Origin of the sequence: Nocardioides euryhalodurans, from assembly GCF_004564375.1 — a bacterium.
Lineage (GTDB): Bacteria > Actinomycetota > Actinomycetes > Propionibacteriales > Nocardioidaceae > Nocardioides > Nocardioides euryhalodurans.
Genome location: NZ_CP038267.1, coordinates 1 through 113,961, shown reverse-complemented (window position 1 = coordinate 113,961; position 113,961 = coordinate 1). Strand labels below are relative to the sequence as shown.

General features: G+C 72.3%; 104 protein-coding genes and 1 tRNA gene (1 of these 105 only partly in view). 25 read left to right on the top strand and 80 right to left on the bottom strand.

Translation table 11 applies throughout. The annotated features are described in order from the left end of the window. The 5 genes from EXE57_RS00515 to EXE57_RS00495 form a co-directional block, all read right to left on the bottom strand. Positions 1-1,002: the 5' portion of an RNA polymerase sigma factor gene (locus EXE57_RS00515; RefSeq protein ID WP_135073001.1), read on the bottom strand. The gene continues 486 nt to the left of window position 1, outside the view; the window shows 1,002 of its 1,488 coding nt (coding positions 1-1,002); it begins with the start codon at positions 1,000-1,002; its stop codon lies off the left edge, out of view. 97 nt (positions 1,003-1,099) lie between these two features. Next, the gene (locus EXE57_RS00510) at positions 1,100-1,666 is read right to left on the bottom strand and encodes an HhH-GPD-type base excision DNA repair protein (protein ID WP_135072999.1); all 567 of its coding nucleotides are present in this window, start codon (positions 1,664-1,666) and stop codon (positions 1,100-1,102) included. A gap of 13 nt (positions 1,667-1,679) precedes the next feature. Then, positions 1,680-2,147 (bottom strand): GNAT family N-acetyltransferase, encoded by a 468-nt coding sequence (locus EXE57_RS00505; RefSeq protein WP_208542921.1) that lies wholly within the window; start codon positions 2,145-2,147, stop codon positions 1,680-1,682. A gap of 44 nt (positions 2,148-2,191) precedes the next feature. After that, the gene (locus EXE57_RS00500) at positions 2,192-2,848 is read right to left on the bottom strand and encodes a GAP family protein (RefSeq protein ID WP_135072997.1); all 657 of its coding nucleotides are present in this window, start codon (positions 2,846-2,848) and stop codon (positions 2,192-2,194) included. A 172-nt stretch (positions 2,849-3,020) separates the two neighbouring features. After that, entirely contained in the window at positions 3,021-3,425 is a 405-nt protein-coding gene (locus EXE57_RS00495) for a universal stress protein (protein WP_135080453.1), read from the bottom strand. 125 nt (positions 3,426-3,550) lie between these two features. Here EXE57_RS00495 and EXE57_RS00490 point away from each other — a divergent pair, with 125 nt between their 5' ends. Next, positions 3,551-3,958, top strand: a complete 408-nt coding sequence (locus EXE57_RS00490; protein WP_244246925.1) for a hypothetical protein — start codon at positions 3,551-3,553, stop codon at positions 3,956-3,958. Positions 3,959-3,969: 11 nt separating this feature from the next. On the opposite strand, the gene EXE57_RS00485 is transcribed toward EXE57_RS00490, so the two are convergent. After that, positions 3,970-5,433, bottom strand: a complete 1,464-nt coding sequence (locus tag EXE57_RS00485) for a glutamate-cysteine ligase family protein (RefSeq protein ID WP_135072995.1) — start codon at positions 5,431-5,433, stop codon at positions 3,970-3,972. Positions 5,434-5,474: 41 nt separating this feature from the next. After that, on the bottom strand, positions 5,475-6,401 hold the full coding sequence (locus EXE57_RS00480; protein WP_167305766.1) for a DUF4192 domain-containing protein: 927 nt from the start codon (positions 6,399-6,401) through the stop codon (positions 5,475-5,477). 145 nt (positions 6,402-6,546) lie between these two features. Here EXE57_RS00480 and EXE57_RS00475 point away from each other — a divergent pair, with 145 nt between their 5' ends. The 3 genes from EXE57_RS00475 (at position 6,547) to EXE57_RS00465 (ending at position 11,570) form a co-directional block, all read left to right on the top strand. Next, on the top strand, positions 6,547-7,863 hold the full coding sequence (locus EXE57_RS00475; RefSeq protein ID WP_135072991.1) for a DNA polymerase IV: 1,317 nt from the start codon (positions 6,547-6,549) through the stop codon (positions 7,861-7,863). A 411-nt stretch (positions 7,864-8,274) separates the two neighbouring features. Beyond that, positions 8,275-10,461, top strand: coding sequence for a S9 family peptidase (locus tag EXE57_RS00470; protein WP_135072989.1), 2,187 nt, complete (start codon positions 8,275-8,277; stop codon positions 10,459-10,461). A 155-nt stretch (positions 10,462-10,616) separates the two neighbouring features. Then, positions 10,617-11,570: a sigma-70 family RNA polymerase sigma factor gene (locus EXE57_RS00465; protein WP_135072987.1), complete on the top strand. Its 954-nt coding sequence runs from the start codon at positions 10,617-10,619 to the stop codon at positions 11,568-11,570. A 165-nt stretch (positions 11,571-11,735) separates the two neighbouring features. Here the strand turns inward: EXE57_RS00465 and EXE57_RS00460 are convergent, their stop codons facing one another. The 3 genes from EXE57_RS00460 to EXE57_RS00450 are packed head-to-tail and all read right to left on the bottom strand — an operon-like array spanning position 11,736 to position 14,898. Then, complete coding sequence (locus EXE57_RS00460; RefSeq protein ID WP_244246924.1) at positions 11,736-13,046, bottom strand: glycoside hydrolase family 3 N-terminal domain-containing protein; 1,311 nt, start codon at positions 13,044-13,046, stop codon at positions 11,736-11,738. A 9-nt stretch (positions 13,047-13,055) separates the two neighbouring features. Then, positions 13,056-13,640 carry a dephospho-CoA kinase gene (coaE, locus tag EXE57_RS00455; protein WP_135072985.1) on the bottom strand — a complete coding sequence of 195 codons (585 nt, stop codon included), beginning with the start codon at positions 13,638-13,640 and terminating at the stop codon, positions 13,056-13,058. A gap of 34 nt (positions 13,641-13,674) precedes the next feature. Further along, positions 13,675-14,898, bottom strand: coding sequence for an alpha/beta hydrolase (locus tag EXE57_RS00450; RefSeq protein ID WP_167305765.1), 1,224 nt, complete (start codon positions 14,896-14,898; stop codon positions 13,675-13,677). Between the two features lie 148 nt (positions 14,899-15,046). On the opposite strand from EXE57_RS00450, the gene EXE57_RS00445 reads away from it, so the two are divergent. Further along, positions 15,047-16,447, top strand: coding sequence for an FAD-dependent oxidoreductase (locus tag EXE57_RS00445; RefSeq protein WP_208542920.1), 1,401 nt, complete (start codon positions 15,047-15,049; stop codon positions 16,445-16,447). Here the strand turns inward: EXE57_RS00445 and EXE57_RS00440 are convergent. Both EXE57_RS00440 and EXE57_RS00435 read right to left on the bottom strand, forming a co-directional pair. Further along, complete coding sequence (locus EXE57_RS00440) at positions 16,420-16,830, bottom strand: DUF1232 domain-containing protein (protein WP_135072983.1); 411 nt, start codon at positions 16,828-16,830, stop codon at positions 16,420-16,422. The two genes, EXE57_RS00445 and EXE57_RS00440, sit on opposite strands and share 28 nt — an antisense overlap. A 5-nt stretch (positions 16,831-16,835) precedes the next feature. Beyond that, entirely contained in the window at positions 16,836-17,792 is a 957-nt protein-coding gene (locus EXE57_RS00435) for a GlxA family transcriptional regulator (protein WP_135072981.1), read from the bottom strand. 93 nt (positions 17,793-17,885) lie between these two features. On the opposite strand from EXE57_RS00435, the gene EXE57_RS19530 reads away from it, so the two are divergent. Then, positions 17,886-18,044, top strand: coding sequence for a hypothetical protein (locus tag EXE57_RS19530; protein ID WP_167305764.1), 159 nt, complete (start codon positions 17,886-17,888; stop codon positions 18,042-18,044). A 199-nt stretch (positions 18,045-18,243) separates the two neighbouring features. Here EXE57_RS19530 and rpsA read toward each other — a convergent pair whose 3' ends face one another. Together rpsA and EXE57_RS00425 are read right to left on the bottom strand one after the other, a co-directional pair. After that, positions 18,244-19,728, bottom strand: a complete 1,485-nt coding sequence (gene rpsA / locus EXE57_RS00430) for a 30S ribosomal protein S1 (protein ID WP_135072979.1) — start codon at positions 19,726-19,728, stop codon at positions 18,244-18,246. A 199-nt stretch (positions 19,729-19,927) separates the two neighbouring features. Then, positions 19,928-20,809, bottom strand: coding sequence for a phosphotransferase family protein (locus EXE57_RS00425; RefSeq protein WP_135072977.1), 882 nt, complete (start codon positions 20,807-20,809; stop codon positions 19,928-19,930). A 48-nt stretch (positions 20,810-20,857) separates the two neighbouring features. Between EXE57_RS00425 and EXE57_RS00420 the strand changes: the two genes are divergently transcribed. Beyond that, entirely contained in the window at positions 20,858-21,676 is an 819-nt protein-coding gene (locus EXE57_RS00420; RefSeq protein ID WP_167305763.1) for a class I SAM-dependent methyltransferase, read from the top strand. A gap of 14 nt (positions 21,677-21,690) precedes the next feature. Here the strand turns inward: EXE57_RS00420 and EXE57_RS00415 are convergent, their stop codons facing one another. The 3 genes from EXE57_RS00415 to EXE57_RS00405 form a co-directional block, all read right to left on the bottom strand. Continuing rightward, entirely contained in the window at positions 21,691-23,262 is a 1,572-nt protein-coding gene (locus tag EXE57_RS00415; protein ID WP_167305762.1) for a sulfatase family protein, read from the bottom strand. 143 nt (positions 23,263-23,405) lie between these two features. After that, entirely contained in the window at positions 23,406-25,943 is a 2,538-nt protein-coding gene (locus EXE57_RS00410; RefSeq protein ID WP_135072973.1) for a YhgE/Pip domain-containing protein, read from the bottom strand. Positions 25,944-25,951: 8 nt separating this feature from the next. Continuing rightward, positions 25,952-26,512, bottom strand: coding sequence for a hypothetical protein (locus EXE57_RS00405; RefSeq protein ID WP_135072971.1), 561 nt, complete (start codon positions 26,510-26,512; stop codon positions 25,952-25,954). A 188-nt stretch (positions 26,513-26,700) separates the two neighbouring features. Between EXE57_RS00405 and EXE57_RS00400 the strand changes: the two genes are divergently transcribed. Further along, on the top strand, positions 26,701-27,957 hold the full coding sequence (locus EXE57_RS00400; RefSeq protein ID WP_244246923.1) for a lipopolysaccharide biosynthesis protein: 1,257 nt from the start codon (positions 26,701-26,703) through the stop codon (positions 27,955-27,957). Here the strand turns inward: EXE57_RS00400 and polA are convergent, their stop codons facing one another. Continuing rightward, complete coding sequence (gene polA / locus EXE57_RS00395) at positions 27,958-30,732, bottom strand: DNA polymerase I (protein WP_135072968.1); 2,775 nt, start codon at positions 30,730-30,732, stop codon at positions 27,958-27,960. On the opposite strand from polA, the gene EXE57_RS00390 reads away from it, so the two are divergent. Next, on the top strand, positions 30,731-31,171 hold the full coding sequence (locus EXE57_RS00390) for a PaaI family thioesterase (RefSeq protein ID WP_244246921.1): 441 nt from the start codon (positions 30,731-30,733) through the stop codon (positions 31,169-31,171). The genes polA and EXE57_RS00390 overlap by 2 nt on opposite strands. 3 nt (positions 31,172-31,174) lie before the next feature. On the opposite strand, the gene EXE57_RS00385 is transcribed toward EXE57_RS00390, so the two are convergent. Continuing rightward, positions 31,175-31,747, bottom strand: coding sequence for a GNAT family N-acetyltransferase (locus EXE57_RS00385; RefSeq protein WP_135072965.1), 573 nt, complete (start codon positions 31,745-31,747; stop codon positions 31,175-31,177). A 93-nt stretch (positions 31,748-31,840) separates the two neighbouring features. On the opposite strand from EXE57_RS00385, the gene EXE57_RS00380 reads away from it, so the two are divergent. The 5 genes from EXE57_RS00380 to EXE57_RS00360 all read left to right on the top strand — a co-directional run bounded on the left by EXE57_RS00380 (position 31,841) and on the right by EXE57_RS00360 (position 36,797). Next, positions 31,841-32,587 carry a DUF554 family protein gene (locus EXE57_RS00380; RefSeq protein ID WP_135072963.1) on the top strand — a complete coding sequence of 249 codons (747 nt, stop codon included), beginning with the start codon at positions 31,841-31,843 and terminating at the stop codon, positions 32,585-32,587. A 103-nt stretch (positions 32,588-32,690) separates the two neighbouring features. Then, positions 32,691-34,088, top strand: coding sequence for a branched-chain amino acid ABC transporter permease (locus EXE57_RS00375; RefSeq protein WP_135072961.1), 1,398 nt, complete (start codon positions 32,691-32,693; stop codon positions 34,086-34,088). A 13-nt stretch (positions 34,089-34,101) separates the two neighbouring features. Continuing rightward, complete coding sequence (locus EXE57_RS00370) at positions 34,102-35,097, top strand: branched-chain amino acid ABC transporter permease (RefSeq protein WP_135072959.1); 996 nt, start codon at positions 34,102-34,104, stop codon at positions 35,095-35,097. Next, on the top strand, positions 35,087-36,028 hold the full coding sequence (locus EXE57_RS00365; protein ID WP_135072957.1) for an ABC transporter ATP-binding protein: 942 nt from the start codon (positions 35,087-35,089) through the stop codon (positions 36,026-36,028). The genes EXE57_RS00370 and EXE57_RS00365 overlap by 11 nt, the downstream gene beginning before the upstream one ends. Continuing rightward, complete coding sequence (locus EXE57_RS00360) at positions 36,021-36,797, top strand: ABC transporter ATP-binding protein (RefSeq protein WP_208542919.1); 777 nt, start codon at positions 36,021-36,023, stop codon at positions 36,795-36,797. The genes EXE57_RS00365 and EXE57_RS00360 overlap by 8 nt, the downstream gene beginning before the upstream one ends. Positions 36,798-36,916: 119 nt before the next feature. Here the strand turns inward: EXE57_RS00360 and EXE57_RS00355 are convergent, their stop codons facing one another. The 3 genes from EXE57_RS00355 to EXE57_RS00345 form a co-directional block, all read right to left on the bottom strand. Further along, on the bottom strand, positions 36,917-38,197 hold the full coding sequence (locus tag EXE57_RS00355; protein ID WP_135072953.1) for an ABC transporter substrate-binding protein: 1,281 nt from the start codon (positions 38,195-38,197) through the stop codon (positions 36,917-36,919). A gap of 151 nt (positions 38,198-38,348) precedes the next feature. After that, entirely contained in the window at positions 38,349-38,888 is a 540-nt protein-coding gene (locus EXE57_RS00350; RefSeq protein WP_208543028.1) for an ANTAR domain-containing response regulator, read from the bottom strand. 75 nt (positions 38,889-38,963) lie between these two features. After that, the gene (locus tag EXE57_RS00345; RefSeq protein ID WP_135072949.1) at positions 38,964-39,146 is read right to left on the bottom strand and encodes a hypothetical protein; all 183 of its coding nucleotides are present in this window, start codon (positions 39,144-39,146) and stop codon (positions 38,964-38,966) included. Between the two features lie 88 nt (positions 39,147-39,234). Here EXE57_RS00345 and EXE57_RS00340 point away from each other — a divergent pair. Then, positions 39,235-39,318, top strand: a tRNA-Leu gene (locus EXE57_RS00340). A 253-nt stretch (positions 39,319-39,571) separates the two neighbouring features. Here EXE57_RS00340 and pyk read toward each other — a convergent pair. The 16 genes from pyk to EXE57_RS00260 all read right to left on the bottom strand — a co-directional run bounded on the left by pyk (position 39,572) and on the right by EXE57_RS00260 (position 59,042). Further along, a complete protein-coding gene (gene pyk / locus EXE57_RS00335) occupies positions 39,572-41,023 on the bottom strand; it encodes a pyruvate kinase (protein ID WP_135072947.1) in 1,452 nt (483 codons plus the stop codon). 62 nt (positions 41,024-41,085) lie between these two features. Further along, positions 41,086-42,546 carry a glutamate synthase subunit beta gene (locus tag EXE57_RS00330; protein ID WP_135072945.1) on the bottom strand — a complete coding sequence of 487 codons (1,461 nt, stop codon included), beginning with the start codon at positions 42,544-42,546 and terminating at the stop codon, positions 41,086-41,088. Continuing rightward, positions 42,539-47,107, bottom strand: a complete 4,569-nt coding sequence (gltB, locus tag EXE57_RS00325; protein WP_135072943.1) for a glutamate synthase large subunit — start codon at positions 47,105-47,107, stop codon at positions 42,539-42,541. Before gltB ends, EXE57_RS00330 begins: the two co-directional genes overlap by 8 nt. Positions 47,108-47,223: 116 nt before the next feature. After that, on the bottom strand, positions 47,224-48,081 hold the full coding sequence (gene lgt, locus EXE57_RS00320; RefSeq protein WP_135072941.1) for a prolipoprotein diacylglyceryl transferase: 858 nt from the start codon (positions 48,079-48,081) through the stop codon (positions 47,224-47,226). Next, the gene (locus EXE57_RS00315) at positions 48,081-48,689 is read right to left on the bottom strand and encodes an SCO family protein (RefSeq protein ID WP_135072939.1); all 609 of its coding nucleotides are present in this window, start codon (positions 48,687-48,689) and stop codon (positions 48,081-48,083) included. The genes lgt and EXE57_RS00315 overlap by 1 nt, the downstream gene beginning before the upstream one ends. Then, a complete protein-coding gene (gene trpA, locus EXE57_RS00310; RefSeq protein WP_135072937.1) occupies positions 48,682-49,482 on the bottom strand; it encodes a tryptophan synthase subunit alpha in 801 nt (266 codons plus the stop codon). The genes EXE57_RS00315 and trpA overlap by 8 nt, the downstream gene beginning before the upstream one ends. After that, positions 49,479-50,729 carry a tryptophan synthase subunit beta gene (trpB, locus tag EXE57_RS00305; RefSeq protein WP_135072935.1) on the bottom strand — a complete coding sequence of 417 codons (1,251 nt, stop codon included), beginning with the start codon at positions 50,727-50,729 and terminating at the stop codon, positions 49,479-49,481. The genes trpA and trpB overlap by 4 nt, the downstream gene beginning before the upstream one ends. Continuing rightward, positions 50,726-51,517, bottom strand: a complete 792-nt coding sequence (trpC, locus tag EXE57_RS00300) for an indole-3-glycerol phosphate synthase TrpC (protein ID WP_135072933.1) — start codon at positions 51,515-51,517, stop codon at positions 50,726-50,728. The genes trpB and trpC overlap by 4 nt, the downstream gene beginning before the upstream one ends. Before the next feature lie 10 nt (positions 51,518-51,527). Further along, positions 51,528-51,728, bottom strand: coding sequence for an HGxxPAAW family protein (locus tag EXE57_RS00295; protein ID WP_135072931.1), 201 nt, complete (start codon positions 51,726-51,728; stop codon positions 51,528-51,530). A gap of 53 nt (positions 51,729-51,781) precedes the next feature. Next, complete coding sequence (locus tag EXE57_RS00290; RefSeq protein ID WP_135072929.1) at positions 51,782-52,372, bottom strand: Trp biosynthesis-associated membrane protein; 591 nt, start codon at positions 52,370-52,372, stop codon at positions 51,782-51,784. Further along, complete coding sequence (gene hisI / locus EXE57_RS00285; RefSeq protein WP_135072927.1) at positions 52,365-52,712, bottom strand: phosphoribosyl-AMP cyclohydrolase; 348 nt, start codon at positions 52,710-52,712, stop codon at positions 52,365-52,367. The genes EXE57_RS00290 and hisI overlap by 8 nt, the downstream gene beginning before the upstream one ends. A 27-nt stretch (positions 52,713-52,739) precedes the next feature. Then, entirely contained in the window at positions 52,740-54,566 is a 1,827-nt protein-coding gene (locus EXE57_RS00280) for an ABC transporter ATP-binding protein (protein WP_135072925.1), read from the bottom strand. Beyond that, complete coding sequence (locus tag EXE57_RS00275; protein ID WP_135072923.1) at positions 54,563-56,383, bottom strand: ABC transporter ATP-binding protein; 1,821 nt, start codon at positions 56,381-56,383, stop codon at positions 54,563-54,565. Before EXE57_RS00275 ends, EXE57_RS00280 begins: the two co-directional genes overlap by 4 nt. Positions 56,384-56,575: 192 nt before the next feature. After that, positions 56,576-57,307 (bottom strand): amino acid ABC transporter ATP-binding protein, encoded by a 732-nt coding sequence (locus EXE57_RS00270; protein ID WP_135072921.1) that lies wholly within the window; start codon positions 57,305-57,307, stop codon positions 56,576-56,578. Then, entirely contained in the window at positions 57,307-58,206 is a 900-nt protein-coding gene (locus EXE57_RS00265; protein ID WP_244246920.1) for an amino acid ABC transporter permease, read from the bottom strand. Before EXE57_RS00265 ends, EXE57_RS00270 begins: the two co-directional genes overlap by 1 nt. Next, on the bottom strand, positions 58,170-59,042 hold the full coding sequence (locus EXE57_RS00260) for an ABC transporter substrate-binding protein (RefSeq protein WP_135072919.1): 873 nt from the start codon (positions 59,040-59,042) through the stop codon (positions 58,170-58,172). Before EXE57_RS00260 ends, EXE57_RS00265 begins: the two co-directional genes overlap by 37 nt. Before the next feature lie 157 nt (positions 59,043-59,199). On the opposite strand from EXE57_RS00260, the gene EXE57_RS00255 reads away from it, so the two are divergent. Continuing rightward, on the top strand, positions 59,200-61,071 hold the full coding sequence (locus EXE57_RS00255; protein ID WP_135072917.1) for an amino acid permease: 1,872 nt from the start codon (positions 59,200-59,202) through the stop codon (positions 61,069-61,071). Positions 61,072-61,089: 18 nt separating this feature from the next. Here EXE57_RS00255 and hisF read toward each other — a convergent pair whose 3' ends face one another. From hisF to hisD, 6 genes are all read right to left on the bottom strand, one after another. Further along, positions 61,090-61,854, bottom strand: coding sequence for an imidazole glycerol phosphate synthase subunit HisF (gene hisF / locus EXE57_RS00250; RefSeq protein WP_135072915.1), 765 nt, complete (start codon positions 61,852-61,854; stop codon positions 61,090-61,092). Beyond that, the gene (priA, locus tag EXE57_RS00245; protein ID WP_135072913.1) at positions 61,851-62,612 is read right to left on the bottom strand and encodes a bifunctional 1-(5-phosphoribosyl)-5-((5-phosphoribosylamino)methylideneamino)imidazole-4-carboxamide isomerase/phosphoribosylanthranilate isomerase PriA; all 762 of its coding nucleotides are present in this window, start codon (positions 62,610-62,612) and stop codon (positions 61,851-61,853) included. The genes hisF and priA overlap by 4 nt, the downstream gene beginning before the upstream one ends. 232 nt (positions 62,613-62,844) lie before the next feature. Further along, positions 62,845-63,474, bottom strand: a complete 630-nt coding sequence (hisH, locus tag EXE57_RS00240; protein WP_135072911.1) for an imidazole glycerol phosphate synthase subunit HisH — start codon at positions 63,472-63,474, stop codon at positions 62,845-62,847. Then, positions 63,474-64,085, bottom strand: a complete 612-nt coding sequence (gene hisB / locus EXE57_RS00235; RefSeq protein ID WP_135072909.1) for an imidazoleglycerol-phosphate dehydratase HisB — start codon at positions 64,083-64,085, stop codon at positions 63,474-63,476. Before hisB ends, hisH begins: the two co-directional genes overlap by 1 nt. Beyond that, a complete protein-coding gene (locus tag EXE57_RS00230; RefSeq protein WP_135072907.1) occupies positions 64,082-65,182 on the bottom strand; it encodes a histidinol-phosphate transaminase in 1,101 nt (366 codons plus the stop codon). Before EXE57_RS00230 ends, hisB begins: the two co-directional genes overlap by 4 nt. Next, positions 65,179-66,483, bottom strand: a complete 1,305-nt coding sequence (gene hisD, locus EXE57_RS00225; protein WP_135072905.1) for a histidinol dehydrogenase — start codon at positions 66,481-66,483, stop codon at positions 65,179-65,181. The genes EXE57_RS00230 and hisD overlap by 4 nt, the downstream gene beginning before the upstream one ends. An 86-nt stretch (positions 66,484-66,569) precedes the next feature. Between hisD and EXE57_RS00220 the strand changes: the two genes are divergently transcribed. Continuing rightward, positions 66,570-67,235 (top strand): LON peptidase substrate-binding domain-containing protein, encoded by a 666-nt coding sequence (locus EXE57_RS00220; protein WP_135072903.1) that lies wholly within the window; start codon positions 66,570-66,572, stop codon positions 67,233-67,235. A 2-nt stretch (positions 67,236-67,237) separates the two neighbouring features. Beyond that, positions 67,238-67,750, top strand: a complete 513-nt coding sequence (ybaK, locus tag EXE57_RS00215) for a Cys-tRNA(Pro) deacylase (protein ID WP_135072901.1) — start codon at positions 67,238-67,240, stop codon at positions 67,748-67,750. A 4-nt stretch (positions 67,751-67,754) separates the two neighbouring features. Here the strand turns inward: ybaK and EXE57_RS00210 are convergent, their stop codons facing one another. The 3 genes from EXE57_RS00210 to dnaE form a co-directional block, all read right to left on the bottom strand. After that, positions 67,755-69,371 (bottom strand): DUF3352 domain-containing protein, encoded by a 1,617-nt coding sequence (locus tag EXE57_RS00210; RefSeq protein ID WP_167305761.1) that lies wholly within the window; start codon positions 69,369-69,371, stop codon positions 67,755-67,757. An 82-nt stretch (positions 69,372-69,453) separates the two neighbouring features. Further along, a complete protein-coding gene (locus tag EXE57_RS00205; RefSeq protein WP_135072897.1) occupies positions 69,454-70,008 on the bottom strand; it encodes a hypothetical protein in 555 nt (184 codons plus the stop codon). After that, on the bottom strand, positions 69,993-73,526 hold the full coding sequence (dnaE, locus tag EXE57_RS00200; protein WP_135080441.1) for a DNA polymerase III subunit alpha: 3,534 nt from the start codon (positions 73,524-73,526) through the stop codon (positions 69,993-69,995). The genes EXE57_RS00205 and dnaE overlap by 16 nt, the downstream gene beginning before the upstream one ends. A 239-nt stretch (positions 73,527-73,765) precedes the next feature. Between dnaE and EXE57_RS00195 the strand changes: the two genes are divergently transcribed. Continuing rightward, positions 73,766-74,161 (top strand): VOC family protein, encoded by a 396-nt coding sequence (locus tag EXE57_RS00195; RefSeq protein WP_135072895.1) that lies wholly within the window; start codon positions 73,766-73,768, stop codon positions 74,159-74,161. 5 nt (positions 74,162-74,166) lie between these two features. On the opposite strand, the gene EXE57_RS00190 is transcribed toward EXE57_RS00195, so the two are convergent. From EXE57_RS00190 to mraZ, 24 genes are all read right to left on the bottom strand, one after another. Further along, entirely contained in the window at positions 74,167-74,865 is a 699-nt protein-coding gene (locus EXE57_RS00190) for a GNAT family N-acetyltransferase (protein ID WP_135072893.1), read from the bottom strand. Then, positions 74,855-75,790, bottom strand: coding sequence for an RluA family pseudouridine synthase (locus tag EXE57_RS00185; RefSeq protein ID WP_135072891.1), 936 nt, complete (start codon positions 75,788-75,790; stop codon positions 74,855-74,857). Before EXE57_RS00185 ends, EXE57_RS00190 begins: the two co-directional genes overlap by 11 nt. Beyond that, on the bottom strand, positions 75,787-76,347 hold the full coding sequence (gene lspA, locus EXE57_RS00180) for a signal peptidase II (RefSeq protein WP_135072889.1): 561 nt from the start codon (positions 76,345-76,347) through the stop codon (positions 75,787-75,789). The genes EXE57_RS00185 and lspA overlap by 4 nt, the downstream gene beginning before the upstream one ends. Beyond that, complete coding sequence (locus tag EXE57_RS20425) at positions 76,320-77,153, bottom strand: TraR/DksA family transcriptional regulator (protein ID WP_135072887.1); 834 nt, start codon at positions 77,151-77,153, stop codon at positions 76,320-76,322. The genes lspA and EXE57_RS20425 overlap by 28 nt, the downstream gene beginning before the upstream one ends. 179 nt (positions 77,154-77,332) lie before the next feature. Then, complete coding sequence (locus EXE57_RS00170; protein ID WP_135072885.1) at positions 77,333-78,085, bottom strand: DivIVA domain-containing protein; 753 nt, start codon at positions 78,083-78,085, stop codon at positions 77,333-77,335. 110 nt (positions 78,086-78,195) lie between these two features. Continuing rightward, a complete protein-coding gene (locus tag EXE57_RS00165) occupies positions 78,196-78,483 on the bottom strand; it encodes a YggT family protein (protein ID WP_244247112.1) in 288 nt (95 codons plus the stop codon). A 16-nt stretch (positions 78,484-78,499) separates the two neighbouring features. Then, a complete protein-coding gene (locus EXE57_RS00160; protein WP_135072881.1) occupies positions 78,500-78,994 on the bottom strand; it encodes a cell division protein SepF in 495 nt (164 codons plus the stop codon). 58 nt (positions 78,995-79,052) lie between these two features. Then, on the bottom strand, positions 79,053-79,751 hold the full coding sequence (locus tag EXE57_RS00155) for a YggS family pyridoxal phosphate-dependent enzyme (protein WP_135072879.1): 699 nt from the start codon (positions 79,749-79,751) through the stop codon (positions 79,053-79,055). Next, entirely contained in the window at positions 79,748-80,437 is a 690-nt protein-coding gene (pgeF, locus tag EXE57_RS00150; protein ID WP_135072877.1) for a peptidoglycan editing factor PgeF, read from the bottom strand. The genes EXE57_RS00155 and pgeF overlap by 4 nt, the downstream gene beginning before the upstream one ends. Next, positions 80,434-81,663, bottom strand: a complete 1,230-nt coding sequence (ftsZ, locus tag EXE57_RS00145; protein WP_135072875.1) for a cell division protein FtsZ — start codon at positions 81,661-81,663, stop codon at positions 80,434-80,436. Before ftsZ ends, pgeF begins: the two co-directional genes overlap by 4 nt. Positions 81,664-81,871: 208 nt before the next feature. Further along, on the bottom strand, positions 81,872-82,627 hold the full coding sequence (locus EXE57_RS00140; RefSeq protein ID WP_244246919.1) for a cell division protein FtsQ/DivIB: 756 nt from the start codon (positions 82,625-82,627) through the stop codon (positions 81,872-81,874). Further along, on the bottom strand, positions 82,620-84,047 hold the full coding sequence (gene murC / locus EXE57_RS00135; RefSeq protein WP_135072873.1) for a UDP-N-acetylmuramate--L-alanine ligase: 1,428 nt from the start codon (positions 84,045-84,047) through the stop codon (positions 82,620-82,622). Before murC ends, EXE57_RS00140 begins: the two co-directional genes overlap by 8 nt. Further along, positions 84,044-85,114, bottom strand: coding sequence for an undecaprenyldiphospho-muramoylpentapeptide beta-N-acetylglucosaminyltransferase (gene murG / locus EXE57_RS00130; protein ID WP_135072871.1), 1,071 nt, complete (start codon positions 85,112-85,114; stop codon positions 84,044-84,046). The genes murC and murG overlap by 4 nt, the downstream gene beginning before the upstream one ends. Positions 85,115-85,127: 13 nt before the next feature. Then, positions 85,128-86,375, bottom strand: coding sequence for a putative lipid II flippase FtsW (gene ftsW / locus EXE57_RS00125; RefSeq protein ID WP_244246918.1), 1,248 nt, complete (start codon positions 86,373-86,375; stop codon positions 85,128-85,130). A gap of 26 nt (positions 86,376-86,401) precedes the next feature. Next, positions 86,402-87,874 carry a UDP-N-acetylmuramoyl-L-alanine--D-glutamate ligase gene (gene murD, locus EXE57_RS00120; RefSeq protein ID WP_135072866.1) on the bottom strand — a complete coding sequence of 491 codons (1,473 nt, stop codon included), beginning with the start codon at positions 87,872-87,874 and terminating at the stop codon, positions 86,402-86,404. 7 nt (positions 87,875-87,881) lie between these two features. Beyond that, entirely contained in the window at positions 87,882-88,952 is a 1,071-nt protein-coding gene (gene mraY / locus EXE57_RS00115; RefSeq protein WP_135072864.1) for a phospho-N-acetylmuramoyl-pentapeptide-transferase, read from the bottom strand. A gap of 139 nt (positions 88,953-89,091) precedes the next feature. Further along, complete coding sequence (gene mraY, locus EXE57_RS00110; protein ID WP_135072862.1) at positions 89,092-90,201, bottom strand: phospho-N-acetylmuramoyl-pentapeptide-transferase; 1,110 nt, start codon at positions 90,199-90,201, stop codon at positions 89,092-89,094. Then, the gene (locus tag EXE57_RS00105) at positions 90,198-91,592 is read right to left on the bottom strand and encodes a UDP-N-acetylmuramoyl-tripeptide--D-alanyl-D-alanine ligase (RefSeq protein ID WP_135072860.1); all 1,395 of its coding nucleotides are present in this window, start codon (positions 91,590-91,592) and stop codon (positions 90,198-90,200) included. The genes mraY (EXE57_RS00110) and EXE57_RS00105 overlap by 4 nt, the downstream gene beginning before the upstream one ends. After that, positions 91,589-93,133 carry a UDP-N-acetylmuramoyl-L-alanyl-D-glutamate--2,6-diaminopimelate ligase gene (locus EXE57_RS00100; protein WP_482805350.1) on the bottom strand — a complete coding sequence of 515 codons (1,545 nt, stop codon included), beginning with the start codon at positions 93,131-93,133 and terminating at the stop codon, positions 91,589-91,591. Before EXE57_RS00100 ends, EXE57_RS00105 begins: the two co-directional genes overlap by 4 nt. A 26-nt stretch (positions 93,134-93,159) precedes the next feature. Continuing rightward, the gene (locus tag EXE57_RS00095) at positions 93,160-94,929 is read right to left on the bottom strand and encodes a peptidoglycan D,D-transpeptidase FtsI family protein (protein WP_244246917.1); all 1,770 of its coding nucleotides are present in this window, start codon (positions 94,927-94,929) and stop codon (positions 93,160-93,162) included. A gap of 15 nt (positions 94,930-94,944) precedes the next feature. After that, the gene (gene ftsL / locus EXE57_RS00090) at positions 94,945-95,496 is read right to left on the bottom strand and encodes a cell division protein FtsL (protein ID WP_135072858.1); all 552 of its coding nucleotides are present in this window, start codon (positions 95,494-95,496) and stop codon (positions 94,945-94,947) included. A gap of 67 nt (positions 95,497-95,563) precedes the next feature. Then, complete coding sequence (rsmH, locus tag EXE57_RS00085; RefSeq protein WP_135072856.1) at positions 95,564-96,520, bottom strand: 16S rRNA (cytosine(1402)-N(4))-methyltransferase RsmH; 957 nt, start codon at positions 96,518-96,520, stop codon at positions 95,564-95,566. A gap of 2 nt (positions 96,521-96,522) precedes the next feature. Beyond that, positions 96,523-96,690, bottom strand: coding sequence for a hypothetical protein (locus EXE57_RS19525; protein ID WP_167305760.1), 168 nt, complete (start codon positions 96,688-96,690; stop codon positions 96,523-96,525). A 212-nt stretch (positions 96,691-96,902) separates the two neighbouring features. Next, complete coding sequence (gene mraZ / locus EXE57_RS00080) at positions 96,903-97,331, bottom strand: division/cell wall cluster transcriptional repressor MraZ (RefSeq protein ID WP_135072854.1); 429 nt, start codon at positions 97,329-97,331, stop codon at positions 96,903-96,905. 383 nt (positions 97,332-97,714) lie between these two features. Here mraZ and EXE57_RS00075 point away from each other — a divergent pair, with 383 nt between their 5' ends. The 3 genes from EXE57_RS00075 to EXE57_RS00065 are packed head-to-tail and all read left to right on the top strand — an operon-like array spanning position 97,715 to position 102,381. Then, the gene (locus EXE57_RS00075; RefSeq protein WP_135072852.1) at positions 97,715-98,707 is read left to right on the top strand and encodes an AAA family ATPase; all 993 of its coding nucleotides are present in this window, start codon (positions 97,715-97,717) and stop codon (positions 98,705-98,707) included. Between the two features lie 24 nt (positions 98,708-98,731). After that, positions 98,732-100,003: a DUF58 domain-containing protein gene (locus tag EXE57_RS00070; RefSeq protein WP_135072850.1), complete on the top strand. Its 1,272-nt coding sequence runs from the start codon at positions 98,732-98,734 to the stop codon at positions 100,001-100,003. After that, entirely contained in the window at positions 100,000-102,381 is a 2,382-nt protein-coding gene (locus EXE57_RS00065; protein WP_135072848.1) for a transglutaminase TgpA family protein, read from the top strand. Before EXE57_RS00070 ends, EXE57_RS00065 begins: the two co-directional genes overlap by 4 nt. Before the next feature lie 24 nt (positions 102,382-102,405). On the opposite strand, the gene EXE57_RS00060 is transcribed toward EXE57_RS00065, so the two are convergent. The 7 genes from EXE57_RS00060 to EXE57_RS00030 form a co-directional block, all read right to left on the bottom strand. Next, positions 102,406-102,855, bottom strand: coding sequence for a DUF3040 domain-containing protein (locus tag EXE57_RS00060; RefSeq protein WP_135072846.1), 450 nt, complete (start codon positions 102,853-102,855; stop codon positions 102,406-102,408). 116 nt (positions 102,856-102,971) lie between these two features. Continuing rightward, positions 102,972-104,183 carry a DNA polymerase IV gene (gene dinB, locus EXE57_RS00055; protein WP_135072844.1) on the bottom strand — a complete coding sequence of 404 codons (1,212 nt, stop codon included), beginning with the start codon at positions 104,181-104,183 and terminating at the stop codon, positions 102,972-102,974. A gap of 18 nt (positions 104,184-104,201) precedes the next feature. Then, the gene (locus EXE57_RS00050) at positions 104,202-104,930 is read right to left on the bottom strand and encodes a methyltransferase (RefSeq protein ID WP_135072842.1); all 729 of its coding nucleotides are present in this window, start codon (positions 104,928-104,930) and stop codon (positions 104,202-104,204) included. 55 nt (positions 104,931-104,985) lie between these two features. Then, entirely contained in the window at positions 104,986-108,786 is a 3,801-nt protein-coding gene (locus tag EXE57_RS00045) for a DNA polymerase III subunit alpha (RefSeq protein WP_135072840.1), read from the bottom strand. Continuing rightward, entirely contained in the window at positions 108,776-109,255 is a 480-nt protein-coding gene (locus tag EXE57_RS00040) for an SAV_6107 family HEPN domain-containing protein (RefSeq protein ID WP_135072839.1), read from the bottom strand. Before EXE57_RS00040 ends, EXE57_RS00045 begins: the two co-directional genes overlap by 11 nt. 10 nt (positions 109,256-109,265) lie before the next feature. Next, positions 109,266-109,625, bottom strand: coding sequence for a DUF6504 family protein (locus EXE57_RS00035; RefSeq protein ID WP_208542918.1), 360 nt, complete (start codon positions 109,623-109,625; stop codon positions 109,266-109,268). A gap of 267 nt (positions 109,626-109,892) precedes the next feature. Next, positions 109,893-110,366: a hypothetical protein gene (locus EXE57_RS00030; RefSeq protein ID WP_135072837.1), complete on the bottom strand. Its 474-nt coding sequence runs from the start codon at positions 110,364-110,366 to the stop codon at positions 109,893-109,895. Positions 110,367-110,431: 65 nt separating this feature from the next. On the opposite strand from EXE57_RS00030, the gene EXE57_RS00025 reads away from it, so the two are divergent. Genes EXE57_RS00025 through EXE57_RS00015 form a run of 3 tightly spaced genes read left to right on the top strand, consistent with a single transcriptional unit; the run spans position 110,432 to position 112,845 of the window. Continuing rightward, positions 110,432-110,905, top strand: coding sequence for a YbaK/EbsC family protein (locus EXE57_RS00025; protein WP_135072835.1), 474 nt, complete (start codon positions 110,432-110,434; stop codon positions 110,903-110,905). A gap of 40 nt (positions 110,906-110,945) precedes the next feature. Further along, positions 110,946-111,539: a DUF4126 domain-containing protein gene (locus EXE57_RS00020; protein WP_135072833.1), complete on the top strand. Its 594-nt coding sequence runs from the start codon at positions 110,946-110,948 to the stop codon at positions 111,537-111,539. Positions 111,540-111,549: 10 nt separating this feature from the next. Continuing rightward, complete coding sequence (locus tag EXE57_RS00015; RefSeq protein WP_135072831.1) at positions 111,550-112,845, top strand: phytoene desaturase family protein; 1,296 nt, start codon at positions 111,550-111,552, stop codon at positions 112,843-112,845. On the opposite strand, the gene EXE57_RS19520 is transcribed toward EXE57_RS00015, so the two are convergent. Beyond that, positions 112,829-113,071 (bottom strand): hypothetical protein, encoded by a 243-nt coding sequence (locus EXE57_RS19520; protein WP_167305759.1) that lies wholly within the window; start codon positions 113,069-113,071, stop codon positions 112,829-112,831. The two genes, EXE57_RS00015 and EXE57_RS19520, sit on opposite strands and share 17 nt — an antisense overlap. 40 nt (positions 113,072-113,111) lie before the next feature. Beyond that, a complete protein-coding gene (locus EXE57_RS00005) occupies positions 113,112-113,930 on the bottom strand; it encodes a methylenetetrahydrofolate reductase (RefSeq protein WP_135080431.1) in 819 nt (272 codons plus the stop codon). Between the last annotated feature and the right edge of the window lie 31 nt (positions 113,931-113,961).

Below are 113,961 nucleotides of genomic sequence, written 5' to 3'. Positions count from 1 at the left end.
CCGGATGGTGCGGGCCTGGTCGGCCATCGCGCGGGTGATCGCCTGCCGGATCCACCAGGTGGCGTACGTGGAGAACTTGTAGCCCTTGGTGTAGTCGAACTTCTCGACCGCACGGATCAGACCGAGGTTGCCCTCCTGGATCAGGTCGAGGAAGAGCATGCCGCGGCCGGTGTAGCGCTTGGCCAGCGAGACCACGAGCCGGAGGTTGGCCTCGAGCAGGTGGTTCTTGGCGCGGCGACCGTCCTCGGCGATCCACTCGAGCTCCTCGAGGACCTTGGGCGTGATCTTGCCGCCCTTGGCGAGCTTCTCGTCGCTGAAGAGGCCGGCCTCGATCCGCTTGGCGAGCTCGACCTCCATCTCGGCGTTGAGGAGCGGCACCTTGCCGATCTGCTTGAGGTAGTCCTTGACGGGGTCGGCGGTGGCACCGGCGACGGTGACCTGCTGCTCGGGCTCCCCGGAGTCGTCGGCGTCGGAGACGACGAACGACGCCTCCTTCTCGTCCTCCTTGATGGTGGGGTCCGCGACGACGTCCTTCTCGAACTGCTCGTCCGGCAGGTCGGGCAGCACCTTCTTGCCGTCGGGGCCGACCACCACGGTCTCGACGGCCGCCGCGCCGGTCGCCTTGCCGGCGGCCTTCTTGGCAGGAGCCTTCTTGGCCGCAGCCTTCTTGGCGACGGGCTCGGCGGACTTGGTGGCAGCCTTCTTGGCCGCAGGCTTGGCGGCGGCCTTCTTGGCCGCGCTGGCACTCGTGGTCTTGCGCGTCGAGGTCGCCGCGACGGCACGGCCGCCGACGGGGATGCTCACGGAGATGCCCTCGCCGCTGAGGTGCGCCAGCAGCGCCTTGAGGTGGCGCGGCTCGACGGCCGCCTCCTCACTGGCCTGCCGGACGTCCTCGGGCGTGATGCTTCCGGTAGGTCGACCTCGCTCGATGAGAGCCAGCACGGCGGGGTGGGCCAGCACCTCGGCGGGGATGGACTTGCGCGCGTTCGAGGACACGAACACCTCTCGTCAGGGGCCAACGGGCGCGGCAAAGCCCGGTGTAGTCAAGAGCCGCGTGCTCATTCTGCCACGCACCCCGTCACGTCTCGAAGCCGGCGGGTCAGCGAGCGGCCTTGGCCGCCGCCTTCATCTGTTTCTTGTGGTCGCGGACCTTCTGCAACGAGGCCGGGTCGACCACGTCGGCGACCGACCGGTAGCCCTCCTCGGAGTACGCGCCGACCTGCTGCTCCCAGCCCTCGGGCCGGACGCCGAGCTGCTTGGCCAGCAGCGTCACGAAGATCTGCGCCTTCTGCTTCCCGAACCCCGGCAGCGCCTGGACCCGCTTCATCAGGTCCTTCGCGTCGGCCGCCTCGGTCCAGATCCGGGCGGCGTCGCCGCCGTAGGTGTCCTCGACGATCCGGGCGACCTCCTGCATCCGGGCGGCCATGGAGCCCGGGAAGCGGTGGATGGCCGGCGGGGTCGCGCACAGTGACGCGAAAGCCTCCGGTTCGGCGGCGGCGATCGCCGCCGGCTCGAAGGACCCGAACCGGTCCAGCACCTTGGCCGGGCCGCGGAACGCGTGCTCCATCGGGTACTGCTGGTCGAGCATCATGCCCACCAGCAGCGCGAAGGGGCTCTCGGTGAGGACCTGGTCGGCGGCGTCGTCGCCGGTGATGTGGATGGCCATGGGAGCCATCCTCTCAAGGACGCAGCTCGTGGGTCACGTAGTGCAGCTGCTCTGGTCCCGGACGTGTCCGTGTCGTCGCCGTCCAGCCACGCCGCTCGTAGAACGCGATCGCGCGGGGGTTGCCGGCCCACACCTCCAGGACGCCCCTCTCACCGGGACGACGGTCGTCCGCGAACGCGTCGTACAGGCGCGAGCCGATGCCCCGGCCGACGCGATCCGGGTGCACGTACAGCGACGTCAGCTCCAGGGTCGGGACCGGGTCGCTGACCCGGGTCGTAGTGACGAACCCGACCACGCCGTCGGCGGACTCCGCGACGTACGTCGAGCGCTCCGACTCGCACAGGAACCGGGCCCAGAACGCTTCACGCCCGTCGTCGGGGTTCGGGACGGTCCCGTAGTAGGAGGCCCGTGACAGCCGGTGGACGCCGGCGATCGCACCGGCGTCCGATCCGGTCGCCGGGCGCAGCTGGACGTCGTCCACGCGGTGAGTCAACCACTGGTGGCCGCAGGACCGGCGCCCGCGCGTCACAGCCCGGCGAGGCGGAGGATGCCCCGCACGACGAAGAACCCGCCGGCGGCCACGATCAGCAAGGTGACGAGGAGGCGCCCGTGCCGGTCGATCAGGCGCTGCATCCGGGCGAGCAGCCTGCTCGCCGGTCCGGGCGCCACCGACGTGAGGGCCACCGGGCCCCAGGCCGGCAGGCAGACGACGCCGACGAGCAGCAACGCTGCCGTGACGTGCTCCCAGACCGCGAGGGGGCTGGCTGCGATCTCCTTCGCCGCCGGGACGACCAGGGCCAGCGTGGTGACGTTGGTGGCCATCGAGAAGGCCCCGAACGCGAAGGCACCGGCCGGGGTCAACGGTCGGTGTGAGCGCTCCTTCGTCCGGCGACGCCCGGGATGCCACACGCCCAGCACCGCGGCGAGTGCCAGGAGGAGTCCCCCGATGAGCAGGTCGAGCGAGGCGTCCAGCTGCGGGGCCCGAGGCAGGGACAGGCTCCGCCCCAGCAGCAGGACGGCCCCGACGAGGCCCGCGAGCACCGTCCCGGTGCCGGCCGCGTACAGGGCAGCCGTACGGCGGCCCCGTGGACCGGCGAGCAGCACCGCCTGCTCGGTCACCATGACCGGGCTCACCGCCGCCGCGAGCCCCAGTGGCAGCACGACGATCAGCAGGTGCAGCACGGCTCCACGCTATCGAGGCCCGGGCTGCTCACCGCGCCGATCGGCCTGCCGGTGACTCCGTCGCGCCGTGGGACGACGCGATCCCGACGCCTCCCACGCGTTGCAACGGCTGGGACGTGCATGAATCCCCGGCTGGCCGGGGATTCATGCAGGACGTTGGCCAGAGATCAGGTCAGGAGTCGGCCTTGACCGCCAGCACCGGGCACTTGGCGTCCAGCAGGATGCGCTGGGCGTTGCTGCCGAGGATCAGCTTGCCGACCGGCGAGCGGCGGCGCAGCCCGATCACGATCAGCTCGGCGCCCGCGGCGTCGGCGATGCTGATCAGGTCCTCGGCCGGCTCGAAACCGCGCACCAGCTTGCGGAGCTCGTGCTCCACACCGGCAGCGTCGAGCTTGGCCTTGACGGACTCCATGTCCTTGTCGACCCGGGCCGACTCGACGTCGTCGAGCTCACCGCCACCGCGATGGGAGTTGACCACCACGACGCGGGCACCGCGCAGCTTCGCCTCCTCGATCGCCCGGTCGAGCGCCGCCTCGCCCTCCGGCTTCGGAACGAAGCCCACCACCACGGTCCCCATCGACTCCTCCTCCTGACGACGCATGGGCGACTCTGCCCACCTCCGGCACGCTACCGAAAACCACGGCGCAGCGGCACCTGTGGACGCCCGACACGCCCCGGCAGTGTCTCGGGCAGGCTGGCGTCGTGCCCCAGCTCCTGGACTCGGCCGACGCCGTGACGCTGCGCAGGGCGCGCGCAGCGGTGCGTGCCCACGCGACGACCGAGCGGCGCCGCAGGTTCGCACCGCTGCTCCACCTCGGTGTCCCGGGAGCCGCCTCCCTGTCCGTGGCCGCCCATCCCGCGACCACCGACCACGCCCTGCGGTGCGACCTGGTGGCGGCGATGCTGGCGCGCCACGACGGAGAGCACCTGCTGTGGCTGACCCGGCCCGGTGAGCTGGAGCTCCACGACACCGACGCGGCCTGGTTGTCGGCGGCGCTGGCGGCGTACGCGGAGGCGGGTCGGGACCTCACCTTCGTCGTCGTCACCCGCCACGGCTGGTGGGACCCGCGCAGCGACGTACGCCGGGTCTGGCAGCGGATCCGACGCTGAGCCCGACGGGGTCACTCCCAGGTGTGGACCGGCTCGTTGGTGTGCATGTTGGCGCGGTAGTCCTCGAGCGTCGTGCGGAGCGCGTCGTAGCGGTCGAGGTCGCTGCGTGCCTGCATCCGGCGGGCGAACCACTCGGCGCCGTTGACCCCGCTGAGGCAGCGCCCCTCGATGATCCCGAGGTAGCGGTCGATCTCCGCCTCGGGCACGCCCCAGGCGGCGAGGCCGGCGCGGGCCATCGGGAGCAGCTTGCGCAGCACCAGCTCGGTCGCGGCCACCTGCCCCACCCCGGGCCAGTAGACCTGGGTCTCGATGCCGAACTCGGCCGCCGCGTGGAAGTTCTCCTCCGCCGCGGAGAAGGACATCTGGGACCACAGCGGCCGCTCGTCCTCGGCCAGGGCGCGCACCAGGCCGAAGTAGAACGCCGCGTTGGCCATCATGTCGGCCACCGTGGGGCCGGAGCCCAGGCAGCGGTTCTCGACCCGCAGGTGGGGCACCCCGTCGGCGATGTCGTAGACCGGCCGGTTCCAGCGGTAGATCGTGCCGTTGTGGAGACGCAGCTCGTGCAGCTGCGGGACTCCCCCGGTCTCGAGCACCTCGAGCGGGTCCTCGTCCTCGGTGATGGGCAGCAGCGCGGGGTAGTAGCGGACGTTCTCCTCGAAGAGGTCGAAGACGGAGTTGATCCATCGCTCGCCGAACCACACCCGAGGCCGGACCCCCTGCGCCTTCAGCTCCTCGCTACGGGTGTCGGTGGCCTGCTCGAAGAGCGGGATCCGGGTCTCGCGCCACAGCTCCTTGCCGAGGAGGTACGGCGCGTTGGCGCCGAGCGCCACCTGGATGCCGGCGAAGGCCTGCGAGGCGTTCCAGTAGGCCGCGAACTGCTCGGGTGAGGTCTGGACGTGGATCTGCATGCTGGTGCAGGCGGCCTCGGGGACGATCGAGTCGGCCGTGGTGGCCAGCCGCTCCGGGCCGGTGATGCTGATCGAGATGTCCTCGCCGCGGGCGTCCATGATCTGCTCGCTGAGCAGTCGGTAACGCGGGTTCGGCGTGATGCTGTCGAGCCCCAGGTGGCCCTCGGCGAGGGTCGGCAGGATGCCGATCATCACCATGTGGGCGTCGACCTCGGAGGACTTCTGCTCTGCATCGTTGAGACTCCGGCGCAGCGTGTCCTCGAAGGTCGTGAGGCCGCCCTCGCGGAGCTTGGCGGGAGGCACGTTGATCTCGAGGTTGAACTGACCGAGCTCGGTGACGAAGTCGGGGTCGGCGATCGCCTCGAGGGCGGCCGTGTTCTTGAGCGCGGGGTCGCCGCGGTCGTCGACCAGGTTGAGCTCGACCTCGAGGCCGACCATCGGGTCGTCGGTGTCGAAGCGGGCGTCGCGCAGCATCCGTGCGAACACGTCGAGGCACCGGCGTACCTTCTCGCGGTGCCGCGTGCGGTCGGCCCGCGAGAACTCCTGTGCCTCGACCTCTTCACCCATGGCTCGAACCCTAGGGGTGGATCCAGCCCGGGGCGAGAGTCTCAGGGGACGGACCGTTGGCGGCGGCACGCGTCCTCCCACTGCGCCGGGGAGATGGCAGCGGTCAGGACGTCGGCGACCAGGGCCGCCAGCGAGTGGCCCGGGTCGGCCTCGCGGGCCCGGTCGACGGCGCACCACGCGAGGGCCCCGTCACCGGCGATCCACGCCGCGAACGCGAGCACGGCCGCCGCGTGGGGCACCAGCTCCTCGGGCGCGCAGCGGACCAGCGCCTCCCACAGGCGTACGTCGTCGCGGGCCGACCCTCGACGCACCCGTCCCCATGCCACGTCGCGCACCGACGGGTCCGCGATCGCCTCGAGCAGCCGGGCGGCCTCCCGCGCCGGGAGCGGGTCGTCCCGGCCCACCCGGCGGTCGAGCAGCTGCTCCACCCACGCCGCGGACCCCGGACGACCGGTGCGTGCCGCCTCGACCTCCGCGACGGCGACCGGGTCCGGCCGGAGGGTGGCCGCCAGCGCCGCCCGTGAGCGGTGGAGCACCCGGCCCTCCAGGACCGCGCCGGCGACGAACGCGTGGCCGGACAGGTCGTAGGGCACCCCACCGGCGGCACCGGGAGGGCAACCCCGCAGGGAGAACCAGCGGCCCCCGTCGACGCGCAGCGCCTCGACGAGCCGGGGCGCCGCCCTCCCGCGCTGCTCCAGCCGGGCGACGACCTCACGCGCCAGGGCGTCGTCGCCGGTGTAGAGCAGGAACACCGCCGCCTCCGCCCCGTGGCGCACCGCCGGCTCGAGCAGCACCGCCAGCACCTCCGCGACGTCTCGCGGGTCGTCAGGCAGGTCGACGCGGGCATGGAAGGCGTGGGCGGCCCCGAGGGTCAGCATCACGATCGAGTCTGCCGGCTCGAAGCCGAGCACGAAGGGGACGACGGCGAGGAGGTCCTCGGGAGAGCGGGCGGTGAGGGTCGTGGTCATGGAGCCACGGTCCCGGCCCGGGACGACACGGAGGCCGGATCGCCGGGCGGGCTGTGGACAACCCGACACGGGTGGTGGGCTGTGGACACTTCGTGGCCCGCCCCGACCGCGCGGACGTGGGGGCGGTGACGGGTAGGTTGCGCCCATGCGGCAGGTCGCGTCGGTGCTCCACCTCGACCTCGACGCCTTCTTCGCCGCCGTCGAGCAGCGCGACAAGCCCTCGCTGCGCGGCAAGCCGGTCGTCGTCGGGGGCGTCGGGGGCCGGGGCGTCGTCTCGACGGCCTCCTACGAGGCCCGGACCTACGGCGTGCGTTCGGCCATGTCGACCCGCGAGGCGCGCTCCCGCTGCCCCCACGCGGCGTTCCTGACCGGTCGCTTCCACGCCTACCACGCGACCAGCCGTGCCGTGATGGCCGCGCTGCGCGAGGTCTCGCCCCTGGTCGAGCCGCTCTCGCTGGACGAGGCGTTCGTCGACCTCGCCGCCGCGGACCTGCCCGACCTCGAGGTCGAGACCGTGCGTGCGGTGGGTGAGCGGCTGCGCGCCCGGGTGCACGAGGTCACCGGCGGCCTCACCGCCTCGGTGGGGATCGGCACGAGCAAGTTCATCGCCAAGGTGGCCAGCGACCTCGACAAGCCCGACGGACTGGTGGTCGTCCCGCCCGGGGGCGAACAGCAGCTGCTGCGCCCGATGCACGTCACGATCATCCCCGGCGTCGGCCCCGCCACGGCCGAGCGGCTGCGCCGCGCCGGGATCCACACCGTCGCCGACCTCGAGTCGGTGACCCTCGACGAGCTGGTCCGGCTCCTGGGCCGCGCCCACGGCGGCGGCCTGCACGCCCTGGCCCGCGCCCGCGACGACCGCGCGGTCGAGCCGGAGCGCGAGACCAAGTCGGTCTCGGTCGAGGGCACCTACGACACCGACCTCACCGACCCCCGGCTGCTGGCGGGGCTGCTCACGCGCCAGGCGGGCCAGGTGGCCGAGCGGCTCCGCAAGCACGGCCTCTCCGGACGGACGGTCACCATCAAGGTGCGGCTCCACGACTTCACGACGCTCAACCGCTCGGCCACGCTCGGGTCCCCCACCGACCACGCCCCGACCATCGGCCGCGTCGCCCGCACGCTGCTGGCCGAGCTCGACACCTCCGACGGCGTACGCCTGCTCGGCGTCGGCGTCTCGGGGCTGGCCGACTGGGTGCAGGAGGACCTGTTCGGCACCGAGGAGGACGACGAGGACCCCGAGCCGGAGGTCGAGGTGCCGAGCAGCCGACGCTCGGCCTGGGCGCCTGGCATGGACGTGGTGCACGCCGACCTCGGACGGGGCTGGGTCTGGGGCTCCGGGCGCGGGGTGGTGACGGTGCGCTTCGAGACCGCCGAGACGCCCGCGGGACCGGTGCGCTCCTTCGACGTGACCGATCCGGACCTCGCCGCCTGGCTGCCCGACGAGGAGGTGAACGACGGGTGACGACCTCGGCGGCGGGCTTGCCCGCCGCAGGGTCGCCCGGTCAGGATGGTCGCGAAATAGGGTGAGGGGCTCTTGGTGGTATGAGCATCAAGAGCCCCTCGGCTTGACCGGTGTCGTGACGCCCGGTCCACCGAACCGGTCCTCCGACCCCGCCGCCCCCGTCACCGGGCCGACGCGGCGAACAAGTCGCCGTGCAGGTCGTCCTTCCGATCCGATCCCCGACCCCCGCAAGCGGTGGCCGGTAGGGAGATGTCTACGGGCTGCCAGGCGCCCGCGCAAGGGTTTCGCAGCACATTCCCGCGGTCCCACAGGGCCCTCCACAGACCCGGCCCCGACGTCCACAGGCTGGGCCTCCTCGTCCACAGTTCGGCGGGTCTTCTGTGGAGGGAGGCCCGCGCTAGCGTTCCCCTCATGGACGCACCCGTAGCCGAGCGCCGCCCGCTCACGACGACCCACCACGGCCGGACCCGCGTCGACGAGTACGACTGGCTCCGGGCCAAGGACGACCCGGCCGTGACGGCGTACCTCACCGCGGAGAACGACCACACCCGCGAGGCGACCGCGCACCTGGCCGGGCTCCGCCAGGCGATCTTCGACGAGGTGAAGGCGCGCACCCTGGAGACCGACCTCTCGGTGCCCACCCGCCGCCGCGGCTACTGGTACTACGGCCGCTCCTTCGAGGGTCGCGAGTACGGCGCCAGCTGCCGCGTCCCGGTGGTCGACGAGGCCGACTGGACCCCGCCACGCCCCGCCGAGGACTGCGCGCCCGACCAGCCCGCCCTGCCCGGCGAGGAGGTGATGCTCGACCTCGACGCACTGGCCGAGGGCCACGAGTTCTTCTCCCTGGGCGGCTCCTCGGTCAGCACCGACGGCCGGCTGCTCGCCTACAGCACCGACACGACCGGCGACGAGCGCTACACCGTCCGGGTCAAGGACCTCGCCAGCGGCGAGCTGCTGCCCGACGAGATCGTCGGTGTGCTCGGCGGCGCCACCTGGTCCCCCTCCGGTGAGGAGTTCTTCTACTCCACCGTCGACGAGACGTGGCGGCCCGACAAGATCTGGCGACACCGGCTCGGCACGGCCCAGGCCGACGACGAGCTCGTCCACCACGAGACCGACGGGCGGTTCTGGGTCGGCATCGGTCGGACCCGCAGCGACCGCTTCCTGCAGGTCGTCTCCGGCTCCAAGACCACGACCGAGGTCCGGCTGCTCGACCTGGAGCGGCCCGAGCAGGGCCTGTGGGTCTTCACCGAGCGCCGCGAGGGCCTGGAGTACGGCGTCGAGCACGCCCGGATCGGCGGCGAGGACGTGCTGCTGGTGCTCCACAACCACACCGGACCCGACTTCGCGCTCGGGATCGCACCTGTCGCGCCCACCGAGCCCGACCAGTGGCGGCCGCTGATCGCCCACGACGCCGCCTGCCGCCTCGAGGACGTGGACGCCTTCGCCGGCCACCTGGTCGTCCACCAGCGCAGCGAGGGGCTGACCCAGCTGCGGATCCTGACGCTGGACGACGCGGGCGTCGGCGAGGACTTCCTCGTCGAGTTCGACGAGGAGATCTACACGGTCGGCTCGTCGGGCAACCCCGACTTCCACGCTCCCGTGGTGCGGCTGGGCTACACCTCGATGACGATCCCCGCCTCCGTCTACGACTTCGACGTCGCGGCCCGGACGCTCACCCTGCTGCGCCGCACCCCGGTGCTGGGCGGCTACTCCCCCGCCGACTACGAGGAGCACCGGCTCTGGGCCACCGCCGGCGACGGCGAGCAGGTCCCGATCTCCTTCGTCTGCCGTCGCGGCGCGCTGGCGGACGGGCCGATCCCGGTGCTGCTCTACGGCTACGGCTCCTACGAGGCCTCGATGGACCCCTACTTCTCGATCGCACGGCTCTCGCTGCTCGACCGCGGCGCCGGGTTCGCGATCGCCCACGTGCGGGGCGGAGGCGAGATGGGCCGCCGCTGGTACGACGACGGCAAGCTGCTCCGCAAGCAGAACACCTTCGACGACTTCGTCGCCTGTGCCCGCCACCTCGTCGACACCGGCTGGACCACGGCCGATCGTCTGGTCGCGGAGGGTGGCAGCGCGGGCGGGCTGCTGATGGGCGCAATCGCCAACCGGGCGCCCGAGACCTTCGCGGGGATCGTCGCGGGCGTGCCGTTCGTTGACAACCTGACCTCGATGCTCGACTCGACGCTGCCGCTCACCGTCACCGAGTACGACGAGTGGGGCAACCCGGAGGCCGATCCGGAGGCCTACGACTACATCGCCGGCTACGCGCCGTACGACAACGTCGCGGCCCTCGACTACCCGCCGATCCTCGCCGAGACGTCCTTCCACGACACCCGGGTCCTCTACGTCGAGCCCGCGAAGTGGATCGCACGGCTGCGGGCCACGGCCGTCGGCAGGCGCGACTTCCTCCTGCGGACCGAGATGTCGGCCGGTCACGGCGGGGTCTCCGGGCGCTACAAGTCCTGGCACGACCGCGCCTTCACCTTGGCCTGGATCCTCGACCGGATGGGCCTCGCGGAGCCTGCGGGCGGCCCGCTGACCAGCCCGGAATCGGCCCCGGTCGTCGAGGGGGCCCTGAGAAGTCCCTGAGATTCCGCCTGATCCGCAACTTCTGCGCGTGCCCACCCGTCGTTTGGGGCAAGGACACCGAATCACGTCCAGGGAATCAGCCCGGCACGGGATTCGTTGGCACAGGTGAGGCGGCGTCGGTGACGTCGTCCCGCAGACAGGAAGGCGGCTCCACCATGGCGACACGCACCACCGCCGGCACGCGCGAGATCGAAGGTCGCGACAGCGTCGGCCTCTACCTCGACGAGATCGCCCGCAACCCGCTCCTCGACGCCGCCACCGAGGTCGAGCTGGCCAAGACCATCGAGGCCGGCCTGATGGCCGAGCACCTCCTCGCCACCGGCCGTGTCGGCCGGGCCAAGGGCGGTGCGCCGATGCGCGCCAGCCGTGAGGAGCTCGAGTGGCTGGCCGAGGAGGGCCAGCGGGCGATCGACACCTTCATCACCGCCAACCTGCGTCTCGTCGTGTCCATCGCGCGCAAGTACGGTCGCGCGCAGATGCCCATGCTCGACCTGATCCAGGAGGGCAACACCGGCCTGATCCGCGCGGTCGAGAAGTTCGACTACGCCAAGGGCTACAAGTTCTCGACCTACGCCACCTGGTGGGTACGCCAGGCCATCACCCGCGGCATCGCCCAGCAGGCCCGGGTGGTCCGGCTGCCCGTGCACGTGGTCGAGGAGCTGAACCAGATCGGCGGCGCCCGGCGTACGCTCGAGCGCCAGCTCGGCCGGGAGCCGGAGCCCGAGGAGATCGCCGGCGAGCTCGGCATGGCCGTCGAGCGGGTGCTCGACCTGCTCGCCTGGGGTCGTGAGCACGTCAGCCTCGACACCCCGGTCGACGAGGACGGCGACACCTCGCTGGGTGACCTGATGGCGCAGGAGTCCTCCCCGGGCCCCGACCTCGAGGTCCTCGACGTAGAGGCCCGCGACCGGCTCAACTCGCTGGTCGGACAGCTCGACGACCGCTCCGCCGACATCATCCGGTCGCGCTACGGGCTGGTCGACGGCCGGCAGCACAAGCTGGCCGACATCGGCGTCAAGCACGGCATCTCCGCCGAGCGGGTGCGGCAGCTCGAGCGGGAGGCGCTGCAGCGGCTGCGTCGCCTGGGCGACCCCGACCTGGCTGCCTGAGACTCTCCCCAAGCCACGGCCCGCGACCTCGTGTCGCGGGCCGTGGTGCGTCTCCGGGGCCGGGGATTCATGCGCTTCCCGGGGGTTGCAGCGCCCGGGAAGCGCAGGAGCTGCGCCAGCAGTCCAACGTCGGCGGGCTGGAGCCGCCAGGGAGTCGAGGAGCGGTCAGGAGCCGGCCGCGGCCAGCTCGGCCGCGGCCCGCTCGGCACGCTCGACCACGTCCGCCGGCACGCGTACGTCGGCCGCGACGCGCTGCTGCCACAGCTGGAGCGCCACCACGCGGGTGGCCGCCTCCACGACCCGCGCCCGGGGAACGTCACCGGACTCGACCGCGTCCACGACGAGCTGGTGGGTCGTGGCGGTGTCGACGGGCATCAGCAACAGGTCGGCCCCGGCCCGGAGCGCCCGGATCGCCGGGAAGTCCTCGCTGAGCGCGGCCCCCATCCCGAGCGAGTCGGTGATGGTGACGCCCTCGAAGCCGAGCTCGTCTCGCAGGTAGTCGTAGACCTTCGGAGCCTGGCTCGACGGCGTCCCGGCCTGCATCGCGCGGACGTCGAGGTGGGCCATCATGATTGCCGGGGCGCCCGCCTCGACGGCCGCCTCGAACGGCCGCAGGTCGCGCCCACGCAGCTGCGGCAGCGACGAGCGGAGCACCGGCAGCCGCAGGTGGCTGTCGGCGGTCACGCCGCCGTGGCCCGGGAAGTGCTTGGTGGTGGACACCAGGCCGCCCTGCTCGTAGCCCTCGACCGCCGCGCCGACCGCGCGGGCCGCGAGGGCCGGGTCCCCGGAGGGCGAGCGGGAGCCGATGGTGGGGTCGGCGCTGCCGATCGTGACGTCCGCGACCGGTGCGAAGACCCAGGTGAAGCCCAGGTCGCGCAGCTCCAGGGAGGTGGCGCGTGCGGCCTCGGTGACGACCTGCTCCCCCGCACGGCCGCCCGCGACGGCAGCGCCCGCGGCCGCGAACGGCGGGAACTCGGTGGCGACGCCACCGAGGTGCGAGACGACGCCACCCTCCTCGTCCACGCCGATCACGGCCGGCCAGTCGCGGCCGTCGGCCGCGTGGGCCTGCGAGACCGCAGCGGTGGTGGCCCGTACCTGGGCCTCGTCGGCGACGTTGGAGGAGGCCACGCTGACCCCGGCGAGGTGGAGGTCGCGGACCATCGCGGCCGGCGCGGCCGGGTCGGTGCCGTCGTAGCGCCCCACGATCACCTGGCCCGCCAGCTCGCGCGTGCTCATCTCCGCCACCAGCCGCCCGGCGCGCTCGAGCTCGCCGACGGTGGGTCCCCACGAGGTGGGCTGGTCTGGGTCGGCCGGCTCCGGTGTGCGCAACGGGGAGGGGGACGTCGAGGACGTCGCCCCGGTCGGCGTCTCGGAGGCCGGGCCGCTCTCCGGAGCAGTCTCGGACGCGGGCTCGGAGCACCCTGCGGCCAGGGCGCAGACGAGCATCAGGGCAGGTCCGGTCCGGGGAAGTCGCACCCGTCCACGCTAACCCGCGAGGTCGGCGAAGACCTCTTCCACGCGGGTCCGCAGCTGCTCGCGCGAACCGGTGTTGTCGACGACGTACGTCGCGATCGCGAGTCGCTCCTCACGGGTGGCCTGAGCGGCGACGCGGGCCTCGGCGTCGGCCCGGGTCATGCCGCGCAGCGAGACCATCCGCTCGACCTGCGTCTCGACCGGGACGTCCACCACGACGACCGCGTCGAAGGAGGCTGCCTGACCGGTCTCGGTCAGCAGCGGGATGTCGTGGACGACCACCGAACCCGCCGGCGCGGCGGCCTCGATCTCGGCGGCCCGGGCGCGGACCCGCGGGTGGATGATCCCCTCGAGCACCCGCCGACGGGCCTCGTCGCCGAAGACGACCGCCCCCAGTGCCGGTCGGTCCAGCGAGCCGTCCTCGGCCAGCACGGAGGAGCCGAAGGCCGCGACCACCTCGGCCAGCCCGTCGGTGCCCGGCGCGACGACCTCGCGGGCGAGCACGTCGGCGTCGACGACGACCGCCCCGAGCTCCGCCAGCACCGCTGACACGGTGCTCTTCCCCGACGCCACTCCCCCGGTCAGTCCCACGCGCATGCGGGGACAGTAGCCCTGTGCCGTCCGACGGCGCTCAGCCGGGCCCGGAGCCCACGAAGCGCTCGACCTCGGCCAGCAGCACCGGCCAGGAGGGCTCGTCGGCGGTGAGGACGTGGTTGGCGCTGTCGAGCAGCACCAGCCGGCTGTCGGGCACCAGCGCCGCGAGCTCCTGCGCCTGGCTCGCCGGCACCCGGTGGTCGCGCCGGGAGTGGACGACCAGGGTCGGGCACTGCACCAGGGGCGCCACCTCCGAGACGTCGATGTGGGCGAAGGTGTCGAGGAACCGGACCACGTTCTCGGTCGACGTGGTGGCCCGCTGCAGGTCGTTGAAGGCGTCCCAGTGGGAGCGGTCGGCGTCCGGCAGGAACTGGCTGGCGAAGACCTGCCGGTACGACGCGTCGTCGCGCCGCCACGCCACCCTCCCGAGCGAGAGGTCGAGGGCGGCCTCCTCACGCTCCTCGGCGGTCTCGGCGCGAGCCAGCCGCCCGCGGCAGTAGGCGCCGACGAGCACCAGGTGGCTCACCCGCTCGGGATGGCGTACGGCGTAGTCGATGGCGACCGCCCCACCCTGGGAGACCCCCATCAGCGGGAACCGTTCGACGCCCACCGAGTCGACGACCAGCTCGAGGTCCTCGACCCACGCCTCGATCCCGATGTCGTCGACCTCCCAGTCCGACAGCCCGCAGCCGCGCTCGTCGTAGCGCACCAGCCGGTGCGAGTCGGACAGCCCGTCGATCCAGTGCGCCCAGATCGGGCTCTCCCACTCCAGGTCGAGGTGGGTCAACCAGTTGGCGGCCTTCACCAGCGGCGGTCCCGAGCCCGACACGGCGTAGGCGATCCGGACGCCGTCGGGCGAGGTGCAGTAGCGGATCTCCTGCTGCTGGCGGGCCGACCCAGCCTGGACGCCCGCCGCCCCGTCGGCCAGGTCGACCACGTCGCCGACGAACCGGTAGCCGACGCCGTGGACGGTCGCGATGAGACGCTGGGCGTGCCCGTCGTCGCCGATGGCCCGGCGTGCCGCCTTGAGCCGGCTCGTGAGCGCGGAGTTGCTGACGAACCGGTCGCCCCAGACCGCGTCGAGCAGCTCGGCCTTGGGGACCACCCTGTCGCGGTGGCTGAGCAGGTGGACCAGCACGTCGAACACCTGGCGCTCGACGTGCACGACCTCCCCGCCCCGCGTCAGCTCGAACCGTCGCGGGTCGAGCACGCAGTCCTCGAACGAGTACAGCTCGACCGACCCCTCTCCCGGCGCCATCATCCCCGCCCTGTCGCAGCGGGAGCAACGGATCGGGCTCCACATCTCTCCGCGTGGTCTCCACGTCGTCTCCACCACTGCCGCGACGGCGTGGGCGACGCTGCAGCAGGCGGTCGAGGGGGTCGTCTGTGAACGAGCGGGGGAAGCACACATGCAGGACGCACGGGGGAACAGGGAGCACGCAGTGGTGCTGGGGGGCAGCATCGGGGGAGTGCTGGCGGCACGCGTGCTCAGCGACCACTTCGACCGGGTGACCATCGTGGAACGGGACACGATGCCGGGGACCGGGGAGAACCGCCGGGGGGTGCCGCAGGGGCGGCACGTCCACGGCCTCCTCCCGGCGGGGGCCCGGGTGGTCGGGGAGCTCTTCCCCGGCCTGGTCGAGGAGCTGAGGGACGAGGGCGTCCCGGTGCTGGACGACCTGGACCGGCTGCACTTCAGGGTGCTCGGCCGGCTGCTCTCGCAGCAGCCGAGCACCCTGGAGCCGGTCGTCCAGGTCAGCCGGCCCTACCTCGAGGGGCGGGTACGTCGGCGGGTGCTGGCGCTGCCCAACGTGACGCTCCGCGAGGGACGTGACGTGATGGCGCTCGTCAGCACCCCCGAGCGCGACCGGGTCACCGGCGTCCGGGCGATGCCGCGCGACGCCGTGGACGCCGTCCAGGAGCTGATCTGCGCCGACCTGGTCGTCGACGCGATGGGCCGCGCCGGCCGGACCCCGGTCTGGTTGGAGAAGCTCGGCTACGAACGGCCCGAGGAGGAGACGGTGCCGGTCGACGTGACCTACACCAGCCGCCCGGTACGGCTGCGTCCCGGCGCGCTCGAGCGCGAGCTGGTGCTCGTCGGACCGGAGCCCGGCCGGCTGACGGGCATGGGCCTGTTCGCCTACGAGGACGACACCTGGATCTTCACCGTCATGGGGTACGCCGGCAACCACCCGCGACCCGACCCGGCCAGCATGCTCGCCGCCGCCCGCGAGGTGGCGCCGCCGGAGGTGATCGACGCGCTGGTCGACGCCGAGCCGCTGGGCGAGGTCAGCGTCCACCGCTTCCCGGCCAGCCGTCGGCGCCGTTACGAGAAGCTGCGCCGGTTCCCGGAGGGGCTGCTGGTCCTGGGGGACGCGCTGTGCAGCTTCAACCCGATCTACGGCCAGGGCATGACCGTCGCCGCCGAGGAGGTGCTCGCCCTGGACGCCGCCCTCGCCGAGGGCGACGACCGACTCGCGCGCCGCTTCTTCAAGGCGGCGGCCGCCCCGGTGGACGTCGCCTGGAAGCTCTCGGTGGGGTCCGACCTGGCGCTCCCCGAGGTCGAGGGCGAACGCTCGTTGGAGGTCCGCGCGGTCAACGCCTGGGTGGACCGGGTGCTCGCGGTCGCCGAGCACGACCCGGTGGTCGCGCGGCAGTTCGTCCGGGTCATCGGGTTCCTCGACCCGCCCTCGGCGCTGTTCCGACCCACGGTGCTGCGCCGGATGCTGGCCGCCCGCCGCTCGGGCCCCGCCGCAGCACCTGCGAGCGCGGTCGTGCCGACTCAGCCGACCCGGACGCCCGTCAGCTGACCCACGGCCGCGAGTCCGTCCGCCGAGCCGGGCCAGTGGCGTCGCAGCGCCTCCGGTCCGGCTCGCCTCGCCACCGCCCGCAGGGCGAGCACGACGACGACCGCGTCGTCGGCGTACCCGATCACGGGGATCACGTCCGGGACGAGGTCGATCGGCATCGCGAGGTAGGCCAGCAGGCCGAGCAGCCACAGCCGCAGACCCCACCCGAGGTCGGGATCGCGGGCCAGCCGACCCAGCAGCCGCACGACGTCGGGCACGAGTCGGAGCGCCTCCGCTGCCGTGAGCTCGTCGGGTCTCGCCCGCCACAGGGCTGCCAGCAGGAGCAGCCAGGCTGCGATGAGGCCGGCGACGGCTCCGAAGAGCCAGTCGAGCCAGGTCCCCACGTCGCTCAGGCGCTCCGCACGCCCGCGAAGGTGCGGCGGTACTGCTGCGGGGAGACGCCGCGGGCGCGGGTGAAGTGGTGGCGCAGCGCGGCGGCGTTGCCGAAGCCGACCTCCGCGGCGATCCAGTCGACCGAGTGGTCGGTGAGCTCGAGCAGCTCCTCGGCGCCCTGCAGCCGCTGCCGGGTCACCCACGCGTGCGGGGTGGTCCCGGTCTCCTCGCGGAACCGGCGGGCGAAGGTGCGCGAGGACAGGTGGGAGCGACGCGCCAGCGTGTCGACGCTGAGGTCCTCGGCGAGGTTCTCGTTCATCCACGTCAGCAGCGGGCCGAGCGTCTCGGCGTCGCAGTCCGGCACCGCCCGGGCGATGAACTGGGCCTGACCGCCGTCGCGATGGGGCGGTACGACCATCCGTCGCGCAGCCGCGGCTGCCGTACGCGCGCCGAACTGCTGGCGCATCAGGTGCAGGGCGGCGTCCAGGCCTGCCGCCGACCCCGCCCCGGTGACGATCGAGCCGTCCTGGACGTAGAGCACGTCGGGGTCGACCAGCGCCTCGGGGTGGCGCTCGCGCAGCTCCTCGACGTGGCGCCAGTGGGTGGTGCAGCGCCGGCCGTCGAGCAGGCCGGCCTCGCCGAGCACGAAGGCGGCGGTGCAGTGGGCGAAGACGTGGGCCCCACGGTCGTGGGCGGCGCGGACCAGCTCGACGACCTCCGGGGAGGGCGCGAGGTAGTCGCGCTTCGGGGTGACGCACACCAGGTCGGCGTCGGCGGCGGCCGTGAGGTCGTGGTCGACGTGGAGGTCGTAGCCGCTCGCGCCGCGGACCCGCCCTGGTCGAGGGGTGGCGACCACGAAGTCGAAGACCGGGTTGTCGTCCTCGGGGTGGTAGGGCTCGGCCCACACCTCGCACATCGCACCCAGCCCGAACGGCTCGGCGCCGTCCTGCACCACGACCGCCACCTTCTCCATGGACCCAGCCTGACGCATGCTTGGCAGAAAATCAATGGAGGCTGTCATTTCTGCCACTGGTGGCGGGATGTCGTCGGTAGCAGACTATCTGCCATGGACATCGCACTCATCATCATCGTCACGCTGGCCGTCATCGCCGTGCTCGCCGAGAGCCTCCGCGAGGCCTTCCACGACGGCCCTGCCGCGCAGGGTCCGCCCCGTTCCCACGTCGAGGACGAGCGCTTCATGCCGCCCGCCTCGCATGCCGCCTGACTCCCCCTCCGGGCCAGACCCGGAGCCGCCGAACGGCCCGCCCGGACGACCCGGGCGGGCCGTTTCGTCGTCCGGGTGAGCACACGCGAGCTGCTGGTCTCGGGCGACAGCCAGGGTCCCCCGAACCATGATGCCCGGGACGCGGAACGGCCCGCCCGGGTGATCCCGGGCGGGCCGTCCTGCGTTGCTCAGGTGCGCGTCAGTTGCTGCCGCCGGTGAGCTTCTCGCGGAGCGCCTGCAGCGCCTCGTCGCTCGCCAGCGAACCGCCGGTGTCGCCACCCTCGGCCGCGGCCTCGTCGGTACCACCGGAGGAGTACGACGTGGCCTCGCCGGCCTCGACCTCCGCCTTGGCGGCCTCGGCCTGCTGCTTGACGTGGGCCTCCCAGCGGGCGTGCGCCTTGGCGTACTGGTCCTCCCAGACCGCGCGCTGCTCGTCGAAGCCCTCGAGCCACTCGCCCGTCTCGGGGTCGAAGCCCTCGGGGTAGACGTAGTTGCCCTGCTCGTCGTAGGTCGCGGTCATGCCGTAGAGGGTCGGGTCGAACTCCTCCACGTCGCTCGCGGCGGCCGTCTCGTTGGCCTGCTTGAGCGAGAGCGAGATCCGGCGACGCTCGAGGTCGATGTCGATGATCTTGACCATGACGTCGTCGTTGACCTGGACGACCTGCTCGGGGATCTCCACGTGGCGCTCGGCCAGCTCGGAGATGTGCACCAGGCCCTCGATGCCCTCCTCGACGCGGACGAACGAGCCGAAGGGCACCAGCTTGGTGACCTTGCCCGGCACGATCTGGCCGATCTGGTGGGTCCGGGCGAAGTGCTGCCACGGGTCTTCCTGGGTCGCCTTGAGCGACAGCGAGACGCGCTCGCGGTCCATGTCGACGTCGAGCACCTCGACGGTGACCTCGTCACCGACGGTGACCACCTCGGACGGGTGGTCGATGTGCTTCCAGGACAGCTCGGAGACGTGGACCAGGCCGTCGACGCCGCCGAGGTCGACGAACGCACCGAAGTTGACGATCGAGGAGACGACGCCCTTGCGGATCTGGCCCTTCTGGAGCTGGGTCAGGAAGCCGTGGCGGACCTCGGACTGGGTCTGCTCGAGCCAGGCACGGCGCGACAGGACCACGTTGTTGCGGTTCTTGTCGAGCTCGATGATCTTGGCCTCGAGGGTCTGGCCGACGTACGGCTGCAGGTCGCGGACGCGACGCATCTCGACGAGGGAGGCGGGCAGGAAGCCGCGCAGGCCGATGTCGAGGATCAGGCCGCCCTTGACGACCTCGATGACGGTGCCCTCGACGACGCCGTCCTCCTCCTTGACCTGCTCGATGGTGCCCCAGGCGCGCTCGTACTGGGCGCGCTTCTTGGACAGGATCAGGCGGCCTTCCTTGTCCTCCTTCTGGAGGACCAGGGCCTCGACCTTGTCACCGACCTCGACGACCTCGTTGGGGTCGACGTCGTGCTTGATCGAGAGCTCGCGGCTCGGGATCACGCCCTCGGTCTTGTAGCCGATGTCGAGCAGGACCTCGTCCCGGTCGACCTTGACGATGGTGCCATCCACGATGTCACCGTCGTTGAAGTACTTGATGGTCGCGTCGATCGCGGCGAGGAAGTCCTCTTCCGAACCGATGTCGTTGACCGCCACCTGGGGCGCGTCGGTCTCCGGAAGAGTGAAGGTGCTGCTCGTCATAAGGGAAGTGATTCCTTGGTGGTCAGAAGTCGTCGGGCGCGCGCGCAGGAGTCCGTTTCACTACCGGTCGAGATCGTCGCGGGACCGCGACAGTGATAGCGAGCCACTCATCCACTCCGGTGGGACCCCGGGCAGACTGCTGGCGCAGTGTCCAAGACTACGCCGCTGCGCGCGGCGGCGTCCAACCGGGCACCCGCCGTCAGGTGGCGGCGGGGTCGCCGCTCCGCGCGATCGCCCGGACCCGTTCGAAGGCGTGGTGGGCGACGGGGTTGTCACGACGGCGCGAGGCGAGCTCCACGAGGGCGAACAGGTCGGCGGCGCGGGCCAGCTCCAGGGTCGCGTCCGGCTCGCCGCCGAGCCGATCGACGTACGCCGTGAGGACGGCCTCGACGAAGACCGGCTCGCGGTCGAAGCGCAGCAGGTTGCCCAGGTCGTGGGCGGGGTGGCCGGCGTGGGCGAACTCCCAGTCGAGCAGGCCGGTGACCTCGAGCGTGTCGGGGTCGAGCAGCAGGTTCTTGGGGTTGACGTCGCTGTGCACCAGGCAGCGACGGGTGACGGTGTCGAGGAGCGCCTGGGCGTCCACGGCGACACGGTCGAGCCGGGCCGAGTCGTCGGGGTCCAGGGCGAGCGCCCCCTGCTTCTCCTCGACGTAGGCCGGGAGGTCGTCGGCCAACGGGAAGGGCTCGAGCCGGAGCGAGCCGTCGACGAAGGTGCCCGTCTCGAGCATCGGCATCCCGCCGAGGGTCGCCACCAGGGTCCCCAGCGAGGCCCCGGCGCGGGCCAGGCCGTCCTCGTCGAGGGTCGGCAGCAGCAGGTCACCGCGCACGCCGGGGAGGAACGACGTGACCAGCAGGCCGGGCGCCCCGGCGGCGTGGTCGGGCCGGCGTACCTCGAGCACCTCGGGCACGGGGAGCAGCCCCCGCACCAGCCGCAGGACGGCTGCGTCGATCTCGGCGGCGGCGTCGCCCCGGTCACCCGGGTCGGCGTAGATCCGGACCACGCTGCGCTCGCCGGCCACCTCTCCGAGGAAGGTCTCCCCCGACCAGCCGCCCTCGAGCGGGGTCAGCGAGGTCAGGTCCACGCCCCGGATCCTGCCACGGCCCGCTGACGGCCGACGTAGGGTCGTCCCGTGGAGGAAGCGTGGCCGCACCCGCCGGTGCGGGTGGAGCGGCGGCCGGTCGACGAGGTCGAGTCACGATCGGCGAACGGCCCCGACTGGGACAGGTACGCCGACGAGTACCAGGCGACGCACGGCTCGTTCCTCGGCGACGCCGGCTTCGTGTGGGGGCCCGAGGGACTCACCGAGGAAGAGGCGGGCGTGCTCGGCGAGGTGGCCGACCGCGACGTGCTCGAGGTCGGGTCGGGAGCCGGGCAGTGCTGCCGCTGGGTCCGCTCGCGCGGTGGCCGGGCGGTCGGCCTCGACCTCTCCCACCGGCAGCTGCAGCACTCGCGCCGCATCGACGACCACACCGGGCTGACCGTCCCGGTGGTGCTCGGCACCGCCACCCACCTGCCGTTCGCAGACGGCTCCTTCGACGTCGTCTTCTCCTCCTTCGGGGCGCTGCAGTTCGTCAGCGACATCGACCGGGCGGTCGCGGAGAGCGCGCGGGTGCTCCGGCCCGGCGGTCGCTACGCCTTCTCGATCACCCACCCGACCCGCTGGATGTTCCCCGACGACCCGGGCGAGCAGGGGCTGACGGCGAGCCAGCCGTACTGGGACCGCACGCCCTACGTCGAGGTGGACGACGAGACCGGCGAGGTCGCCTACGTCGAGCACCACCGGACCCTGGGCGACTGGGTGAGCCTGCTGGCCGGTGCCGGCTTCCGCATCACCCGGCTGGTCGAGCCCGAGTGGCCGGAGGAGCACGACCGGGTCTGGGGCGGCTGGTCGCGCACCCGAGGGCTGCTGACCCCCGGAACCGCGATCTTCGCGGCCGACCTCGGCTGAGTCCCGGCCGCCCGTCAGCGCACCCGACAGCCCTCGACACCCACGCAGCCCGCCAGCCTCGCCAGCGCGACCCGCATCTCGGCACGGACGCCGGCTCCCCCGGGCCCGCCCGGGGCGAGCAGGTTCTCGAGCTGGTGGGGGTCTGCCACGGTGTCGTAGAGCTCCTCCTCCCCTGTCTCGTAGACGACGTAGGTGTGGGTCCGTGAGACCACGCCCTCGAAGTACGGGATCCGCACCTCGGTCGCCTGCTCCATCCTGGTCGCCGGCTCCCGGAGCCCTCGCGGACTGGTGGCGTAGGGCGAGACGTTCCCGCGGTGGAGGTAGAGGTAGCGACGCCAGGCGTCCGGCACCTCGCCCTGCGCCAGCGGGAGCAACGACTCCCCGTCGTGGACGTAGGGCAGCGTGAGTCCGGCCATGGCGGCGAACGTGGGGGCGAGGTCGATGTTGGCGGCGAGCGCGTCGACGCGGGTGCCGGGCGCGATCCCGGGGCCGCGGATCCCGAGCGGCACCCGCACGTCGGGCAGGTAGGGGCTGTTCTTGCCGCGCTTGAGCCGGTGGGCGCCGAGACGGTAGCCGTGGTCGCTCGTGAACACGAGGTAGGTGTTGCGGAGCTGGCGGCTGCGGCGGAGCTGGTCGACCACGTCGCCGACGTACCGGTCGATGCTCGTGAGCGAGACGACCTGGCGCCGGAACGCCGCATCGAGCTCGTCACGCACCTGCCGACCCATCACCGGCAGGTCGCGGACGTACGCCGGCTTGTCGCTGACGTCCGCCTCGTTGAAGTCGGGGGTGCGTGGCGCCCTCAGGGTGGCGACCCTGCGCTGGAGCTCCTGGTCGCGCCGCTCCCGCGGCGAGGCAGGTGCCGGGTTGTGGGGACCGAAGAAGGAGAGGAACAGCGCCAGCCCCCGGCGGTCCCGGTTGCGCCTGATGGTGGTCATCGCGCGGTCGTGGAGGTGGTCGCCGAGGTAGTTGCGGGGGCCCTGCATGCGCAGGATCTCCCCGTTGAGGTTGAGGTCGTAGTTGCGCCCCGTGAAGGCGCGCCGGATCGGCACCGCCCAGTCCGACCACCCCGGAGGGACGTAGGTCGGCTCCACCGCGTGCTCCGGCGTCGACCGCATGAACGGGTAGCCGTTGAGGTACTTGCCCATCAGCGAGGTGTGGTAGCCGGCCTGCTGCAAGGCGAGCGCGAAGGTCCGGCTGGCCTCGTCACCGACGTGGAAGCCGTGGAACCCGCCGGGGTAGGCGTTGCCGAGGACACCGGTGTTGTGGGCGTACTTGCCGGTCAGGATCGACGCCCGGGCCGGGCAGCACAGGGGGACGTTGGCGTGGAAGCCGGTGAAGCTGGCGCCCTGCCCGAAGATCAGCTTCCGGGTGTTCGGCATGTGGCGCAGGTGTCGCGAGGACATGTCGTCGGTCAGGAAGAAGATGATGTTGGGCTGCCGCGCTGCCTGACGTTCCGCAGCCTCCACCCGCTTCCCGGACGCGTCACCCGGGACGGGGCCCAGGTGCCCGAGCCCGGTCACCAGAGCCGCCGCAGCTGCGACCACGGCCTTCCGGCTGAACAGCTTCCGGGCCCGAAACCTCATCACCACTCCCCGGGGGCGGGACACCCGCGGCCTCGGCGGGCCCATCAAGGGTAGGCCGCCACGCCGCCCCGGTCAGGGAGGCGGGGACAGCAGCGCGGCGCCGCCCCTCTCGGGACGGCGCCGCGGCTGTGGAGCGGAGCGGATCAGACGAAGCGTCGACCCACGAGGATCGCGCCGCCACCGAGGCCCAGCAGGGCCAGCGCGGCGAGGCCGCGCTTGGTGTTGCGGCCGCTCTCGCCGTCGTCACCGAGCAGCTCGTAGGTGTAGGCGGTCTGACCCACGGCGTCCTCCGGGGCGCCGTACGCCATCCTCTCGGTGTCGGCCCGCTCGGCACCGGCAGCGATCACGGCGTAGAGCTTGCCGTAGTCCTGCGCGGTGTCCGTGCCCGCGTCGATCAGCTGCGACATGCCCTCGTCGGACAGGCGGCCCGCACCGTCGACCAGCGCCGGGGCGCCGTCAGCGGCCTCGGCCATGCCGTCGGCCAGCCGGCCCGAGCCCTCTGCGGCGTCGCCCAGGCCCTCGGCCAGGTCGCCGGCGCCGTCGGCGAGGAGCGTGGAGCCCTCCGCCGCGTCACCGGTTCCACCGGCGAGCTTCAGCGCACCGGCCGTGAGGGTGTTCAGGCCCGCAGCCAGGTCGCCGGCACCGACGGCGAGCTTCTGCGAGCCCGCCTCGGCGTCACCCGTACCGGCCGCGAGGCGACCGGCACCGTCGGCGAGCTCGTTGGCGCCGCCGTCGATCTGCGAGAGGCCGTCGGACAGGTCGCCGGAGCCGGCGTACGCCTCGTCGGCGCCCGCAGCGAGCTGCGAGGCCCCGCCCACGGCGCCGGTCAGACCGGTGACGAGGTCGGCGAGACCCGCCTGGACCTGCAGCAGACCAGTGCGAAGCGCCGGGCCGTTCGCGTCGAGCTGTGCCGCGCCCGCCGCCGCCTCGGTCAGGCCACTGTTGAGCGCCGTCGCGCCGGGGATCAGCTGCGCGTCCAGGGCACCGATGGCGGTGCCGAGCCCGCCCGAGACCTGGAGCAGGCCCTGGTTGGCGGCCGTGAGGTTGCTCTTGCTGGTGGCCACGCCATCCTGCAGCGCGGTGATCGTCGGGCCGCAGGTCGGCTCGTCGACGTCGCAGAAGCCCCGCAGGCCATCGAGGCCCGCGGTGAGCTGGTCCAGGCTGCCGCCCGTCGCCACGGCGGCGGCGAGGCCGCCCTGCACCTGGTCGACGCCGCCCTTGGCCTGGGCCAGGCCCGGTCGCAGCTGGTTCTGCAGGCCACCCAGGATCTGGGCCGAGCCGGTCTCAGCAGCCGGGAGCTTTACCGCAAGCTGGTTGATGCCCCACAGGAGGGTCCCCGGGGTGCTGGCACTGCCAACCTTGGTCACGATCTCGTCGACACCCGCCTTGAGCTGCTTGGCGCCGGCGAGCGCCTTCGGCAGGCCCTCCACGTCGGAGAGCTGGGCCAGCCCGTCGCGGATCTGCTTGAGACCGCCCTCGAGCTTCTTGCTGCCGGTCAGCGCGTCTCCGGTTCCACCGGCGAGGCGACCGGCGCCGTCGGCGAGGTCGCCCGCACCGGCGTCGATCTTGCCGAGCCCGTCGTTGAGCTCGCCGGCACCGGCAGCGAGCTGGTCGCCACCGTCGCTGGCCTTGCCGGCGCCGTCGGCCAGCTGGCCCGCGCCGTCGTCGATCTGGCCGAGGCCGTCGTTGAGCTCACCGGCACCGTCGGCCAGCTTCTGGGCGCCCGGGGCGGCCTCGCCGGCGAGGCCGGCGTTGAGCTCGTCGGCACCGTCGCTCAGCTGGATCAGGCCGGCGAGGAGGGTCGCGGCCCCGTCACGGAGCTTGAGCAGGTTGGTGTCGATCTCGGTCGCACCCTCGGCCAGCTTGATGCCGGTCTCGGAGCCGGACTGGTAGCTCTCGCCGGCGGTCTTGAAGGAGGGGCTCTCGAGCGGGTTCACCGGCAGTGCGGAGACCGAGGACGACGGGACGACCGCGTCGGTGACGTTGGCGGTGTAGCCGAACTGGACCTCGTCGGAGCCGAGCGGCGGGAAGAGCGTCATCGTGAAGCTCATCTTGGTGCCGCCCTTGCCGTCGCCGGCCAGGTTGGCCTGCTCGGAGGAGACCTCGGTGAAGTTCGGGGGCGCGACGGTGGTGAGCGAGCCCACCATGGGGATCGGGACCTCGGCCATCTCGGTGACGGTGCCACCCTTGCCGTCGTCGAAGGTGACCTCCTGCTGCTGCGCGGTGATGTTCTTCACCGTGTAGAGCACCTCGAGCTCACCGGTCTCGCCGACCACGTCGCCGGGCTCGACGAGCTCGCCGTCGAGGCGGTACTCGATGGAGATGTCGAGCGGCAGCTCGCCGGTGTAGTCGCTGACCGAGCGCAGGCGCTCGGTGCCGTCGACGTCGACCTCGACGTTCTGGACGCCGTCCTCGACGGAGTAGCCGTCGAAACCGTCGAGGTTGCGCAGGCCGCTCTCCTCGATCGGGTTGGCGACCTCGACCTGGCCGGAGCCGGTCATCGTGAGCTGCTCGTAGACGCGCTGGCTCTCGACGTCGCCGTCGGCGTTGACGTAGACCTGCACGGTCTCGGTGTTGACGACGTCGACGTCGCCCTCCGCGGCGTACGCGCCGGGAGCGGTCGCGACCGCGGTCAGCGCGAGCGCGGCAAGTCCTGCGCCCACCGTCAGGGTGGGCTTCATGGTGGTCCTCACTTGGCGGTCTCCATCAGCTCGTCGGTGGTGGCCGTGTTGTCGTCGGCGGCGTGCTTGTGCTCCTGCTCGGGACGGGCCAGGGCGGCCGCGATCGCCGCTGCCAGGAAGCCCATGCCCACGCACATGGCCAGCGCGGTGATGCTCGTGAAGGAGTTGTCGACCACGCGCGGCGGCGCGGCGGAGTAGGCGGCCTCGAAGGCACCCGCGAAGGTGCCGGCGCCGAGCAGCGCGCTCCACAGCGGGAGCTTGTCCATGCTGATCATCGCCACGCCGACGCACAGGGCGACGGCCAGCGCAGCGAAGACCGCGCGACCGGTGGCCGTGTCGGGCAGGATCGACGCGCGGGCGTAGTAGCTCAGCACGGTGACGAAGACGCCCAGCGCGAAGCCGGCGAGACGACGGCCGGCGGTGGCGTCGGGCACCAGGGCCACGACCGCGCCGGCGGCGAGGCCGAGCAGGGCGACCGAGTCGAGCTCGAGGTCGAGCCAGCTGCTCAGCATCACGGTGATGAAGGCGGCCGCGACCAGCAGCAGCCCGGAGATCAAGGTTCTACGCATACGAAACGCGGGTCCCTCCACGGTTACCACGGCCCTCCCGGCCGCGGACCGCACGGTATGCGCGGTCGCCGGAGTTTACCGTCCGGTAACCGGAAAATAACAAGTTCACGTGGATGTGTCGTCGGTCTCATGTCGGCGCCGTTGGCGCCGACCCGGCGACGCCGTGCGGCACCGCCTACCCTCGACGCGTGAGCTGGGACCAGGACACCGCGGACGCGCCGTCCGCCGTCCCGTCCCCGGTGAGGGGCGGCGCCCAGATCGCCGTCGCCATGGCCGTCATGAACATCGCGACCTACGGCTACACGATCCTCGCGGCCCGCGTCCTCGGCCCCGAGCAGTACGGCGGCGTGGCCGCGGTCATGAACCTCCTGCTCGTCGTGAGCGTGATCGCGCTGGCGCTGCAGGCCACCGCGGCCCGCCGGATCTCCGCGGACGCCGCCCACGTCGACCAGATCGAGCGGGGCATCCTCCGTGTCAGCTGGCAGGCCGCCCTGGCAGCCGGCGCCGTCCTGCTTGTCCTCACACCGGTGATCGAGCGGGTGCTGCGCCTCGAGAGCTTCTGGACCGCGTTGCTGGTCGCGCTCACCGCGATCCCGCTCACCGTGATGGGCGGGCAGGCCGGGGTGCTGCAGGGCGAGCGGCGGTGGGCTGCGCTCGGGGCGGTCTACGTCGCGGCCGGCGTACCGCGTCTCGCGCTCGGTGTCGCACTGCTGGTGTGGTCGCCCAGCGAGTTCTCCGCCGTGCTGGCCGTCTCGGTCGGCTGCGTCTTCCCCGTCGTCGTCGGCTGGTGGGCCCTGCGCCACGAGCGCGAGCCCGGTGCGGTCGCCGACCGCCACAGCGGCCGCGCCATCCTCACCGAGTCGCTGGCCAACTCCCAGACGCTGCTGGCCTTCTTCGCCCTCTCCAACCTCGACATCGTCGTCGCCCGCAACGTGCTCACGCCCCACGACAGCGGTCTCTACGCCGGCGGGCTGATCCTCACCAAGGCGATGCTGTTCCTGCCGCAGTTCGTCGTGGTCGTCGCCTTCCCTGCGATGGCGCGCGAGGGGCAGCGCGACTCCGCCCTGGTACGCAGCATCACCGCCATCGGCGTGCTGGGGACGGTCGGGACGGTCGCGTGCTGGCTGCTGCCGGAGGTGGCGCTGGTCTTCATCGGCGGCCAGGAGTTCGCCGAGATCACCGGCCAGCTCTGGCTCTTCGCGCTGCTCGGGACCGTGCTCGCCATGGTGCAGCTGCTCGTCTACGCCGTGCTGGCACGGCAGGGGCGTCGCAGCAGCCTGCTGATCTGGGCTGCGCTGCTCGCCATGGTGGCCGCCGGCGCCACGGCCGGGTCGGTCACCGAGCTGGTGGTGCGCGTGATCGTCGTCGACGCCATCCTGCTGGCCCTGCTGCTCGGGCTCACCGCCCGCCTCGTACGCCGGGACCGGACCCTCGCCCGCAGCTGATCAGTGGGCGGCTTCGTGCCAGCTGCGGCCGGTGCCGACGGAGACGTCGAGCGGGACGGTCAGCTCGGCCGCGGACCCCATCTGCTCGCGGACCAGCGCGTCGAGCTGCTCCCGCTCCCCCGGCGCGACCTCGAGGACGAGCTCGTCGTGGACCTGCAGCAGCATCCGTGACGCCAGGCCGGCCTCGGTGATCGCCGCCTGCACCTGGAGCATGGCGACCTTGATCAGGTCGGCCGCGGAGCCCTGGATCGGCGCGTTGAGCGCCATCCGCTCCGCCATCTCGCGGCGCTGCCGGTTGTCGCTGGTCAGGTCGGGGAGATAGCGGCGCCGGCCCCAGATGGTCTCGGTGAAGCCGGAACGGCGCGCCTCGTCGACCACGCCGGTGAGGTAGTCGCGCACCCCGCCGAAGGTCTCGAAGTACTCGTCCATCAGCCCGCGGGCCTCGGACGGGTCGATCCGCAGCTGCTGGCCGAGCCCGAAGGCCGAGAGACCGTAGGCGAGGCCGTAGTTCATCGCCTTGATCTTGGCCCGCATCTCCGTCGTGACGGCCGTGGGCTCGACGTCGAAGACCCGGGCGGCGGTCACCGCGTGGAAGTCGCGGCCCGAGCGGAACGCCTCGATGAGCAGCGCGTCCTCGGAGAGGTGGGCCATGATCCGCATCTCGATCTGGCTGTAGTCGGCGGTCATCAGCGACTCGTAGCCCGGCCCCACCACGAAGCCCTCGCGGATCCGGCGCCCCTCCTCGGTCCGGATCGGGATGTTCTGGAGGTTGGGGTCGGTGCTGGAGAGCCGACCGGTCGCCGCGATCGTCTGGTTGAACGTGGTGTGGATCCGGCCGTCCGGGGCGACCGTCTTGAGCAGCCCCTCGATGGTCTGGCGCAGCCGGGCGACGTCGCGGTGGCGGAGCAGCGCGGTGAGGAAGGGGTGCTCGGTCTTCTCGTAGAGCGACTGCAGCGCGTCGGCGTCGGTGGTCCACCCGGTCTTGGTGCGCTTGGTCTTCGGCATGTCGAGCTCGTCGAAGAGGACGACCTGCAGCTGCTTGGGCGAGCCGAGGTTGATCTCCTTGCCGATCACGGCGTACGCGTCGTCGGCGGCGCGCTTGACCTCGCCGGCGAAGTGGGACTCCAGCGACTCGAGGTGGTCGAGGTCGACGGCGATCCCGACCTGCTCCATCTCGGCGAGCAGGTCGACCAGCGGGAGCTCCATCTCGGCCAGCAGCCGGGCGCCGCCGTGCTCCTCGATCGCGTCGTCGAGGGCGTCGGCGAGGTCGAGGACCGCCCGCGCGTGGAGCATCGCGACGTCCTGGGCGCCGGTGCTCTCGTCGGTGTCGAAGGACAGCTCGGCCTGCCCGGCGTCGCCGGCATGGGTGCGCAGCTCGCGCTTGAGGTAGCGCAGCGTCAGGTCGGCGAGGTCGTAGGAGCGCTGGTCGGGGCGGACGAGGTAGGCGGCCAGGGCGGTGTCGCTCACCAGGCCCCGCAGCTCCCAGCCCCGGGCTGCCAGGGCCAGCATCGGACCCTTGGCGTCGTGCATCACCTTGGTCCGCCCCGGGTCGCCGAGCCACGACACGAGGGCGGCGTCGTCCTCGGGGGAGATCTCGGCGGCGTCGAGCCAGGCGGCGGTGCCGTCGGCGGCGGCCAGGGCGAGCGACCACACCTCGCCGGTGCCGCCGCGCCAGCTGCCCTGCACGGTCAGGCCGGTCCGGCCCTCGCCGCTCGCGTGAGCGGTCAGCCAGCCGGCCACCTCGCCCGGCGACAGCCGGCTCCCGGCCAGCTCGAAGCCGCTCTCGTCGATCGGCTCCTCAGAGGCGGCGTCGACCACCTCCAGCAGGCGGGTGCGAAGGTCGCCGCGGAACTCCAGCTCGTCGAGCAGCTGGAGCCCGGCCTGGCGGTCCCACGCACCGACCGCGAGGTCGGCCGGGCCGAGGGCGAGGTCGAGGTCGGTGACGAGCGCGTTGAGCCGCCGGTTGCGCATCACGTCGGCGAGGTGGGCGCGCAGCGCCTCACCCTTCTTGCCGGTGATCTCGTCGGCTCGCGCGATGACGTTGTCGAGGCCGTCGTAGAGGTTGATCCACTTCGCGGCGTAGCCCTGGCCGACGCCGGGCACCCCGGGCAGGTTGTCGGAGGTCTCCCCCACCAGCGCGGCCAGCTCGGGGTAGCGGGCCGGCGGGACGCCGTACTTGGTCTCGACGGCCTCGGGGGTCATCCGTGCGAGCTCGGAGACCCCGCGCATGGGGTAGAGGACGGTGCACGTCTCGCTCACCAGCTGGAGCGCGTCACGGTCGCCGGTGAGGATCAGCACCTCGAGGCCCTCGCGGGTGGCCTCGGTCGCGAGCGTGGCGATGATGTCGTCGGCCTCGTAGCCCTCGAGCTGGAGGTGGGGGATGGCGAGGGTGTCGAGCATCTGCTGGATCAGCGGCAGCTGGGAGGAGAACTCCGACGGCGTCTTGTTGCGGCCGGCCTTGTAGTCCGCGTACTCGTCGAGGCGGAACGTCTGCCGGGACTTGTCGAAGGCGACGCCCACGTGGGTCGGCTGCTCGTCGCGCAGGACGTTGACCAGCATCGAGGTGAAGCCGTAGACGGCGTTGGTGTGTTGACCGGCGGTGGTCGAGAAGTTCTCCACCGGCAGCGCGAAGAACGCACGGTAGGCCAGGGAGTGGCCGTCGAGCAGGAGCAGGCGCTGGGTGGTGTCGGACACGGTCCGAACCCTATCCGGGCTCACCGACAGCGCGAGGTCCCCACCGGGGACCGGGGGCGCCTCGGGAACAATGGGTCGCATGAGCCAGGAGCAGACGGACGTGTCGGTGGCCGACTACATCGCGCAGATGCCCCAGGGCATGGGCGGCCTGAACGAGAAGATGGGGATCGAGCTGCTGGAGATCTCGGCCGACCGCGTGGTCGGGACCATGCCCGTGGAGGGCAACACCCAGCCCTACGGCCTGCTCCACGGCGGGGCGTCGGTGGTGCTGGCCGAGACCCTCGGATCCGTGGGCTCCGCGCTCCACGCGCAGCCCGACCGGCTGGCCGTCGGCGTCGACATCAACGCCACCCACCACCGGGCGGCGACCGGCGGGACGGTCACCGGGGTCGCGACCGCGATCCACCTCGGACGGTCGATGGCGTCGTACGAGGTGGTGATCAGCGACGAGCGGGGCCGCCGGGTGTGCACCTCCCGGATCACCTGCACGCTGCTGCCGGCGGACCGGTTCGGGGGCTGAGCCCTAGCCCTCCGAGGGCTGCTGGCGGCGCAGCGAGCGCCGTGCGGCGAGCACGTGCGTGAGCTGGCGGGCGCCGCCCCGGGCGATCATCGGCCGGTGGCTGGCGAAGAGCCGGTTCTTGACGGACCCGACCTGCGCGACGCGGAGGGTGGCGGCCGGGCCCAGCGAGAGCCGTGCCATGAAGCGGTTGGAGTCGCGGGAGCCGGCGGCGACCGCGGTCCCGACGTGGGTGATGCCGAGCTCCTCGGCGAACTCCACGGCCGCCTGCATCAGCGCGCTGCCGATGCCGTGGCGGCGGAAGTCGGGCAGCACGTGGGGCGAGATCACCTGGAGCACGCGCTCGAGGTTGATCGGGCTGAACGTGGTCGCCCGGAGGTGCACCGCGCCCACGACCTGTCCCTCGACCTCGGCCACGACGATCCGCTCCTCCGGCATGGCGGAGACCCGGTCGACGACGTGGCGGATGTCCTCGACCTGCTGCTCGGGACCGACCCGGCGCATCACGTCGGACCAGATGTGGACCAGCGCGGGTGCATCGGTGTCACAGGCAGCCCGCAGGTGCACCGGAGAACGCATCTCGACCTCTCGTACGCCAGGCCTCGTGTCCCCCGAGCCCGGCACCTCCGCCCGAGACTACGCTCAGGGTCCGTCCGCTGTCAGAGGAGTCCCTTGTTTCCCGGAATCGGCACCGTCGTCAACGTCGTGGCGGTGCTGGTCGGCGCCGGCCTCGGAGTGCTCCTCGGGCACCGGCTCCCGCAGCGCACCCGGGACGTCGTGACCGACGGCCTGGGCCTGGTCACGGCCGTGATCGCGATGCTGTCGGCCTTCGCCGTGACCGACGCGGTCCTGGTCGCCGAGATCGGCCCCAGCGCCCCCGTCCTGGTCGTGCTCGGATCGGTGCTGCTCGGCGGCATCGTGGGGTCGCTGCTGCACCTCGAGCGCCGCGTGGAGGGGCTCGGGGGCTGGCTGCAGTCGCGGCTGACCTCCGAGACCGGCTCCGCCGAGCGGCACCGCTTCATCGAGGGGTTCGTCGCCTCGTCGCTGATCTTCTGCACCGGTCCGCTGACGATCCTCGGGTCGCTCAACGACGGGCTGGGCCGCGGCGCCGACGAGCTCTACCTCAAGTCGGTGCTCGACGGCTTCGCGGCGATGGCCTTCGCCGCCACGTTCGGGTGGGGGGTCGCGGCCAGCGTCGTGACGGTGGTGGTCGTGCAGGGCAGCCTCACCGTGGTGGGGGTGCTGCTCGGCGACGTGCTGCCCACGGCGTACGTCGCCGGGCTCACCGCGACCGGCGGCGTGCTGCTGCTGGGCGTGGCCCTGAGGCTGCTCCGGATCCGGGAGGTCCCGGTCGCCGACCTGCTCCCGGCGCTGCTGGTCGCCCCCTTCCTGGTCGCGCTCGCGGCCACGCTTCGGTAACGCCTCGGCAACGCCGCGGTCGGCCCTCTCACCGTGAGGGCCTCGCAGGGTCTAGGGTTCCTGACCAACCAACGCCCGACCCCGGGCGCCGGAACGGAGGGACATGCACACTCCACGATCACGGCTCGTCGTCGCGGTCGGAGCACTGCTCGCACTGCTCGGCATCGCCTTGGCGACCGCCAGCAGCTCGGTGGCGGCGACCGCCTCCCCGGCCTCCGCGGCAGGGATGAGCGGCGCGGCCTCCGAATGCGCGCTCCCGACCCCGACCGACGACGACACGATCTCGATCCTCGGCCGCATCTGCGACCGCCGCGAGACGCCCCAGGTGGGCGTCGAGGGCGTCGACGTGACCGTCGAGGACGAGGAGGGCGCAGTGGTCGGCGAGGCCACCAGCGGCGCCGACGGCACCTTCGTGATCGACCTCCCGGGCGACGCGGTGTCCCTGCTGGGCAGCAGCTTCACGGTCTCGCTCGACGAGGAGTCCCTCCCGGAGGACACCGAGCCCGAGGTCCTGAGCCGCACCGTGCCCATCAACCTCGACAACGACCAGTCCGTCACCTTCCCGATCGGCGAAGCCGGCGCAGCGGGGGCCGGCTTCGCGGTCGAGGCCCTCCAGCTCACCGTCGGCGGCCTGGTCTTCTCCTCGCTGCTGGCGATGGCGGCCCTCGGCCTGTCGATGATCTTCGGCACGACCGGGCTCACCAACTTCTCCCACGGAGAGCTGATCACCTTCGGGGCCCTGGTGGCCTACGCCTTCGACCAGCTGCCGGGGGAGGTCACCGTCGGCGGCGTCAACATCACGATCGCCGTCGGCGTCGTGGTCGCCTTCATCGTCTCCGGTGCCTTCGGCTGGCTCAACGACGCCGCGCTGTGGCGGCCGCTGCGGCACCGCGGCACCGGCATCATCGCGATGATGATCGTGAGCATCGGTCTCTCGATCTTCCTCCGCAACCTCTACCAGTACTTCGCCGGCGCGCAGAGCCGCAACTACTCCCAGTACTCGGCGGTCACGCCGCTGGAGATCGGGCCGCTGCTGATCACCCCGAAGGAGATCATCGTCTTCGTGGTGGCCATGGCGGCGCTGCTGGTCACGACGGCCCTGCTCCAGTACACCCGGATCGGCAAGGCGACCCGCGCGGTCGCCGACAACCCGGCGCTGTCCGCCTCCACCGGCATCAACGTGGAGCGGGTGATCTCGATCGTGTGGATCGGGGGCACGGCCCTCGCGGGGCTGTCCGGGGCGTTGCTGGGCCTGACCCAGGGGTTCGACTACCAGATCGGCTTCAAGATCCTGCTGCTCGTCTTCGCCGCCGTCGTGCTCGGTGGCCTCGGCACGATCTGGGGCGCCATCGTCGGCGCCTTCATCATCGGACTCTTCACGGAGCTCACGACGCTGTTCGTGCCGGCCGAGTTCAAGTTCGTGGGCGCACTGCTGGTGCTGATCGTGGTGCTGCTCATCCGACCGCAAGGGCTGCTCGGCAAGGCCCAGCGGGTCGGCTGAGGAAGGACGGGACATGGACTTCACAACTATCCTGAGCGACTCGCTGCAGCAGGCGTTCGGCCCGACCGCCATCATCTACTGCCTGGCGGCGATCGGCCTCAACGTCCACTTCGGCTACACCGGACTGCTCAACTTCGGCCAGGCCGGCTTCATGATGGTCGCCGGCTACTCGCTCGCCGGCGCCGTGACCATCTTCTCGTCGTCCCTGTGGCTCGGCGTGGTGGTCGGGCTCCTCCTCACCGTCGTGCTCGCACTGCTGCTCGGTGTGCCGACGCTGCGGCTGCGGGCCGACTACCTCGCGATCGTCACGATCGCGGCGGCCGAGATCATCCGGCAGACGATCAGTGCCGCCACCTTCTCGGATACCTTCGGCGGCCAGGACGGCGTCACCGACTTCATCAGCGGCTTCCGGGCCGTCAACCCCTACTCCGACCCCCTCGACCTCGGGATCGTGAAGTGGAGCGCGTACGACACGTGGGTGATGACGGTCGGCTGGTCCATGGTCGCCCTCTCGTGCCTGGTCGTGTGGCTGCTCATGCGCAGTCCGTGGGGCCGGGTCCTCAAGTCGATCCGTGAGGACGAGGACGCCGTGCGCTCGCTCGGCAAGAACGTCTACTCCTACAAGATGCAGTCGCTGATCATCGGCGGCCTGTTCGGTGCGCTCGCCGGCTTCATGGTGTCGCTCCGCTCGGCCGCCGTCGGTCCGTCGTTCTTCGCCACCGACGTGACCTTCTTCGCCTACACGGTGCTGCTGATCGGTGGCGCCGCGCGAGTGCTCGGCCCGGTCGCCGGCTCGATCATCTTCTGGTTCCTCATCACGGGGCTCGGCACCTTCTTCAGCCAGGCGACGCGAGGCGCCGACCCGCTCATCCCCGCCGCGATCATGGACTCGCAGCAGGCCAGCCTGATGCGGTTCATCTTCCTCGGCCTGGGTCTGATGCTGCTCATGATCTTCCGACCACAAGGGATCTTCGGAGACCGAAGGGAGCTGGCGCTCGATGCCCGCTGACGCGACCACCACCACCGGGGCCGGGGACCTCTCCGCCGCCCGCAAGGCGCTCCAGGACGTACCCCACGAGCCGGGGGCGCCCAAGCCCGACCCGATCCTCGTCGCCGACGACATCGTGCGTCAGTTCGGCGGCCTGACCGCCGTCGACGTCAAGCACTTCGAGGTGCAGCGCGGCGTGATCACGGCACTGATCGGGCCCAACGGTGCCGGCAAGACGACCTTCTTCAACCTGCTGACCGGCTTCGACCGGCCCAGCTCGGGGAGCTGGGCGTTCAACGGCACCTCGCTGAACAAGGTCGCCGCCTACAAGGTGTCGCGGATGGGCATGGTCCGCACCTTCCAGCTGACCAAGGTGCTCTCGAAGCTCACCGTGATCGAGAACATGCGGGTCGGGGCCACCAAGCAGCGCGGCGAGGGCCTCTTCTCAGCCATGTTCGCCCCACTCTGGCGCAGCCAGGAGAGCGCCAACACCAAGCGGGCCGACGCGCTGCTCGAGCGCTTCCTGCTGATCAAGAAGCGCGAGGACTTCGCCGGCTCGCTCTCGGGAGGACAGCGCAAGCTGCTCGAGATGGCCCGAGCCCTCATGGCCGACCCCGAGCTGGTGATGCTCGACGAGCCGATGGCGGGCGTCAACCCCGCCCTGAAGCAGTCGCTGCTCGGCCACGTGAAGTCGCTGCGCGACGAGGGCCGTACGGTCCTGTTCGTCGAGCACGACATGGACATGGTCCGCGACATCTCCGACTGGGTCGTCGTCATGGCCCAGGGACAGATCGTCGCCGAGGGACCGCCGGACTCCGTGATGAGCAACCAGAGCGTCATCGACGCCTACCTCGGTTCCCACCACGACCAGGACATCAGCGAGGACCTCGAGGAGAAGATCCTCGCCGAGGCCCAGGCCGAGATCGATCACGAGGAGGACCACCGTGGCTGACACCGACGCGCCCGCGGTCGACCGGAGCGCACACCTCAAGGGAGCCGAGGGGGCGGTGCTGCGGGCGGACGACCTGATCGCCGGCTACCTCCCCGGCGTCAACATCCTCAACGGCGCCGACCTCTACTGCCAGGAGGGGGAGCTGGTCGGCATCATCGGCCCCAACGGCGCCGGCAAGTCCACGCTGCTCAAGGCGCTCTTCGGCCTGGTCAAGATCAAGACCGGGACGGTCACGCTGAAGGGCGAGGACATCACCAACAAGCGTGCCGACGCGCTGGTGACCAAGGGGATCGGCTTCGTGCCGCAGACCAACAACGTCTTCCCCTCCCTCACCATCCAGGAGAACCTCGAGATGGGCGCCTACCAGCGGCCCTCGTCGTTCAAGAAGCGCTTCGAGTTCGTCGGTGAGCTGTTTCCGGCCCTGATCGACCGCCGCAGCCAGCGGGCCGGCTCGCTCTCGGGCGGTGAGCGCCAGATGGTGGCCATGGGCCGCGCCCTGATGATGGAGCCGTCGGTGCTGCTGCTCGACGAGCCCTCGGCCGGCCTCTCCCCCGTCATGCAGGACGAGGTGTTCGTCCAGACGCGGCGGATCAACCGCACCGGCGTCTCGGTGATCATGGTCGAGCAGAACGCCAGCCGCTGCCTCCAGATCGCCGACCGCGGCTACGTCCTCGACCAGGGCCGCAACGCCTACACCGGCACCGGCCGCGAGCTCGCCAAGGACCCCAAGGTCATCGAGCTCTACCTCGGCACGCTGGCCAAGAAGTAGCCCGTCCGTCGCGCCGGGTCGCACCACTGCCGGCGCGACGACGCCGGCCCCGGACGACGAAGAACCCCCCGGCCCGCAGGCCGGGGGGTTCTTGCGTGTGGTGCGCTACTGCGAGGAGGTCACTCGACCAGTCCGGAGACCGTGTCGACCTGCTCGTAGGTGTTGCCCTTCGAGTACTCGTTGATGCCGATGGTGCCGGACGCCGGCGAACCGGAGTCGTTCATGTCGGTCGGACCGCTGGCACCTTCGTAGTCGATGTCCTCGCCGTCCTCGAGGAGCTGAGCGCACTCCTCGAACGTCGAGCACTGGGTGCCCTCACGGGTGACGTTGATGATCTCGGCGCCGATGGCCTCGCCCGAGTCGTCACCGGCGGCGATCGCAGCCAGACCGATGATCATCGCAGCGTCGTAGGACTGCGGACCGTAGCTGAAGTCCTTCAGCTTGGGGTCGATCTCGAGCAGACGGTCGTTGAACCCCGGGTCCGGGTCGCCGGAGACGGGCAGCGTGCCCTTGACACCGGTGAGGTCGAAGTTCTCGGCCGAGTAGTCGGCCAGGTTGCCGTCCACGAAGTAGATCTGGATGTCCTGCGGGCCGATCCCCTTGGCGATCAGCTGCGGGATGATCTTCGTGGTCTCCTCGAAGGCGACCAGCACGAGCGCGTCAGGCTTGGCCGCCGCGATCTTGTTGACCTCCGCGGTGTAGTTCTGGGCGTCCGCGGCGTAGAGGACGTACTCGGCGACCGTGGCGCCCTTCTCCTCCAGCGTCGTCTGGACCTGCTCGGCCAGACCCTCACCGTAGAAGTCCTGGCGAGCCATCACGGCGACGTTGGAGAAGCCGTCCTCGACCGCGAGGTTGGCGAGCACCTGGCCCTGCAGCCGGTCCGACGGGGCGGTCCGGAAGTAGAGGCCGTTGTCGTCGTAGGTGTCGAAGCCCGCGGCGGTGTTGGCCGGCGAGAAGTGGACGGTGCCGTTGCCGGTGATCTTGTCGATCACGCTCACGGACACACCGGACGCAGCGGCACCGATGATGGCGTCGACGTCCTGGTTGAAGAGCTTGTCCACCTCGGCACCCGCGATGTCGGGCGTGCCGTCGCCGGAGTCCGCCTCGATGTTGACGACGTCCTGGCCGAGCACGCCGCCGGCGGCGTTCATGTCCTCGACGGCGAGGTTGACACCGGCGAACTCGGGCGGGCCGAGGAACGCCAGGTCACCGGTCTGGGGCAGCAGCGAGCCGAGGGTGAGGGTGCCGTCGCCCGTGGGCGCAGCCTCCGACTCCGTCTCCTCGCTGGTGTTCGGGTCTGCAGCCTCGTCCGGCTCGTCACTACCGCCACAGGCGGAGAGGACGATCGCGGACGCTGCGAGCGCCACGCCGAGTCGGCGGGCACGGGACGTGCGGATCATGGGGCCTCCGGCTCACTAGTCAACTCCGGACGTCCTGCGTCCGGAACTTGGGCCAGAAAGTATCGCTGTCGGGACACCATTTGGAACCACTTGCGCATAACGGTTGGTGTCGTTGCCCATTTGTGACCAAACCGTTGGGACCCGGTGGCCCTCAGGTTCCCGTCACGCCCGGACCGTGGGTGACGACGCCCTGGGCCACCTCGCGCATGGACAGCCGCAGGTCCATCGCCGTCTTCTGGATCCAGCGGAAGGCGTCGGGCTCGGTCAGCGAGAGCTCGCTCTGGAGCACCGCCTTGGCACGGTCGACCAGCTTGCGGGTCTCGAGCCGGTCCTGGAGGTCGGCGACCTCCTCCTCCAGCGCGTGGAGCTCGGTGAAGCGGCTCACCGCCATCTCGATGGCCGGCACCAGGTCGGTCGGCGAGAAGGGCTTGACGAGGTAGGCCATCGCGCCGGCGTCGCGGGCCCGGTCGACCAGCTCGCGCTGCGAGAACGCCGTGAGGATCACCACCGGCGCGATCCGCTCGGCCGCGATCCGCTCGGCGGCGGCGATGCCGTCGAGGACGGGCATCTTGACGTCCAGGATCACCAGGTCGGGACGCAGCTCCTGGGCCAGCGCCACGGCCCGGGCACCGTCGCCGGCCTGGCCGACGACGTCGTACCCCTGCTCCACGAGCATCTCGGCGAGGTCCATGCGGATCAGCGCCTCGTCCTCCGCGATGACGACGCGTCGGGGGGCCTGCGGGGCGGTCTGGCTCACCCGCTCAGGTTAGCGAGCGACCTCCACCCGGTGCGCATCGAGGGCGGGGGCCGGTGCTGCGTGACGAGTGCGGAGGTAGAGCTCGACGTCCTCCCGCTCCACGCGCCTCCGGCTCAGCGCCGTCGTCGCCGCCCGCGCGTTGGCCACCGCCTGCTCGTTGCTGCTGACGCCCCACTGCCACGGTGCCCGCACGACCCCACCTCCTTTATGTCTACTGTTTCAATAGACTTTAGCCGGTGGGCCGGCGGCTGCCAAGGGTCCGCTAACGTTTCGTCGCCACGCCGGGTTGGTGGAACAGGCAGACACTGCGCACTCAAAATGCGTTGCCCTCACGGGCGTGCGGGTTCGAGTCCCGCACCCGGCACTGTCAGTCGTGCCGGGCACGCTCACGTCCGTGCCCCATGTCCGGCCGCAAGCCACCGTCGACAGCGCCCTGCGCGCACGAGTACTCACGGTGGCAGTTCGCCAACCACTCCGCCGACATCGTGGCGTCGTGCGCCTCGGCGCTCGACATCGCCGATGTTGCCTGACGCCGATCGAGCTGGAAGACACTCAGCGTGTCGAAGCGCGATGCGGTCGCGCGCCTCGATGCGCTGATCGGTCCCAAGTCGCGAGGGTCAGCGGGTGCGGCGCCGGTACGCCGGGGCCACCTCGTTGATCGCGTCGCCCATCCGATGGATCCGCAGCGCGTTGGTCGAGCCGGGGATGCCCGGCGGGCTGCCGGCGATGATCACGACCAGCTCGCCCTCCTTGACCCGACCGATCTTGAGCAGCTGCTCGTCGACCTGGCGCACCATCTCGTCGGTGTGCTCGACCGCGTCGGTGCGGAAGGTCTCGACGCCCCACGTGAGCGCCAGCTGGCAGCGCACCTTGTCCTCGGGCGTGAACGCCAGCACCGGCACCGGTCCCCGCAGCCGCGCAAGGCGGCGGGCGGAGTCGCCGGACTGGGTGAAGGCGACGAGGTAGGCAGCGCCCACGCGCTCGGCCACCTCGGCGGCAGCCTTGGCGATCACTCCCCCGCGGGTCCGAGGCTGCCAGTCGATGCTGGCCACGGCGCCGGGGTCGTGCTTCTCGACCTCCACGACGATGCGCTGCATCGTGCGGACCGCCTCGAGGGGGTGCTTGCCGACGCTGGTCTCACCCGAGAGCATCACCGCGTCCGCGCCGTCGAGGACGGCGTTGGCGACGTCGGAGGCCTCGGCCCGGGTCGGCTTGGGGTTCGAGATCATCGACTCGAGCATCTGGGTCGCGACGATGACCGGCTTGGCGTTGCGGCGCGCCTTCTCGACGACCCGCTTCTGCAGCAGCGGGACCTGCTCGAGCGGGCACTCCACCCCGAGGTCGCCGCGCGCCACCATGAAGCCGTCGAAGGCCTTGATCACCTCGTCGAGGTTGTCGATCGCCTGCGGCTTCTCGATCTTGGCGATGACCGGCAGCGAGACACCCTCCTCACGCATGATCTCGTGCACCCGCTCGATGTCGCTGGCGCTGCGGACGAAGGAGAGGGCGATGAAGTCGACGGAGATCCGCAGCGCCCAGCGCAGGTCGTCCTCGTCCTTCTCCGACAGTGCTGGGACGCTCACCGCGACGCCCGGCAGGTTGATGCCCTTGTTGTCGCTGACCGGTCCCCCGACCTCGACCTCGGTGTGGACGTCCTGCCCGTCGACCTCGACCACCCGCAGGTGGATCTTGCCGTCGTCGATGAGCACCTGGTCGCCCGCGGCCACGTCGCCCGGGAGGCCGGCGTACGTCGTCCCGCACTCCTTGACGTCGCCGGGGACGTCGCGCGTGGTGATGGTGAACCGGGCGCCGTCCTCGAGCTCCACGGGCCCGTCGGCGAAGGTCGCGAGCCGGATCTTGGGACCCTGCAGGTCCGCGAAGATCGCGACGCCCTTCCCGGAGGTGTCCGCGGCGTCGCGGACCCGCAGGTAGGCCTTCTCGTGGTCCGCGTGCTTGCCGTGGCTCATGTTGAGCCGGGCGACGTCCATGCCCGCGTCGATCAGCTCGCGGATCGTCTCCGGGTCACTGGTCGCAGGGCCGAGGGTGCATACGATCTTCGCTTTCGCCACGTGCTCAACCCTAACAGTTTGATCGTTCCAACACCCGGGACTCCGGACGCCGGACCTCCGGTTCAGGCGGTGATCGGCCGCGCCGTCGGCGGGATCGGCGAGGGCAGGTTGGTCGAACCGGTGAGGTGCCGGTCGACCGCGGCCGCGGCCGCCCTCCCCTCCGCGATCGCCCAGACGATCAGCGACTGGCCACGACCCGCGTCACCGGCGACGAAGACCCCGTCGACCGACGAGGCGTACTGGCCGTCCCGCACGATGTTGCCGCGGTCGTCGAGCTCGACCCCGAGCTCCTCGACCAGACCCGGCTGCTCCGGGCCGGTGAAGCCCATCGCGAGCAGCACCAGGTCGGCCGGGATCTCGCGCTCGGTGCCCTCGACGGGCTGGAACTTGGCGTCGACGTCGACCAGCTTCAGCGCCCGGACCCGACCCTCGTCGTCGGCGAGGAACTCCTGGGTGGAGGCCGCGTAGACCCGGTCACCCCCCTCCTCGTGCGCCGAGGAGACCCGGAAGGTCATCGGGTACGTCGGCCACGGCTGGCCGTCGGGACGCGACTCCGGGGGTTGCGCCATGATCTCGAGCTGCGTGATCGACGCGGCCTGCTGACGGATCGCGGTGCCGAGGCAGTCGGCGCCCGTGTCGCCGCCGCCGATGATCACCACGTGCTTGCCGTCCGCGCGGATCTGGCCCTCGACCTCCTCGCCGAGGGAGACCCGGTTGGACTGCGGCAGGAACTCCATCGCCTGGTGGATGCCGGCCAGGTCGCGGCCGGGCACGGGCAGGTCGCGGCCGACCGTCGAGCCGACGGCCAGCACGATCGCGTCGTAGCGGTCGCGCAGCACCTGTGCGGTGAGCTGGGCCGACCCGACGTCGATGCCGGCCCGGAAGACGGTGCCCTCCCGCCGCATCTGGTCCAGGCGCCGGTCGAGGTGCTTCTTCTCCATCTTGAACTCGGGGATGCCGTAGCGCAGCAGCCCGCCGATCTTGTCGGCCCGCTCGTAGACCGCCACGGTGTGCCCCGCGCGGGTGAGCTGCTGGGCGGCGGCCAGGCCCGCGGGCCCGGAGCCGATCACGGCCACCGTGCGGCCCGACAGCCACTCGGGTGGCTGCGGGCGTACCGACCCGGACTCCCAGGCGCGGTCGATGATCGAGACCTCGACGTTCTTGATGGTGACGGGGTCCTGGTTGATGCCGAGCACGCAGGCCGGCTCGCACGGGGCCGGGCACAGCCGCCCGGTGAACTCCGGGAAGTTGTTGGTGGCGTGCAGCCGCTCGATCGCGCCGTCCCAGTCGTCGCGCCAGACCAGGTCGTTCCACTCGGGGATCAGGTTGCCCAGCGGGCAGCCCTGGTGGCAGAACGGGATGCCGCAGTCCATGCAGCGGCCGGCCTGGGTGTTGATGATCGGCAGCAGGGCCCGGCCCACCCCGTCGGGGTAGACCTCGTCCCAGTCGTTGACGCGCTCCTCGACGGGCCGGCGGGTCGCGACCTCGCGGCCGTGCTTGAGGAATCCCTTGGGGTCAGCCATGAAGCACCTCCATGATCCTGGCATCGGCCTCGTCGGCGTCGAGGCCCTCGGCCTCGGCCTCGGCTCGGACGTCGAGCACGCGCTGGAAGTCGCGCGGCATCACCCGCGTGAAGCGGGCCAGCGACGCGTCCCAGTCGGCGAGCAGCTCCTCGGCGACGGTGGAGCCGGTCTCCTCGTGGTGACGGGTGACCAGGTCGTGCAGCTCGTCGTGGGCGCTGGTGTCCTCGAACTCGGCCAGCGGCTGCAGCTCGACCAGCTCGCGGTTGACCCGATGCTCGTCGAGGTCGAGCACGAAGGCGTACCCGCCGGACATGCCGGCGGCGAAGTTGCGGCCCGTCGACCCGAGGATCGCGACCCGGCCGCCGGTCATGTACTCACAACCGTGGTCACCCACGCCCTCGACGACCGCGGTGGCACCGGAGTTGCGGACGCAGAACCGCTCCCCCACCTGGCCGCGGAGGAAGACCTCGCCGCTGGTGGCGCCGTACGCGATGACGTTGCCGGCGATGATCTGCCGCTCGGCGTCGAAGGTGGCCCCCCGGTCGGGACGGACGACGATCCGGCCACCGGAGAGTCCCTTGGCGACGTAGTCGTTGGCGTCGCCCTCGAGCCGCAGCGTGACTCCCCGGGGCAGGAACGCCCCGAACGACTGGCCCGCCGACCCGAGGAAGGTCAGGTCGATGGTGCCGTCGGGCAGGCCCTCGGCGCGGTAGCGGCGGGTGACCTCGTGACCGAGGATCGTGCCGACGGTCCGGTTGACGTTGCGGATCTCCAGCTGCGCCCGCACCGGCTCGCCCCGCTCGAGGGCGGGCTCGGCGATCCGGAGCAGCTCGTTGTCGAGCGCCTTGTCCAGACCGTGGTCCTGACTCCCGGTGCAGCGGAGGTGCTGGCCCTCGAACTGGCCGAACTCCCCGGCCACGGTGGCCTGGTGGAGGATCGGCGTGAGGTCCATCCCGGCGGCCTTCCAGTGGTGCACCGCCCGGCCGACGTCGAGCGCGTCGACCCGGCCGATGGCCTCGTCGAGGCTCCGGAAGCCGAGCTCGGCGAGGAGCTCGCGCACCTCCTGGGCGATGTACTCGAAGAACGTCACCACGAACTCCGGCTTGCCGCTGTATCGCTTGCGGAGCACGGGGTTCTGGGTGGCGACGCCGACCGGGCAGGTGTCGAGGTGGCAGACCCGCATCATGATGCAGCCCGAGACCACGAGCGGCGCGGTCGCGAAGCCGTACTCCTCGGCACCGAGGAGGGCGGCGATGACGACGTCGCGGCCGGTCTTGAGCTGGCCGTCCGTCTGGACGACGATCCGGTCGCGCAGCCCGTTGAGGAGCAGCGTCTGCTGGGTCTCGGCCAGGCCGAGCTCCCACGGACCTCCGGCGTGCTTGAGCGAGGTCAGCGGCGAGGCGCCGGTGCCGCCGTCGTGGCCGGAGATGAGCACGACGTCGGCGTGCGCCTTGGAGACGCCCGCCGCGACCGTGCCGACCCCGACCTCCGAGACCAGCTTGACGTGCACCCGCGCGCTCGGGTTGGCGTTCTTGAGGTCGTGGATCAGCTGTGCGAGGTCCTCGATGGAGTAGATGTCGTGGTGAGGGGGCGGACTGATCAGTCCCACGCCCGGCGTGGAGTAGCGCGTCTTGGCGACCCACGGATAGACCTTGTTGCCGGGCAGCTGGCCGCCCTCGCCGGGCTTGGCGCCCTGCGCCATCTTGATCTGGATGTCGTCGGCGTTGGTGAGGTACTCGGAGGTGACACCGAACCGTCCCGACGCGACCTGCTTGATCGCGCTGCGTCGCTCGGGGTCGTGGAGCCGGTCGGAGTCCTCCCCGCCCTCGCCGGTGTTCGACTTCGCACCCAGCCGGTTCATCGCGATCGCAAGGGTCTCGTGGGCCTCCTTGCTGATGGACCCGTAGGACATCGCGCCCGTCGAGAAGCGCTTGACGATCTCGGAGGCCGGCTCGACCTCCTCGATCGGGATCGGCTCACGGTCACCGGCGAAGCGGAACAGGCCACGCAGCGTCATCAGCCGCAGTGCCTGGTCGTCCACGCGCTGGGTGTACTGCTTGAAGATGTCGTACTGCCCGGTGCGGGTGGCGTGCTGGAGCCGGAAGACCGTCTCGGGGTCGAAGAGGTGCGGTTCCCCCTCACGACGCCACTGGTACTCGCCGCCGATGGCGAGCTGCCGGTGGGAGGGGGCGATGCCGGCCCGGGGGTACGCCACGGCGTGGCGGCGGGCGACCTCCTCGGCGATCGTGTCGAGCTCGATGCCACCGAGCTTGGAGGTGGTGCCGGTGAAGTACTTGTCGACGACCGCCTGCGAGAGGCCGACGGCCTCGAAGATCTGGGCGCCGGTGTAGGACGCCACGGTGGAGACGCCCATCTTGGACATCACCTTGAGCACCCCCTTGCCGAGCGCCTTCACCAAGTTGGCCATCGCCTGCTCCGGCTCCGCGGTGACGTAGTAGGCGTCGCGGGCCAGGTCCTCGACGCTCTCCATGGCGAGGTAGGGGTTGACCGCAGCCGCGCCGTACCCGATGAGGAGCGCGACGTGGTGCACCTCGCGCACGTCGCCGGCCTCGACCACGAGACCGACCTGGGTACGGGTCTTCTCGCGCACCAGGTGGTGGTGGACCGCGCCGGTGAGCAGCAGCGACGGGATCGGCGCCAGCTCCTGGGTGGAGTGGCGGTCGGAGAGCACGATCACGCGGGCGCCGTCGGCGATCGCGGCGGACACCTCGCGGCAGATCTCGTCGATCCGCTCGGCCATCGCGGCACCGCCGCGCTCGACGTCGTAGAGGCCGCGCGAGACGTGGGTGATGAAGCCCGGCATGTCGCCGTCACGGTTGATGTGGCGGATCTTGGCCAGGTCGTCGTTGGAGATGACCGGGAACGGCAGCACCACCTGCCGGCACGAGGCGGGCGCCGGCTCGAGCAGGTTGGCCTCCGGGCCGATGGTGCCGGCCAGCGAGGTCACGAGCTCCTCGCGGATCGCGTCCAGCGGCGGGTTCGTGACCTGGGCGAAGAGCTGGCTGAAGTAGTCGAACAGCAGCCGCGGCTTGTCGCTCAGCGCCGCGATCGGGGTGTCGGTGCCCATCGAGCCGAGCGGCTCGGCGCCGGTGTTCGCCATCGGCGAGAGCAGCACCCGCAGCTGCTCCTCGGTGTAGCCGAAGATCTGCTGGCGGCGGGTGACCGAGGCGTGGGTGTGGACGATGTGCTCGCGGTCCGGCAGGTCGTCGAGGTGGATCAGCCCGGCGTGGAGCCACTCGTCGTAGGGGTTCTCGGCGGCGAGCTCCGACTTGATCTCCTCGTCCTCGATGATCCGGTGCTCGTCGGTGTCGACGAGGAACATGCGGCCCGGCTTGAGCCGGCCCTTGCGGGTGATCGTGGCCGGGTCCAGCTCGAGCACGCCGACCTCGGAGGCCAGCACGACCAGCCCGTCGTCGGTGACCCAGTAGCGGGAGGGACGCAGCCCGTTGCGGTCGAGGACCGCGCCGATCTGGGTGCCGTCGGTGAAGACCACGCACGCAGGGCCGTCCCACGGCTCCATCATCGAGGAGTGGAAGCGGTAGAAGGCGCGCCGGGCGGGGTCCATCTCGGCGTGGTTCTCCCACGCCTCGGGGATCATCATCAGCACCGAGTGGGGCAGCGACCTGCCGCCGAGGTGGAGCAGCTCGAGCACCTCGTCGAACGAGGCCGAGTCCGACGCCCCCGGCGTGCAGATCGGGAACAGCCGGTCGAGGTCGCCCGAGATCAGGTCCGACTCGAGCAGCGCCTCGCGCGCCCGCATCCAGTTGCGGTTGCCCATGACGGTGTTGATCTCGCCGTTGTGGGCGATGAACCGGAACGGGTGGGCCAGCGGCCAGCTCGGGAAGGTGTTCGTGGAGAAGCGGGAGTGCACGACCGCCAGCGCCGAGGCGACCCGCTCGTCGAGCAGGTCGGGGTAGAAGTGGTCGAGCTGCTCGGTGGTCAGCATCCCCTTGTAGACCAGGGTGCGCGAGGACAGGGAGGGGAAGTACGTCCCCGTCTCCTTCTCGGCCCGCTTGCGCAGGCAGAACGCCTGCCGCTCCAGCGCCATCCCCGCGACCCGGGCGTTGGCGCCGGCGACGAAGACCTGGCTGAAGGTCGGCATCACGCTCAGCGCGGTGGCCCCCAGCACGTCGGCCTCGGTCGGCACGTCGCGCCAACCCAGGACGGCGAGTCCCTCCTCGGCGGCGAGCTCCTCGATCCGGCTGCGCGCCTTGGTGGCCTTCTCCTCGTCGCCCGGGAGGAAGGCGGTGCCGACGGCGTACGAGCCGTGGGTGGGGAGCTCGAAGTCGACCTCGGCCCGCAGGAAGGCGTCGGGGACCTGCATCAGGATGCCGGCACCGTCGCCGGAGTTCGGCTCGGCGCCCGCGGCGCCGCGGTGGTCGAGGTTGCGCAGCGCCGTGAGCGCCTTGGCCACGATGTCGTGGCTGGCCTCGCCGGTCAGCGTGGCCACGAACGCGACCCCGCAGGCGTCGTGCTCGTGGCGCGGGTCGTAGAGGCCCTGTGCAGGAGGGATGTGCGGCGGGAACGCGTGCGATGACACTGGGTCGTTCTCCCGTCGTCGTCGGTCGCCGACCCTCCCGGGGGAGCGTGCGACGAGTCAGCTGAAGCGGATGCCACGCAGGGGACGACGTTGGCCCAAGGCGCTCGGCAACGCTATCACCCGGTCGCGGTGGGCTCCTGCTCGTCTCTCGCCTGACGAACGACCGTCTCCCGACCGGGGTAGCGGCGCGCGGACCACACGAACCAGGCCGCCGCGGCCAGGAACAGCACGATCGAGGTCCAGACGTTGAGCCGCAGGCCGAGCACGTCGTTCATCTGGACGTCGTCGATGCGAAGCATCTCGATCCAGCCACGACCGAGCGTGTAGGCCATCACGTAGAGCGCCACGACGCGGCCGTGACCGAGCCGGAACCGGCGGTCCGCCCAGACCACGACGGCGAAGGCGGCGAGGTTCCAGAGGAACTCGTAGAGGAACGTCGGGTGGAAGGTCGCGACCTCGAGGTAGCCGACCGGGCGGAAGTCTGCAGCGATCTCGAGCCCCCACGGCAGGTCGGTGGGGCGCCCGAAGAGCTCCTGGTTGAAGTAGTTGCCCCAGCGACCGATCGCCTGCGCGACCAGGATCCCGGGGGCGATGGCGTCGAGCAGCGGGAGGACCTTGATGCCCTTGACCTTGGCGCCGACGATCACGCCGACCGCGCCCAGCGAGATGGCGCCCCAGATGCCGAGCCCGCCCTGCCAGACGTAGAGCGCTCCCCAGGGGTTGTCGGGGAAGTAGAGCTGCCAGTCGGTGGCGACGTGGTAGAGCCGGCCCCCGACGAGCCCGAAGGGCACCGCCCAGATCGCCAGGTCGGTGACCTCCCCCTTCTCGCCGCCGCGCGCGACCCAGCGTCGCTCGCCGATCCAGATCGCCGCGACGATGCCGAGGATGATCGCGAGGGCGTAGGCCCGCAGCGGGAACGGTCCGAGGTACCAGACGCCGTTGTCGGGACTCGGGATGCTCCAGAGCGTGACCATCAGACCTCTCCGGTCAGCAGGGTGTGGACGTCCTGGGCGAACTCCTCGGCGGAGGTGCCCTCGGTCCACACGATCGGGGCCCGGTCCTCGGCGTCGACGCCGATCACCTGGGTGCTGTGGGTGACCTCGTAGCCGCCGCTGGGGAGCTTCTCGCCCTTCTCGACGGCGACCCCGAGGTCCAGGCCGATGTCGGTGATCGTGTCGAGGTCACCGGTGAGACCGACGAACGCGGGGTCGAAGCGGTCGAGGTAGTCGCGCAGTGCCGCCTCGTCGTCGCGGGCCGGGTCGGTGGTCACGAACACCACCTGGACGTCCTCGCGGTCGGCCTCGTCGAGGCGGGTCAGCGCGCTGCTGAGGCTCGACATCACGATCTGGCAGATGTCGGGGCAGTTGGTGTAGCCGAAGAAGACCAGCGTGAGCCGCTCGTCGGTGTCCGCGGCCAGCGAGAACGGCTCGCCGTCGGTGTCGACCAGCGCGGTGTCGGGGACGACGTACGGCTCGGTGAGGACCGCCCCGCTGACGTCCCCCTCGGCCGGGGCGTCGGAGCCGCAGCCGGCGAGCAGGACGAGCGAGAGCAGGGCGACGAGGACGACGAAGCTCCTACGCACGCCTCACGCCCCCGGCCAGGTCCTCGGTGAGCGCCTCGAGCGCCCGCAGCCCGGCGGCCCGGTCACCGGGGTGGTCGAGCAGCGTGCGGACGAAGGCGGAGCCGACGATCACGCCGTCGGCGTACGACGCCACCTCGGCGGCCTGGTCGCCGTTGCTGACGCCCAGCCCGACCGCGACGGGCAGCTCGGTGACCGCGCGGGTGCGTGCGACGAGCGGCCCCGCCAGGTCGCTGGTGGTGGTCCGGGCGCCGGTCACACCCATCACGGCGGTGGCGTAGACGAAGCCGCGGCAGGCCTTCGTGGTCATGGCGATCCGGTCCTCGGTCGAGCTGGGGGCGACGAGGAAGACCTTGTCGAGGTCGTGGGCGTCCGCGGCAGCGATCCACTCGGCGCCGCTGTCGGGGGTGAGGTCGGGCGTGATCAGGCCCGCTCCCCCGGCACTCGCGAGGTCGGCCGCGAACCGCTCGACGCCGTAGCGCTCGACGGGGTTCCAGTAGGTCATCACCACCGTGGGCGTGCCGGTCGCGGCGACAGCCTCGACCGTGCGGAGCACGTCGGTCGTCCGCACACCGCCCTCGAGCGCCTGCTGCGCAGCCGCCTGGATGGTCGGGCCGTCCATGACCGGGTCGCTGTAGGGCAGCCCGACCTCGATCACGTCGCAGCCAGCGCCGACCAGCGCGGTCAGCGCCTCGATGCCGCCTGGGACGTCGGGGAAACCGGCCGGCAGGTAGCCGACGAGGGCTGCCCTGCCCTCGCCGCGGGCCTTGTCGAAGGCGGACGCCGTGGTGTTCATCCGATCGGCTCCTCGGTCGCTGACTCGGGGTCGAGGCCGAACCACTCGATGGCCGTCCCCATGTCCTTGTCGCCGCGGCCGCTCAGGTTGACCAGCATGATCGCCTCGGGGCCCTTCTCCTCGGCGAGGCGGCGGGCCGCGTCGAAGGCGCCGGCGAGCGCGTGGGCCGACTCGATCGCGGGGATGATGCCCTCGGTCCGGCTCAGCAGCGCCATCGCGTCCATCGCCTCGCGGTCGGTCACCGGGACGTACGTCGCGCGGCCGGTCGAGGACAGGTGGGCGTGCTGGGGGCCGACCCCGGGGTAGTCGAGGCCTGCGGAGATGGAGTGGGACTCGACGGTCTGGCCGTCGTCGTCCTGCAGCACGAAGGTCCGCGCCCCGTGGAGCACCCCGGGTGCGCCGGCCGAGATGGTGGCGGCGTGACGACCGGTCTCGACGCCGTCGCCGGCGGGCTCGAGCCCGAGGATCGCGACGTCCGGGTCGTCGAGGAACGCGGTGAAGAGCCCGATGGCGTTGGAGCCGCCCCCGACGCAGGCCGCCACGGTGTCGGGCAGCCGGCCCCAGTGGTCGAGGCACTGCGCGCGGGCCTCGTCGCCGATGCCGCGGCACAGGTCGCGCACCATGCTCGGGAACGGGTGGGGACCGGCGGCCGTGCCGAAGAGGTACGCGGTGTGGTCGACGCTGGCGACCCAGTCGCGCAGCGCCTCGTTGATGGCGTCCTTGAGAGTCGCGCTGCCGGAGGACACCGGCACCACGGTGGACCCGAGCAGCTTCATCCGTGCCACGTTGAGCGCCTGGCGCCGGGTGTCGACCTCGCCCATGTAGACGGTGCAGTCCAGCCCGAAGTACGCCGCGGCGGTGGCCGCGGCCACGCCGTGCTGGCCGGCGCCGGTCTCGGCGATCACGCGCGGCTTGCCCATCCGCCGGGTCAGCAGTGCCTGGCCGAGCACGTTGCGGATCTTGTGGGCGCCCGTGTGGTTGAGGTCCTCGCGCTTGAGCAGCAGGGTCACGCCGAGCTGCTCGCTGAGGCGTTCGGCGTGGTAGAGCGGGCTCGGCGTGTTGGCGAACTCGCGCAGGATCGCCTCGAAGTCCCGCTGGAAACCCGGGTCCGCCTTGGCGTCCTGCCAGGCGGCGTCGAGCTCGTCGAGCGCGGCGACCAGCGCCTCGGGCATGAAGCGACCGCCCCACTGGCCGAAGTAGCCCCGCTCGTCGGCGTCCCAGCCGAGGGCGGTGTCGTCGGCGGTCATCGCGTCACTCCTGTCGTCCCGGTCATGGCGGCCACGGCGGCCGCGGGGTCCCCGCCCCTGACCAGAGCCTCCCCCACCAACACAACCCGGGCCCCTGCGGCGACGTACGACGCCACGTCGGCGGGGCCGGTGATCCCGGACTCGGCGACCAGCACGCGGTCCTCGGGCACGAGGGGCGCGAGCCGTGCGAAGGCGCCGGGATCGACCTCGAGGGTCTTGAGGTTGCGGGCGTTGATGCCGACCAGCTCGGCGCCGAGGGCGACGGCCCGCTCGGTCTCGGCCTCGTCGTGGACCTCCACGAGCACGGTCAGCCCGAGCGTCCGGGCCTCGTCGTGGAGCAGGCGCAGCCGGTCGTCGTCGAGCGCCGCCACGATCAGCAGCGCGAGGTCCGCACCGGCGGCGCGGGCCTCGAGCAGCTGGTAGGGCTCGACCATGAAGTCCTTGCGCAGCAGGGGCGTGTCGACCGCGGCCCGCACGGCGCGGAGGTCGTCGAGGCTGCCGCCGAAGCGACGCTCCTCGGTGAGGACGCTGATCGCGGCCGCCCCGCCCGCGGCGTAGCGGCGCGCGAGGTCGGCCGGGTCGGGGATGTCGGCGAGGTCGCCCTTGCTGGGACTGCGTCGCTTGACCTCGGCGATCACGCTGCAGCCGGGGTCGCGGAAGTGGGGCATCGGGTCCCGGGGCGGATCCACGTCGGCCAGCGCGGCACGCAGGTCCGCGTCAGGGGTCACCGCACGGCGGCGGTCGAGGTCGATCCGTACCCCGGCGACGATGTCGTCGAGCACGGACATGGTGAGGTCCTCAGTGGTCGGAGCTGTTGAGACCCATCCTGGCCATCACGGCGAACACCACGAGGGCGGCGACGCCGAGGGCGCAACCGACCCAGAACAGCGTCATGCTGACCGGGTCGAGCATCAGGCCCACACCGCCGACGATGAAACCGAGCATCGCCACCGTGACGCCGGTCCAGGCGGCGGGGGTGTTGCCGTGGTTGTCAGCCATGCGGGTGCTCCTCGATGCGGGTGGGCGGTGCGGGGCAAGTGTAGTGAAACCGCTCAGGCGGTCGGGTCACGGCCCTCGTCCATCGACTTCCACAGGTCGATGCTCGACTGCTCCTCCAGAGGTACGTCGGCCACACCTCGCCCGCCGGGGGCGTCGTAGCGGCTCCCCATCTCCGGCCAGGCCGGGCACCACGCGACGGCGAGGACGGTCGCCACGACCGAGGCGAGCGCCCCGAGGGCCGCGGCCCAGAACCACCCCGTCGTCTCGGTGAGCCCGACGTCGGTGCGGGTCGCCCCGGTGGGGAACGCCTCGAGCACCTGGTCGGGCAGCGTGAGGTAGCCGGACACGACCGCCGCGACCAGCCCGAGCGAGACCAGGCACGCCAGCACGAGCACCGCCCGGCGTACGACCCGGCGGGTCACCAGCACCACGCCCCAGCAGGCGAGCACCACCAGCCCCAGCGCGAGCGCGAGCGGCATCTCCCCGGCCTCGGACACCTGGCCGAGCGGGTCGCTCCCCTCCGGCACCGAACGGTCGACGACCCATGCCTGGTTGCCTGCGAGCGAGACGAGCAGGCCCGCGGCGAGGCCGAGGGCCACGACCGGCCCGAACGTACGCCTCCGCCCGGCGGCGGGCTCAGCCATCCCCGAGCACCAGGTCGGCGTCGAAGCAGGTGCGGTCGCCGGTGTGGCAGGCGACGCCGGTCTGGTCGACCTTGACCAGCAGGGTGTCGCCGTCGCAGTCGAGCCGGATCTCGTGGACGTCCTGGACGTGGCCCGAGGTCTCGCCCTTGACCCAGTACTCCTGGCGCGAGCGCGACCAGTACGTCGCCCGGCCGGTCTCGAGGGTCCGGGCCAGCGCCTCGTCGTCCATCCAGCCGAGCATCAGCACCTCGCCGGTGTCGTGCTGCTGGACCACCGCCGGCACCAGGCCCTCGGCGGTCCGCTTGAGGCGGGCGGCGATCGCGGGGTCGAGATCGGTCATGCGCCCATCATCCCACCGGACCGGTCGTCAGCCCGCCCCGCCCGCGGGTGCCCTCTGGGCGACCCAGGAGGCATAGAGGCCGGCGTAGACCGACCCCTCCTCGGCTGCCAGCCGCGCGTGGGGACCACGCTGCACGATCCGGCCACGGTCGACCACGACGACCTCGTCGGCGCTCTCGGCCGTCGACAGCCGGTGGGCGATGGTGACGCTGGTGCGGCCCGACATCAACCGCTCCAGCGCCCGGGCTATCCGCATCTCCAGTTGCGGGTCGACGGCGCTGGTGGCCTCGTCGAGCACGAGCAGGTCGGGGTCGGCGAGGTGGGCGCGGAGCAGGGCGACCAGCTGGCGCTCCCCCGCCGACAGCGACTCGCCGCGCTGGCCGACCTGCGTCTCGAGGCCGCGGGGCAGGCCGTCGAGCCAGTCGCTGAGGCCGAGCTCGGCGGCACTGGCACGGATCTCCGCCTCGGTCGCGTCGAGCTTGCCGTAGCGGACGTTGGCCGTGATCGTGTCGTCGAAGAGGAAGCCCTCCTGCGGGACCAGCACCACGCTGGACCTGAGGCTGCGCTGGGCGAGGTCGCGGACGTCGATGCCGTCGAGCAGCACCGCACCCCGCGAGGGGTCCATCAGCCTGGTCAGCAGCTTGGCGAAGGTCGACTTGCCGGAACCGGTCTCGCCGACGATGGCGATGCGGGTGCCGGAGTCGATGGTCATCGACACGTCGTGGAGCACCGGCGACCCGCCCGGGTAGGCGAAGGTCACGCCGTCGAAGGTGACGTCGATCGGGCCGCGCGGCAGCACCTGGCCGTCCTCGCCGGGGTCGACGAGGTCGGCCGGGGTCTCCAGGATGCCGATCACCCGGCGCCAGCTCGCGATGGCGTTCTGGGCGTCGGTGAGGATCTGGGTGCCCATCTGGACGGGTCCGACGAAGAGGGTCACCAGGAAGGCGAAGGCCAGCACCCGGCCCGCGGTCATGTCTCCGGTGAAGCCGAGCATCACGCCCACGATGATCACGCCGGCGTTGGCCAGCCCGGCGGAGATGCCGCCGAGGGAGAACGACACCACGGTGTACTGCTGGGCCTTCACGCTGGCGGCCTTGAACTCGTCGATCGCGGTGTCGATGCGGTGCTGGGTACGGTCCTCGACGGCGTAGGCGCGGACCACCTCGGCGCCGACGACCGGCTCCGAGATCGCCGAGAGCAGCACGCCGACCTGGCGGCGTACGACGGCGTAGGCCGCGGTCAGCTTGCGCTGGAACCAGCGGATCGAGAGGAACAGCGGCGCGAACGCGACCCACACCACGATCGTGAGCTGCCAGCTGTAGACGAGCATGATCGCGGTCGCGACCAGGATCTGGCCGATGCTGACGATGAAGATCAGGCCACCGAAGACCAGGAACTGGCTGACCTGGTCGACGTCGGTGGTCACCCGGGAGACCAGGGCGCCGCGACGCTCGGTGTTCTGAGTCAGCAGAGGCAGGTCGTGGACGTGGCGGAACGCCTTGATCCGCAAGGTGGCGAGGCCGCGTTCGGAGGTGCGGAAGAGCCGGCTGGTCATGAGGTAGGAGGCGGCGCTGGTGAGCACGATGCCCACGAAGCAGACCAGCCCGATCAGGACCACGAAGGACACGTCGGGACCGCCGTCGCCCCGGAGCCCCTGGTCGAGGGTCTGCTGCACCGCGATCGGCACGATCACCTGGCCGAAGGACGCGATGACGGCCAGCAGCAGGGTGAGCCGGAAGCCCTCCTTGAGCTCGGGGCTGATCGCGACCCCGCGGCGGATGGTCTCGATCGGGGCGAGGTCCTCGCCGGTGTCGAGGCGGGTGCCGCTCGTCGGCTCCGTCGTCGCGGTGCTCATCGGCGCTCCCCCGCACGCTCGCCGGCCGACTCGGCGGCCTCGTGGGCGGCCTGCTCGTAGGCGTTGACCAGCCGGGCGTACGCGGGGCTGCGGCCGAGCAGCTCGGCATGGGTGCCCCGGTCGGCGACCCGGCCACCCGCGAGGTGGATCACCTCGTCGGCGAGCCCGATCGTGGCCTTGCGGTAGGCGACGACGACCACGGTGCCGCCCCGGTCGTCGGCCCGCAGCGTCTGGAGGATCCGGGCCTCGACCTCGGGATCGACCGCCGACGTCGCGTCGTCGAGGATCAGCAGCCGTGGGCGTCGGACGAGGGCGCGGGCCAGCGAGATGCGCTGCCGCTGGCCACCGGACAGGGACGTGCCGCGCTCGCCCAGGCGGCTGTCGAGGCCGTCGGGCAGGGCCGCCACGAAGCCGTCCGCCTCGGCGGCGCGCAGCGCCTCCCAGACCTCCTCGTCGGGCAGGTCGGCACCGAGCGTGACGTTGTCGCGGACCGTGTCGTCGAACAGGAACGCGGTCTGACCCACCACGGACACCGAGCCGGCCAGCTCGCCGCGGGCCAGGTCGCGCAGGTCGACACCGTCGACGAGCACCCGGCCCCGGTCGGGGTCGAAGAGCCGGGTGAGCAGGTTGGTGAGGGTGCTCTTGCCCGAGGCGGTGGCGCCGACGAGCGCGACCGTCCGGCCGGGCTCGACGTCGAAGCTGACCCCGTCCAGGAGCGGGGCGTCCTCCTCGAAGGAGTAGGCCAGCCGGTCGACCTCGAGCCGGGCGCCGGAACCGTCGGCGGCCAGCGCGCGCTCGCCGTACGCCATGGCGCCGGTGGCCTCCACCACCCGCTGGGCGCGGTGGTAGCCGACCACGCTGCGGGGGAACTCCCCGAGCAGCCAGCCGATGGAGCGGATCGGGAAGGACACGATCGTCAGCAGGTAGGCGACGGTCACGACGTCGCCGGCGTCGGAGGCTCCACTGATCACGCGCGCGGTCCCCACCGCGAGGACCACCAGCACCCCGATGTTGGGCAGCGAGGCGAGGGTGGGGTCGAAGGCGGCCCGGATCCGGCCGGCCCGGACGTTGACGTCGCGCAGCTCGTGGGCCTTGCGGCGGAAGCGCTCGGTCTCCTCCCCCTCACGGCCCAGGGTCTTGACCACCAGGGCGCCGTCGAAGGACTCGTGGGCGATCTCGCTCACCTCGGCGCGGAGGCCCTGGGCGCGCGTCATCAGCGGGGAGGCGAGGCGCTGGTAGGCGAGGTTGGCGACCACGACCGCGGGGAAGACCAGCAGCCCGACCAGCGCCAGCACGACGTCGGCGAGCAGCATCTGCACGATGGCGATGACCATCATCACGAGCGTGCCCACCGCCATCGGCAGCGGCGCGATGGGACCCCAGGCCGCCTCGACGTCGGAGTAGGCGTTGGAGAGCAGCTGCCCCGTCGGGTGGCGCTGGTGCCACTCCATGGGGAGCGAGAGGTACTGGCGCGTGACCGCACGGCGGGTGTGCGCCTGCATGCGGTACTGCATGATGCCGGCGCCGAGGCGGCGGGCCACGATGCCGACCGCGCGCAGCAGGGCGACGCCGAGGAAGAGGGCGAGGACGGCCCACAACAGGCTGCTGTCGACCTCGCCGGTGGCGAAGGCGGGGATCACGACGTGGTCGGTGGCCCACCCGAGCACCCAGGCGTCGGCGACGGTCAGCGCCCCGAAGAGCACGCTCCCGACGGTGGAGAGGGCGAAGATGCCGGGCTCCCGCCTGATGGCGACGCCGAGTACGGCGAACCCCTCACGCGTCGTCGACCCGCGGTGCTCGCTCCACTCGTCCGCCACTTTGGCCCAGGCTCCCCTCGTCCGTCATCGCGCAACCGCGCGCCCGGACAGGCTATTCCGCAGGACCGACAGGAACCCAATCGGTTGCCGTCGGCAACGACGATCCCGTGTACGGGGGCTTGTGCTGGGCAAGCTCGCCCCGGTCAGCTTCCCCGGTCGCCCGGGGAAACCGACAAGGCCACGACACCCCGATCAGGTCCGAAGCCGCGCCAGGAACGTCCGCGTCCGCTCCTCCCGCGGGGCGCCGAGCACCTCGGCCGGTGTACCGCGCTCGTGGATCACGCCGTCGTGGAGGAAGCAGACCGTGTCGGCCACCTCGCGGGCGAAGCCCATCTCGTGGGTGTTGAGCAGCATGGTCACGCCCTCGGCCTTGAGCTCGCCGAGCAGGTCGAGCACCTCGCCGACGAGCTCGGGGTCGAGCGCGGAGGTCACCTCGTCGAGCAGCATCAGCGCCGGCTGGGCGACCAGAGCCCGGGCGATGGCCACCCGCTGCTGCTGGCCGCCGGAGAGGTCGTCGGGCCTCGCGGTGGCCTTCTCCCGCAGCCCGACCCGGTCCAGCATCGCGAGGCTGCGCTCCTCGGCCTCGTCACGGCCGACGCCGTGCACCTTGACCAGCGCGAGCGTCAGGTTGCCGACCACGGAGAGGTGCGGGAACAGGTTGTAGGCCTGGAAGACCAGGCCCATCCGCGCCCGGACCGCGTCGGCGTCGACCCGCGGGTCGGTGATGTCCTCCCCCTCGAAGGTGATCCTCCCGTCGTCGACGACCTCGAGCAGGTTGGCGCAGCGCAGCAGGGTCGACTTGCCCGACCCGGACGCACCGATCAGCACCACGCACTGGCCGGGCTCGACCACCAGGTCGACGTCGCGCAGCACGACGTTGCGGCCGAAGCTCTTGCGGACGCCCGCCATCTCGAGCAGCGCCATCAGAGCATCCCTCCGGCCCCGTGGAAGCCCTGCTTGCGCGCGAACCAGTCCGTGGCGCGCGCCATCGGGATGGTCAGGCAGATGAAGAGGAACCCGGCCACGACGTACGGCGTGTAGTTGAAGTCCTTCGCCGTCTCGATGCGGGCCGCCTGGATCGCGTCGACCACGCCGAGCACGGCGATCAGGCCGGAGTCCTTCTGCAGCGAGACCAGGTCGTTCATCAGGGGTGGCAGGACGCGACGCCAGGCCTGTGGCAGCACCACGAGGCGAAGGTTCTGGGCATAGCTCAGCCCGAGCGCCCGGCCGGCCAGCCGCTGCGAGGGGTGGACCGACTCGATCCCCGCGCGGAACACCTCCGCGACGTAGGCGGAGTAGGACAGCACCAGCGCCGCGCAGCCCCAGAAGAGGGCCGACCGCGGCAGGCCCGCGAGGTCGAGCGCCGGCCCGCCGAAGCCGAGCAGGAACAGCAGGAGCAGCAGCGGCAGGCCGCGGAACACGTCGACGTACACCGTCCCGAGGAGCCGCAGCGGGAAGGCCACCGGCCCCCGGACGGTCCGCATCACCGCGATCGTGAGGCTGAGCAGCAGGATCAGCACCGCGCAGATCAGCATCACCCGGATGTTGAGCCACAACCCGTCGAGGACGGCGGGGAACGAGTCGACCGCCTTGTCCCAGTCGAAGTAGGTCTCCTGGACCCGCTCCCAGCCCGGGGAGCTGACGACCGCCCACCCCGCCAGCCCGAGCAGCACCGTGGTGCTGGCGAACGCCACCAGCGCGCTGCGCAGCGTCCGCCGGCGCCGGAAGGCGTCGCGCTCCCTCTGGACGGCCGAGGGCTCCCAGGCCGGGGCCGTCGGCTGACCGCTCAGGACAGCTCCGGTGCGCCCTGCTGGGCCAGCCACTCGTCGGCCAGCTCGTCGAGGGTGCCGTCCTCACGGAGCGTGTCGACCGCCTGGCTGACGCAGTCGGTGAGCGGGCTGTCGAGGTCGAGCACCGCCCCGAACTGCTCCACCTCACCGCCGGTCTGCGGCAGCTGGCCGACGATCACGCCGTCGTCGAGCTGCACCGCCGTCATGAAGTACGCCGTCGGAAGGTCGACCACGATGCCGTCGATCTGCCCGTTGTTCAGCGCCTGCACCGCCTGGTCGTTCGTGTCGAACGGCGCCGCCTCCTGGGAGGACTGGATCTGGTCGGTGATGGCGGTGTAGCTGGTGGTGCCGACCTGGGCGCCGAGCTTGGCGTCCTGCAGCTCGTCGACGCTCGAGGCCCCGTCGATGGCACTTCCGGCCGTGGTGACGACCGCCTGCCGGACGTCGTAGTAGCCGCTGGAGAAGTCGACGGCCTGGCGACGCTCCTCGGTGATGGAGACCTGGTTGACGTCGAAGTCGAACTTCTTCTCGCCCGGGCTCACGACCGCGTTGAACGGCACCTTGGCCCACTCGACCTCGTCCTGGGCGAAGCCGAGCTGCTCGGCGATCGCGTAGGCCACGGCCGACTCGTAGCCCTGGCCGTTGCTGGGGTCGTTGTCGACGAACCAGGGCGGGTACGCCGGGTTGTCGGTGGCGATGGTCAGGACACCCTCCGAGTAGGTGTCGAGATTGTCCCGGTCGCAGGCGTCCGCCGACGGCGAGGCGTCGTCCTGGGCCGTGGTCGCCTCGTCGCGCGGGGCGCAGGCGGTGAGCATGAGGGCCACCGCGGTGAGGGTGGCGAGGCCGGTGCCTCGGATGGTCGTGCGCATGCGAGAAGAGTAGGACTCCGCGACGGCGTTCGGGGCCCGGCGCGGCTCCGACGGACGCCCACCCGTCCGGAGGGGTGGTTGCGGCCTCGAGCGTCCGGGGGGAAGACTCGCGAGCTGTGCGGGGCCATCTCGGGTGCCGCAGGCACCGGGAGGCTCCATGACCCACACCGTCGAGCCGGAGGCCTCGGGCTCCCCGTCCCAGACGGGGGAGTTGCGCAAGGGCCTCAAGCAGCGGCACCTGACGATGATCGCCATCGGCGGCGTCATCGGCGCCGGCCTCTTCGTCGGCTCCGGCGCGGTGATCACCGAGGCCGGGCCGGGCGCCTTCCTCACCTACCTGGTCACCGGTGCACTCATCGTCCTGGTGATGCGGATGCTCGGCGAGATGGCCACCGCGAACCCGTCCACCGGGTCGTTCTCCGACTACTCCCGCAAGGCGCTCGGCGGCTGGGCGGGCTTCTCGGTCGCCTGGCTCTACTGGTACTTCTGGGTGATCGTGGTCGGCTTCGAGGCCGTCGCCGGGGCCCAGATCCTCACGTACTGGTTCGACGCGCCGCTGTGGATGCTGTCCCTGGGCCTGATGGTGCTGATGACCGCCACCAACCTCGTCTCCGTCTCCTCCTACGGCGAGTTCGAGTACTGGTTCGCGAGCATCAAGGTCGCGGCGATCATCGTCTTCCTCGTGCTGGGAACCCTGTTCGTCGTCGGCCTCTGGCCGGGACAGAGCTTCGACGTCAGCAACATGACCGCCCACGGCGGGTTCCTCCCCCACGGCATCGGCGCGATCTTCTCCAGCATCGTCGTCGTGGTCTTCTCGATGGTCGGGGCCGAGATCGCCACCGTGGCGGCGGCCGAGTCGCACGACCCGGAGAAGGCGATCGCCCGGGCCACCCAGTCGGTGATCGTGCGGGTGCTGACCTTCTACGTCGGCTCCGCGCTGCTGCTGGTGTGCATCCTGCCGTGGAACGACAACGAGCTCGGGTCCTCCCCGTTCGTCGCCGCGTTCACCGCGATGGGCATCCCGTACGCCGACCACCTGATGAACGCGGTCGTGCTCACCGCGGTCCTCTCCTGCCTCAACTCGGGGCTCTACACCGCCTCCCGGATGCTCTTCGTGCTCGGCGCCCGGCGCGAGGCGCCCATGCGGCTGATCACGGTCAACGGGCGAGGCGTCCCCGTGTGGGCGATCCTCGCGTCGACGGTGGTGGGCTTCCTCAGCGTCATCGCCGCGTACGTCTCGCCGGACACCGTGTTCCTGTTCCTCCTCAACTCCTCCGGCGCGGTCATCCTGTTCGTCTACCTGCTGATCGCCGTGTCCCAGTTCGTGCTGCGCCGCCGCACGGACGAGGCGGAGCTCACCGTGAAGATGTGGCTCTTCCCGTGGCTCACGGGCGTCGCCGCTCTGGGCATCGTCGCGGTGCTGCTGCAGATGGCCTTCAACGCCGACACCCGCTCGCAGCTGCTGCTCAGCCTGCTGTCCTTCGGCGTCGTCCTCGCGCTCTACGGGGTCACCCGGTGGCGCGGCGGCTCGGTGTCGGCCGAGGAGGTCGAGGCGATCGGCACGGGTCGTGCCGCCGACCGGGCGCAGGCCCGCAAGGTGCTGGTGCTCGCCAACCGGACGCTGACCGGCGAGGAGCTGCACGACGCGCTGGAGCAGCTGCCGGGCAGCGGCTCGGCGGACTACTACGTCGTCGTCCCCGCCAACCCGGTCGACACCGGTGAGGCCGACCGGGAGGGCGCGGCGTTCGTGTGGGAGGCGACCACGACCGCTGCCACCCGCCGGCTCGAGCAGACCCTCGAGATGCTGCGCGATCGCGGGCTCACCGTCGACGGCGAGCTCGGGGACTACCGGCCGCTGGTCGCCCTCGACCAGGCGATGCGCCGCTTCCACGCCGACCACGTGGTGATCTCGACCCAGCCCGACGACCACTCCACGTGGTTGCGCCACGACCTCGTGGCCAGGGCGAGGGAACGCCTGGACGTCCCGGTCCACCACGTCGTGGTCCGCGAGCCCGACCCGCGGGGCTGACGCGGCTCGCCGGATGTCCTAGGCACGCACCGGGTGACCGGCCGCGGCGAGCGCCTGCTTGACGTCGGCGATCCGCAGCGTGCCGAAGTGGAAGACCGTGGCAGCCAGGACGGCGCCGGCGCCGGCGTCGACGGCCGGTGCGAAGTGCTCGAGACGGCCCGCTCCCCCGCTGGCGATCACGGGGATCGACACCACGCGGCGGACGGCGGCGATCAGGTCGAGGTCGAAGCCGTCGGTCGTGCCGTCGGCGTCCATGGCGTTGAGCAGGATCTCGCCTGCGCCGAGGTCCGCGGCCCGGCGGGCCCACTCGACGGCGTCGAGCCCGGTCGACGTACGACCACCGTGGGTGGTGACCTCGAAGCCGGAGTCGGTGTCGGGGGCGCGACGGGCGTCGACGGAGAGCACCAGCACCTGGTTGCCGAACCGGTCGGCGATCTCGGCGACGAGCTCGGGCCGGCGGATGGCCGCGGTGTTGACGGCGATCTTGTCGGCACCCGCGCGCAGCAGCCGGTCCACGTCGGCGACGCTGCCGATCCCGCCGCCCACCGTCAGCGGGATGAAGACCTCCTCGGCGCAGCGGGAGACCATCTCCATGGTCGTCGCGCGGCCCTCGTGGGAGGCGGAGATGTCGAGGAAGGTGAGCTCGTCGGCCCCTTCGGCGTCGTAGAGCTTCGCGAGGGCCACCGGGTCACCGGCGTCGCGGAGGTCCTGGAAGTTGACACCCTTGACGACCCGGCCACCGTCGACGTCGAGGCAGGGGATGACCCGGACGGCCAGGGTCATGCGCGCGTCCCCCGGGTCAGGGCGAGCGCCTGCTCGAGCGTGAACCGGCCCTCGTAGAGCGCGGTGCCGATGATGGCGCCCTCCACGCCCTGGCCGACCAGGCCTTGCAGCGCCTCGAGGTCGGAGAGCTCGGTGATGCCGCCACTCGCCACGACGGGTCGTTCGGTGGCCGCGCACACGTCGGCCAGCAGCTGCAGGTTGGGCCCCTCGAGCATGCCGTCCTTGTTGACGTCGGTGACGACGTAGCGGGCACAGCCCTCGGCGTCGAGACGCGCCAGGACGTCGTAGAGGTCGCCGCCGTCGCGGGTCCAGCCGCGGGCCGCGAGGGTCCGACCACGGACGTCGAGGCCGACCGCGACCCGGTCGCCGTACTCCGCGATCGCGGCGGCGCACCACTCCGGCTGCTCGAGAGCGGCGGTGCCGATGTTGACCCGCCGACACCCGGTCGCCATCGCGGCCGCGAGCGACTCGTCGTCACGAATCCCGCCGCTCATCTCGACCCGGATGTCGAGGGCGCCCACGATCTGGGCCTGCAGCTCGCGGTTGTGGCCGCGCCCGAAGGCGGCGTCGAGGTCGACGAGGTGGATCCACTCCGCCCCGGCGTCCTGCCAGCGCATCGCCGCCTCGACCGGGTCGCCGAACCGCTTCTCCGAGCCGGCCACCCCCTGCACCAGCTGCACCGCCTGGCCCCCGGCGATGTCGACGGCGGGCAGCAGCTCGAGGCTCTGTCCTGAGCCTGTCGAAGGGAAGTCGCTCACGGGACGAGGGTAGTGACCGTCGGGGCGGTGGGGCCGCCTGGGGTTTCCCCGGTCGACCGGGGAACCCCGGGGTTCGTCACCCAGGCAACGGGCACGAACCCCAGAGACTCGCGGACGAACCTCGGGCTGGGCCGGTACACCTGTCGCCTGCCGCCGGCGCCCCGGTCGACCTGGTGTGCGAGTCGCGCGCCTGGAGGGGGAGGCATCGGCCGCAAGCGTCGGTCGCGACCCGTCACAGCGACAAGACCCAGTTGCGCAGCAGCGCGGCTCCGGCGTCCCCGGACTTCTCGGGGTGGAACTGGGTGGCGGTGAGCGGGCCGTTCTCGACGGCGGCGACGAAGCGGTCACCGCCGTGCTCGGCCCAGGTCACGAGCGGGGCGCGGGTGCGGTCGTTGGTCTCGAGCACCCAGTCGCGGACGCCGTAGGAGTGCACGAAGTAGAAGTGCTCGTCCTCGATGCCGGCGAACAGCGCGGTCCCGTCTGGTGCCTCGACGGTGTTCCAGCCCATGTGCGGGACGACCGGTGCCTGCAGCCGCTCGACCACGCCGGGCCACTCGTGGCAGCCCTCGGTCTCGACGCCGTGCTCGACGCCGCGGGCGAAGAGGACCTGCATGCCGACGCAGATCCCGAGCACCGGACGGCCACCGGCCAGCCGCCGGCCGATCATCCGGTCGCCCTTGACCCCGCGCAGACCGGCCATGCAGGCGGCGTACGCCCCGACGCCGGGGACCACGAGCCCGTCAGCGGCGAGGCCGGCCTGGAAGTCGGCGGTGAGCGTCACGTCGGCGCCGGCACGCTCGAGCGCGCGGACGGCGGAGCGGAGGTTGCCGGACCCGTAGTCGAGGACGACGACGTCCGGCACTACAGCGCACCCTTGGTCGAGGGGATCCCCGTCTCGCGCGGGTCCAGCGCCACGGCGTCGCGGAAGGCGCGTGCGAAGGCCTTGAACTGCGTCTCGACCAGGTGGTGCGGGTCGCGACCGGCGAGCACCCTCACGTGCAGCGCCAGGTGGGCGTGGAAGGCGAGGGTCTCGAAGACGTGGCGGGTCAGGGAGCCGGAGTAGCCGGGGCCGGTGTCGCCACCGATGACGACGTACGCCTGTCCCTCGGGCTCGCCGGTGTGGACGCAGTACGGCCGGCCGGACACGTCGACCACGGCCTGCACCAGCGCCTCGTCGAGCGGCACCGTGGCATCGCCGAAGCGGCGGATGCCAGCCTTGTCGCCGAGGGCCTCGCGGATCGCCTGGCCGAGCACGATCGCGGTGTCCTCGACGGTGTGGTGGGCGTCGATGTGGGTGTCGCCCTGGCTCTGGACGACGAGGTCGACCAGCGCGTGCCGGGCGAAGGCGATGAGCATGTGGTCGTAGAACCCGACGCCGGTGGACACGTCGTGGCGCCCCGATCCGTCGAGGTCGAGCTCGACGTGGACCTTGGACTCGCTGGTCTGCCGGTCCACGGTGGCGGTGCGCGTCATGACATCTCCTTCATCACCTCGGTGAGTGCCGTCCGGAATTGTCCCATCTCCGCGGGGGTGCCCATGGACACCCGCAACCATCCGGACGGACCGGTCTCCCGGATCAGCACGCCACGGTCGACCAGCGCCTGCCAGACCGCGTGCCGGTCGTCGAAGGTGCCGAAGAGCGCGAAGTTGGCGTCGCTGTCGGCGACGGTGAGCCCCTGCTCGCGCAGCCAGGCGACCGTCCGGTCACGCTCGGCCCTGAGCTCGTCGACCTGCGCGAGCAGCTCGTCGGTGTGGCGCAGCGCCGACAGCGCGGTCGCCTGCGTCACGGCCGAGAGGTGGTACGGCAGCCGGACGACCCGGATCGCGTCGCAGATCGCAGGGTCGGCGGCGAGGTAGCCGAGCCGGGCGCCGGCCAGGGCGAACGCCTTGCTCATCGTGCGTGTCACGACCAGGTTGTGGTGGTCGGGCAGCAGCTCGAGGGCGCTGGGGGTGCCGGCGCGGCGGAACTCGCCGTACGCCTCGTCGACGACGACCAGCCCGTCCCCCGCGGCCTCGCAGAGCAGGCCGACCGCCTCGGGCGGGAGCGCGGTGCCGGTCGGGTTGTTCGGGCTCGGCAGCAGCACCACCGACGGTCGCCGCTCGAGCACCAGGTCGCGGGCGTGGTCGAGGTCGAGGGTGAAGTCCTCCTCGCGGTGCCCGACGACCCACTCGGTGAGGGTGTCACGGGCGTACTCGGGATACATCGAGTACGTCGGCGCGAAGCTCAGAGCCACCCGACCCGGCCCGCCGAAGGCCTGCAGCAGCTGCAGCATCACCTCGTTGGAGCCGTTGGCCGCCCAGACGTGGGCCGGGGTCAGGTCGCGGCCACCGTCCTGGCCCAGGTAGGCGGCCAGGGCGGCGCGGAGCTCCACGAACTCCCGGTCGGGGTAGCGGTTCAGACCGGCTGCCGCCTCGCCCGCGGCCCGCGCGATGTCGGCTACGCACGCGGCGCTCGGCGGATAGGGGTTCTCGTTGACGTTGAGCTGGACGGGTGCCTGCTCGAGGGAGAGCTGGGGCGCGCCGTACGGCGCCAGGCCCCGCAGCTCCTCCCGCAGGGGAGGCCACGTCATGACTGCTCGTCCAGCCGGATCGCCACCGCGCGGCCGTGGGCCGGCAGGTCCTCGGCCTCGGCGAGGACCCCGACGTGGCCGGCGACCTCCGCCAGGGCTGCGCGGGAGTAGTCGACGACGTGCACCGACTTCAGGAACGCCCGGACCGAGAGCCCGCTGGAGTGGCAGGCGCAGCCCGCGGTGGGGAGCACGTGGTTGGAGCCGGCGCAGTAGTCGCCGAGGCTGACCGGGGCGTACGGGCCCACGAAGATCGCGCCGGCGTTGCGCACCCGGGCCGCCACGGCCACCGCGTCGCGGGTGTGGATCTCGAGGTGCTCGGCGGCGTAGGCGTCGACGACCGCCACGCCCTGGTCGACGTCGTCGACGAGGACGATCCCGGACTGCTGCCCGCCGAGGGCGGTGCTGATCCGCTCGGTGTGCCGGGTCTCGTGGACCTGCTTCTCGAGCTCGACGACGACCTCGTCGGCGAGCCGCTCGGAGTCGGTCACCAGCACGCTGGCGGCGGCCGGGTCGTGCTCGGCCTGGCTGATCAGGTCCGCCGCGACGTACGCCGGGTCGGCGGTGTCGTCGGCGAGGATCGCGATCTCGGTGGTGCCGGCCTCGGAGTCGATGCCGACCACGCCGCGCAGCAGCCGCTTGGCGGCGGCGACGTAGATGTTGCCCGGGCCGGTGACGAGGTCGACCGGCCGGCAGGGGCCTGCGCCGTAGCCGAACATCGCGATGGCCTGGGCGCCGCCGACGGCGTAGACCTCGTCGACGCCGAGCAGGGCGCAGGCGGCCATGATCGTGGGCTCCGGCAGACCGCCGTGGTCCTTCTGGGGCGGGCTGGCCAGGGCGATCGAACCGACGCCGGCGACCTGGGCGGGGACCACGTTCATGACGACGCTCGAGACCAGCGGCGCGAGTCCGCCGGGGACGTAGAGGCCGACCCGGCCCATCGGAACCTTGCGGTGGGTCACCACGGCGCCGGTGGCGAGCTCGGTGGTGACGTCGTGCTCGAGCTCGGCCTCGCAGGTGGCGCGGAGCCGGCGGACCGACTCCTCCAGCGCAGACCGGACGGTCCGGTCGAGCTCGTCGAGAGCGGTCTGCAGCGCCTCGCGCGGCACGACGACGTCGTCGGCGACCACGCCGTCGAACTGCGCGCCGTACTCGAGGACCGCCTCGACGCCCCGCGTGCGGACCGCCTCGACGACCGGCCGGATCAGATGGGTCGCGGCCTCGACGTCGAGCTCCGCGCGGGGCACGACGGCGCGGTAGTCGGCAGGGGCGGAGGCGCCCCGCAGGTCGATGCGACGGATCATGCCCCGATTCTAGGTTCGGGGCGGGACACGGCCGACATCCCCGTCGTACGCCGGGACGGGCCGCGGGGAGGGCCTAGAGTCGAACCGTGAGCGACACGCTGCCGATGTTCCCGCTGGGGACGGTGCTGTTCCCGGGCGTCAGCATGCCGCTGCACGTCTTCGAGGACCGTTACCGGGCGCTGGTCCACCACCTGCTGCGGGTCTCCGACCCGGTCGAGCGGGTCTTCGGCTCCGTGGCGATCCGGGAGGGCTACGAGGTCGGCGACCACGGCAACCAGTCGCTCTACCGGGTCGGCTGCCGGATCCGGATGACCGACGTCGAGGCTCACCCCGACGGCAGCTTCGACCTCGTGGCCGTGGGGCTCGACCGCTTCCAGCTCGACAGGCTGGAGACCGGCGGCCCCTACCCCGTCGGTCACGTGACCGCCCGCCCCGAGCCGCCGCCGGACGTGCCGGAGGACGTCACCGACGCCGCCCGGGCGATGTTCACCGCCTACCGGGCCGCGCTCACGGCGATCCGGGGCGACATCGAGCCGACCGAGCTGCCGCGCGACCCGTCCTACCTCTCCTGGGCGCTCGCCGCCCTGGCCCCCCTCCCCATGCCCGACCGCCAGTCGCTCCTGGAGGCCGAGGACGCCACGACCCGGCTGGTCCTGGTCACCGACCTGCTGCGCGCCGAGCTCCGGGCGATGAACGTCATCCCCTCGCTGCCGGCCACCGAGGTGGCCCGGACCCGCTGGTCCCCCAACTGACGATGGCGCGCAAACGGGCCGGGGGGACGCCGGCGACGGTCGCGCTGGACCGGGCCGGGACCGACTACACGCTGCGCGCCTACGAGCACGACCCGCGCGCGGAGTCGTACGGGCTGGAGGCCGCGCAGGCGCTCGGCGTCGACCCCGCCCGGGTCTTCAAGACCCTGCTCGCGAGCCTCGACCTGTCGGCCGACCCGGGTCGAGGCGGCCAGCTGGTGGTCGCGGTGGTCCCGGTCTCGGGGCAGCTGGACCTCAAGGCCCTCGCGCGAGCCCTCGGCGGCAGCAGGGCCGTGATGGCGGAGGTCGCCGCGGCGGAGCGGGCGACCGGGTACGTCGCCGGCGGCATCTCCCCCGTGGGCCAGAAGCGGCAGCACCCGACCGTCGTGGACGTCTCGGCCTTCGACCACGACACCGTGCTCGTGTCGGCCGGGCGCCGCGGCCTCGACCTGGAGATCAGACCGGCCGACCTGGTCACGATCACCGGAGCGATCGTGGACCGGGTCGGCCGGGACTGAGCCGTCAGTCGGTCGTGAGCTTCAGCAGGCCGTGGGAGACCTCGTCGTCCTGCCAGACGCTGAACCCCAGCGAGTCCAGGGGCTCGGTGTTGGCCGCGGCCTGGTCGTCGCCGGCCGTCAGGCCGGACAGCCAGTCACCGGCGTCGAAGTTGACGAACAGCACGACCGAGGAGCTGTCGGCCTCGGGGACCACGCGCTGGAACGCCTCGGAGTCACCGAGCCCGCCGTCGGCGAGCAGGTCGGAGCGGTAGTCGGCGTTGGGGCCCACCGCCACGGTGTCGTCGTCGGCGTCGGAGCCGAGGACCTGCTCGAAACCGGGCCCGAAGGTGGTCGTGAGCTGGTCGAGCACCCGCTGCACCTCGGCGGCGTCACCGTCGACCTTGATGCCGACCGGGACGTCGCTGCCGTCGGAGGAGTTCGCCAGCGCCTCGGCGGAGAAGTCGCCGCCGAGGGCGATCGCCGTCGAGTCACCCAGCAGGGCCTCGAGGTCCTCGGGGAGCGACAGGCCCGTCATCTGCTCGGCCTGGGCGACGAGCTGCTCGGGGTCCATCTGGCCGCCGGACATCGACGACATCTGGTCGAGCAGCTTCTGACCCCACCCGTCCGGGAGAGCCATGCCGAAGGCTGCGGCGGTGTCGGCCGGCAGCGACGTGACCGTGTCGACGCCCTCCGCGTCGGACTCGAGCACCCCGGTCGCCGCAACGCCGCCGACGAACTCGAGCTCCGCCGCGCCGTCGGCGAAGCGGACGGTGGCCGCAGCGCCCGGGAACTCCTCGAGCTGCGCCGTGAGCTCCTCGGGGACGGCGCCCTGCGGGCCCATCCCGCCGGGCATCCCGCCCTGTGCCATGCCAGCGAGGTCGGAGGCCATCAGGTCGGCCATGAGCGGGCCGGCCTCGGGGGCGGCGTACATCGTGATGACACCCTCGTCACCGACCTCCGCCATCCAGTCCTGGTAGTCGCTGTCGTCGGCGAGGGTGCCCTCGGCCGCAGCGTCGGTGACCTGCTGGGCGATCTCGTCGGTCTCGGCCGCCACGGCCCAGTCACCCTCGATCGACCAGCCGCCCTCCTCGGAGCCGCAGCCCTCGCGGACGGCGGTCAGGCCCTCCTCGGCGGCCGCAGCGTCGCTGATCTCGGCGACGAAGACGGGCGAGGGCTGCTCCTCACCGGTGTCGACGGCCGCGACCGCGAAGGCGTTGCCGAGCCACGGCTCGACGTCGTCGGCGTAGGAGACGGAGTCGCAGTCGGTGAGCGCCTCCTCGAAGATCTTGCGGCGCAGGTCGTCGTCGGCGGCGAGGCCGAGCTCCTCCTTGATCGCCGGGAACTTGTTGAGGGTCCGCACGGCCTCGATCTTCTGCGACCCGCTCGGGTCGAGGTCGATGCTGGCGTAGCCGAGGGTGCCGGCCGGGAGCGCCTCGGCCGGCTGGGCGCCGCTGCCGAGGAAGCTCATCGCGGCCCAGGTGCCGGCCCCCGCGAGGGCCAGCACGGCGACCGCGCCGCCCGCGACCAGCGCCGTACGGCGGCCGCCGCCACCGCTCGACGAGCGGGGTGCGGGCTCACCGCCGCCCTGCTCGAGGTATTCAGGCCCGCCGGGGCCCTCCGGCGGCGGAGTGGTCGTGGACACGTGGTTCCCCCTGTGTGGTCGTGCTCGTCCGAGATGGATGGGCGCGCGAACGCCCCGCGGCCGAGTCGTCGGCGCCCCCAGCCTAACCGCCGTCGCCGACCGCCGTCGGTGCAACAGGCGGTCTGGGAGAGACGCAGATCAGGATCGTGCACAGCCCTGCCAGCGCGCCGATCGGGATCGCGACGAAGGGGCTCCAGCCCGACACCGCCAGGGTCCCGGGAAGCGTTGTCCCGTTGGCGGCGCGGGCGGCCAGCGGCTGCGGGTCGGGCGGCGCACCGACCTGGCCGACCACCAGCATCAGCCACGCCGCGAGCGCCGAGCCCACGACCACGAGCGCCAGGGTGACCAGCGGGCGGCGGGCGAGGACCAGGCCGCTCGTGACGCCCAGGGGCAGCCCGGTGACGACGCCGACGAGGACGTAGAGACCGGTCGCGGGGAAGACCTCGGTCAGCCCCGCGGCGTCGGGGTACCAGACCCCGTCGAGCACGACCCCGGACGGCGGGCTCCACAGCCAGTGCCACACCAGGCCCGCGACCGCTCCGCCGGCCGCGAAGAGCGCGAGCAGGAGCACCGCCTCACGGACCGGGCTCGTGGCGTCGACACGGTCGGACGGGCGAGTGGTCAGCTCGCCAGGCACCCGGGCCCCAGCAGCTGCTTGAGGTCGGCGAACAGTGCCGGGGTCGGCGTCACCCGCAGCCGGTCGTCGAGGCGCAGCACGGTCGTGGACGCGCGCGACATCAGTCGCAGCTGCACCTCGGTGACGCCCGGGTGGGTGCCGAGGACGTCCTTGAGCTGCTCGACGACCGGACCGGTGCACCGCGTGGCGGGTAGGCTGATCACGACCGGCCCGGCCGGGCCGTCGCTGAGGTCGGGGAGGCTGACCTCCTGGCCGTGGATCTCGGGCTGGTCCTTGCTCCGGGAGAGCCGGCCCTTGACGGTGATGATCGCGTCCTCGTTGAGCAGGGTGCTGGCCAGCTGGTAGGCGCTCGGGAAGAGCAGCACGTCGATCGCACCGTCGAGGTCCTCGAGGGTCACCATCGCCCAGTTGTCGCCACGCTTGGTGATCTTGCGCTGCACCGAGGTGACCAGGCCGCTGACGGTGATCGGCGACCCGTCGGCACGCTCCTCGTCGAGCATGAGCTGCCCGATGCTGCAGTCGCTGCTGGTCGACAGCAGGTGCTCGAGGCCGAGCAGCGGGTGGTCGGAGACGTAGAGGCCGAGCATCTCGCGCTCGTGCCCGAGGAGGGTCATCTTGTCCCACTCCTCCAGGTCGGGGATCGAGACCGAGATCCCCCAGCCGGTGCCGCCACCGTCGTCGCCCCCGTCGAGGCCGGCGAAGAGCGAGTCCTGGCCGATCGCCTCGTTGCGCTTGATGTCGACGTACTGGTCGACGGCGGTCTCGTGGACGGCGACCAGTGCTCGCCGCAGGTGCTTCATGTCGTCGAAGGCCCCGGCCTTGACCAGCGACTCGATGACCCGCTTGTTGCAGACGAGCGCGGGGACCTTGCCCATGAAGTCGTTGAAGTCGAGGTAGCGGCCCTGCTCCTCGCGCGCGGCGACGATCTGGCTGACGACGTTGGCGCCGACGTTGCGGATCGCGGTGAGGCCGAAGCGGATGTCGTGGCCCACCGGCGTGAAGGTCGCCTGCGACTCGTTGACGTCGGGCGGCAGCACCTGGATCTTCATCCGGCGGCACTCGTTGAGGTAGATCGCCATCTTGTCCTTGTCATCCTTGACGGACGTCAGGAGCGCGGCCATGTACTCGGCCGGGTAGTTGGCCTTGAGGTAGGCCGTCCAGTAGGACACCAGGCCGTAGGCGGCCGAGTGGGCCTTGTTGAAGGCGTAGTCGGAGAAGGGCAGCAGGATGTCCCAGAGCGTCTTGACCGCCGCCATGGAGTAGCCGCGCTCGGTCATGCCCCCGGAGAAGCCGGCGAACTGCTTGTCCAGCTCCTCCTTCTTCTTCTTGCCCATCGCCCGGCGCAGGATGTCGGCCTGTCCGAGGCTGTAGCCCGCGAGCTTCTGGGCGATGGCCATGACCTGCTCCTGGTAGACGATCAGGCCGTAGGTCTCCCCCAGGATCTCCTCGAGCGGCTCCGCGAGCTCGGGGTGGATCGCCTCCACCGGCTCGCGACCGGTCTTGCGGCGGGCGTACTTGTTGTGGGAGTCGGCTCCCATCGGACCGGGGCGGTAGAGCGCACCGACCGCGGAGATGTCCTCGAAGGTGTCGGGGCGCATCGAGCGCAGCAGTGCCCGCATCGGGCCGCCGTCGAGCTGGAAGACACCGAGGGTGTCACCGCGGGCGAGCAGGGCGTACGTCGCCGGGTCGGTGAGCTCGAGCTCCTCGAGGACCACGGTCTCGCCACGGTTGATCTGGATGTTGCGCAGCGCGTCGTCGAGGACGGTGAGGTTGCGCAGCCCCAGGAAGTCCATCTTGATCAGGCCGAGGCGCTCGCAGGTCGGGTAGTCGAACTGCGTGATGATCGCGCCGTCCTGCGGGCGCTTCATCAGTGGGATGACGTCGAGCAGCGGCGCCCGCGACATGATCACGCCGGCGGCGTGGACGCCCCACTGGCGCTTGAGGCCCTCGATGCCGATGGCGGTGTCGACCACCGTCTTGACGTCGCCGTCGCCGTCGTAGAGGGCCCGGAACTCGCCACCCTCGCCGAAGCGCTTGTGGCCGGCGTCGAAGAGGTCCTTGAGCGGGACGTCCTTGCCCATCACCGCGGCCGGCATCGCCTTGGTGATCCGGTCGCCCATCGCGAAGGGGTAGCCCAGGATCCGGGAGGAGTCCTTGACGGCTTGCTTGGCCTTGATGGTGCCGTAGGTGACGATGTAGGAGACCCGGTCGTCGCCGTACTTGTCGGTGACGTAGCGGATCACCTCACCGCGCCGACGCTCGTCGAAGTCGATGTCGAAGTCGGGCATCGAGACGCGGTCGGGGTTGAGGAACCGCTCGAAGATCAGGCCGTGCTTCAACGGGTCGAGGTCGGTGATCCGCATCGCGTAGGCGACCATCGACCCGGCACCCGATCCGCGACCCGGGCCGACCCGGATGCCGTTGTCCTTGGCCCAGTTGATGAAGTCGGCGACCACGAGGAAGTAGCCCGGGAACCCCATCTGGGTGATGACGCCGATCTCGAACTCGGCCTGCTTGCGGACCTCGTCGGGGATGCCGGTGGGGTAGCGGACGTGGAGCCCCTTCTCGACCTCCTTGACCAGCCAGGAGGTCTCGTCCTCGCCCTCGGGGACCGGGAACTGCGGCATGTAGGTGCCGTTGCCCTCGGTGAACTCGACCTCGCACCGCTGGGCGATGAGGAGGGTGTTGTCGCAGGCCTCGGGGAGGTCGCGCCACAGGTCGCGCATCTCGGCCGCGGACTTGATGTAGTAGCCGTCGCCGTCGAACTTGAAGCGCTTGGGGTCGCTCATCACGCTGCCCGAGGAGACGCACAGCAGGTGCTCCTGGGAGGGGGCGTCCTCGCGCAGGACGTAGTGGGAGTCGTTGGTCGCGATCGGCGGGATGCCGAGGTCCTTGCTCAGCTTGAGCAGGTCGTCGCGGACGCGGCGCTCGATCGAGAGCCCGTGGTCCATCAGCTCGAGGAAGTAGCTGTCCTTCCCGAGGATGTCCTGGAAGTCGGCAGCCGCCTGCCGCGCCTTGGCGTAGTCGCCGATGCGCAGCCAGGTCTGGACCTCCCCGGACGGGCAGCCGGTGGTCGCGATCAGGCCGGAGGAGTACTCCGAGAGGAGCTCACGGTCGGCCCGCGGCTGGTAGAAGAACCCCTCCATGCTCGCCCGGCTGCTGAGCCGGAAGAGGTTGTGCATGCCCTGCGTGGACTCCGCGAGCAGCGTCATGTGGGTGTAGGAGCCCGAGCCTGAGACGTCGTCGTCACCGCCGTTGTTCCAGCGGACCCGCTTCTTGTCGTAGCGGGAGGTGTTGGGCGTGAAGTACGCCTCCATGCCGATGATCGGCTTCACCCCGTGGGCCTTCGCCTTGGACCAGAACTCGTAGGCGCCGAAGACGTTGCCGTGGTCGGTCATGGCGATCGAGTCCATGCCCAGCTCGGCCGTGCGCTTGAAGAGGTCGTCCAGCCGCGCGGCCCCGTCGAGCATGGAGTACTCGGTGTGGACGTGGAGGTGGGCGAAGGAGTCGGACGACATCGGTGGCGGTGCCACTCCCCTCAGGGTCGGACGGGCGTGCTGCGTCGGACGACCGGCAGGTGGCCGGCGGCCCTGGTGTGGGTGCTGCTGGGGGAAGGATCAGAAGCCTACGGCAGCCTCCGGACCGATGATGACAGGACGCTCCGACAGGTCCGATGACGCCCGTTGACGCCACCCCGGGACCGGAGTTGGCTGACCCCGTACGGCGGTCCGCGTCGTACGCGTGGAGGGGAGATGCGATGTCCGGCAGGGTGGTGCACTTCGAGATCCCGTACGACGACGGCGACCGTGCCCGCGGGTTCTACAGCGACGTCTTCGGTTGGCAGGCGATGCCGGTGCCGGAGATGGACTACACGATGGTCATGACCGGTCCCAGCGACGAGCAGACCGGCCCCACGGAGCCCGGGTTCATCAACGGCGGCATGTTCGCGCGCAGCGAGCAGTTCCCCGGCAAGGCTCCCAACCTGGTGGTCGACGTGGAGAGCATCGACGAGGCCCTCGCCAAGGTCACCGACGCCGGCGGCGCGGTCGTCTCCGGGCGGATGGCGGTCGGCGACATGGGCTTCGCCGGCTACTTCACCGACACCGAGGGCAACCTGATCGGGCTGTGGGAGAACCCCCCGGGGGAGGGATAGTCCGATCAGGGCGAGGCGTCCAGGCTCTCGCTGATGATCACGTGCATGATCCGGGCCAGCCGGTCCTCGCCGAGCTCGGGGACGCTCCCGGCGAGCCGGGCCACGATCTCGCGCTCACGCTCGGGGTCGCGGGTGCGGTCGGGCTTGTACGTCTGGACCACCCGGGTCAGCGCCACCCGGCGGGCCAGCAGGTCGCCGAGCTGGTCGTCGACCTCGTCGATCAGGCTGCGGAGGAACACCAGCGGCTCCCGCCCGGGCCAGACCATGCGTACGTCGGGGGCGCGCTCCGCGTTGGTCGACCCGTCGGTCCGCTCGAGCTCGACGAGGCCGTGCCGCCCGTAGAACCGGCGGGCGCCGAGGTTGGTCTCGAAGACCCACAGGCAGAAGCCCTCGGGCCGCTCGGCCTTGGCCACGTCGATCAGGGCCGCTCCGACTCCGTGGCCGGTCTCCCCCGGTCCGAGGAACAGGTCGTCGAGCCAGTTGCCGGTGAGGACCAGGTAGCCGACCGCGCGACCGTCGCGCTCGGCGACCCAGCCGGTGCTGTCGCCCTCCAGACGACCACGCATCCAGCGGTGCGCGGCATCACGCGGGTGCACCATCGGGGGCATGCTCCCGATGTTGGCGAGCCGGCTGTCGACGTGGAGATCGGCCATCGCGGGAGCGTCCGCGACGGTGGCCGGCCGGAGGAGCAGGTCAGTCGGCATCTCGGATCACGTCGAGCGCGTGCTGGAGGTCGTCGGGGTAGGTCGACTCGTAGGAGACGTAGTCCCCCGTGTCGGGATGCTCGAAGCCGAGCCGCATCGCGTGGAGCCACTGGCGCTGCAGGCCGACCCGCTTGGTCAGGACCGGGTCGGCGCCGTAGGTGAGGTCGCCGACGCAGGGGTGCTTGAGGGCCTGCATGTGGACCCGGATCTGGTGCGTCCGACCGGTCTCGAGCGTGATCTCGAGCAGGCTCGCGAAGCGGTGCGCCTCGAGGGTCTCGTAGTGGGTGACGCTGTGGCGGCCGTCGGCCATCACCGCGAACTTGTAGTCGTGCTTGGGGTGGCGCCCGATCGGCGCGTCCACCGTCCCCTCCAGCGGGTCCGGGTGCCCCTGCACGAGCGCGTGGTAGGTCTTGTCGACGGTGCGGTGCCGGAAGGCGTTCTTGAGCACGGAGTAGGCGCGCTCGGACTTGCAGATCACCATCACGCCCGACGTCCCGACGTCGAGGCGCTGCACGATCCCCTGCCGCTCCGAGGCGCCGCTGGTCGCGATCCGGAAGCCCGCGCCGGCCAGGTGACCCACCACCGTCGGACCGGACCAGCCCGGGGAGGGGTGGACGGCCACGCCCACGGGCTTGTCGATCACGACGATCGACTCGTCGTCGTGGACGATCCTGATGCCCTCGACGATGCCGGGGACGACCGCCAGCGGGTCGGACTGGACGGGGATGCTGACCTCGAGGAGGGTCCCCGGCTCGACCCGGTGGCTCTTGGCCACGCTGTGTCCGTCGACGAGGACGTGCCCCTCGGAGATCAGGTCGGCGGCACGGCTGCGGGAGAGCCCGAACAGGCGCGCGAGCGCGGCGTCGACGCGCTCCCCGTCGAGGCCCTCCGGGACCGTCAGGGTCCGCTGGTCGGCCTGGGTCACTGCTCCGTGGCCCTCTCCCGGGTGCCGTCGAGGGCGATCCCCCGGATGGCCTGGATCACGATCAGCCCGGCGGCGATGTTGATGCAGATGTCGGCGATGTTGAAGACCGGCCAGTTCGGGACCATGAACATGTCCACGACGTGGCCGCGCATCGGCCCCGGGTCGCGCACCAGACGGTCGGTGAGGTTGCCGGCGACCCCGCCGAGCAGCAGCCCGAGGGCCACGCCCCAGACCATGCTCCCGACCCGCCGGGACAGCCACAGCACCACGACCACGGCTGTGATCGCCAGGCAGCTCAGCGCCACGGTGTAGCTCGTGCCGAGGCTGAAGGCGGCGCCGGGGTTGAAGGTCAGGTGGAGCACGAACCAGTCGCCCAGGACCGGGACGTCGCCGTCGGCGAGCCGCCGGACGGCCAGCTGCTTGGTCACGACGTCGACGGCGTACGCGGTGAGGGCGACGGCGAAGAGCACCCACCTGATCCGCGACGAGCCGCCCGTGGGGCGGCTCGTGCCGGTGGTCGTGTCGTCGCTCAGCGACGTTCCTCGCGCTGCTTGCATGTCAGGCACAGTGTCGCACGCGGGAACGCCATGACCCTCATCTTGCCGATGGGGTTGCCGCAGGACTCACAGACGCCGTAGGTGCCGTCGGCGATCCGCCCCAGCGCCCGGTCGATCTGGGCCAGCTTCTCCCGCTCGTTGTTGACCACCGTGAGCTCGTGGTCGCGCTCGAAGCTGGTGGCGCCCATGTCCGCCTGGTCGTGCCCGGCGCCGTCGCCGGCGTCACGCATCAGCCCGGCGAGCTCCTCCTCCTGCGAGGCGAGCGTGGCGACCACCTTCTCGCGGTGCTCGGTCAGCTCGGCGCGGACCTCCTTGATCTCCGCCTTGGTCCAGGCGCTCTCGCCCTCCTTGACCGCAAGAGCGCCGACCGTGGGCGGCGCGGACCTCTTGGCCGGGGCCTTCTTCGCAGCAGCCTTCTTCGCGGGCGCAGCCTTCTTCGCGGGCGCCGCCTTCTTCGCGGGTGCCGCCTTCTTCGCGGGCGCCGCCTTCTTCGCCGGCGCGGCCTTCGTGGCGGGCGCCTTCTTCGCGGGCGCCGCCTTCTTCGCGGCTGACTTCGTGGCGGGCGCGGCCTTCTTCGCCGGCGCGGCCTTCGTGGCGGGCGCCTTCTTCGCGGGCGCCGCCTTCTTCGCGGGCGCCGCCTTCTTCGCGGGCGGCGCGGTCTTGGTGGCTGACTTCCTGGCCGCAGCCTTGGCAGGGGCGGCCTTCCCGGTGGTGGTCGCGGCCTCCGCGGACGCCGGCGTACGCCGGATCGCCTTGCGCGCGGCGGAGACGGCGTTCCCGGCGAGCTTCCTCGTGCTGCGAGCCATGTCTGGGGGGCCTCCCTCGAGCCGGGCTGACGCGTGGCGGCCGCCACCGTGTCGGCGGAAGGCTAGCCCGCGCCGGGGGTCCCTTCAAGCAACGGCGCGCCCCTCGGGACGCAGAACGGCCCGATCCACCCCTGCGGGTGAACCGGGCCGAACCGGTGGAACGTGGTTGGAACCGGGCCTCAGCCCTCGTCCTCGCCCAGGATCGAGCGGAGCCGCTTGGGAGCCGGCTCGCCCTGCGATCCCGCGGGAGCGTTGTCCGCGGGACCCTCGAGCGCCTCCAGCTGCTGGCTGAAGTACGACTTGAGGCGGGCGCGGTACTCGCGCTCGAACGAGCGGAGGTTCTCGACCTCGCTGTTGAGCTTGTCGCGCTCGGTCTCGAGCTCACCGAACATCTGCTGGCGACGGTCGGCGGTCTCGCTGTCGAGCAGCTCCGCCCGGCGTCGGGCGTCGGCCTCGAGCCGGTCGGAGCGTCCCTTGGCCTCGGCGTCGAGGCGCTCGGCCTTGGTGCGGGCCTCCCCGACGATCCGGTCGGCCTCGTCCTTGGCCTCGTTGACCAGCTCGTCGGCGTTGCGCGTGGCGATCTCGAGCAGCCGCGCAGCAGCGTTGGACGCCTGCGGGACGGTCTCGACCTTCAGCGTCTCCACCGAGGAGGACGCAGCGGCCGCGACCGGCTCCGGCTGGCGCACCGGCTCCGGCTCGGGCTCGGGCTTCTTCTCCACGGGAGCCGGCTCGGCCGGCTTCTCGAAGGCCACCGGAGCGCCGGACTGGGCCGCCGAGAGCTTGGACCGCAGGTCGTCGTTCTCCTGGGTCAGCCGCGCGAGCTCGGCCTCGACCTCGTCGAGGAACTGGTCGACCTCCCCCATGTCGTAGCCCTCACGGAGGCGGACGGGAGTAAAGCGCTTGTTGCTCACGTCCTCAGGCGTCAGCGGCATGACCTCACCCATTCATTCGTCGGCATTGAAAAGTCTGTCGAAGCGACACAATAGCGCCTGTGGATCGGGCCGGGACCGCACTGGCCCCAACTGCACCCGTTCCTCAGGAGTCACAAGTTGAACACACGCGACACCACGGTCAGCAGCAGGTAGGCAGCGACCAGCACGATGATGAAGCTCAGGTCGAGCGCCACCGATCCCAGACGGATCGGCGGGATGACGCGACGCAGCGCCTTGATCGGCGGATCCGTCACCGAGTAGACGACCTCGAGCACGACCAGCAGCGGCCCCGAGGGCGACCAGGAGCGCGCGAAGACCTGCACCCAGTCCACGACGAAGCGGATCCAGAGCAGCGCGATGAAGGCCCAGAGCAGACCATGGAGGATCTGCCCGACCACGTTCAAGAGAAGGCCCTCAGCTCTGGTTGAAGAAGCCACCCTCGGCGAGGCGCTGCTTGTCCTCGGCCGCGACGGTCACGTTGGGGGGCGAGAGCAGGAAGACCTTGTTCGTCACACGCTCGATGCTGCCACGCGACGCAAACACCAGGCCGGCCGCGAAGTCGACGAGGCGCTTGGCGTCGGTGTCGTCCATCTCGGAGAGGTTCATGATCACCGGCGTCCCCTCGCGGAAGTTCTCGCCGATGGTGCGCGCCTCGTTGTAGGTGCGCGGGTGCAACGTGGTGATGCGTGACATCTCGGCAACGACTCCGGTCGGGCCCGAGGCCGGACGGCGGCGCTCGGAGAGGTCGGACACAGGGGCAGGGTGGGACTCCCGGGGCTGGGGGGTACGGCCGCCGGCGACGGCCGGCGTGTCGGCCGTCTCGTAGTCGCCGTCGTACTGGTCGTCGTACCGGCCGGTGTCCTCGAGCAGGCCGAGGTACTCGCCGATCCTGCGCATCGCGCCGCTCATGACGTCTTCTTCCTCCGGTGTCCCGGCGTCACGAGGACGCCTGTTGGTGGTGTTGACACTACTTGTCCTGCGGCCGTGGACCGAGGATTGCGGAGCCGACGCGCACGTGTGTCGCACCGGCCCGGACGGCCTCCTCGAGGTCGCCGGACATGCCGGCCGAGAGCACGGTGGCACCCGGGTGGGAGGCGGTGAACTCCCCACGGATCGAGGCGAGCCGCGCGAACGCCTCCGCGGGGTCCTCCCCCAACGGCGCGACGGCCATCAGGCCGCGCAATCGGAGCGAGCCGGCCTCCTCCACGGCCTCGGCGAGCTCGTCGAGGGATGCGGGGTCGGCGCCGGCCCGACCCGCCGCCTCGGGCGGGTCGAGGCTGACCTGCAGCAGCACGTCGACGTCGCGGCCCCGCTCGTGGGCGCCGCGCTGCAGACCGTTGACGAGCTTGCGCCGGTCGACCGACTCGACGACGTCGGCGTAGGAGGCCACGGCGGCGGCCTTGTTGCTCTGGAGACCGCCGATGAAGTGCCAGGTCAGGCCCAGGTCGGCACACTCGGCGGCCTTGTCGACCGCCTCCTGGTGACGGTTCTCACCGACGTCGCGCACCCCCAGGTCGGCCAGCAGCCGGACGTCGGAGGCGGGGAAGAACTTGGTGACGACGACGAGGGTGACGTCGTCGGGATCGCGTCCGGACTCCCGGCACGCGCTCGCGATCCGGCCCCGGACGCGCTCCAGTCCGGCGGCGACCTCCTCGGCACGGCTCATCGCGGGCTCATCCAGACGACTCCGGCGAAGCGGGTGGCAGCGTCGCCGTCACGGCGGTACGACGGCCAGTCGGCGTCCTCGCGGGTGCAGACCCGCACCTCGTGCACCGTTGCCACTCCTGCGGCGGCCAGCTGGGCCCGCACCCCGGCACCGAGGTCGAGCGCCGGGGTGCCCCAGCTGGTGGTGGACCGTGCCTCGGGGACGAGCGCGGCGACCTCGTCACGCAGGGCCTCCGGCACCTCGTAGCAGGCGCCGCACACGTGGGGACCCACCCAGGCCACGACCTGCTCCGCCCCGAGCCTGCGCATCCGGCGCAGGGTGGCCGGGACCACGCCCGCCGCCAGGCCGGGCCGTCCGGAGTGGACCGCGGCCACCACACCGGCAGCGGGGTCGGCCAGCAGCACCGGCACGCAGTCGGCGGCCCGCGCCAGCAGCGCGAGGCCCGGCCGCGTGGTCACGAGCGCGTCGCACGTCGGCGCGGCGGCAGCGTCCTCGACGACCTCGACGTCGGCGCCGTGGACCTGGCGCATGACCACCGGCTCGGCTCCCGTCGCGGCCGAGACGGCCGCGAGTGCGCGGGACCGGACCTCGGCGTCCGCGCGGTCGCCGAGGTCGAGGGTGGAGCCGGTGAAGGCGACCTCGATCACGAGGTCGCCTTCGAGCCGGTCGCGGAGCAGCAGCGTCACTTCAGGAAGTCGGGCACGTCCAGGTCGTCGTCGTCGAACTGGACCTGTCGCGGCTGCGGCTTCGGGGTGGCCGGCTGCGCCTGCTGCGGCGCGGGCCGGGTGGACTGCTGCGGGGCCGGGGCCTGCTGCGCCTGCTGGGGAGCGGGCTGCTGGGCCGGGGCCTGCTGCGTGGACTGCGGGCGGGACGAGCCGGCCAGCGCCTGCGCGGCAGCCCGGGTCTCGGACTGCGACTGCTGGGCCTGCGGACGCAGCACGGTGCCCTCGTTGCGGCGCTTGGGCATGCCGCCGTCGAAGCCGGCCGCGATCACGGTCACCCGGACCTCGTCGCCGAGCGCGTCGTCGATGGTGGCGCCGAAGATGATGTTGGCCTCGTTGTGGGCCGACTCGGACACCAGCGCGGCAGCCTCGTTGATCTCGAACAGACCGAGGTCCGAGCCGCCGGCGATGGAGAGCAGCACCCCGTGGGCGCCCTCGATGCTGGCCTCGAGCAGCGGCGAGGAGACGGCCATCTCCGCGGCCGCGACCGCGCGGTCCTCGCCACGGGCCGAGCCGATGCCCATCAGGGCGGAGCCGGCGTTGGCCATCACGGACTTCACGTCGGCGAAGTCGAGGTTGATCAGGCCCGGCGTGGTGATCAGGTCGGTGATGCCGGAGACGCCCTGCAGCAGCACCTGGTCGGCCTGCTTGAAGGCGTCGAGCACCGAGACGTTGCGGTCGCTGATCGAGAGCAGCCGGTCGTTCGGGATGACGATGAGGGTGTCGACCTCCTCGCGGAGCTGCGCGATCCCCTCCTCGGCGGAGTTGGCACGGCGACGCCCCTCGAAGGCGAACGGCCGGGTCACGACACCGATCGTGAGCGCACCGAGCGAGCGCGCGATCCGCGCGACCACGGGAGCACCGCCGGTGCCGGTCCCGCCACCCTCGCCGGCGGTCACGAACACCATGTCGGCGCCCTTGATGACCTCTTCGATCTCGTCGGCGTGGTCCTCGGCGGCCCGTGCCCCGACCTCGGGGTTGGCGCCGGCGCCGAGGCCGCGGGTGAGCTCGCGACCGATGTCGAGCTTGACGTCGGCATCGCTCATGAGGAGGGCCTGGGCGTCGGTGTTGATCGCGATGAACTCCACACCCTTGAGCCCGACCTCGATCATGCGGTTGACGGCGTTGACGCCGCCGCCGCCGATGCCCACGACCTTGATGATCGCCAGGTAGTTCTGTGCTGCTGCCATGGCTGCTGGGCCTCTCCCTGCTAGTGCCTGTGCTGATGCTGGTCCGGTCCGGCTCGGCCGGCGAACTGTAACCCTGAACCTGAGGGTTATAGTTATGTCAACCTCGCGTTGGAGAAGAACCTAGGCAGCGGCACCGTGCCGGACCGAGAGACACGCCGCGCGACGTGACGATTTCCGAGAAGTTCCCGGCGGGCCGACCCGGGGCCAGTCAGGGACGGACGGCAGGCTGGCCCGGGACGCTGACGTCGTACGTCGATCCCTCCTGCGGCAGCAGCGCGTCGAGGACCTCGGCCTTGAGGTCGGACTCGTCGGCACTCCCCCAGATGACGGTCCGGCCGTCGCGGAGCTCCAGCGAGATCTGGTCGACCGTGGCGACCTCGACGTGGTCGACCTTGTCGGCGATGTCGCCGGGCAGGGCCGAGATCACGCCGGCCGCCTCCTGGAGGGCGTCACGGCCGGTGTCGGCCGGGGTCTCCACGCGGGGCAGCCCGTCGGGGGCGGTGCGGTAGTCACGGAAGACCACCCCCTCCACGTCGAGCCCCCGCAGCCGCCCGCCGATCTCCACGACGGCCACGGGCGTGCGCTCCACGACGTCGATGGTCACGGTGTCGGGCCAGTGGCGGGTGACCTGCGCGCTGCGCACGTCGGCGAGGGCCTGCACCCGCGCCTGCACCGCAGTGAGGTCGACGCTCGCGAGCGCCTCGCCCTCGGGGACCGCTGCCACGGCCCGGACCTGGTCGGCGCCGAGCGTCCCGGCCCCGGAGACCTCCACCTGCTTGACGGCGAGCACCGAGGAGAACCACAGCAGCCAGGCGCCGCCGGCGACCAGCGCGACGAGGAGCAGCCCCGCGAGCACGTACTTCCAGGTGAGCCAGCGACGCGCCCACTGCCGACGCGCGAAGGCGCGCCTGCTGCGCAGCGTGGCGGCGTCGGGCACCGGGCGCTCCCGGAGCTTGCTAGGCAACGGTCCCCCCGAGGAGCGAGAGCACCTGCGGACCGAGCTCCGTGACGTCTCCGGCCCCCAGCGTGAGCACCAGGTCACCGGGCTCCGCGAGGTCGACGAGCAGCTGCGGCACGGAGTCCCGGTCCTCGACGTAGTGGACCAGCCCGTCCGGCAGCGGGACCGCTTCGGCGACCAGCCGGCCGGTGACTGCCGCGTCGGCGTCCTCGCGGGCGAGGTAGACGTCGAGCACGACGACCTCGTCGGCAGCTGCGAGCGCCTGCCCCATCTCGACGCCGAAGATCCGCGTGCGGGAGACCAGGTGCGGCTGGTAGGCCACGACCAGCCGCCCCTCCCCCGCGACGGCCCGGGCGGCCTGCAGGTCGCCGGCGATCTCGCGAGGGTGGTGGGCATAGCTGTCGTAGACGCGCACGCCGGCCGCCTCGCCCTTGCGCTCCATCCGGCGCTTGGTGCCGGAGAACGACTCCAGGCCGCGGCGCAGGTCCTCGAAGCCGTACCCCAGCCGCAGCCCGACGACCAGCGCCGCGGCGGCGTCGAGGACGTAGTGCCGTCCGGGGATCTGCAGGATGACCCGGCCCAGGCCGGTCTCGCCGTCGGCGACGGTGAAGGCGGACGTGGTGCCGTCGAAGACCAGGTCGGTGACGTGGACGTCGGCCCCCTCGGACTCGCCCACCCCGACGACCTCGAGGCCGCGGTCGCGCGCCACCCGCGCCAGGTCGGCCGCCCCGGGGTCGTCGACGCAGCAGACCAGGAAGCCGGCGGGGTCGATCCGGTCGAGGAACTCCACGAACGCGGCGCGGTAGGCCTCCTCGGTGCCCCACTGGTCGAGGTGGTCGGCCGCGACGTTGGTGACCAGCGCCGCGTGGGGCCGGTAGACGAGGAAGGCGCCGTCGCTCTCGTCCGCCTCGGCGACGAACAGGTCGCCGTCACCCGCCTGCGCGTTGTGGCCGGTCGCCGACAGCACGCCCCCGACGGCGTACGTCGGGTCGGCACCCGCCTCGAGCAGCGCCATCGTCAGCAGCGAGGTCGTGGTGGTCTTGCCGTGGGTGCCGGCGACGGCGAGCACCCGCGACCCGTCCATGACGGCCGCCAGCCCGGCGGAGCGGGGCAGCACCCGCAGCCCGCGCCGCTGGGCCTCCAGCACCTCGGGGTTGTCCTCGCGGGCGGCCGTGGTCACCACGACGGTGTCGCCCTCGCCCAGGTGAGCGAGGTGGGCGGCGTCGTAGCCGAGGTGGCAGGTGACGCCCAGATCGCGGAGCGACGGCAGGAACGGGGTGTCGTGGTCGTCGCTGCCGGTGACGGGCACGCCGCGGGCCGCCATGATCCTGGCGATCGCCGACAGGGCGGCGCCGCCGATGCCGATGAAGTGGACGCGGCCCAGCCGGTCGGCCGGCAGCAGCTCGTCGGGGACGGGGATCCTCACCGGGCAACCTCCGCGACGATCCGGGCGAGCTGGTCGTCGGCGTCGCGCGGGATGAGCGCCGCCGCGGCCGCGCCCATCGTCGCGAGCCGGTCACGGTCCGCAGCGAGCCCGGGCAGCGTGCCGCGCACCCACTCGGGCGTGAGCGCGCCGTCGGCGACGAGCAGTCCCCCGCCGGCGTCGACGACCGGTCGGGCGTTGTGCTCCTGCTCGCCGTTGCCGATCGGGAGGGGGACGAAGACGGCCGGCAGGCCCACGGCGGCGGCCTCGGTGACGCTCGAGGCGCCGGCCCGGCACAGGACGAGGTCGGCCGCGGCGTAGGCGAGGTCCATCCGGTCCACGAAGGGCACGGTGACGTAGGGGACGCCGGTCGCGGCGGGGTCGGCCTCGCCCTGCGGCCCGACCACGTGGAGCACCTGCACGCCCGCGTCGCCCAGCGCCCCGGCGGCGGCGGAGACCACCTGGTTGAGCCGGCGGGCGCCCTGCGAGCCGCCGGTCACCAGCAGCGTGGGGCGGTCGGCGTCGAGCCCGAAGTGGGCCCGCGCCTCCTCGCGCAGCGCCGCCCGGTCCAGGGTCGAGATCATCCGGCGGATCGGCAGGCCGACGTACTCGGCGTGCGGGAGGGGCGTCGACGGGAAGCTCACGGCGACCCGGCGGGCGACCCGGGCACCGGCCTTGTTGGCCAGGCCGGGCAGTGCGTTCTGCTCGTGGACGACCAGCGGGAGCTTGCGGCGGCGGGCCGCGAGGTAGGCCGGCATCGAGACGTAGCCTCCGTACCCGACCACCACGTCGGGGCGGACCCGGTCGAGCACGTCGTACGTCGCCCTGACGGCACCGCGCAGCCGCGCCGGGACCTTGAGCAGGTCGGCACCGGGCTTGCGGGGCAGCGGCACCGGCGGGATCAGCTCCAGGGGGTAGCCCGCCTCGGGCACGACCCGGTTCTCGAGGCCGCGGGGCGTGCCGAGACAGGTGATCTCGACGTCCGGGTCGAGCCGGCGCAGGGCGTCGGCGGTGGCGATCAGGGGCGAGGTGTGGCCGGCGGTACCACCGCCGGCGAGCAGGACGCGCATGATGCGGCTCAGCCTAGAGTCCGCGGCGGCCGACCGAGCCGGCGGCCAGCCCTGCGGAGCGCTGCCGACGGCGCTGCGCGAGCGCCTGGGCGGCCTCCGGCTCACGGCGCGCGAACCCGATCAGGAGCCCGAGCGCGACCAGCGTCGGGAGCAGGGCGGAGCCGCCGTACGAGATCAGCGGCAGCGGGATGCCGATGACCGGCAGCAGCGCGAGGACCATGCCGACGTTGACGATCATCTGGCCGAGCAGCCAGGCGACGATGCCGAAGGACATGTAGCGGACGAAGGGGTCGTCGGTGTGGGTGGCGACGCGGATCGCGGCGTAGGCCAGGGTCAGGAACAGCGAGATGACGAGCAGCGTGCCGACCAGGCCGAGCTCCTCCCCGAGCACCGCGAAGATGAAGTCGGTGTGGGCCTCGGGCAGGTCGCCCCACTTCTGCTGGCTGGCCCCGATCCCCTCGCCGAACCAGCCGCCCGACGACAGCGCGAAGAGTCCGTGGGCCGGCTGCCAGCCCGCGTCGTGGTAGTCCTTGAACGGATCGACGAAGTTGGTGAGCCGCTCGCGGCGCTCGGAGCTGGTCGTGGCCAGCCACACCGCCACCACGCCGATCACCGACAGCGCGAGGGTGAAGAGCCGCGCCGGGGCGCCGACCACCCACAGCAGCGCCAGCAGGATCGCGAAGAGCACGAGCGCGGTGCCGAGGTCGCGTCCGACGATGACCAGCAACGTGATGCCGAGCAGGACCGGCACCACCGGCACCATCACCTGGTGGAGGCTGCCGAGGCGTCGCTCCTTCTGGGCGTAGACGTGGGCCGCCCAGAGCACGATCGCGAGCTTGGCGATCTCGGAGGGCTGGATCTGGATCGGGCCGAAGGCGAGCCAGTTGCGGTTGCCGTTGACGAGCACGCCGAACCTGGCGGTCAGGGCCAGCAGCACCACCGCGACGGTGATCGCGAGCCACGAGATCTGGCGGATCGCCTGGTAGGGCAGCCGCGAGGCCACCCAGGCGCACGGGATGCCGATCGCCACCCACATCAGCTGCCGCTTGACGATGGCGTACGAGTCGCCGTCGTGCTGCTCGAAGGAGTAGACGCTCGAGGCGGACAGCACCATGATCAGCCCGACCGTGAGCAGCATCGCCGAGGCGCCGAGCAGCAGGTAGTAGGAGGTGAGCGGCCGGTCGAGGGCGTCGCGGAGCGCGGCGAACCAGGAGGGACCCCTGCGGGTGCGCTCGGCCCGGTCGGGGGTGGCGGTCGTCACGGTGGCGGTCGCCCTCCCCTCAGCTGTCATCCTCGGCCGGTGCTGCGCCTCACCTCGGCGGCGAAGGCATCGCCGCGAGCGGCGTAGTCGCTGAACATGTCCATGGACGCGCATCCCGGCGCCAGCAGCACCGTGTCACCGGTGCGGGCCAGCTCGTTGGCTGCCGCCACGACCCGCGCCATCGGGCCATGCTCGGGATCAGTGTCGCCCTCCCCCACGACGATGACGGGCACATCGGGCGCGTGTCGCGAAAGGGCCTCCGCGATGACGTGGCGGTCGCGGCCGAGGAGCACCACCCCGCGCAGCCGGGACCGGACCGCCTGCACGAGGTCGTCGAACCGTGCGCCCTTGGCGAGTCCGCCGGCGATCCACACCACCGGGTCGTACGCCGCCAGCGACGACTGCGCCGCGTGGGGGTTGGTGGCCTTGGAGTCGTCGATCCAGGTGATGCCGTCGGCCTCCGCGACGGTCGCGATCCGGTGGCCGTCCGGGCGGAAGCCGGACAGCCCGGCGCGGACCGCGGCCTGGGACACCCCGTGGGCGCGTGCGAGCGCGGCGGCGGCGAGGGCGTTGGCGATGTAGTGGGGGGCGGAGGAGGCCAGGTCGCCGACCGTGCAGAGCTCGGCGGCACTCGAGTGACGCTCCTCGACGAAGGCGCGGTCGGCGAGGATGTCGTCGACGAGGCCGACCATCCCGACCGACGGCATCCCGAGCGTGAACCCGATCGCCCGGGCCCCTTCCTGAACGTCGGCCTCGCGGACCAGCTCCTCGGTCGCCGGGTCGGCCGCGTTGTAGACGCAGGCCCGCTCGACGGAGCGGTAGATGCGCCCCTTGTCGGCGGTGTAGTCGGCCATGCCGGAGGGGCCGGAGTACCAGTCGAGGTGGTCCTCGGCGATGTTGAGCACGGCAGCGGACTCGCAGGCCACCGAGTGGGTGTAGTGGAGCTGGAAGCTGGAGAGCTCGACGGCGAAGACGTCGTACGGGTCGGGGTCCATGACCGCCTCGACGACCGGCCGTCCGACGTTGCCGACGGCGGCGCTGCGGAGGCCGGCGGCGGTCAGGATGGCGTGGAGCATCTGCACGGTCGTGGTCTTGCCGTTGGTGCCGGTGACCGCCAGCCACGGGGCGGGGTGCTCGGGGTCGCGCAGCCGCCAGGCCAGCTCCACCTCGCCCCAGACCGGGACGCCACGCGCCTCGGCCTGCCGCAGCAGCGGGTGGTCCGGGCGCCAGCCGGGGCTGACCACCAGCAGGTCGGTGCCCTCGGGGAGCGTTGCCGTGCTGCCCTCCCCCAGGCGTACGTCGGCGCCGAGCACCTCGAGCAGCTGACCCTGCTCGGCCTTGGCGGCGGTCGTCGTGTCGTCGAGCGCGGTCACCCGGGCCCCGAGGTGGGTCAGGTTGTCGGCGGCGGCGAAGCCGGTCACGCCGAAGCCGGCGACGGTGGCGTGGACCGGCGACCAGTCACTGGTGCGGCCGTGCGTGGAGAGGTCGAGGGGGCTCATCGTGCGGTCAGTATCCCGCGACCCACTCGGCGTAGAAGATGCCGAGGCCGGTGGCCACGGTGAGGCCGGTGATGATCCAGAACCGGATCACCACGGTCACCTGCTCCCAGCCGAGCATCTCGAAGTGGTGGTGGAGCGGGGCCATCCGGAAGATCCGTCGCCCCTTGGTGAGGCGGAAGAACCCGACCTGCATCATCACCGACAGCGTCTCGACCACGAAGAGTCCGCCGAGGATGACCATCAGGAACTCGGTGCGGGTCAGCACCGCGAAGCCCGCGAGCGCACCGCCCAGCGCCAGGGAGCCGGTGTCGCCCATGAAGATGGCGGCGGGCGCGGCGTTCCACCACAGGAACCCGAAGCAGGCACCGGTGATGGCGGCCGCGATGACGGCGAGGTCGAGCGGGTCGCGCACCTCGTAGCAGGTGCGGCCGCCGGTGATCGCGCACGACTGGTTGTTCTGCCAGATGTTCACGAACGTGTAGGCACCGAAGACCATCACCGACGCGCCGGTCGCGAGACCGTCCAGGCCGTCGGTGAGGTTCACGGCGTTGCTCGTACCGGCGACGATCAGCCAGATCAGCAGCACCACGACCACCGCCGGGAGCGTGAACGCCTCGATGTCCCGGAGGAAGGAGATGTGGAGGCTGGCCGGCGTCTGCCCCCGGTCGTCCTCCAGCGCCGGTAGCAGCGCCACGATGCCGAAGGTCACCGCGACGAGCGTCAGCCCGATCATCTTCGCCTTGCTCCGCAACCCCAGGCTGCGCTGCTTGGCGACCTTGATGAAGTCGTCGAGGAAACCCACCAGCCCGCACCCGACGAAGAGGAAGATGAGCAGCAGTGCCGACGCCGAGGGCAGGTCCAGGGTGATCAGCTTGGCCGCGAAGTAGCCGAACACCGAGGCCAGGACGATGACGACGCCGCCCATGGTGGGCGTCCCCCGCTTGGTGTGGTGGGTCGTCGGACCGTCGTCACGGATCTCCTGGCCGTAGCCGAGCTTCGTGAAGCCCGTGATCGCCACCCGGGTGCCGAGCAGCGCGATCAGGAGGGACAGGCCTCCTGCGAGCAGGATCGCTCTCACCGGTACGGCCCTCCTTCCTCGTCCAGCAGTCCGTCGGCCACGTGCACCGGGGCGGCACCCCGGGAGGCCTCGACCAGGACGACGTCCCCGGCCGCGACATTCTTGCGCACCCGGGTCGGCGCCTGGTCACGCCCCGCCGTCAGGACCCCACGACCCACTCGGCGTAGAAGATGCCGAGGCCGGTGGCCACGCAGAGCCCGGCGATGATCCAGAACCGGATCGCGACCGTGACCTCGGCCCACCCGAGCTGCTCGAAGTGGTGGTGCAGCGGGGCGATCCGGAACACCCGGTGGCCGGGCCCGACCCGGAACACCCGGCGGAAGAGCCCGGAGCCGCGGCTGGCCTTGAAGACGACGACCTGGATGACCACCGACAGCGTGATCACCACGAACAGCCCACCGAGCACCAGCAGCAGCAGCTCGGTGCGGGTCAGGATGGCGAAGCCGGCGAGCGCGCCGCCGAGGGCCAGCGAGCCGGTGTCGCCCATGATGATCTCGGCAGGCGAGGCGTTCCACCACAGGAACCCGAAGCACGCCCCGGTGAGGGCGGCCGCGATCACGGCGAGGTCCAGCGGGTCACGGACGTCGTAGCAGGTGCGCCCGCCGGTGAGGTCGCACGCCTGGTTGTTCTGCCAGATGGTGACCAGCGTGTAGGCCGCGAAGACCATCATCGAGGCACCGGTGGCGAGCCCGTCCAGGCCGTCGGACAGGTTGACCGCGTTGCTGGAGCCGGTGATGACCAGCCAGAAGAGCACCACCGCCAGCGCGGCCGGGAGCGTGAGCCACTCGACGTCGCGGATGAACGAGACCGCGGTGCTCGCCGGGGTCAGCCCGTTGTCGTCCTCGAGCGCCGGCAGCAGCGAGACCACGCCGAAGACGAGGGCGACGAGGGTCAGGCCGACCATCTTCGCCTTGCTGCGCAGGCCCAGGCTGCGCCGCTTCGCGACCTTGATGTAGTCGTCGAGGAACCCGACCAGCCCGCAGCCCACGAGCAAGAACAGCAGCAGCAGCGCGGACGCCGAAGGGGCCTCGAGGGTCACGAGCTTGGCCAGCAGGTAGCCGAGCACCGCCGCCGCGATGATGACCACCCCGCCCATCGTCGGGGTGCCGCGCTTGCTGTGGTGGGTCGTGGGCCCGTCGTCACGGACCTCCTGGCCCAGGCCGAGCCGGGTGAAGGCCCGGATCGCCACACGTGTGCCGAACAGCGAGAACAGCAGCGCCAGTCCTCCCCCGAGGAGGATCGCCCTCACGTCGTCGGACCCTCGCCGATGCCGCTCAGGCGGTCGCCCAGCCAGCGCAGCCCGGCGTCGCGGCTGGACTTCAGCAGCACCGTGTCGCCGGGTCGCAGCATCGACTCCAGCTGCTCGTAGGCGGCGTCGGTGTCACCGGCCCAGTGCGCCTCGCCCGCGGCGTGTGCCTCGAAGCCGGCGACCACGTCGTGCGCCAGGTCGCCCACCCCGAGGACCACGTCGACGCCGAGCTGTGCCGCCACCGCGCCGATCGAGCGATGCTGCTCGGCCGAGGCGTCGCCGAGCTCCAGCATGCCGCCGAGCACCGCGACCCGGCGTCCCGCCACCTCCATGTCGGCCAGCGCCCGCAGCGCTGCCCGGACCGAGTCGGGGTTGGCGTTGTAGGCGTCGTTCACGACGGTGACCCCGTCGGCCCGCTCGGTGACCTCCATCCGCCAGCGGCTGGCAGGTCCGGCCGTCGCCAGCACCTCGACGGCCCGTTCGAGGGGCACGCCCACCTCCGTCGCGGCGGCGAGCACCGACAGGGAGTTGCCGACCTGGTGTCGCCCCGGCTGGGCGAGGGTCACCTCGACGTCGGGACGCCCCCGCCGCACGAGCACGTAGGACGCGCGTCCTCGCGCGTCGAGGTGCACGTCCACCGCCCGGAGGTCTGCGTCCTCGTGCTCGCCCACCGTCAGGACGCGGCACGACAGGCCCTCCGCCATGGCCGCGACCCGGGCGTCGTCCCGGTTGAGGACCGCCAGCCCGTCGGGCGGGAGGGAGCGGGGCAGCTCGGACTTCGCCAGCGCGATGTTGTCCACCGAGCCGAACTCGCCCACGTGGGCCAGTCCGACGTTGAGGACGATCGCCACCTGCGGCGGGGCGATCCCGGTGAGGTAGGAGATGTGCCCGATCCCGCGGGCACCCATCTCCGCCACGAGGTAGCGGGTGGCCTCGTCGATCCGGCAGACCGTCAGGGGTACGCCGATCTCACCGTTGAGGGAGTTGACCGGGGCGATCGTGGGGCCGCTGGTCGAGAGCACGGCGGCCAGCAGGTCCTTGACCGTGGTCTTGCCCGAGGAGCCGGTCACCCCGACGATCCTCAGCCCGGGTGCCCGGTCGACGACCGCCCGCGCCACCTTCCCGAAGGCCACCTGCACGTCCTCGACCACGAGTGTCGGCACGACGTCCACCGGCCGCTCGCCGAGCACGGCGACGGCGCCCGCGGCCGCGGCCCCGGGCGCGTAGTCGTGGCCGTCCGCGTGCTCCCCGCGGCGGGCGACGTAGAGACTGCCGGGCACGCACTCGCGCGAGTCGGTCGTGACGGTGGCGTCCACCACCGTGTCGGTGTCGCCGCCGACGAGACGGGCGCCCGTCACGGAGGCGAGCTCGCCCAGGGTCGTCCGGATCACGGCAGGTCCTCCTCCTCGGCGCGCGCGCCGAGCTCCTCGCGCACGACCTCGCGGTCGTCGAACGGGTGGACGACGTCGCCCACCTCCTGGCCGCTCTCGTGTCCCTTGCCGGCGACGAGCACGACGTCGCCCGTCCCCGCGCGCCCCACGGCCTCCCGGATCGCGAGCCGGCGGTCACCGACCTCGAGCACCTCGGCCGCCGTGCCCTCGGTGCCGGCCAGGATCGCGGCGCGGATCGACGCGGCGTCCTCGCTGCGGGGGTTGTCGTCGGTGACGACGAGCACGTCGGAGAGCCGGCCGGCGATCTCACCCATCAGCGGCCGCTTTCCCGGGTCACGGTCTCCCCCCGCGCCGATGACGACGATCAGGCGACCCTCCGTCAGCGGTCGGAGGGTGCGAAGGGCCGACTCGACGGCGTCCGGCTTGTGCGCGTAGTCGACGACGACGGCGAAGTCCTGACCGGCCTCCACGCGTTCGAGCCGCCCCGGGACGCCACCACCGGCGGCGATGCCCGCGGCGACCGCGGCGGCGTCCCACCCGGCCTCGGCGGAGGAGGCGATCGCCGCCAGGGCGTTGGAGACGTTGAAGTCGCCCGGCAGCGGCACGCTGGCCTCGAGGACCAGGCCGCCGGGGCCGCGCACGGTGAAGCGGCTGCCCGTCGCGGCGAGCTCGACGTCGGTCGCGCGCCAGTCGGCGTCGGCCCCCTCCGAGGAGTAGGTGCGCACCGGGATGGTCGCCAGCTCCAGCAGCAGCCGGCCGTGCTCGTCATCGACGTTGACAAGCCCCCGGCGAGCCCGTGCCGGGGTGAAGAGCGTGGCCTTGGCGGCGAAGTAGTCGTCGAGGTCCCGGTGGAAGTCGAGGTGGTCGCGCCCGAGGTTGGTGAAGACCGCGACGTCGAAGAGGACCCCGTCCACGCGTCCCATGACCAGGGCGTGGCTGGAGACCTCCATCGCGCACCCGGTCACGCCCCGCTCGCGCATCATCGCGAACAGTCCGTGCAGGTCCGGGGCCTCCGGGGTGGTCAGCGAGGTGCGGACGTCCTCGCCGTCGACCCGGGTGCCGACGGTGCCGATCACCGCGACGTGCTCCCCCGCGGCCTGGAGGCCGCCCTCGGCGAGCCGGGTCGTCGTGGTCTTGCCCTGGGTACCGGTCACGCCGACCAGCCGCAGCGAGGCCGCGGGGTCGCCGTACAGCCAGCCGGCGAGCCGGCCGAGCACGGCTCGTGGCCGGTCGATGACGAGCAGGGGTACGCCGGGGTCCTCGGCCGCCCCGGCCTCGTCGGTCAGGACGGCGGCGGCTCCGGCGGCGACCGCGTCGGCCGCGAAGCGGATGCCGTGGGCGCGGCTGCCCGGGAGGGCGGCGTACACGTCACCGGGCCGGATGCGCTGGGAGCTCAGCGAGATGCCGGTGACCTCGCCGTCGAGGGTCCCGGGGTCCCGGAAACCGTCGGCGTGGCGCGCCAGCCAGCCGGCCAGGTCGACCAGCGGGGTGGCTCGGGGCCGGCTCGGGCGCGTCCGCGCGAGGATGTCGTCACTCACCACGTGGGGAGGCTATCGGTGCTCCCGGGTCACCACTCGAGGGGCAGCCGGGACGGCTCGGTGCCGGTCGGCGGAACCGCGTAGCGGCGCAGCGCGTAGCTCATGATCTTGGAGAACGCCGGGCCGCCGACCGAGCCGCCACCGCCGCCGTTGGTGGGGTCCTGGACCACCACGTAGATGGTGAACCGCGGGTCGTCGGCCGGCGCGAAGCCCGCGAACGAGACGGTGAACGTGCCGTCGTAGCAGCCGCACTCGGCACCCACCCGCTGGGCGGTGCCGGTCTTGCCCGCGACGCGGTAGCCGGGGACGGCGGCACCGGGAGCCGTGCCCTCCTCGGGGTCGACCACACGCTCCATCATCATCGCGGTCTGGCGCGCGGCCTTCTCGCTGACGACGCGGCGGGTGGTCGTGTGGTCGGTGCCGACCCGGACGCCGTCCTCGGTCGTCGCGCTGCCCGCGACGACCGACGGGTCGACCCGGACCCCGTCGTTGGCGATCGTGTTGACGGCCGCGGTCATCTGGACGGCGTTGACCGACAGCGACTGCCCGAAGGCGACGCGGTCCTGGGTGAGCCGGTCCCACACGCTGGGAGCCGGGAGGATGCCGGGCTCCTCGCCGCGGATGCCGATCGCCGTGGGCGTCCCGAGGCCGAAGCGGGTGAGGTAGCGCCGCAGCTCCCCCTTGCCGAACTCGTCGGCGGCACGGACGGTGCCGATGTTGGAGGACTTGGCGATCACGCCCGCGAGGGTCAGCCGGAGCTCCTCGTGGGGGAACCAGTCGTTGATGACGCGTCCGTCCCGGGCGAGCTCCGAGGGGACCTTGAGCCGGGTCCGCGGGGTCACCTTGCCCGCGTCGATCAGGCCGGCCACGGTCAGCACCTTCTCGACCGAGCCCGGCTCGTAGATGGTGCTGATCGCCCGGGAGCCGAGGTCCTCCTTGGGGGCGACCAGCGGGTTGCTGGCGTCGTACGTCGGGTGGTCGGCCAGGGCGAGCAGCTCGCCGGTCCGGGTGTCCATGACGACCGCCATGCCGGACTCGCCGCCGGAGTCCTCGACGGCCTGGCGCAGCACGCGCTGGGTGTAGAACTGCAGGTCCATGTCGATCGTGGTCCGCAGGTCCTGCCCGTCGACCGGCCGGACGAGGGTGTTCTCCCCCAGCGGGATCCGGTTGCCGTCGCCCACCTGGTAGCGGGCCGAGCCGTCGGTGCCGGCCAGCATGTCGTCGAAGGTCCGCTCGAAGCCGGCCAGCGGCTCGTCGGTGCCCATGAAGCCGACGAGGTTGGCGGCGATGTCGTCGGCCGGGTAGTCACGCACGGGGTCGCGTCGGGTGCTGAGGCCCTGGTAGCCGAGCTCGGCCGCCTCCTCCAGCACCTTGGCGGCCTGGGTCGACGGCACCCGCCGCGCGAGGTACTCGAAGCGGCTGCCCTCCTCGCGGAGCCTCGGCAGGACGTCGAAGTAGTCGACCTCCAGCCGGTTGGCGAGGAACTTCGCGATCTCGGGTGCCTGTCCCTCCGTCAGCAGCGGGTCGGCCACGACCGTCACGCCCTCGATGGAGCGGGCGAGCAGCTCGCCGTTGCGGTCCAGGATGTCGCCGCGCGCCGCGGGGAGCACGGCCTCGACGGTGCCCTCGGCGGCCGCCATCTCGGCGTACGCCTTGGGGTCGAGGCCCTGCAGCTGCACCAGCCGGGCGCCGAAGACCGACAGCACCATCGCGATGATGATGAAGCCGAGGCGCAGCCGGAACAGCGGCGAGCCGCGCAGGCTGCCGCGGGGACGACGGGGACGGAGGGTCGCGGGCACCGGTGGCACTCCCTGTCAGTCGCGGGCTCGGTCGGAGGAGCGCTCGCCGCGGTCGCCGCCGGTCTGGGCCGGGGTCCCGGTCGGGAACACCTGCTGCACGATCGGGTCGGGGTTGAGCACGGCCGGCTTGACGGGCAGCCTCGGCTGCAGCCGCAGGCCGTCGACCGGCGTGGCAGGCGCGGCCTCACCGAGCACCTTGCCGGACTCGAGCTCGAGGTAGGCCGGGCTGTGCGAGGGGACCATGCCCATCGCCTGCGCCTGCTCCGCGACCCGCTGGGGGTTGCGCAGCACGTCGAGCTCCATCTCGAGGGTCTGCTCGCGGGCGGTCAGGGTCGCCGCCTGCTCCTCGAGCGCCGTCGTCGCGAACGCGGCCTGCTGCATCGAGGTGTTGAACAGCAGCAGCCCGATCACGCCTCCGAGCATCATCAGCGTCACCAGGGCGACGAAGGGCACGCGGGCCGCCTTGGTACGGCGCCGCGGCACCACCCGCAGGCGCGCTCGTTCCACCGCCGCCTCGGCGATGCGCGGCATGCGCGAGCGGAGCTGGACGGCCGGGCTGGTGCTCATTCGGGGCACCCGCGGAATCGCGAGATGGAGGAGCGGAGCAGGGGGAGCTCGCGATTCCGTGGGGCATTCATGAAGCGACTCCTCTGACTCGTTCGATCGCCCGCAGCCGCACGGACGCGGCTCGGGGGTTCTCCTCGATCTCGTGCGCGTCGGCCTTCTCCGCACCCCTGGTCACCAGGCGGAGGGCGGGCTCGTGGCCCTCCGGCACGAAGGGCAGGTCCGGCGGGACGTCGCTGGCCGTGGCCCTGGTGAAGGTCTGCTTGACCAGCCGGTCCTCTAGCGAGTGGTAGGACTCCACGACGACGCGGCCGCCGACGCTGATCGCGTCGACCGCGGCGGGCAGCGCCCGCCGGAGCACCGCCAGCTCGTCGTTGACCTCCATCCGGAGCGCCTGGAACGTGCGCTTGGCCGGGTGCCCGCCCGTACGCCGGGCAGGTGCGGGGATCGAGGCGTACAGCAGCTCCACCAGCCGGCCGGATGTGGTGAAGGGGGCCGTGGCCCGCTCACGGACGACGGCACCGGCGATCCGGCGCGCGAACTTCTCCTCGCCGTACTCACGCAGGATGCGGGTCAGCTCGGCCTCGCTGTAGGTGTTGAGCACGTCGGCGGCAGTCGGGCCGGTGGTGCCGTCCATCCGCATGTCGAGCGGCGCGTCCTCGCGGTAGGCGAAGCCCCGCTCGGTCACGTCGAGCTGCATCGAGGAGACGCCGAGGTCGAACAGCACCGCGTCGACCGCGTCGAGGCCTTGCTCCTGCAGCACCTCGGGGATCTCGTCGTAGACGGCGTGGACCGCGACGAAGCGGTCGCCGAAGGGAGCCAGCCGCTCGGAGGCGAGGGCGAGGGCGTCGGGATCGCGGTCGACGCCGATCACCCGGGCCAGCTCGCACCGACGCAGGACGGCCTCGGTGTGGCCGCCGAGGCCCAGGGTGGCGTCGACCATGACCGCTCCCTCGTGGTCGAGGGCGGGCGCGAGGAGGGCGACGACCCGGTCCAGGAGGACCGGGACGTGGGAGGGGCTGCTCACGGTCAGCCCTGCTGGCCCAGGGTGGAGAGGAGCAGCAGGCAGCCCGCCAGGGTGGTCGACGTGATCGCCGAGAAGGCCATCAGCCCGAGGGCCTCACGTGCGAGGTGTCGCACGCGCGGCGCGGTCCGGGTGCCGGCGGTGCCGGCGTCGGTGGCGCACGTGTTGCTCATGGTCTCGACCCCAAGGTGGAAGCTGTCGGTGGTGCCCGGGTGGTGCTGGGTGGTGATCGCCCGGCCAGGTCCCAGCCCGCTCCCGGTGAATGGTGGGAAGGCGACGTCTGGTGCCGGGGAAGGTGCCCCAGAAGTCGCTCGGGAGCGGGCTCGAGACCTCGCCGTGCGATCCGTTGTGCAGTTGTGGTGGTGCCTGGTCCTCCGGGTGGCGATCAGGTCGCCGGGAAGACCTCGTCGCTGAGGTCGGAGAACGCCTGCTCGCGGGCGTCGGTGTACTCCTGCCACCGAGCGGCGTCCCAGATCTCGAGCCGGTTCCCCACGCCGATCACGATCACGTCCTTGGAGAGGGACGCGTACTCGCGCAGCATCGGCGGGATGGAGAGCCGGCCCTGCTTGTCGGGCTGGTCGTCGGACGCGCCGGCGAACAGGAGCCGCGTGTAGTCACGCACCGCCTTGTCCGTCACCGGAGCCTCCTGCGCCTGCCCTGCCAGCTGGCTGAAGGCACTCATCGGCCACACGGTCAGACAGCGTTCCTGTCCCCTCGTGACCACGAGCCCCTCCGACAGCTGGTCCCTGAACTTCGCCGGGAGGAAGAGCCGCCCCTTGTCATCGAGCTTGGGGGTGTAGGTGCCCATCAACATCGGGCACCTCCGCTCCCCGGGAGCCCCAACCGCGGGACTCTTCCTCCACTGCGCACCACTGTACGCCACAACGCTCCACCGTCAACCATCTTCGGGTGTTTTGCGCAGTCTTTGCCGTGCCACTCCCCCGTGCCTCGATCCCGCCTGCCAGGCGGGAGGTGGGCACAGGGAGCGTGGTGGAGCCGCTGGTGGGGCGTGGTGGAGCGTGGGGTGGAGGATGGTGGAGCACGTGGTGGGTGGTGGTGGAGGGCGGGGCATGACACCGCAGGGGCGGATCGCAACCAAACCGTGACAACCGACGCCCGGCGGCCCGCGGCCGCACGGCATAGGTTTTTCGCCACGCTCTACCGTGGGCGGACAGACGACTCCAGGAGGACACGAAGGTGGCGACCCATCAGGCGAGTGCGGCGGAGACCGCTACCGGGGCCGACCTCGACACCCTCGACGCCGTCGTACGACGCGTCCGGGCCAACATCGAGCGCGTCATCGAGGGCAAGCCGGACGTCGTCTCGGCCAGCCTGATCGTCCTCCTCGCGGAGGGGCACCTGCTGATCGAGGACGTGCCCGGGGTCGGCAAGACCCAGCTGGCCAAGGCGCTCGCCCGCAGCATCGACTGCTCGGTGCGCCGGATCCAGTTCACCCCCGACCTGCTGCCCTCCGACGTCACCGGAGTCTCGGTCTTCAACCAGAACACCCGGGAGTTCGAGTTCCGGCCCGGCGGGGTGTTCGCCAACATCGTCGTCGGCGACGAGATCAACCGCGCCTCCCCCAAGACCCAGTCGGCGCTCCTGGAGTGCATGGAGGAGCGGCAGGTCACCGTCGACAACACGACCTACCAGCTCGACGCCCCCTTCATGGTCATCGCGACGCAGAACCCGGTCGAGATGGAGGGCACCTACGCCCTGCCCGAGGCGCAGCGTGACCGGTTCATGGCGCGGGTCTCGATCGGCTACCCGGTGGAGACCGCCGAGATCGCGATGCTCGGCAGCCACACCCGCTCCAACCCGCTCGACGACCTCGAGCCGGTGACCGACGCGACCGAGGTCCGCAAGCTGGCCACCATCGTCGGCCAGGTCTACGTCTCCGACGCGGTGCAGCGCTACGCCGTCTCGATCAGCGACGCGACCCGGCGCTCCTCCGAGCTCACCCTCGGCGCCTCGCCCCGCGCCACCCTCCACCTCGTCCGCGCCGCCAAGGCACGCGCCGCGATGGCCCAGCGCGACTACGTCCTCCCGGACGACGTCCGCGGCCTGGCCCCGGCGGTGCTCGCCCACCGGCTGCTCCCGAGCGTCGAGGCCGCGATGAGCGGTCGCTCGACGACCGACATCCTGGCCGACGTCCTCGAGTCGGTCCCGGTCCTCAACAAGCAGGCCTGAGCCGGGCCGGCGGAGGGGAGCAGCGTGCGCGAGGCACTCTCCGGGCTGACCCTGCGCGGCCGCGCCTTCCTGGCTGCAGGGATCACCGCGGTCGTGTGCGCCGTCGTGATGGGGCAGGACCAGCTGATCCGGGTGGGTGTCCTCGTGGCCGCCCTCCCGCTCCTGGCTGCCCTGCTGATCGGCCGCAGCCGCTACCGGCTCGCGCTGGTGCGGACGGTCAATCCCCAGCTCGTCACCGCGGGCTCCCCGGCCCGCGTGACGCTCTCACTGAGCAACGAGGGCCGCAAGCCAAGTGGCCTGCTGATGCTGGAGGACCAGGTCCCGTACGTCCTCGGCACCCGCCACCGCTTCGTCCTCGAGGGCATCACCAACGGCTGGCACCGGCAGGTGACCTACCAGGTCCGGTCGGACGTCCGGGGACGCTTCGAGATCGGCCCGATGACCGTCCGCGTGAGCGACCCCTTCGGCCTGGTCGAGCTCGGCCGCTCGTTCCGGACCACCGTGCCGCTGACGGTGACGCCCCGCACCACTCCCCTCCCCCAGATCCCGCTGGGCGGCGCCTGGACCGGATCCGGTGACAACCGCCCCCGTGCCTTCGCGACCGGCAGCGCCGAGGACGTGACCGTCCGCGAGTACCGCCGCGGCGACGACCTGCGACGCGTCCACTGGCGCAGCTCGGCACGGACCGGGGAGCTGATGGTCCGCCGCGAGGAGCAGCCGTGGCAGTCGCGGGCCACCCTCTTCCTGGACAACCGTGCCGGCGCCCACCGGGGGCGCGGCGTCGCGTCCTCGCTGGAGGCCGCCGTCTCGGCGGCCGCCTCGATCGCGGTCCACCTGAGCCACCGGGGCTTCACCGTCCGCCTGGTGACCGCGGCCGGCGAGGACCCCGCCAGTGCCTGGCACTTCCGCGACGCCGAGCTCAACACCGGTCCGCTGCTCGAGGCGCTCGCGGTGGTCGAGGCGGTGCCGCGTCCGCGGCTGGAGACCAACTGGCTCGCCGACCCGACCCACGGTGGGCTGCTCGTGGCAGTGACGGGCAGCATCGACGACGTCGACGCCAAGCTCTTCAAGCGGATGCTCCACCACTCCACGAGCGCCCTCGCCGTGACCCTCGACGTCGACTCCTGGCTCGGCCAGGGAAGCCGCGGGTCGGCGGCCCAGGTGCTCGCAGGCCACGGCTGGCGGGCCGCCACGCTCGGCCCCCGCGACCGCCTCGACAACGTCTGGCAGGACCTCGGCCACGCCAGCGCCCAGGCGGCCCGGATCGGCGCCGTCGTCACGGAGATGGCGCGATGAGGTCGCGCCGGGCCGGCCTGCTCGAGCTGCTGCTGATGACGGTGGCGGCCACCGGCACCACCTGGCTGGCCACCCTCGCCTGGCGAGGCTTCACCCGCGATCCCGGCAGCTACCTCGTCCCGTTGCTCCTGGTCGCCCTGCTGGTCTCGGCCTCGGGGGCGGCGCTGCGCTGGCTGCGGGCACCGGTCCCCCTGATCGTGCTGGGTCAGGTCCTGGTCAGCGGGATGGGCGTCAGCGCGCTGCTGACCGGTTCGCTGCTGCCGTTCGGCGAGGCCGGCGTACGCCTGCTCTCGGAGATCTCGACGGCGGTCGACGGCGCCCAGCAGTACCGCGCGCCGGTGCCGGCCGAGGCCGCGATCGCCCCGCTGCTGATCCTCGGCGGCTGGGCCTGCATGCTGCTGGTCGACGTGTTCGCGAGCACGCTGCGGCGGGTCTCGCTCGCCGGGCTGCCGCTGCTGGCGATCTACAGCATCCCCGTCAGCATGCTCGGCGGCGGCGTGGCATGGTGGGCGTTCGCCCTCGCCTCCGGCGGCTTCCTCTTCATGCTCTACCTCCAGCACAGCGACGCCATCACCCGGTGGGGCCGGGCGCTCGAGGAACGCCACGGCACGTACGGCGGTCGCGCGCCGGCCGTCCGGGCGGGCGCCGCCGGAGTGGGTGCGGCGGCCCTCGGCCTCGCGGTCTTCATGCCGATCCTGATCCCGACGCTGTCGCTGAGCGTGTTCGGCTTCGGCCCCGGCGACGGGCCCGGATCCGGCATCGCGGTCGACAACCCCATGACCGACCTGCGTCGCGACCTGCTCCGCACCGAGGACGTCGACCTGCTGCGGGTGACGACCGACGACCCCGAGCCGGGCTACCTCCGCATCGCCGCGCTCAACCGGTTCAACGACAACGAGTGGAGCACCGGGGACCGCGACATCCCCCTCGACCAGCGCGCCGAGGGGGCGGTGCCCTCGCTCGCCGACGTCGACGCCGACATCGCCCGCACCGAGCGGACCTACGAGGTGACGGCACTCTCCGAGTTCGAGTCCCGCTGGCTGCCCACCCAGTACCCCGTCAACCGGATCTCGGCCGAGGGTGACTGGCGCTACGACACCACGACCTTCGACTTCCTGGCCTCCGACGAGGACGACCTCGACACCGCCGGACTCACCTACTCGTTCACCGAGGTCGAGCTGGACCTGCAGGCCGAGGAGCTCGCCGACGCACCGTCCGGGGCCGCCGACGTCGACAGCTCCTTCCGCGAGCTCCCCGACGACTTCCCGACGTTCGTCGACAACCTCGCCATCGAGGTCACGCGCGACTACTCCAGCCGTTACGAGAAGGCCGTCGCGCTCCAGGACTGGTTCCGCGAGGACGGCGGCTTCGAGTACTCCCTCGACAACGTGCAGCCCGGCAACGGGAGCGACCGCCTCGTGGAGTTCCTCACCGAGGGCGAGGGCGGCCGGACGGGCTACTGCGAGCAGTTCGCCTCGGCGATGGCCGCCATGGCCCGCTCGCTCGGCATCCCCGCCCGGGTCGCGGTGGGCTTCCTGACCCCCACCGCGGACGGACCGGGCTCGTTCGTCTACTCCTCCGACGACCTGCACGCCTGGCCCGAGCTGTACTTCAGCGGCGCCGGGTGGGTCCGCTTCGAGCCCACGCCCCCCGACCGGGCCAGCGGCGTCCCCTCCTACACCGCGCAGCAGCTGCCGCAGGCGCCCGAGATCGACCCCTCCGCCCAGCCCTCGGGCTCGGCCGCACCCTCGCAGAGCCAGGGCGCCGACCCCCGCCTCGACGAGGGCGCGCTCCCCGAGGACCAGTCCCCCACCGCCGGGCAGGGCTTCCCGCTGGCGCAGGTGCTCTGGAGCCTGGCCGGCGTGCTGCTCGTCGTGACGCTCGTGCTGCTCCCGCGGATCGTCCGGCAGCGGCAGGAGACCTCGCGCCTGACCGGGGAGCCGGAGCTGGCGTGGGCCGAGCTCCACGCGACCGCGATCGACCTCGGGGTCCCGTGGCCGGTGGACCGCTCCCCGCGGGAGACCCGCGACCTCCTCGTCCCACAGCTCGCCTCGACCGATCCCGAGGACGACGACCTCGTACGCCCGCGTCGCGGTGCCGAGGCCTCCCCCGAGGGGGTGGCGGCGCTCGACCGGCTGGTGCTCGCCCTCGAGCGGCTGCGCTACTCCCAGGGCGCCTGGTCCGGCGACGCGGACGTGGTGGTGGAGGACGCGCGCACGGTCGCGGCGGCCCTCGTCGCCGGGGCCACCCCGGGCACCCGCCGGCGGGCTCGCTGGTGGCCCTCGTCGGTGGTGCGCTGGCGGCGGCACCGCTGGACCGCACCCACGCAGGGCACGGTGCTGGTCAGGAGATCAGGGGTGGTCGACCACGTCGGGTGACCTGGGACGGGTGGCTCACCCGGCTCAGAAGCCGCCGCCCTCGCGGCGGCGGCGCCACCGCTCCTCCATGCGCTCGGTGAAGGAGCCGCGCTGGGGACGGCGGGGCTTGCGGCTCCGACCGCGGCCGCCTCCCTGGATCACGGTGAAGCCGCGACCCTCCTGGGGCGTCGGCTCCGGGGCAGCGGCCGGAGTGGTGCCGGCGGTGCGCTGGCCGCGGACGGCGGTGAGGCCGATGGTCGCGGAGGCGAGCATGACGAGGAACCCGACGATGCCGACCGGGATCTGCTTGGTGACCACGCCGGTCATCATCACGGCGACACCGGCGACGAAGAACACCCCGGCGATGATCGCGCGGCGCCGAGCCAGGCTGCGCAGCGAGGTGCCGCGCAGGGTGGAGGCGAACTTGGGGTCTTCCTCGACGAGGGCACGCTCCATCTGCTCGAGCAGTCGCAGCTCCTCTTCGGAGAGAGGCACGTTTCCTCCCTGGCTGGTCGGGCCCCGTGGCAGATCTTGCGCGGTGTGTGATCCAGCATAGGCAGCCCGTGGTCAGGTCGGTACACCCGATCCGGATTTTGTTGCTGCAGAACCCCTCAGCGCAGCAGGGAGGCGGGCTGGACCGCCGCATTCCCGAACCGCCTGGTCGCCCGGTCGACGGCCCGGTCCGCCTCCGGCCATCCGTGCTCGGGCTCCCCCAGCACCAGCTGCCGGTGCACGCGCTCGCGAGGCACCAGGCCCTCCGCCCGGACGCCGACCAGCCGGATCCGTGCGCGCTGCAGCCCGAGCGCGTCGAAGAGCCTGGTCGCGGCCCGGTGCACCTCCACGGTGACGTCGGTCGCCTCCGGGAGGGTGCGGGAGCGGGTGATGGTGGTGAAGTCGGCGAAGCGCACCGTCAACGTGATCGTGCGTCCGGCGACGCCGGCCACCCGCATGCGGCGGCCGACCTTCTCCGCCAGCCGCAGGATCTCCCGCACGATCACCTCCCGGTCGTCGGTGTCACGACCGAAGGTCTCCTGGGCTCCCATGGAGTGCTCGGGGTCGGCGGTCCCGAAGCCGCCGAAGGCGGAGGCGTTGCGGGCCGCGATCGGCCGCCGGTCGGCACCCCATGCCAGCTCGTGGAGGTGGCTGCCCAGGTGGTGGCCCAGCGCCCGCTGGAGGGTGGCCGGCGGGGTGCGGGCGAGGTCGCCGACGGTGTGCAGGCCGAGCCGCTGCAGCATCGCCGCGGTCTTCTCGCCCACGCCCCACAGCTCCCCCACCTCGAGCGGGTGGAGGAACCCGGCGACCTCCGCGGGCGGGACGACGACCACGCCGTCGGGCTTGGCCCGCCGGCTGGCGAGCTTGGCGACCGACGGGGCGGCGGCCACGCCGACCGAGCAGGTGACCCCCTGCTCGTCGTGGATCGTCGCGCGCAGCTGCTCGGCCACCTGCAGCGGCGACCCCAGCCGGCGAGCGGCACTGCGTACGTCGAGGAAGGCCTCGTCGAGCGAGAGCACCTCGACCTGCGGGGTGACCCGCCGGAAGGTCTCCATCACCGAGGTGGAGACCTGGCCGAGGGTCTCGAAGTCGGGCGCGATCACGACCGCCTGCGGGCACAGCCGCCGGGCGCGGGTCATCGGCATCGCCGAGCGGACGCCGTAGCGGCGGGCGAGGTAGTCGGCCGAGAGCACCACGCCCCGGCTGCCCCCGCCCACGATCACCGGCACCTCCGCCAGCTCGGGTCGCTCCCGGGTGGCGACCGAGGCGTAGAAGGCGTCCATGTCGACGTGGAGCACCGGGCAGTCCCACGACGGGTCGGGGCCGCTCATGCGGAGCGCCCCGCGGGGTCAGCGGGTGGCGAGGACGTGCAGCTGCGCGGCGAGCGGGAAGAACTCCGGGCGCTCGGCGACGGCCTGCTCGAGCTCGAGCAGGCTGGCGGTGGCACCGGGCTCGAGGTCGAGCAGCGACCCGGGCACGAGGTCGGAGAAGACCCGGACCGCGTGGACGGTGTCGGGGGCGAGGCCGGCCTCCGGCAGCATCGCGTCGAGCTCGTCGCGGGTGAAGCGACGGCCCGCCCGCCCGGCGACCACCTGGCTGTCGAGCAGGGCGTGCGCCTGCTCGAAGTGACCGGCCATCGCCCGCGCGACGACCGCGGCATGGCGCTGGGCGACCAGCAGGCTGAGCACCCCGCCGGGGCGCAGCACGGCAGCGATCGTGGCGAGCGCGGCGGCCGGGTCGTCGACGACCTCGAGGACACCGTGGCAGAGGACGACGTCGGCGCTGCCGGCCTCGGCGACGTCGAGCAGGCTGGACAGGTCGCCCTGCTGACCGGTGACCCGGTCGGCCACCTCGGCCTCGCGGGCGCGGCGGTCGAGGGAGGCCAGGGCGTCGGGACTCGGGTCGACCACCCGGACCCGGTGGCCGAGGCCGGCCACGCGGACGGCGAACCCGCCCGTACCGCCCCCGATGTCGAGGACGTCCTGGCCCGGGGACCGGTCGAGCACCGGCCGGAGCCCGGCCCACACCACGGCGGTCCTGGCCTCGCTGCGGCGCTCGCTGGCAGATCCGGTCGGCATGGGACCAACCCTAGAGCGTGGCCACCCACGGCAGTGCCGCCGGAGCCGGGTTGGGTCATCCCGGGCTCCCGGGGCTGCGGTGCCAGAGCTTCCTCGCGACGTCCTTGACCGCGTCGCCGGCCGGCTTGATGTCGGCGTAGGGGGACATCTGGAACCCGCTGGAGTGGACCAGCACCCGCTGCTGCGCCGGGGCCGTGAAGCCCGTGGGGACCTCCTCGATCGCCTCGTGGACCGCCGCCATCCCGTCGCGCTGCCACAGGTCGTGGAGGGCCGGCAGCTCCCAGGCGCCGGTGGCCCGCAACGAGACCCCGCGGTGGCCGGTCCGGCGGAGCACGCCGCGGACGACCAGCAGCCAGGAGCCGAAGACGGTGGCGGCGTAGGGACCCTGGGCGTCCTCGAAGAACGTCGCGTCGACCGGGCCGGTCGCGTCGTCCAGGGTCAGGAAGACCACCCGGCGGCCGGAGCGGACCGGCGGGGTCTGGGTGGCGACCTTGACCCCGGCGACCAGCAGCTCCGACCGGCTGCGGCGCGCCAGCAGGTCGCGGCTGCGGGTCACCTCGAGCTCGTCGAGGAACGCGGCGTAGCGGTCGACGACGTGGCTGCTGACGTCGAGCCCGAGGATCTCGAGCTCGGCACGCATCCGCTCGTCGGTCGTCATCTCCGGCAGCCCGCTGGGGTCGGCCTCCTCGGGGCGGTCGCCGAGGTCGAGGGTGAGCTGGACGGAGTCGACCGGGTCGGGCGGCGGGGTCGCGCGGGACTGGGCGCTGGCACGGGCCCACACGCCCCCGTCGGCGAGCGCGTGGCGCTCGGTGGCCGGGGCGGCCTCCCGGCTGGCGGGGTCGGTGCTGTTGCGGTCGGCCGCCTCGCGGGCGACCCGGGCCGCAGTGACCGGGCTGCGGCGCGCCCCCAGGCCGCGGCCCCGGGTCGCCCGGTCGAGCGCGCGGCCGTAGCGGTCGAGCTCCATCACCTGCAGCAGCAGGTCGCGCCGGGTCAGCCGCCCCTCGGCGGGCTCGTCGCCGCTGCCGATGGCGTAGAGGCGGTCGAAGGCGCCGGTCAGCACCAGCCGCTCCACGACCGGCCGGGACACCCGGGCGCGGTGCCAGAAGTCGCCGAGCGAGTGGTAGGGGCGGGCGGCCAGGATCCGCTCCACCTCGGTGTCGCTGATCCCCTTGACCTCGGCGAGCGCCAACCGGATCGCGTGTCCGCCGGAGCCGTCTGCGAGGCCCTCGGGCACCCGCTCCACGAGGTGGGCTCGACCGCTGGCGTTCACGTCGAGCCCCAGGACCGGGATCCCGCACTGGCGGGCGTCGTCGAGGATCAGCCGCTTGGGGTACATGCCGGGGTCGTGGGTGAGCACGCCGGCCAGGAAGTGGGCCGGCCAGTGGGCCTTGAGCCAGGCCGACTGGAAGGTGGGCAGCGCGAAGGCGGCGGCGTGGGCCTTGCAGAAGCCGAAGCTGGCGAAGGCGGCCAGCACCTCCCAGATCCGCTCGACCACCGGCAGGGGGTAGCCGCGGCCGAGCGCGCGCGGGAAGAACCACAGCCGCGTCTCGGCCATCCCGGCGGTGTCGCCGAGGGCACGCCGCTTCTCGTCGGCCTCGGCGTAGGAGATGCCGGCGAGCTGGGCGATCATCTCGATCACCTGCTCGTGGAAGACCACCACGCCGTGGGTCGGCCCGAGGATCGGCCGCAGGTCGTCGTGGAGGTACGTGGCCTCCCGCCAGCCCTGCTTGGCCTCGAGGTAGGGGGTGATCATGTCGCTCTTGACCGGGCCGGGCCGGAAGAGCGAGATGTCGGTGATGATGTCGGAGAAGGAGCCGATCCCGGACTTGCCGACCAGCTCCCGCTGGCCGGGCGACTCGATCTGGAAGACGCCCAGGGTCTTGGCGGCGCTGATCATGGCGTAGGTGTCGGGGTCGTCGAAGGGGACCTGCGCCTCGTCGTCGAGGTCGACCTCGACGTCGTCGACGCGCCGCAGCTCCGCGACCGCGTGGGCCATCGCCGACTGCATCCGGATCCCGAGCACGTCGAGCTTGAGCAGGCCGAGGTCCTCGACGTCGTCCTTGTCGAACTGGCTCATCGGGAAGCCGGCGTACGACGCCTCGACGGGGGTCCGGTCGAGCAGCGTGGTGTCGGAGAGCAGCACCCCGCAGGGGTGCATGGCGACGTGGCGGGGCAGCCCGTCGAGCCGCTCGACCAGCCGGAAGAACAGGTCGAGCCGCTCGTCGGTGAGGCCGCTGGCGCCGAGCTCGGGCAGGTCGCGCAGCGCGTTGCGGGCGTCACGGGCCCGGATGTGGGGGAACGCCTTGGCGATCGCGTCGATCTCGCCCGGGGGCATCCCGAGCGCACCGCCCACGTCGCGCACCGCGTGGCGGACGCGGTAGGTGTCCATCATCGACACGCAGACGCAGCGCTCGCCGCCGTAGCGGTCGAGGATCGCCTCGTAGACCTCGAGCCGCCGGGCCGACTCCACGTCGACGTCGATGTCGGGCAGCGACCCCCGCAGCGGGGAGAGGAAGCGCTCCAGCAGCAGCTCGTGGCGGATCGGGTCGACCCCGGAGACCCCGAGGAGGTAGTTGACCAGGCTGCCGGCCCCCGAGCCGCGGGCCGCGCAGCGCACCCCGAGGTCACGGATCAGGTCGGTGATGTCGCCGACGGTGAGGAAGTAGGAGGCGAACCCCAGCCCGCGGACCACCTCCAGCTCGTCGTCGAGCCGCTTCCAGATCCGCTGCCGCGGGGCGGAGCCGTAGCGACGACCGATGCCGGCCTCGCACCGCTCCCGGAGCAGCCGGTCGGCGGCGGCGGGGTCGCCCGCGAGGGCCGGGGTCGCCCCGGCCGCGGTCTCGAGCTCGGGCAGGTGGACCTGGCCGATCCCGAGGTCGGCCCGGGGGTCGAGGGCGCACCGCTCGGCCAGCGTCCGGGTCGCGGCCAGCAGCCGCTCGGCCTCGCCGGAGGAGTCGCCGAGCCCGGCCAGCCGGCAGACCTCCTCGGCCACCTCGGCCATCTGCTTGCCCGACTTGAGGAAGCCCTCGGCGTTGCCCCGGTCGACGTGCCGGCGGTCGAGGGCGACCAGCCGGCGGGCGGCGTCGAGGACGTCGACGGTCGGGGCGTCGAGCCGGTCGGCGTAGCGGACGGCGTTGGTGAGCACCGCTCCGAGCCCGGCCTGCCGGGCCACGCCGGCGGTCCGGGCGGCGTGGGCGGAGGTGCCGGGACCCCAGGTGCCGCCCCGACCGGGGAGCCGGTGGGAGACCAGCTCGAGGAAGAGGTTCTCCCGGGGGACGAGGTCGCGCCAGGACGCGAGCGCGGCCAGGGCCAGGTCGTCGCGGCGCCGGGTCAGCGCCGCACCGACCTCGGAGCCCGGGCCGAGCAGCACCACCACGTCGCCGCTCGCGAGGTGGGGGGCGAGCAGCGCGGCGGTCGCCACCGGTTGTCCCCGCTCGCCGGCGAGGTGGACCTCGGAGACCAGCCGGCAGATCGCCGCCCACCCGGCACGACCCCCGCCCTCGCCCCCCGCGTGGGCCAGCAGGGTCACCCGCGGCAGGCCGCCCCGGTCGCTGGCGGGGTCGCGGAAGCTGCCGCCGCGGACCGGGGTCCGCGGTCGCGCGGCCACCGGGGCGCCGTCGCCCACCGGCACGGTCGGCCGGTAGGCGAGGTCGACCCCGAGCACCGGCCGGACACCCGCCGACTGGCAGGCCCGGGCGAACTTGACCGCACCGTAGGTGCCGTCGCGGTCGGTGAGGGCCAGGACGTCCATCTCCTGCTCCACGGCCCGCTCGACCAGGGTGTGCGGGTGGGAGGCGCCGTACTGGAGGGAGTATCCGGAGGCGACGTGGAGATGGACGAACGGGTCAGGCGACACCGGCCCGTGGCCCCACGGCAGCACGCGGAGCGGCGATCCGGCCGGCCACGGCCGCGTGCGGGACCAGGCCGAGGCGCTGCTCGACCACGGCGAGGAACCGGTCGGCGTCACGGACCAGGTCGTCGGCCTCCCGCTCGGTGACCGCCCGGGTCGAGCCGGCCTCGGCCGCCGCCCGCTTGGCGGCGCCCGCCGCGAAGAACTGGGCCCACTCCCCCAGCTCGGGAGCCACCTCGGTGAGCAGCACCCAGGCGTTGCGCTGCGGCCGGCGGCGCGTGGGCGCCGGGCGCGCCCGGGCCGCGAGCAGCGCAGCCGCGGCCCGCAGCGCGGCGACGTGGGCGCAGGCGTAGCGCGCCGGGACGTCGGGGGCGAGGATCGCCTCCTGCAGCGAGGCGGCCGACCGCGAGAGGTAGGAGTGGGCGGTGGCCGGCAGGGCGTGGGGGCTGACGAAGCCGTCGTCGGTGTGGTCCATGGTGTCCTCCTCAGTCCTCGCAGCCGACGAGCTGCCAGCTGCCCTGCGTCCAGTCGAAGGAGAGGTCGAAGACCCCGCCGGCGTCCGCACCCCGGCCGGCCTCGACCCGCCAGAGCTCGCGCTCGACCAGCAGGTCGGTCGCGGTGGCGCCCGGTGTCGTCACAGGGGCCGTCGACGCCTCGTCGGAGCCGATCACCGCCCGGACCCCCGAGGACTGCCACCAGGGGCCGGTCTCGACCCAGTGGGCGAGCACCGCCCGCACCTTCCACAGCCGCCCGCGCCACAGGAACTGCTCAGGCCCCTCCCCACGATGGGCCGGGCCCTCCACCCAGCCACGGCGCACCTCCACGGGGTCGTCGTACCGCCTCACGACTGCTCCTTCCGGCGACTCTCGACCCCTCGACCCGCGTTGTCGGCCACCGGGGCGGGCACCCGCGGCACCGTCACCCGGCGGACCCGGCGGGGCGGGGGTCGAGGTCGCCCCACCGGGTCCGATCGTCCGAGACATCGAACAGATGTTCGAACAGGATCCAAGGTACACCCCACCCCCGACAACGCGTCAAGGAATCCGGGCGCGCCGGACCCGGGACCGGTCAGCAGGTCCCGGGGCGCCGATCAGGAGCCGGTCAGGAGCCGGTCAGGAGGTGTGCGAGCGCTGCTCGGCGAGCTGCGCGCCACGGATGAACTCGGCGGTGTCACGGTGGGCGAGCAGCCAGACCAGCACCCCGTTGAGCACCACCGCGACCGCCCCGAGCCCCAGGAGCAGGGCCGGCGGCTCCGCCCGGTAGATGACGAGCATCGAGAAGACGAACGCCACGGCCGTGGCACCCAGCGCGTAGCGCGCCCAGCGGTGCCCCTTGCCGAACAGCGACGCGAGCACCCAGACCAGCAGGGCGTAGACGATGAAGGACACGACGGCGACCGGCACGAACGCCGGCGGCGGGATCGAGCTCTGCTCGACGGCGTCGAGACCACCCCGCGAATCCGCCCACAGCTGGAGCAGGTCGTCGCGCAGCACGGCCACCATCGCCGTCCCGATCCCAGTCACGAGGACCAGCGCCGCCTGCACCCGGACCGCGTTGGTCACCGACCTGGGCCGTTGCCGCCCCATCCGTCCCTCCTCCGTGTCACCCCGGCCCCGTCCGGGTCACCGGACGGGACGACTAGGGTCGCAGTATGTCGACCGAGCATGCCGGGATCACCCGATTTCGGGAGGAGCACGCGCGACGCCGGGGCACCGGCGAGATCGTGGTCCTGCCCGAGTCGGTCCACACCGCAGCCCTGGCAGCCGAGGCCCTCGGCTGCGAGGTCGGCGCCATCGCCAACAGCCTCGTCTTCGACGACAACGGTAGTCCCCTGCTCATCCTGACCTCCGGCGCCCACCGCGTCGACACGTCGGCCACCGCCGCGCGGATCGGCGCCGGCCGCCTCGCCCGCGCGGACGCGGAGTTCGTACGCCGCCACACCGGGCAGGTCATCGGCGGCGTCTCCCCCATCGGCCACCCCGCCCCGGTCCCGACCTACCTCGACTCGTGGCTGCAGCGCTACGACGTCGTCTGGGCCGCGGCCGGCCACCCGGCAGCCGTCTTCTCCACGACGTACGACGAGCTGATCGCCCTGACCGGTGCCACACCGGTCGACGTCGACTGAGGAGCAGCCCTCCCTGCCACGGGGTCCCTATCATCGACCCGTGGAGTCCCTCTCCCTCGCCTTCTCCAGCGGCTGGGCCAGTGGCGTCAACGCCTACCTGGTGGTCCTGGTGCTGGGGCTCGCCGACCGGTTCGGCGACCTCGAGCAGGTCCCCGACGCGCTGGGGCGGGGCGACGTGCTGGTGGTGGCGGGCTTCCTCTACGCGATGGAGTTCGTCGCCGACAAGGTCCCCTACATCGACTCCACGTGGGACGCGATCTCGACGCTGATCCGGCCCACCGCGGGTGCGGTCATCGGTGTCCTCCTCGCCGGCGACGCGACCACCCTGGAGCAGGCTGTGCTCGGCGTGGTCGGGGGCGGGACGGCGCTCCTGTCCCACTCGGTCAAGGCCGGGAGCCGGCTCGCGATCAACTCCTCGCCCGAGCCGGTCAGCAACGTGGCCGCGAGCATCACCGAGGACCTGGCGGTCCTGGGAGTCGTGTGGTTCGCGATCGACCACCCCCGTGCCGCGGCCCTGATCGCCGGCGTGCTGCTCGCCGGCGGGCTGGTCATGCTCTACGTCCTGGCACGGCTGGTCCGTCGCGGGTGGCGTCGCTGGAAGCGCCGCGACGAGGAGCCGGCACCGGCCGGGTAGGTTCCTCGCCATGCGCGTCGTGGTGATCGGGGGCGGCCTCGGCGGGCTGGCCACGGCGGCGCGGCTGGCCAAGCTCCGCCACGAGGTCACCCTCGTCGAGCAGCAGCCCACCCCGGGCGGCGCGTTGACCCTGTGGAGCGAGGACGGCTTCGCCTGGGACCGCGGCGCCCACTCCACGCTGCTCCCCGCCGTGCTCCGCGACCTCTTCCGCAAGTCCGGGCGCCCGCTCGAGCGCGAGCTGGAGCTCGAGCCGGTCGAGGTGATCCGGACCCACCGCTTCGCCGACGGCAGCCGGCTGGACCTGCCGGGCGGTTCCCGCGCGGCCCAGCTGCGGGCGTTCGAGGCGCTGGCCCCGGGACTGGGTCAGGCGTGGCTCGACCACGTGGCGTCGTACGGCGAGGTCTGGGAGGCGCTGCGCCGCCACCACCTCGAGGTGCCGACGCCGCGCGACCGGCTCCCGCGCGAGGCCGTCGCCCTGCTCGACAGCCGGGAGATGCTCCACCGCCGGCTGCGCAAGGACTTCCGCGACGAGCGGCTGCGCCTGGTGGCGGGACACCGGTTCGTCGCCGAGGGGCACGACCTGCGCAACGTGCCGGCCTGGCTGGGGCTCCACTCCTACCTCGAGCAGCGCTTCGGCGCCTGGACCGCCCCCGGCGGGCTGGCCCGGGTCACCGAGGCGCTGACCGCGCGGATGGCGACCCGTGGTGTCTCGGTGCTCACCGGCACCACGGTCCGCGACCTCGTCCTCCGGGAGGGCCGTTGCGTCGGGGCGACGACCGACGCGGGCGAGCTCGACGCCGACGCCGTCGTCTGCGCGATCGACCCACGGCGACTGCCGACCGTCGCGCCGTACGTCGCCCGCACCATGCCCGCCCTGCCGCCGGTGGTGGCCCACGTCGGGCTCGCCGGCGAGGTGCCCGACGTCGGCCACGAGCTGGTGCTCCACGGCGACCCGACCCTGGTCGTCCGGGCCGGCAGTCGCGCACCCGAGGGCCACGTGGCCTGGACCGTGCACGGTCACGGCCGGCTGGCCGAGGACCTGCTCGTCGCGCTCGCCCGCACCGGGCTGGACGTCCGCCAGCAGGTCGTCGTGCGCGTCGACCGGTCTCCGCGTGCGCAGGTGGAGGAGGGCGGATCGGCGATGGGCGTGCTCTGGCAGGGCCGCGGCACCGTGCGCCGACGGCTCGGTCCGACCACACCGATCCCGGGGCTCTACGCGGCCGGTGCCCACGCCCGGCCGGGCGGTGGTGTGCCGTTCGTCGGCCTGTCCGCGGCGCTGGTCGCGCAGGTCATCGGGCCGGCCTGACGACCCCTCGCTCAGGCCCGCCGTGCCGCCACACGTGGCCGACCGCCGCCGCCAGCGCGACGGCCTGGACGGCCAGCCACAGGCCCTCACCGAGGCGGTCAGGGAGCCCGAGGACCTCGACGGCGACCCGGAGCAGCCCCAGCCCGAGAGCCGTGACGAGCCCGCCCAGGAGCACGCCCGTGACGATGGTGACCGTCTTGTCGTCACGCTCGACCTGGCTCTGCACGCCCCCATCCTGCTCCCGAGTGGCACGCAGCGCGACCGGGTCAGACGGTGATCCGCAGCGCGGCGAAGATCTCCCGGGTCGCCCGGGACCGGTTGAGCGTGTAGAAGTGCAGCCCCGGCGCCCCCGCGTCGAGCAGCTGCTCGCAGAGCTCGGCGGCCATCCGGATCCCCTCGGCGCGCAGCGCCGCGGGGTCGGAGGCGTGCTGCTCGACTCGGGCGCGCACCTCGGCCGGGATCTCGCGCCCCGACAGCTCGGCCATCCGCGTGACCTGGCCGAGGTTCAGGATCGGCATGATGCCGGGGAGGATCGGGAGGTCGGCGCCGATCGCCCGCGCCCGCTCGACCAGGTCGACGTAGTCGCCGACGCGGAAGACCATGTCGGTGATCGCGAACTCCGCACCGGCGCGCTGCTTCTGCAGCAGCACCTCGACGTCGCGCTCGATCGACTCCGCGCCCGGGTGACCCCCGGGGAACGCCGCGACACCGACCGTGAAGCCGCCGATGCCCCTGGCGAGCGAGACCAGCTCGTCGGCGTGGGTGAGCCCGCCCGCGGTCGGGGTCCACTCCGCGCGCGGCCCCTCGCGCGGGTCGCCGCGGAGCGCGAGCACGTTGTGGACGCCCGCGGCGGCGTACGAGGCGAGGATGTCGGTCAGCTCCTCGCGGGTGTGGCCGACGCAGGTCAGGTGCCCCATCGGCACCATCGACGTCTCGCGGGCGATCCGCCCGGTCACCCGCACGGTCGTGTCGCGCGAGGACCCGCCGGCGCCGTAGGTCACCGACACGAAGGTCGGTCGGTAGGGCTCGAGCTCGCTGATCGCCCGCCAGAGCTGCTCCTCGCCCGCCTCGTCCTTGGGCGGCATGAACTCGAAGGAGAAGGACCTCTCGCCCTCG

Bases quoted from the DNA above. Each gene is read 5' to 3' on its own strand.
- EXE57_RS00510 (WP_135072999.1), bottom strand. From the start codon at position 1,666: ATGGCCATCCACATCACCGGCGACGACGCCGCCGACCAGGTCCTCACC.
- ybaK (WP_135072901.1), top strand. From the start codon at position 67,238: ATGGCGCGCAAACGGGCCGGGGGGACGCCGGCGACGGTCGCGCTGGAC.
- EXE57_RS00065 (WP_135072848.1), top strand. From the start codon at position 100,000: ATGAGGTCGCGCCGGGCCGGCCTGCTCGAGCTGCTGCTGATGACGGTG.
- EXE57_RS00330 (WP_135072945.1), bottom strand. From the start codon at position 42,546: ATGGCTGACCCCAAGGGATTCCTCAAGCACGGCCGCGAGGTCGCGACC.
- EXE57_RS00445 (WP_208542920.1), top strand. From the start codon at position 15,047: ATGCAGGACGCACGGGGGAACAGGGAGCACGCAGTGGTGCTGGGGGGC.
- murG (WP_135072871.1), bottom strand. From the start codon at position 85,114: ATGCGCGTCCTGCTCGCCGGCGGTGGTACCGCCGGCCACACCTCGCCC.
- EXE57_RS00435 (WP_135072981.1), bottom strand. From the start codon at position 17,792: ATGGAGAAGGTGGCGGTCGTGGTGCAGGACGGCGCCGAGCCGTTCGGG.
- rpsA (WP_135072979.1), bottom strand. From the start codon at position 19,728: ATGACGAGCAGCACCTTCACTCTTCCGGAGACCGACGCGCCCCAGGTG.
- EXE57_RS00015 (WP_135072831.1), top strand. From the start codon at position 111,550: ATGCGCGTCGTGGTGATCGGGGGCGGCCTCGGCGGGCTGGCCACGGCG.
- trpB (WP_135072935.1), bottom strand. From the start codon at position 50,729: ATGACCGCCGACGACACCGCCCTCGGCTGGGACGCCGACGAGCGGGGC.
- EXE57_RS00030 (WP_135072837.1), bottom strand. From the start codon at position 110,366: ATGGGGCGGCAACGGCCCAGGTCGGTGACCAACGCGGTCCGGGTGCAG.
- EXE57_RS00405 (WP_135072971.1), bottom strand. From the start codon at position 26,512: ATGCGTAGAACCTTGATCTCCGGGCTGCTGCTGGTCGCGGCCGCCTTC.
- EXE57_RS00270 (WP_135072921.1), bottom strand. From the start codon at position 57,307: ATGGCGCTGCTCGAGATGGCGGGCGTCCGCAAGAGCTTCGGCCGCAAC.
- EXE57_RS00355 (WP_135072953.1), bottom strand. From the start codon at position 38,197: ATGATCCGCACGTCCCGTGCCCGCCGACTCGGCGTGGCGCTCGCAGCG.
- EXE57_RS20425 (WP_135072887.1), bottom strand. From the start codon at position 77,153: ATGGCTCGCAGCACGAGGAAGCTCGCCGGGAACGCCGTCTCCGCCGCG.
- EXE57_RS19525 (WP_167305760.1), bottom strand. From the start codon at position 96,690: ATGAGCAACACGTGCGCCACCGACGCCGGCACCGCCGGCACCCGGACC.
- EXE57_RS00195 (WP_135072895.1), top strand. From the start codon at position 73,766: ATGTCCGGCAGGGTGGTGCACTTCGAGATCCCGTACGACGACGGCGAC.
- EXE57_RS00370 (WP_135072959.1), top strand. From the start codon at position 34,102: ATGGACTTCACAACTATCCTGAGCGACTCGCTGCAGCAGGCGTTCGGC.
- EXE57_RS00485 (WP_135072995.1), bottom strand. From the start codon at position 5,433: ATGGGTGAAGAGGTCGAGGCACAGGAGTTCTCGCGGGCCGACCGCACG.
- EXE57_RS00415 (WP_167305762.1), bottom strand. From the start codon at position 23,262: ATGAGGTTTCGGGCCCGGAAGCTGTTCAGCCGGAAGGCCGTGGTCGCA.
- EXE57_RS00450 (WP_167305765.1), bottom strand. From the start codon at position 14,898: ATGATGGCGCCGGGAGAGGGGTCGGTCGAGCTGTACTCGTTCGAGGAC.
- EXE57_RS19530 (WP_167305764.1), top strand. From the start codon at position 17,886: ATGGACATCGCACTCATCATCATCGTCACGCTGGCCGTCATCGCCGTG.
- polA (WP_135072968.1), bottom strand. From the start codon at position 30,732: ATGCGACCCATTGTTCCCGAGGCGCCCCCGGTCCCCGGTGGGGACCTC.
- EXE57_RS00390 (WP_244246921.1), top strand. From the start codon at position 30,731: ATGAGCCAGGAGCAGACGGACGTGTCGGTGGCCGACTACATCGCGCAG.
- EXE57_RS00470 (WP_135072989.1), top strand. From the start codon at position 8,275: ATGGACGCACCCGTAGCCGAGCGCCGCCCGCTCACGACGACCCACCAC.
- EXE57_RS00350 (WP_208543028.1), bottom strand. From the start codon at position 38,888: ATGGACCTCGCCGAGATGCTCGTGGAGCAGGGGTACGACGTCGTCGGC.
- dinB (WP_135072844.1), bottom strand. From the start codon at position 104,183: ATGAGCGGCCCCGACCCGTCGTGGGACTGCCCGGTGCTCCACGTCGAC.
- murD (WP_135072866.1), bottom strand. From the start codon at position 87,874: ATGAGCCCCCTCGACCTCTCCACGCACGGCCGCACCAGTGACTGGTCG.
- EXE57_RS00040 (WP_135072839.1), bottom strand. From the start codon at position 109,255: ATGGACCACACCGACGACGGCTTCGTCAGCCCCCACGCCCTGCCGGCC.
- EXE57_RS00190 (WP_135072893.1), bottom strand. From the start codon at position 74,865: ATGCCGACTGACCTGCTCCTCCGGCCGGCCACCGTCGCGGACGCTCCC.
- mraZ (WP_135072854.1), bottom strand. From the start codon at position 97,331: ATGTTGATGGGCACCTACACCCCCAAGCTCGATGACAAGGGGCGGCTC.
- hisB (WP_135072909.1), bottom strand. From the start codon at position 64,085: ATGACGCGCACCGCCACCGTGGACCGGCAGACCAGCGAGTCCAAGGTC.
- trpC (WP_135072933.1), bottom strand. From the start codon at position 51,517: ATGTCCGTGCTCGACGACATCGTCGCCGGGGTACGGATCGACCTCGAC.
- dnaE (WP_135080441.1), bottom strand. From the start codon at position 73,526: ATGTCGTCCGACTCCTTCGCCCACCTCCACGTCCACACCGAGTACTCC.
- EXE57_RS00255 (WP_135072917.1), top strand. From the start codon at position 59,200: ATGACCCACACCGTCGAGCCGGAGGCCTCGGGCTCCCCGTCCCAGACG.
- ftsZ (WP_135072875.1), bottom strand. From the start codon at position 81,663: ATGGCAGCAGCACAGAACTACCTGGCGATCATCAAGGTCGTGGGCATC.
- EXE57_RS00385 (WP_135072965.1), bottom strand. From the start codon at position 31,747: ATGCGTTCTCCGGTGCACCTGCGGGCTGCCTGTGACACCGATGCACCC.
- hisF (WP_135072915.1), bottom strand. From the start codon at position 61,854: ATGACCCTGGCCGTCCGGGTCATCCCCTGCCTCGACGTCGACGGTGGC.
- EXE57_RS00230 (WP_135072907.1), bottom strand. From the start codon at position 65,182: ATGACGTGGCCTCCCCTGCGGGAGGAGCTGCGGGGCCTGGCGCCGTAC.
- EXE57_RS00260 (WP_135072919.1), bottom strand. From the start codon at position 59,042: ATGCGCACGACCATCCGAGGCACCGGCCTCGCCACCCTCACCGCGGTG.
- ftsL (WP_135072858.1), bottom strand. From the start codon at position 95,496: ATGAGCACCAGCCCGGCCGTCCAGCTCCGCTCGCGCATGCCGCGCATC.
- EXE57_RS00295 (WP_135072931.1), bottom strand. From the start codon at position 51,728: ATGGCTGACAACCACGGCAACACCCCCGCCGCCTGGACCGGCGTCACG.
- EXE57_RS00050 (WP_135072842.1), bottom strand. From the start codon at position 104,930: ATGCCGACCGGATCTGCCAGCGAGCGCCGCAGCGAGGCCAGGACCGCC.
- EXE57_RS00280 (WP_135072925.1), bottom strand. From the start codon at position 54,566: ATGAGCACCGCGACGACGGAGCCGACGAGCGGCACCCGCCTCGACACC.
- EXE57_RS00495 (WP_135080453.1), bottom strand. From the start codon at position 3,425: ATGGGGACCGTGGTGGTGGGCTTCGTTCCGAAGCCGGAGGGCGAGGCG.
- EXE57_RS00025 (WP_135072835.1), top strand. From the start codon at position 110,432: ATGTCGACCGAGCATGCCGGGATCACCCGATTTCGGGAGGAGCACGCG.
- coaE (WP_135072985.1), bottom strand. From the start codon at position 13,640: ATGCGCGTGGGACTGACCGGGGGAGTGGCGTCGGGGAAGAGCACCGTG.
- hisD (WP_135072905.1), bottom strand. From the start codon at position 66,483: ATGATCCGTCGCATCGACCTGCGGGGCGCCTCCGCCCCTGCCGACTAC.
- trpA (WP_135072937.1), bottom strand. From the start codon at position 49,482: ATGAACACCACGGCGTCCGCCTTCGACAAGGCCCGCGGCGAGGGCAGG.
- EXE57_RS00005 (WP_135080431.1), bottom strand. From the start codon at position 113,930: ATGCCGCCCAAGGACGAGGCGGGCGAGGAGCAGCTCTGGCGGGCGATC.
- EXE57_RS00465 (WP_135072987.1), top strand. From the start codon at position 10,617: ATGGCGACACGCACCACCGCCGGCACGCGCGAGATCGAAGGTCGCGAC.
- EXE57_RS00160 (WP_135072881.1), bottom strand. From the start codon at position 78,994: ATGAGCGGCGCGATGCGCAGGATCGGCGAGTACCTCGGCCTGCTCGAG.
- lspA (WP_135072889.1), bottom strand. From the start codon at position 76,347: ATGCAAGCAGCGCGAGGAACGTCGCTGAGCGACGACACGACCACCGGC.
- EXE57_RS00155 (WP_135072879.1), bottom strand. From the start codon at position 79,751: ATGAGCCGTGCCGAGGAGGTCGCCGCCGGACTGGAGCGCGTCCGGGGC.
- EXE57_RS00290 (WP_135072929.1), bottom strand. From the start codon at position 52,372: ATGGCTGAGCCCGCCGCCGGGCGGAGGCGTACGTTCGGGCCGGTCGTG.
- EXE57_RS00170 (WP_135072885.1), bottom strand. From the start codon at position 78,085: ATGCCGCTGACGCCTGAGGACGTGAGCAACAAGCGCTTTACTCCCGTC.
- hisI (WP_135072927.1), bottom strand. From the start codon at position 52,712: ATGACCGATCTCGACCCCGCGATCGCCGCCCGCCTCAAGCGGACCGCC.
- lgt (WP_135072941.1), bottom strand. From the start codon at position 48,081: ATGGTCACGCTCTGGAGCATCCCGAGTCCCGACAACGGCGTCTGGTAC.
- EXE57_RS00480 (WP_167305766.1), bottom strand. From the start codon at position 6,401: ATGACCACGACCCTCACCGCCCGCTCTCCCGAGGACCTCCTCGCCGTC.
- EXE57_RS00375 (WP_135072961.1), top strand. From the start codon at position 32,691: ATGCACACTCCACGATCACGGCTCGTCGTCGCGGTCGGAGCACTGCTC.
- EXE57_RS00410 (WP_135072973.1), bottom strand. From the start codon at position 25,943: ATGAAGCCCACCCTGACGGTGGGCGCAGGACTTGCCGCGCTCGCGCTG.
- EXE57_RS00475 (WP_135072991.1), top strand. From the start codon at position 6,547: ATGCGGCAGGTCGCGTCGGTGCTCCACCTCGACCTCGACGCCTTCTTC.
- EXE57_RS00365 (WP_135072957.1), top strand. From the start codon at position 35,087: ATGCCCGCTGACGCGACCACCACCACCGGGGCCGGGGACCTCTCCGCC.